The following is a 110,262-nucleotide window of genomic DNA, read 5'->3' on the forward strand; positions in this document are numbered from 1 at the left end:
TGATGGACAGCTTCTATGGTGGGGCTCCGAAATGATGGCGATCCCCATCCACGACAAGTTTTACGCAATCGGCACTGGGGCTGCATTCGCTCTCGGTGCGATGGCAATGGGCGCTAGCCCGAAATCAGCAATCCAGATCGCAGCACGGTATGACTCTGCCACTGGGGCGGATGTTCAGACTATGACACTGGGCGGGAAACCATGACGACGATTGATCCGAATTTGCGGCAATGGGCTACAACGCGTGATCTGCAGTACATCGATGCGATCCATGAGAAAAAAGGCATAGCCGGCGCCGCCCGCGCAATGAAGGTGACGAGAGGCACGATCCAGGAGGCTATCAAGCGGCTGAAGGCGAGGGCGGCCAAGCAGGGCTACTCGCCCGAGCACGATATGAACAAGATCGTGCCCGATGGCTTCCAGTTGCGCGGCACGTCGACGCTCTACGACGAAGCCGGCAAGCCGAAGCTCCAATGGGTCAAGACTACGATCGATGCGGAGCGCCAGGAGGAGCTGGTTCGTCAGATGATCCAGACCATGAGCGAGGACGTGCGTGGCCTGGCTCCCATCACGCCGGCACCGAAGTCCTTCGTCAAGGATTTGTTGGCCGTGTTCCCGATCGGCGATCCGCACATCGGCCTGCAGGTTTGGCAGCAAGAATGCGGTGATGCCTTCGATCTAAAGATTGCGCGAGAAATGACGCTCGCTGCGGTCGACCGACTGATGCAGTCGGCGCCGGCGGCGGAGACGGGCGTGATCCTGCTGCTCGGTGACGTTTTCCACATGAACGACCAGACCAACAGCACGCCACGGTCAAAACACCAGCTGGACGTAGATAGCCGCTATGTGAAGGTCCTGAAGGTCGGCATCGAAACCTACCGGCACGCCATCCTGAGGGCGCTCCAGAAGCATAAGAAAGTCGTAGTGCGATGCGTTCAGGGCAATCATGACCCGGAGGCTATCTGGGCTCTGGCCTATACGCTGGACGCATTCTTCGATAACGACAAGCGCGTCGAAGTCGACCTGCATCCGTCGCCATTCTGGTATTACCGCTTCGGCAAGGTCCTGATCGGCTCCACGCACGGCGACAAGGTCACGCATTCCAAGCTGGGCGGCATCATGGCTGCCGACCGGTCGAAGGACTGGGGCGAAACCACGCACCGCTACTGGTACACCGGTCACGTCCACAGCCAGAACGTGACGGAACTCCCCGGCGTGCTGTGCGAGTCGTTCCGGACCCTGGCCGCGAAGGACAGCTATGCCAACGGCCACGGCTACCGCGCCGGCCGCGACATGATCTGCATCGTGCATCATCGTGAGCACGGGGAGATTGAGCGTCATCGAGTCGACGTGGGGATGCTGAAATGACCTATCTGCTCGCCTTCTGCACATCATTCGCCTTTATTTTTTTGAAGGCGTTCCAGCAACTCAACGTGGTAAATAAGCAATATCGGTGGGTGCTGCCAACCTCAATGACCATGGCGGCGTGCGAGGTCTATGTGATTGCCACGACCGCCAAGAACGGCTACGGCTGGATCGTCCTGGCGATTGGCGCGGGCTCCGGCCTGGGTGCTATGGCCTCGATGTGGGTACACGGAAAGGTAACGAAGAAATGAGCGATCCCCGGAACCCCAAGGACGCGATAGCGCGCTCGAAAGTCCCGCTGCACCTCTGGCCTATCTCGGCAACCATGTACGGCTGTTGGGCGCTGTTCTGCGGCAAAACGAAATATGGCGGCTTGAACTGGCGCGCTACGCCCGTCCTCGCCTCAGTCTATTACGGTGCGCTGCTGCGCCACGCCGGCCGCTGGTGGGAGGGGGAGAGCATCGACCCGGATGACGGCACGCCGCACCTTGGCAACGCCCTGGCCTGCCTGGCTATCCTGATCGACGCCTATATCTGCGGCACACTGATTGATGATCGGGCCTTCAATGGTGTGAAGGTGGTCGATAGTCTGAATAGCTTCAATCACCTCGCCCCGGAGATTGAGGCCAAATACGCCGACAAGAATCCCCGTCACTACACCATCGCCGACAGCCATCCGCCCTCCGAATAAGCCGCCACGGCTTTCCGTATCCCCTCGCTGATATTCCCATTCCCCAATCGCTTAGCAGCCTCAATCGTAGCGTCGTCCAAATAGACGTTCATTCGGTGGCCGCCATCCATCTTTGGCGGCGCACCGACCGGACGTTTCTCGCTGGTTTCGTTCTTCTTGTTCATGGTCGTTTTCGTGGTGGCCTACATCCGTTGCCGATGATATCTGCTGCGATGTGCTGCGCCGACCAAAACCAAACTGCTTTTTGTGATTCGGTGGCATCGACATACTCAAGGCTAAGGAGTAAGCACAACAGGTGCTTGGTGCAAATGCCGGTATCCATCTGCTCGATTGTCAGCTCGCGAGCTTTTACATGGTCGGGTAGGGGCATGATGATAATACGCCCCGAAGGGCGCTAGGATTAGTTGGTGTTGCGGGCCTTGCGCTCGACTTCGGCGCGCTTTTCCTTCTTCGCCTTATTGTCCTCATGCTCTAGGCGGTCGAAGTTCTCCAAAATGCGCCGCTTTTGTTTCAGCGCCGCCAGGTCTATCACTTTTGCTTTCGGTTTCATCATTTCGCCGTTAGGTAGGTGGTTACACCTTCGCGCTTCACGCGCTTCCCGATGGACAGGATGGCGTCAGCGGAAGCTTTATAAGTCTTGCCCATGTAGTTCTGACGCAGCAGCTTGGAGGCGCAGATAACGCCGACATTCAGGATTTCGCCGCCCTCACTCTCTAGTCCGACAGCGCGGGTCAGATTGGTCTTGCCGCAGCAGTCGCACACCGGATAGTCGGTGTTGCCCAGGACTTTGTATTTCTCGCCGCTGTTGATCGCTTTCATGATCTTCTCCGGTTTCGCCGCGCCCAGTGCGCTGCTGCTGAATTAATTATATACACACATAATTAAAGTGCAAGGCGAGTTTTGAGAAATCTAACCGGATGGTTATACTGTATGCATATACAGTAATAGACAACCCATGTACGCCGCCGCAACCAGACTCTTCGAAGACCAAGGCCGCCCAGTGCCAAGGCATCGCGCAATCACCCTCCAGCCGACACACGCCGGCAACCTCACACTGACCGAGGAATACATCAAGGAATGGCGCCGCACCGTGCGCATCGCCAAACTCCACCCAGTCAACACCCAAGAGCAGGGATTGCCGTCGCTTTATGACGCTGTGGTGCTATGGATCGGCAGCGGAGAAATGACGATTGCGGGCGTGGAGATTGACGAGTTAACGCACAAGCGGACGGCTCAGTCGTGGCGGGTGGTGATCCAGGCGAAATGAGGCGCGGTCCAGCGCGGCGGCTATGACACCAGCGGCAATAAATAATGAAGCTAAATCAATGCGATTTAAAAATAAAAAAGCCAGCAATAAGCTGGCTCGTTTATCACCCCGTCGGAAAATTTCTGATTTCGTCGGAAATTTCACTTCGTGAAATAAATCAGTTTCCGTAAGTCGCTGATTTATTTAAGAATTTTGGGGTGGCTGATGGGGCTCGAACCCACGACAACAGGAATCACAATCCTGGACTCTACCAACTGAGCTACAGCCACCACTGAAAACTGCTTTCCGTCTCGCCATCAGCGCGACAGAGCCGGAATTATACTGGCTCGCCTGCCAGTTGGCAAATGTAAATGCAGGAATTCCTCAAAATTGCCCGATTTGCACCGGCTCGACCAGAGGCTTGAGGCCCAGCAGGTCGGAAAAGGCTTTGGCGATGGCGTCCGGATTGCCGCTGGTGAAGCAGTGCAGGTGGGCGGGGGTACCGCCGGGACGCTGCAACGCCGCGCTTTCGAGCAGGCGTGCGAGCTGGCGCGCTACCGCGTCGCCGGTATCGATCAGCGTTACATCGGCAGCCCCGCGCGCGGCCACCACCTGTGCGATCGCATCGCGGACAAAGGGGTAATGGGTGCAGCCGAGGACCACGGTGTCCGCGCCCTGATCGAGCAGGGGCGCGAGGAAGCCGTCCAGCAGCGCCACGGTCTCGGCGGAAGAAGAGCTCGCCCATTTCGATGCGCTCAACGAGGCCGCCGCATGGCTGCAGCAGGAATTCCGCGTGCGAGGCAGCGCAGATCTGGTCGCGCAGGGCCAGGAACTTCTCGCCGCGCAGCGTGCTCTCGGTTGCGAGCACGGCGACCTTGCCATTGCGTGTGGCCGCGGCGCCCGGCTTCAGGCCAGGCTCCACGCCGACGATAGGCAGGCTGGGATGCGCATGGCGCAAGGCCTTGATGGCCGCCACCGTGGCCGTATTGCAGGCCACGACCAGCGCCTTCGCGCCGCGCGAAATGAGGAAGGATGCAATCGCCAGCGAGCGCTGTACCAGCCATTCGTCCGACTTTTCGCCATAAGGCGCAAAGCCGGAATCGGCGAAGTACAGCAGATGCTCCTGCGGCAGCTGCGCATGGATATGGCGCAGCACCGACAGCCCTCCGACGCCGGAGTCGAAAATGCCGACAGGGCCGTCAGCGGAGGGCAGGGCGTTGTGGTGGGACATTAAGCCGGAACAGCCGCTTTCAGCGACTCGATCTTCACCGCCCACTCTTTCGGGCCGGTGTTGTGCACGGAGGTGCCCGAGGAATCGACAGCCACGGTCACCGGCATGTCGACCACGTCGAACTCATAGATCGCTTCCATGCCCAGGTCTTCGAAGCCGACGACCTTGGCGTGCTTGATCGCCTTGGACACCAGGTAAGCCGCGCCGCCCACCGCCATCAGGTAAGCCGACTTGTGCTTCTGGATCGATTCGATCGCAACAGGACCGCGTTCGGCCTTGCCGATCATCGAGATCAGGCCGGTCTTCTCCAGCATCATGTCGGTGAACTTGTCCATGCGGGTAGCGGTGGTCGGGCCGGCCGGGCCAACGACTTCGTCGCGCACCGGATCGACCGGGCCAACGTAGTAGATCACGCGGTTGGTGAAGTCCACCGGCAGCTGCTCGCCCTTGGCCAGCATGTCCTGGATGCGCTTGTGGGCTGCATCGCGGCCGGTCAGCATCTTGCCGTTCAGGAGCAGGGTCTGGCCCGGCTTCCACGAAGCCACTTCTTCCTTGGTCAGCGTGTTCAGGTCAACGCGCTTGGACTTCTCGGTGTCCGGAGCCCAGGAGACATCAGGCCAGTCGGTCAGCTTCGGCGGCTCGATGTAAGCAGGGCCGGAACCATCCAGCACGAAGTGGGCGTGACGGGTAGCCGCGCAGTTCGGGATCATCGCCACAGGCTTGGACGCAGCGTGGGTCGGGTACATGTTGATCTTCACGTCCAGCACCGTGGTCAGGCCGCCCAGGCCCTGCGCGCCGATGCCCAGCGCATTGATCTTGTCGCACAGTTCGATACGCAGCTCTTCCAGCTTGTTCTGCGGGCCGCGCTTTTTCAGCTCGTACATATCGATGTCTTCCATCAGCGACTCTTTTGCCATCAGCATCGCCTTCTCGGCCGAGCCACCGATACCGATGCCCAGCATGCCCGGGGGGCACCAGCCGGCGCCCATCAGCGGCACGGTCTTCAGCACCCAGTCCACCAGCGAGTCGGACGGATTCAGCATCACGAACTTGGTCTTGTTCTCGGAGCCGCCGCCCTTGGCAGCAACGCTCACGTCCACGGTATTGCCTTCGACCAGTTCCATGTGGACCACGGCCGGGGTGTTGTCCTTGGTGTTCTTGCGCTCGAAGTGCGGGTCGGCCACGATGGACGCGCGCAGCTTGTTGTCGGCGAAGTTGTAGGCGCGGCGCACGCCTTCGTTCACGGCGTCGGTCACGGTGCCGCTGAAGCCTTCAAAGCGGACGCCCATGCCGATCTTCAGGAAGACGTTGACGATACCGGTGTCCTGGCAGATCGGGCGCTTGCCTTCCGCGCACATGCGCGAGTTGGTCAGGATCTGCGCGATGGCGTCCTTGGCGGCCGGGCTTTGCTCCGCTTCATAGGCGCGCGCCAGGTGCTGGATGTAGTCGGCCGGGTGGTAGTAGCTGATGTACTGCAGCGCGGCTGCGACGGATTCAATCAGGTCGTCTTGCTTGATGATGGTCATGATGGTTGGCTCGGTTGGCTAATTAATGCTTTGATTCGTTCTGCGTGACGGTGGTGATGCGGTCCGTGTAGGCAATCGCCATTGCCGACAACAGGAATACGACGTGGATGCTGGTCTGCGCGATCAGGGTCTTTTCATCGAAAGCCGACGCGTTGATGAAGGTCTTCAGCAGGTGGATCGACGAAATGCCGATGATGGCCATCGCCAGCTTGGTCTTCAGCACGGAAGCATTCACGTGCGACAGCCACTCCGGCTGGTCCGGGTGTCCTTCCAGGTGCATGCGCGAGACGAAGGTTTCGTAGCCGCCCACGATCACCATGATCAGCAGGTTGGAAATCATGACCACGTCGATCAGGCCGAGCACCACCAGCATGATGATGGTCTCGGTCAGCTTGGTGGGGACGCTGGTGGAGCCGGGAACGGCAACGGCGTGGAAGATGTGTTCCAGCGAGGCCTCGTTGCCCATTGCGGCGCCGATCAGGTCCTTCAGCTCGACCCAGAAATGGAACACGTAGACGCACTGAGCCAGGATCAGCCCCAGGTACAGCGGCAACTGCAGCCAGCGGGACATGAAGATGAAAGCGGGGATGGGGCTGAGGCGTTTGGGTTCGTTCTGGTGTTCGTTCATCGTTTGAATTCTTCGGGGGATGGTCGGAAACACCCGACATTCTACACGGGGAGGGCCTCGGCAGCAGCGCTCAGCAGCACCGATTCATTTGCTTAATGGAAATTGCTTCATTTATAGAGTAATGCTAAAGTCCGGCTTTGCATTTTTCGTAATGTTTTTATGAAGCTCGACTGGATTCAAGGCTTGCGCGGCGTGGCCGTGCTGCTGGTAGTACTCACCCACGGACGCATTTTCCTTGAAGGCACCGCCGACGCCGCGCTGGCCAACGCCGTCTTCCTGCCGGGCGCCATGGGCGTCGACCTGTTTTTCCTGATCAGCGGCTTCATCATGCTGTACACCACGCGCCATGCCGCCGGAGCGCGCGAGGCGCTGCAGTTCGCGATCAAGCGCTTCGCCCGCATCTGGCCGGCGTTCGCGGTGGTCACCGTGCTGTTCATTTTCGTTCGCGACGAAAACGCCAGCTTCTTCCGCGATGGCCAGAACCTGCGCGCTTTGGCGCGCACGCTCGCCTTCGTGCCGGTGCAGGGCGGGGTGGCCCCATTCTTCAACCAGACCTTTCCCCTGGGCTGGACGCTGGTCTTCGAAATGTACTTCTACATCGTGTTCGGCCTGAGCATGCTGGCGGGCCGGCTGCGCTGGCTCGCGCTGGCTGCCTGGACGGCGTTCAGCCTGGTCGCGCTGCCGGCAATGCTGCCGGGCGCGGTTCCGCTCTATCTGCAGGTGGTCACGCATCCGATCGTCTACGAATTCCTGGCCGGTGTGCTGATCGGCATGCTTTACCTGTCGCCGCGCATCCGTTTCCCGAGCACCGCCGTCGCCTGGCAGGCCGTGGTGTGCACCAGCGGTTTCGCGCTCTGGTATGCCTGGTCCGGTAACAGCAGCGGCCACGGCCCGCAAGGCTACGGCTGGCCGCTGGCCATGATGCTGTGCTCGCTGGCGCTGGCCAGCAAGACCGTCACGTTGACGGTGCCGCGCGGGCTGTTGTGGATTGGCACAGTCTCCTACTCGATGTACCTCACGCACTTCCTGGTGCAGTCCTGGCTGACCCATTGGCTGGAGCAGCATGGGATGCCGTTCCGCAACTGGAATCTGGTATTTCTGATGCTTTTGCTGGCGATTCCGGTCGCTTCGTTGTCCCACGTGCTCCTGGAGCGTCACTTGGGCGAGTGGGTGCGCAAGCTGCTCATGCGGGCGGCCGGAGAGAAGCTTGCACAGCCGGACGCGCATGTGATTAAAATGCCAAAAGTGGCTCCCTGAACAGTGTAAGGGGACAGTAAGCGATGAGCACTATTGTTAAGCAAAAGCAAATTATCACTAACCGGAGACAAGCATGACGACTCAAGGCGCCGACCAGCAAGGTCCAATGGAATCCCGAATCTTTGCGCCGCCCCAGGCATTTGTGGACAAGGCCAACGTGTCCGGCATGGCAGCCTACAAGGCACTGTGCGACGAAGCCGAACGCGACTACGAAGGCTTCTGGGCGCGCCTGGCGCGCGAGCACGTGGAATGGAAAGAGCCATTCACCCGCACCCTGAACGAAGACAACGCGCCGTTCTACAAGTGGTTCGAAGGCGGCAAGCTGAACGTGTCCTATAACTGCCTGGACCGCAACCTGAAGAACGGCAACGCGGACAAGACCGCCATCATTTTTGAAGCCGATGACGGCGCCGTAACCAAGGTCAGCTACCAGCAACTGCACGACAAAGTCTGCCAGTTCGCCAACGGCCTGAAATCGCTGGGCATCAAGAAGGGCGACCGCGTCATCATCTACATGTCGATGTCCGTGGAAGGCGTGGCAGCAATGCAGGCTTGCGCCCGTATCGGCGCGACCCACTCCGTGGTGTTCGGCGGCTTCTCCGCCAAGTCCCTGCAGGAGCGCATCATCGACGCCGGCGCCGTGGCCGTGATCACCGGCGACGAGCAGCTGCGCGGCGGCAAACAGCTGCCACTGAAAGCCATCGTGGACGAAGCGCTGGCCATGGGCGGCTGCGAAACCATCAAGAACGTCGTGGTTTACAAGCGCACCGGCGGCAACATCAACTTCGAAGCCGGCCGCGACGTGTGGCTGCACGACCTGCTCGAAGGACCAGGCATCGACCTGCGAACCTGAGTGGGTGGATGCCGAGCATCCACTGTTCATCCTCTACACCTCCGGCTCCACCGGCACTCCGAAAGGCGTGCAGCACTCCAGCGGCGGCTACCTGCTGTGGGCCGCGCTGACGATGAAGTGGTCCTTCGACATCAAGCCGGAAGACGTGTACTGGTGCACGGCCGACATCGGCTGGGTGACCGGCCACAGCTACATCGCTTATGGCCCGACCGCCGTCGGCGCGACCCAGGTCGTCTTCGAAGGCATCCCGACCTTCCCCCACGCGGGCCGCTTCTGGGAAACCATCGCCAAGCACAAGGTCAACATCTTCTACACCGCGCCGACCGCGATCCGCTCGCTGATCAAGGCGTCCGATGTCGATCCGAAGGTGCATCCGAAGAACTTCGACATTTCCTCGCTGCGCCTGCTGGGCACCGTGGGTGAGCCGATCAATCCGGAAGCCTGGATGTGGTATTACAAGAGCGTCGGCCAGGAACGCTGCCCGATCGTCGACACCTTCTGGCAGACCGAAACCGGCGGTCATATGATCACGCCGCTGCCGGGCGCAACGCCGATGGTGCCGGGCTCCTGCACGCTGCCGCTGCCGGGCATCATGGCCGCGATCGTGGACGAATCGGGCGCAGACGTGCCGAACGGCCACGGCGGCATCCTGGTCGTCAAGCGTCCGTGGCCATCGATGATCCGCACCATCTGGGCAATCCGGACCGCTTCAAGGCCGGCTACTTCCCGGACGAGCTGGGCGGCAAATACTACCTGGCCGGCGACGGCGCCATCCGCAACGCCGAAACGGGCTACTTCACCATCACCGGCCGTATCGACGATGTGCTGAACGTGTCCGGCCACCGCATGGGCACGATGGAGATCGAATCGGCGCTGGTCGCCAATCCGCTCGTGGCCGAGGCCGCCGTGGTCGGCAAGCCGGACGAAACCACCGGCGAGTCCATCTGCGCCTTCGTCGTGCTGAAGCAGGCCCGTCCGACCGGCGATGAAGCCAAGCGCCTGGCAACCGAGCTGCGCAACTGGGTAGGCAAGGAGATCGGCCCGATCGCCAAGCCAAAAGAAATCCGCTTCGGCGACAACCTGCCGAAGACCCGTTCCGGCAAAATCATGCGCCGCCTCCTGCGCGTGATCGCCAAAGGCGAAGCCATCACCCAGGACGTCTCCACCTTGGAGAATCCAGCCATCCTCGAGCAACTCAAAGAAACCTCCTAAGCCCGCCAGGTGTCAGCCACATCGTGGCTGACACCAGCTTCTGCCTTGGGTTTTAAGAAAGCAAAAGCCGCCCACTGTGCGGCTTTTTTTAGCGTGAAAGAATCAGGTATCAGGGCGAGCTAGTACCTGACTCACCAAAGGCCAGTGTGGTATTAACTCGGACGGCAATCAGGCTTGAACTGGCTTGATGTATCCAAATTTGTTGAGCGCCTTGAACCAGCGCGGGGCATTGCGCTGCACCGACATGGCCTCATAATCGGCACTGCTATCGCGATAAGGTTGTTCGCGCCTGAGGATGTAATAGATGGTGCGCAGCATCTTGTGAGCGACGGCGACGATAGCGCGCTTATACCCTCGTCGCAATTTCATGGCTTGGAACTTCAATTTGAAGACGCATTTGGTGCGGCTGGCAGCATGTGCAAACTCGCACAGCAGGCGACGGATGTAGTTGTTGCCTTTGCCGGCCTTGCCAGTTTTCCGCTTACCAGCAGATTCGTTATTGCCCGGACAGATACCCACCCAGGAGGCGAGGCGGTCAGCGCTGTTGAACAGCGACATGTCAGTACCGATTTCTACCAGCAGCATGGCTGCGCCTATTAGATCGATACCGGGCATGGTCTGCAGCAATTTTAGCTTGGGCTGCTCATTGGCCAGTTCGCTGAGCAGGCGTGCGTCGAAGCGAGCGATGCGTGCCTCAATTTCGTCGATATGTCGCATTAGCTCATCCAGTACAAAGCGGTGACTCCGGCTCAAGTCTCCTTGCACAGCGTCGAACAGTTCTTCTCTGCTGGCTTTAAAGCGGCGCCCAGCCAGATCGAGTATTTCATGGGGCGCCTTACCTACAATAATGGCTTTGACCATGGCACGGGCCGATTGTCCAAACACATCGCTGACGACGACACTCAGGCGGATGCCGCCATCGCTCAGTATTTTATGCAGGCGATTCTTTTCCGAAGCTAGTTGGCCAACCAGTTTTTGTCGTTGTCGCGCGATAAGACGCAATTCGCGCAATGCAGTGGGTGGCACGAAAGAGGCGCGTAGCAGGCCTGCCCGCGCCAGCATGGCCAGCCAATGCGCGTCTGCCACATCGGTTTTTCGCCCAGGGACATTCTTGACGTGACGCGCATTGACCACTTTGGCCTGAATGCCCACCATTTCCAGCGCTGCATAAGGGCTCTTCCAGTAAATGCCGGTACTTTCCATCACGACTTCGTCAGGCTTCAGAGCGGCTGCCCAAGCTGCGAGCTCCTGGCGATGTCGCTTGAAGGCACCAAATTGCCGCTGCTCAATCCGTTGCGTACCGTCGGCTTCCTCAATTAAGGCGCAGGCAGTGATTTGGCTCTGGTGCACATCCAGGCCAATCACGCGTTTGTAGAGTGTTTGCAGTTCCACATGACCTCCCGCTGTTTTACACTGATGGAGGAAAGCGGCGGATGTGGCCTGAAGTCTGCCTGAGGGCACCGAAGCGCCCACGGCCTTTTTAGCGTGCGCTCTCTAGGAAGCAATCCGGGGTACGGATCAGGTCAAGGGATCATGTTACTAACGGGGTCTGACCGCCAAAAAACACAACGATCTCGATCCGCCGCTTTCTCTCCCCAGTCTAGTTTCTTTCATCCTCCGGGGCGGCGGTGTGCTCCGCCATGCCTGTTACTACCGCAGAAACACCCCCGCAGGCACATTAAACCTCTTTGCGAGCGCCCTTATCTGGCGCACATTCAACTCGCGCTTCCCACTAAGAATTTCCGACATCACCCCCTGGCTTGCCACTTCGGCCAAGTCCGACTGAGTGAGCTCATGCTGCTCCATCAAGAAGCGCAAAGTTGCGACGGGGGAGATAGCCGCATTTGGAAAATGCCGCTCATCATAATCCCCGATGATCAAGCCCAGAGTCTCCACCAGCCCAGCCAGCGGATGATTTCGCTCAGCCGCTCCTGAATCAAGCAGTGCATTCAGCACCGCCACCGCCCGGTCATACTCGTCCTCAGTCCAAATCGTACCTAATGGAACCAATGACGATAGAGCTGAGTAGCGCTCAGCGATTTCGGCGACCCTCAATTCAATCAAGGCTTCCATGAGTCGTATTCCTTGTGCGTGAAGACGTGTCTCACAAAAAGACGCTGATGATCGCCCCGTTGGCCAGGTTAAATTCCTCCACCTTTGGCCAGGTCAAATTCCCCCAGGCAGGACAGTCCGGATTGTAGTTCATGTTCCTGCCGCCGGCCTTGTCAGTCCTGCTTGACGTCGGCAGACGTCAAGCGCGTAAGCCGCGACGCTGCCTCCTTCAGTCGGTAGCTTTTTCCCTCGAACTCCAGGATCTGCGCCCTGTGCATGAGCCGATCCAAGATGGTGGTCGCCATCGTGTTGTCGCCAAGGTACTTGCCCCAGTCCTGCACGACCCGGTTGGAGGTCACCACGATGCTGCGCTTGAGTTTGTAACGCTGGTGCACTAGCGTCTGCAGCAGCTCACCGGCCTTGTCGCCGATACGGCGCGCCAGGAACAGATCGTCGAGGACCAGAAGATCGGCGTCGATCAAGGTACGTAGCTGCTGCCGTTGTTCGGCATCGCCACCCAGCGCATAGGCCGCGAACGCGCCGTCGGCCTCCAGGTAGCGCACGTTGTGCCCCTGCAGCGTGGCCTGGTAGGCCACCGCCTTGGCGATGTGGCTCTTGCCGGTCCCTGGCCTGCCGATGATCAGGGCGTTCTGCCCCTCGGCGACGAACTTGAGGGTGTGCAGCTCGAAGCAGGCGGCCCGTGGCAGCTTGGGGTTGAAACGCCAGTCGAAGTCGGCCAGCGACATCCGTTCATCCAGTCCGCTTTGCTGGAAGCGCCGTTCCATCAGGCGCGAACGGCGCCGGTCCAGTTCATCCTGCAGGATCAGCGAGAAGGTGTCGAGGAAGGGCTCCTGGTTGGCTTGGGCCTGCAAGATGCGGGTGTCGAGAGTGGCGCGGATGCCCGACAGACGCAGCTCGCGCAGGGCGCGCTCGATTTCGTTCATGCTCATGCTCATGGTGCCTCCGTGGTCGGTGTAATGGCGGCGCTGGCGTTCGCCGCGCGCGTGAACAGGTCGGCGTAGTCCTCGCCTTCGCGGATCAGTGGATGGTGCTGCTGCAGGTCCAGTTCGGCCTGGAGCGGCGCGTCGATCTTGGCCAGCGCCTGCGCCAGCAAGCGTTCGGTCAGGACCTTGATCGACTTGTAGTTGCGCACGTTCTCCTGCAAAGCCTGGGCGCAAGCCTGGTCGATCAGACGGCGCGGAAAGCGCTTGGCCAGACCCACCACGCCGCGCAGCTTGCGCTGGCCCACTCGCCCTTCATGCTCGAACCATTGCTGGCACAGGGCCAGCGCGGCGTCGCCGATGTCGCCGGCCTGGGCCAGGATGCGGCGCGTTTCGCGTGAGGGGTTGAAGGGCCGCTCATCGTCGGGCAGCAGCACGCTGCCGGGGCGCTGGGCGCGCGGATGCGTGCGCAATAGGGCCAGCGTGAAGCGGTCGCGGATCTCGACGTGGCGCTCGAACAGGCGCACTAGCACCCGGCTGCCGATCTTCGCCGGGCGCGCCGCGTAGCTGCTATGGTCGATGCGGATGCAGGTGTCGTCGGCGACGGTGCGCTCGCACTCGGTGTAATAGCCGAAGCCCTGCTGCGGCAACGCGCCGAGGTGGGCGCGTTCCTCCTGAAACATGGCCTCGACCTGGCGCTTTGCGCTGCCGTGGATGCGCGGCGCCGCCCACTTGATTTCCCATTGTTCGAGGAAGGCGTTCTGCTCCTCGATGGTCTCGAAGCGGCGTCCCTTGAGCGCGGTGCTCTGGGTGTGCTGGATCGCGTTTTCGACCGTACCCTTGCGGTTTGGGTCACGCACCCTGGCCGGGTCGGCGACGACGCCGTAGTGGGCCAGCACGTCCCTGTAGACGGGGTTCAGCTCCGGTTCGTACAGGTCGGGCTTGATGACGCCTTCCTTGAGGTTGTCGAGCACGACGTAGGCCGTGGTGCCGCCGAAGTACCGGAAGGCCTGCTCGTGCAGTTGGGCCCACGTTTCCTTCGATGATTTCCAGACCACACGCCGGAAGCAGCGCCGCGAGTAACGCAGGGTCATGACGAACAGGCGTGGCCGCCGGTATCGGTCGCTGCCGGCGATGCGCGTCAGCGCGCCCTCGCCGTAGTCGACCTGGGCTTCCTCGCCGGGCGCGAACTCAAGGCGGTCGAACTGCTCCGGATCGCGCTGCACCAGACGGCCGGCGAAGCGCTTGACGCTGTTGTAGCGGCCCGTGAAGCCGAATTGGTCGACCAGGTCCTGATAGATCGCCGTGTAGTTGCGGCGAAGGCGCAGCTGGGCCTCGATGAAGGCACGGTGTGGTTCGCACAGGGACTGCGGGCCGGTATCTGGAGCCGGTGGCCGGGGTGGGGGAATTTCAAGCGGGGCGCCGGTGGCCGGGGTGGAGGAATTTGCTGTCGCTGATCCGGCGGCCAGGGTGGGGGAATTTGGTTCCGGCCCGGTCGTGCCCAGCGCCAGGCGGCGGATGGTTTTTCGGTCCACCCCGGTCAGCCGCGCTATCTCGCGCTGGCTGGTGCCGGTTGCCAGCAGCGTGGCGACTGTGGTGCGTTTGTTTGGTTTCAAGACGTTCACCCTCCATGCTCCCCTTCGATGGTCGAAGGGGTAAGGTTACGTCCTGCCAGCGGGATTGCTCTCCGGGGACCGCCAGCCTACAGCAGCGCTACTCGGTCAGGAGGTGGGGGATTTTGACCCGGCCAGGGGTGGGGGATTTTGCCCGGCCAACGGGGATGATCGAAATGAACCACGGCTATTAATCGGTACTTATTGCCGCCCATGTTGAAGACCTAGTAGTCGCCGACGCGGTCAGTTGCGCCACGCTTGCAATGGTTCTGCCGCAGGCGGATGTCGCTTGGCGAACTCAACAAGGGCCGTGTTCGAAATGACGCGCCTGCGTGACGGGAGCAGTTTTGACGATATCTCAATTTGAGATGCGCTACAAGGGCGATGGAAATTCGATCTTAGCCACTCTCGGCCTGAGGTCTGGGCACGTCTACCTATGTTCTGACTTCGCTCAAGAGTTCCGGTGCAGGGCGATCTGCAGGCGCCGTGCCTCTTTCCGGCGAGCCCATCGCGAAAAGCTGCCTTGACTGCCATGGCCAATTTAGCGTATCGTGTTATCGATAACAATAATAATCGGAAATTCGCTCGGTAGCGAGCTCACCATCCAACAACCCTTAAGAGACAACCAGATGCTACGATCGCTTTTCATCGCAGGCCTGACGCTTTTCAGTTTGGTCAGTTCGCCGGTCCCTGCAGCAGCACAAACTCCGAATACCCTGCAAGTCTACGAAGTCCCACGGGAGTTGATCTATTCGGCTCATAACGACGACTACACGGTCCGAGTGCGTACTCCCGGCGGAAAGTGGAAGAACCTATACGAATATCGCATTCGAGTGGATGCCGACACGCTCCAGAATGCATCGTTGGTCTACTTCGATTTCTCAGGAACGGCCGAACTTGAGATCCAGAAGAACAACGGGACCTTCAGTACTGCCGAACTGCTTCCGCAAAGTCCTGGAATACGGTTGGTTCGCAATGGCTCAATCATCCGCCTTACCCTGGACAAACCCGAGCGCTTCTCGATTCAATTCGACGACGATCGCTTGCACAATCTTCATATCCTGGCCGGTGCGATCCCTGTTGACAAACCCGAGCCGAGCGCGATCTACTATGGGCCAGGCTTCCACAAGCCGGCCGATGGTGGCAGCCAGTTCCCAGTCAAATCCGGCGATCGCATCTACCTGGCCCCAGGCGCGGTACTACGCGGCAGCTTTGCATTGGACCATGTGAAAGACGTCAAGATTCTCGGCCGCGGTCTGCTCTACAACCCGGGCCATGCCATCGATCTGGATGGCGCCAGCAACATCGAGGTTCGCGACCTGATCGTCGTTAACGATGAGCGCGCGGACGCCGCACGCATCATGAACATCCGCAACTCGGAGAATGTATCGGTAAAGGACCTCAGCGGATTCACGGCCGGTAAATGGTCCGATGGCTACAACATCTCGACCTCGCGCCACGTGAGCATTGATGGCGGCTACCTGCGCACCTCTGACGACGCGGTTGCGATCTACTCGGTCACGGACTGCCCGATCTGCAAGGACCGCCCGATCCGCCCCGTAGGTCCTCCGGGCGCCGCGCAGCCGGCGGACACCTTCGACATCAAGGTCCGCAACCTGACGATCTGGAACGATGTGGCGCATTCAATGTTCATCGGGCATTTCGGCGACGCGGATGCACCACGTACAGTCAGCGATGTCACTTTCGAGAATATCGACGTCGTCAATTTCGATGAGGACGATCCTCAGTGGGACGGTGTCATGGCGATCTACTCGGGGAACGCGACCCTGATGAAAAACATCACCTTCAACGATATCAGAGTCCATCGGATTGAAGAGGGCAGGCTGTTCAACATCGTCGCGGGCCAGACCAAGCTGACAATCGTCAGCGCCCAGGCAAACACCAAGCCCGGACGCGGTATCGAGGGCGTAACGCTGCGCAACATCAGCTTTGATGGAAAGGGCATGCCTGGCGAATCGATCATCAGCGGCCTTGCGCCCGGCACGGAGATCAAAGACATCAAGATCGAAAACCTCCGCATTGGCGGCAAACCAGTCACCTCGAAAGAAGCGGCCGACATCGAAGTCGGGCCATATGTGACCGGTTTCTCAATTCGCTAAACCTCGGTCAAGATTCGGGGTCAGGTCTGTCATTCGGACATGCGCGCTGGATGTTTGATTTGGATCTAGATGAGCGTTGGGGAATGTGCTTTGGGCTACTTGCACGGCTGAGGCGGTTGGAAGTCCTGAAGTGTATGAAGGAGCGCGCGCCCTCGGCGCGCGGGGCTGCCCGCCTTGCGGGCAGCAAAATGGCGATTCGGAGCGGGTCGCCCCGGTAGGGGCGAGCCCTTCGAACCCCCCGCGCGAGCCCCGCAGGGGGCTCGCTCTCTCTCGCCGGAATGCAAAAAGCCGCCCGAAGGCGGCTTTTTTTCATTCTGGCGGAGAGAGGGTCCTCAGCACTAAGAGGGTAAAAAATCCGCTTTAGCGCCCCATCCACCTTTCTACCTACCTACGGAATTGCCCAGATACAAACAGAGGTGCTATGTGCCCCAAAACAGAATACAGTAATTTGTCCGCGGACGGAGTACGCCACGAAACCGCTTAGGAGGTGCTTATCTGGTAACGCCCCAATTCGGACAGTCGAAGGTAAGAACGAGCGGCCGCAGAAAATTCTTCGTTCAGTGAAGGTAAAAAATAATGTTTGCGGTTCACCCATTTGAAGCCTTCATGCTTAGTAATTGTCGCAATTTCCACTGGACCTCCAACTGTCTTCACCGGCCGATTGATAGAATACTTTACGAATCCGATCGTAGTATCCACCAGGGATTTCGCGAGACTTATCGCATCCTGTATCGGCATCGCAGGAACGGAACACCATTAGCTACGTGTCGTTACTCCACGACGAATCGAATTACAGCAATCCCACCACTGCGTCTGCAACTGCTTTGGCCGATTGTGGATTTTGGCCAGTCACAAGTCGCCCATCGATTACGACTTTGGACGTGAACGGAATGAAGGCTTTTTCGTATAAGGCGCCTCGCTTCCGCATTTCTTCTTCAACGTTGTATGGCACCTCTTTTGCCACCCCCGCGAGAACCTCTTCAATCCACGAGTACCCTGTCAGGCGGCGACCTTCTACCAACAGACTCCCGTTGGACAGCTTCGTGTTCAGAAGGCCGCAGTAGCCATGGCAAACCGCGGCGACTATGCCTCCGCGTTCAAAAATATCTCGTGTGATCGTTTGAAGACCCGCGCTATTCGGAAAGTCCCACATAACGCCGTGGCCGCCGGCAAAGTAGATGATGTCAAAGTCCTGAGCGTTGACATCTTGAGGACGCAGAGAATTGGCTAGAAGTGATTGGATAACAGGATTCTCTTTCCCCTCACGCGCCGACTTATCGAAATACGGCCATTTGAGCGAGCGCGGTTCGATAGGAACCACGCCTCCTAAAGGACTGACAACCGATTGAGAGTATCCCTGTGCTGCGAAAGCATCATATGCGTGAGTGAGCTCAGATAACCACAATCCTGTTGGATGCGAAACGTCGTCATAGTGACTGACATTCGTGACAACATGCAGGACGCGTCTTGTCCGGGGTCCTTGATAATTGGGTACAGCCGTGGACGAGTTAGCCATAGCGATAGTGTCCTGTTTTGAAGTGATGGGAGTTTGACATCCGGTCAAAACCAATGCGCTCGCTGCCGCAGCGGCCGAAATGAAATCACGACGATTAATGCCCATTGAACTGTCCTTATTTTTCTGCGCTGCCCAAATGCTTACTGCAGACCCGGAATGGATGTTGAGGCGCGTCGTGGTGCCGCACCGCCTCAACTTACCAAATCATTTTTCGCCCAAGAGCGAAGTCAACTGTTTCGGCGCGTAAAGCGCACTTTGGAATTCTGGGACGTACTCATATCGGATCATTTTTCCAAGCTTCAACGACTTGATGTAATTCGATAGGCTACCGTCGCCCAACTTCAGATTTACCGAATCGGAACTCGTGCTGGAACCATGGCTCAGCTTGCGGGTAACCGCATATCCATAGGTCAAGTGCCCTTGATGATCGATATTCGTGAAGCTGTTTGTGACCATGCTCGGTTTTGTGGAAAGATCGTCCAGCTTTGCACTCTCGAGCGTGACATCAGGTTTCCCAGTTTCTGCGTCGACGATCTCGTAAGTTACAGTCTTCTCGTTTTCGCGGAACCGAATATCAGTCAACCATTTCGGAAGGTTATAGCCAACAACACCGCGAACTCGGGCAAGTTCAGTGTTCACGGGTAACTTCAGGACGTAACCCCAGAACTCTCTCGAGATCGTTTGGCCAATCATAGTGACTGGTCCCAGGTTCGTGCTACCCGGCTTGTTCGTGATGACTGACAGCGATACTTCGTTGTAGCTGTCATTGTCACAGTATTGGTAGGCATAAGCGGTAAGCGCCACCAGGCCTCGGCCCGGCCATACCTGAAGCGGCTGTACTTTGGCTCGAACTTCTGCAGGGATCAGTTCCCGCAGCTTGTCGATGTCGGCAGTAAAAACTGCGGTTACGCTGCTGTTCTTGTAGTAGAAGTTCGGGGAATAGCTCTCAAAGCCAATGTCCACCTTCTCTTTTTTTAGTTCCTTAAACCAGCTCAAATCAGTCGTTGGCGACTCAGTTGCGATGAGGGACAGTGGCGGATTGGAACGATAGCGGTCATAAAGTCCACCCTTGATAACTGGCACAGAATGGCCTGCGATATTGACCGAATTGGTTTCGGCACTCTGACTTCCGTTGATGCTCTCTGGCTGCGAAGCGGCAGCAGCTCCTCCCAACAGAATTCCTGTCAGTACTGCAATATTTCTGATGTTCATCTATCGACGCCTTTGTTAGATTGTTTAGAGGATCGAGCGATCCGGTAAACATCCTAAGATTCAAGCTAACTTGAATGTCAAGCGTCGGTGTCCCTTGCTCGCCACTTCCTTCGGGCAGGGATTTTCAGTTCGTCGATAATCCTGACGGCATTGTCCTTGCACGTCATTTCAGCAGGTCTCGAATCGATCAGCTCCATCAGGGAAAGAAGATTGGCTTTGTTTTGCGCTAGTCGAGCTTGCATTGCCTCGATCTCGCCAAGCTTCTTTTGAAGCGAAACAACCAAGTCATCATGTTTCCAGTCAATGGAATCTGATGGGAGCACATGCTTAATTTCATCGAGCGTGAAGCCGGTTTGCTGTGCATTGATGATGATTGACAGCACAGAGACGGCCTCCGGAGGATATTCGCGATAGCCGTTGGCTTTCCGGCCGACGGACTTCAGCAGTCCCTTCGCCTCATAGAACCGAATGGTGGCCGTAGTTAAGCCTGTGATTTTTGCCAAGTCACCAATTTTCATTTTCTACTCTTCCGCGTCATCGCAACAATCCCCGCCCCGCCCCGCAGCGTGAACAGCATTTCTGACTGCGTCCGGCCGGGGATGGCCCCACTCTACACCTGATGTGAACTTCAATGTCAAGCCTACTTGGCTGAAAACAACGCCTCGTATTTTCTTGCGTGGCGAATTGAGACCTATCTCATGGCACGCCGCTTGACATTAAAGCCAGCTTGAATCCTAGGATGGCATGCGCTCCCTGCAGGGAGACGTTAACGACCTCCCTTTATGTCCCACTATTCATGCCACACCAGGATATTTGCAATGACCGACCTCTTCGAGCGCTCTCAGGGAATGATCATGGAAAGGACGCTGCAACAGCAACGGCGCGCCTTTCAGAAAGAACCGCCGCCAACAATCGAGCAACGCAAGGAACGCTTGAGGCGACTTCGCATGATGGTAATTGCCACGCGCGAGGGAATCGAGGAGGCGATCAATTCCGACTTTGGGAACCGATCAAGGCACGAGACGGCCATCATGGAACTAATGAGTGTAGTGCAATCCATCGACTATCTCGTGCGCAAACTGCCTCGCTTCATGCGAGCTGAACGAAAGCATGTTCATATCAGCCACCGTCCAGGTCGTGCTTATGTGATCCACCAGCCTCTGGGCGTGGTCGGAATCATGGCCCCGTGGAATTATCCATTTTCCCTTTCGATGATCCCCTTGGCGACGGCCATTGCGGCGGGTAACCGGGCAATGATCAAACCCTCAGAGCTCACCCCGCGTACTAGCGAGCTGATTCAACGCATGCTTGCCGTAATTTTCCCCCAGGACGAAGTCTCGGTCGTCCTCGGTGGACCTGACGTGGGCGCTGCCTTCAGCAGCCTGGCGTTCGACCATTTGCTATTTACCGGAAGCACACAGGTAGGACGAAAGGTCATGAGGGCCGCCAGCGACAATCTGGTTCCGGTGACGCTGGAACTCGGGGGCAAGAGCCCTGCGGTCATCGCAAAAGGGGCCGTGGGCATGCAAACCATACAGAGCCTAGTCTACGGCAAGCTGTCAAATGCAGGTCAAACCTGCGTTGCCCCTGACTATGTGCTTGTTCACGAAGATGACGTCGCGATTTTCGTTGAACGTTTCAAAGAAGTGGTTGCCAATTTCTATCCCAATGGCCCAACACACCCGGACTATACATCCATCATCAGCCCGCGACATTACGATCGGCTAGTTGAACTGCTTGAAGATGCGCGCGACAAAGGGGCGAAGGTAATGACCATTGGGGTGCGGCCCGAGACAGCATCGCAGCGCAGTAGAACACTTGCACCAACGCTGGTGCTCGATGTCAGCGACATCATGTCAATCATGGACGAAGAAATCTTCGGCCCGATACTGCCAATTCGCACATACCGCGCCATGACTGACGTCATAGATTATGTCAACGCGAGGCCACGGCCTCTCGCCCTGTACTACTTTGGCCCGGATGATGCTGACTTCAGGACGCTGTTGTCGCGCACGACGTCAGGGAACGTCGGAGTCAACAACACATTGATGCATGTGGCCCAAGACGATCTTCCCTTTGGCGGCATAGGCCCCAGCGGCATGGGCGCATACCACGGCATCGAAGGTTTCAGGGCAATGAGCCACGCCAAGGGCGTTTATGTGCAGGGACGGTGGAGTCTCGCCCGCCTTTTGCACGCTCCGTTTGGACGATTCGCGGAATTCGTTTTAAGCGTCACATTGCGGCGCCTGCGCGGCTACTGATAGCGCCTGCAAAGCAAATTTTTACACAAAAAAATCTATAACGATGGAGACATAAATGAAGATCGCAAAAGTACTTCCGATGACGATGGCACTTCTTGCTACATGTGGAGCATGGACGCCGGCAAAGGCTTCGGAGGACTTCCAATTACGCTACAACCTGGCAGGTAGTCTTGGAGGAGAGCTGTTCGCGCCGAGGGACCAGACAGGCTGGGCGGGCGGCCTGGCTGCCACATATATGGACATCAACAAGGTAACCGGCAACGATGGAAACGCTCTGACGCGATCAGTTCCTGGCGGGACGGTGCCTCTCCCTAACCTTCCACTGGCCTTATACCCGACTTATGGGGATAGTACCGCGCAAATTGCCGGCACCGGCAACATGAAGCAGATCAATCTTGGACTGGCCTATGTGTCAAAGCAGCGCTTTGCAGACGGTCGCTTTGCTTTCCTGTTGAACCTGCCGTTCTCGAAGAAAAAACAAAACTTCGATGCCAGTGGTAGCGCACCGCCACTGACTTGGAATCCTGCCGTTCCGGCGCCAGTACGCGCGATAGTCGCAACGGGATTCTCGAATCAATACGCAGCTGGTCTGCAAAAGCAAGCAGATGACGCAAGTGGACAAGTGTCCGGCATTGGGGATGCCGAACTGCAGGCAGGATGGCTCTATGTCCGCGATCAATTGCGGGTCCTGGCCGGGGCGTCCATTGTTCTCCCCACGGGGAAATACAGTTCTTCGTCGGGCCCTGACATTGGCTACGGAAATTACTATACGTTCCGTCCTGCCATTCAGGCTACTTATCTGCTGACGTCGGAAGTTGCGATTTCCGGTAAGGTCACCTGGGCCGCCAACACCCGCAATCGGGACAACCAGCTGCGCAGCGGGAACTGGGCGGGAGTCGAACTCGCCGCGGGATATAAAACAACGTACGGCGTTCTTGGAATTCACGGTCTGCGCGTCCAGCAATACCAAGATGACAGCAATAACCCGTGGGGCAGTAGCCGCCTTCGCTCCACCAATTCCGGCATATTCTTCACCACAAAAATTGAGGCCATTAACGCAGCGATTACCGCCCAATACATGGCAACAACTCAGTCCAGGAATTCGAAACACGGCGGCTTCTCGCAACTGAGGATGATCAAATTCTTTTAAGGAATGACATATGGACTTTACGCCCAGCCTTAAAGCCCAGGACTACCTGGAACGTTTGCGAAGCTTCCTGGGCACACACATTGCTCCGGCGGCCGAGCAAGTCAGACAGCAAAACTGCTCGCTCAATCATGGACGTGACTGGACGTCATGGCAGCCCGTGCCACTTGTCGAAACGCTTAAAGCAAAGGCTCGCGAACGTGGCCTTTGGAACCTGTTCCTCCCCGATCCGAACATGGGTGCGGGCCTAAGCACCCTGGAATACGCTCCGCTTGCGGAGCTCATGGGAGGTTATGAATTCGCTGCGGAAGTCTTCAACTGCAATGCCCCGGACACCGGAAATATGGAAGTGCTTTACCACTTCGGTACAGAATGGCAGAAGGAGACATGGCTTCGTCCGTTGCTCGATGGCGCCATTCGGTCCGTCTTTTGCATGACGGAGCCTGGAGTGGCTTCTTCAGACGCCACGAATATGCGCGCGACCATCGATGAAGATGGCGACTCACTTGTACTTAACGGACGCAAGTGGTGGACAACGGGGATTGGCCATCCCAATGCCAGGTTTGCTATTTTCATGGGACTGTCCGATCCCGATGCACCTCCGCACAGCAGACATTCCATGGTGATCGTTCCTCTCGATACCCCAGGCGTGCGTATCTTGCGCATGCTCCCCGTTCATGGGGAATATGACGCCCCCTACGGCCATGGCGAGGTGACTTTTGAAAACGTGCGCGTGCCAAAATCGCACCTGATCCTAGGACGCGGCATGGGATTCCAGATTGCCCAAGGTCGCTTGGGTCCAGGCCGGATACATCATTGCATGCGCGCCATTGGCGCAGCGGAATCAGCACTGAAGTTATCAATCGAGCGCGGCCTTTCGCGCCAGGCATTTGGCAAGCGATTGCTCGATCTGGGAGGGAACCAGGAGCGTTTGGCTCGGGCCAGAATGGCAATTGACCAGGCCAGGTTACTGACGCTGTATGCGGCATGGAAAATCGATACAGCAGGTGTGCGCCATGCTATGAGCGAAATCTCCTCAATCAAGGTCGTCGCGCCAAACGTCCTGCAGCAGGTAGTGGATATGGCTATCCAACTCCACGGCGGTGCAGGAGTTTCCGACGATACTCCGCTCGCAGGACTTCACGCAATGGCACGCTCGCTGCGCTTAGCGGACGGCCCAGATGAAGTTCATTGTGCCATGGTGGCACGTACGGAGCTGCGGAAATATAGTGCATTACGCCAGAATCAGGAGAGTTCCCATGGAACTTCTTGATCATGCAGGTTCTGTCCGCACCGGCGAAGAGCTGGACATGAGCCGGCTCGATGCCTGGCTTCGACAGCAGCTGCCGCATCTGCGCGGCCAGCCTCAAGTTACCCAGTATTCTGGTGGAGCGTCAAATTGGACGTATTGCATCGCTTATGACAATGACGATCTGATATTGCGCCGACCACCAGCTGGAACCAAGGCGAAGTCCGCACACAACATGGGGCGCGAGTTCCTCCTTCAGCGATCGCTACGCCCGCTCTTTCCGCTCGTGCCCGAAATGCACGCTCACTCGCGGGACGAGTCCATCATTGGGGCCGAGTTCTACGTGATGCAGAGAATCAAAGGCATCATTCCGAGGCGAAACCTGCCAATAGGGCTGGGCTTGTCCTCGCATCAAGTTCGCACACTGTGTCTTAACGTCCTCGACACCTTGGTCCAACTGCATAAGGTAGATGTCCAGGGCGCGGGCTTGAACGGCTTGGGAGGCGGCCAAGATTATGCTCGTCGCCAGGTTGAAGGCTGGAGCCGGCGCTACCGTGATGCCCGTACCTGGAACGTGCCGGCGGGGACGTACGTTATGGAATGGCTGGCGGCCAACGTTCCCGAAGAGAGCCACCTTTGTATCACCCATAACGACTTCCGCTTCGATAATGTGGTCCTCGATGTCGCGGATCCCACTCGTGTCATTGGTGTGCTGGATTGGGAGCTGGCGGCCTTGGGTGACCCCCTTATGGATGTTGGCAACCTGCTGGCCTACTGGGTTCAGGCAGACGACGATTTCCTCGCGCGCGCCAGTCGGCGTCAGCCTACACATTTACCCGGCATGCTGACGCGCGCCGAGGTATTGGAGTATTACCAGGAGCGTACCGGTTACAGACCTAAAGACTGGCGGTTCTACGAAGTCTACGGCCTGTTCCGCCTGTCGGTAATCGTGCAGCAAATTTACTATCGCTATCACCACCGGCAGACCCGGAACCCCGAATTCAAGCGATTCTGGATCTTTGTGCATTACCTGCATTGGCGGTGCCGAAAAATTATCGCAAGGAGAAAATGACATGTCAGCCATCTATCTGGTGCGCCATGGCCAGGCATCATTCGGAGCGCAGGACTACGATAAACTTAGCCCTTTAGGTATCGAGCAGTCTCGCCACCTGGGCGCCACGCTGGCATCCCGCGGGCTGAAAGACCCGATCTTTGTGAGTGGTAGCATGCGTCGCCACGATGAGACGCTTGAAGAGTGCCTTCTTGCCTGGTGCCTCGGCGCCAAATCGGAAGTGGATGAGGGGTGGAATGAATTCGATCACCTTGATCTCATTCGGGCGGCGGCTCCTGAATATGCCGATCCTGCGGCGCTGCATTCGGCTATTGCCGCTCAATCCAATCCAAAAGCAGCCTTCCAGCATCTCTTCGAGAAAGCCATGGCTCGCTGGGCAAGTGGTCAGCACGATGTCGACTACGCCGAATCGTGGGATCAATTTCACCAGCGTGTGGATCGTTCATTGTCACTGCTTATCCAGAAATTGCCGCACGATCGAGATGCCGTAGTGGTGACTTCCGGAGGCCCGATCGCATCGATCATACAGAACTTGCTGCAGGTGCCAGTCTCAAAAAGCATCGCATTGAACTGGACTCTGGTAAATGCTGGCTATACCCGTGTACTTACGGGTACGCATGGCCCGCGTCTCTGCTCCCTAAATGTTCATGCACATCTCTATGGAAACCCGAACCTGATCAGCTACCGTTGACGGGGCAAAAGGCGTTTATGAAACGAAAAATCATCCTCATAACCGGTGCTAGTTCCGGCCTGGGGGCAGGCCTCGCGCGCGAATTCGCCGCCCAGGGTTGCCACCTGGTTCTGTGTGCACGTCGATTGGACCGGCTGGCATCACTTCGTCAGGAGCTTGTTGAGCGCTTCGGTGCCCGTGTTGAATTGGCGGAGCTGGACGTGACCGACCATACGTCCGTATTCGCCGTCTTTCGCGAGATAGCCGGCGCGCTCGGTGCCATTGATCGAATTATCGTCAATGCCGGAATAGGCGAGGGTCGAAGTATTGGAACTGGTCACTTTGAGCTCAACCGGCGTACACTGGAAACCAACTTGATTGCGGGGCTGGCGCAATGCGAAGCGGCTGTCGAAACCTTTCGTGCACAAGGATATGGTCACCTGGTTCTAATGTCTTCCATGAGTGCTGCCCGCGGCATGCCCCGACACTTGACTGCCTATGCGGCGAGCAAGGCAGGTTTGGCACATTTGGCCGAGGGCATCCGGGCAGAACTGCTACGGACGTCAATACGCGTTACGACGCTTTTCCCAGGCTATATCCGTACAGAGTTAAACGAAGGCGCGAAGCGACTGCCATTTGAATTGGATGTTGTCAGTGGTTGCCGCGCTCTGGCTCGTGCTATTAACAAGGAACCGGCGACAGCCTGCGTCCCGGCTTGGCCATGGCGCCCGATCTGGCCGCTATTGCGCCATCTGCCTTTGAGATGGGTGAGCGCGTTACAGTAAATGAGATTTATCAGAAATTTTCACCAATAACAAAGCGCAGATATGCAGACAATTCTCGGAGCAAATGGCCAAATTGCAGTGGAACTCGCGCGTGAGCTTGGCAGCAAATACGCCAGCGAATTGCGTCTCGTGAGCCGAACACCCCGCAAAGTAAATGATACGGACACTCTTGTATCGGCCAATTTGTTGGATGCCAGGCAGACGATCGAAGCCGTCAAAGGCAGTCGGGTAGTCTATTTCACTGCGGGGCTGCCACCGGACACGAAGTTGTGGGAGAAACAGTTTCCGCTGATGTTGAAAAACGCGCTGGATGCCTGCCGAACGGAAGGCGCAATGTTTGCCTACTTCGACAACACCTATATGTACCCGCAAGATAGCCGATTGCTGTCGGAGGACGCGCCTTTTGCGCCGGTCGGCCGCAAAGGCAAAGTGCGCGCATTGATGGCCACCATGGTGCTACAGGAGATGGATCGAGGCGAAATCCCAGTCCTGATTGGACGCGCGCCTGAATTCTATGGCCCAGGGAAAACGCAAAGCATTACGAATGCGCTCATTATCGATCCCCTCAGACAAGGAAAGAAGCCTCGTGTCCCAGTGCGCGATGACACCAAACGGACGCTCATTTGGACGCCTGATGCAAGCCGAGCGTTGGCGCTCCTGGGAAACTCTTCAGACGCATTTGGACAGACATGGCATTTGCCGTGCTGCGATGACCGACTCACCTACAAGGAGTTCGTAGAAAAAGCGTGCGAGGTGTTTGGGATGCCCGACTCGTACAGCGTATTAGGTAAGTGGAGCATGATCGCCGCTGGACTGTTCTCTAAGCAGGTGGGGGAGCTTAGAGAGCTGCTACCACGGTATGAACAGGATAATCTGTTTGATTCGAGCAAGTTCAAGCGCCGTTTTCCTGAGTTCGAACTGACCACATATCAGGACGGACTTAAGCAGATACGGGCCGAATCTATCTAAGGGACAGAACAGGCGACAGCTGGGCTCGCACCTAGGGACAATCCGGGAGGCTTAACAAAGCCTCCCGGCATACAGAATCAGCCGCGAATGAATGCGAGCAAGTCTGCGTTGATGACGTCGGCATTTACGGTGCACATGCCGTGTGAGAAGCCAGGATACACCTTGAGCGTACTGCCCTTGATCAGTTTTGCTTGGAGCAGTGCGCCTGTCTTGTAGGGGACGACCTGGTCGTCATCGCCGGTCATCACGAGTGTCGGCACTTTGATCGCCTTCAGATCTTCGGTTTGATCGGTTTCCGAAAATGCCTTAATGCCCTCGTAGTGCGCTTTGGTGCTCCCCATCATCCCTTGGCGCCACCAGTTCTGGATCACGCCCTGCGATACTTTCGCTCCTGGCCGGTTGAACCCATAGAACGGTCCCGCCGGGACATCGAGGAAGAATTGCGAACGGTTTTCAGCCAGCGCCTTGCGGAACCCATCGAATACCTCAATTGGCGTTCCTTCAGGATTGCTCGCGGTCTTGACCATGAGCGGAGGAACCGCACTAATCAAGACCGCCTTCGCCACGCGGCCTTGTGGTTGGCCATATTTGGCGACATAACGCGCCACTTGGCCGCCGCCAGTCGAGTGCCCGATGTGGATCGAATTTTTCAAATCCAAGTGCTCGACGACAGCCGAGGCATCGGCAGCGTAGTGGTCCATGTCGTGCCCCTCACTGACCTGCGAGGACCTGCCGTGGCCGCGACGGTCAAAAGCAACGACGCGGTAACCATGCGAGACAAAGAACAACATCTGCGCATCCCAGTCATCGGCGCTAAGTGGCCAGCCGTGATGGAACACAAGTGGTTGGGCGTTCTTTGGTCCCCAGTCTTTGAAGAAGATCTGGACGCCATCCTTGGTGGTCACATACGACATGGTGTCTCCTCCTTGCTTTGTGGTTTCAGTTTTGGACTTTGATTTAGGCTGAGCCGCAGCACTGAGCAAAGGTGCAGAAATCATCGCTGCGCCTGCTGCAAGCGCGGTCCGACGGGAGATGTGATTCCCGCTTTCGTTTTCGTCTTCTGGCTTCACGGTATTCCCCTTTTTTCAACAATTGGGCGCAACGGACATTGCGCAGCTATGAGTGGGCGCTCTACTGGAAGCTAGACCTAAGTACGGCAAGTTCCGTGTGACCGCACACGTCATTGGATTTGATCAAAGCGATCAGATTCATTTCTGCCCAAGAGCACAAATCGTTCAGACTCAGTATTTCTGGTCGGCAATGACGATGGCCGTTGAGAGGGCTGTGATCGTCGGAAAAGAGCGAGTCCAGTCAGCAGAATTTGCTTTTCCATTCAACGCTCCGTCAAGTCACGTCTGTGGGAAAATTCTAAGATTGAAGTTAGCTTAAATGTCAACCCCGTGTGTCGCACATGATAGTAATCGTGATGCAATGGGGCGCGTGGCTATCGCACTTTGGCATAGCACGGCCGAAGGATTGTAATGCCACGAGCGCTGAAAGTCCCAATTTTCAAAACGCATCGAAGCAGAGCCGAATCGCCGTGGCTGAAAAAAGCACACCGCAAAATTTGCGGTGTGCCAAAACTCCCAGCTATGAAAGCATCTTTAAACTTGACGCGTGCGTTGCGTCATCCGGTTTCGATATCGGCGGACGCTGCATACATTGAATAGCTGCTGTAGGACTAAAGCTTTCAGCGGTGACACTTGAGGATTGGGATCCTTGCCAAGACTGTGTTTCCTAAGTTGGAATTTGACAGTCGCCATGTTGGCAAGCGAAGCCAAGGTCTTGTTCTTCCAAGTGATGGGGCGCAGTTCTGGAGCACTCTCTCGACCAAGACGCCAATCCCTCGGCAGATTGGGATCTATGGCAAGTGCTGTGCCAATTCCGACCATGTCCAGTCCGTTCCTCAGGACCTGTTCTGCGATGATTCGGCGACGAATGCCACCTGTCACCATGACAGGCATGCTTGCCGCGGTCTGAATATCGCTTGCGAACTCCAGGAAATAGGCCTCGCGAGCGAGCGTGCGGCCATCGCGCGCATCTCCTTGCATAGCTGGCGCCTCATAGCTGCCCCCTGAAAGCTCGACGAGATCTACGGGCAAATCGTTGAGCAGCTGCACGACCTGTTTGGCGTCATCTTGAGTGAAGCCACCACGTTGAAAATCGGCTGAATTCAGCTTCACGGCCACTGCAAATTTCGGCGAAACCACGGATCGGACGGCTTTGACAATCTCGATTAACAAGCGTGCTCGATTTCGCAGAGACCCGCCCCAGCTATCCTTGCGTCGATTAGTCAGTGGTGAGAGAAACTGGCTAAGCAGATACCCATGTGCGGCGTGGATCTCAACCCCTGTGAAACCAGCCATTTCGGCAAGACGGGCAGTATTGGCGAAGCGCTGGATCACTTCTTCAATAACTTCTTCCGTCATTGCTTGGGGCGGCGCGAAGTGCTTGGACATCTTACCCAGGTCAATAGCCACTTCTGAGGGAGCCCATGTCTTTTGTCCAAGGTTGGCTGGCATTTGTCGGCCGGGGTGATTGATTTGCATCCAGAATTGAGCACCGCGAGAGCGACCAATCGTTGCCCATTGACGGAAGGTATGTAAATGCCTTTCGTCTTCGAGCACTACGCCACTCGCATCGGTCATCGCGCGTCGGTCTACCATTACGTTCCCTGTGATAAGGAGACCGATTCCTCCTTCAGCCCAAGCTTTATAAAGGCGCATTAGCTGCTTTGACGGAGCGTGATCCGCGTCTGCCATGTTCTCTTCCATTGCGGCCTTTGCAATCCGGTTTGGAATAGTGATACCGTTAGGAAGAGATAGTGATTCAAATATTTTCATGTTGCTCTCTCGGTGTTATCCTCCGAATACTCTAAGATTGATGTGAACTTGAATGTCAATACCTTTGAGCTAGCCTAGCTTTCAATCTTTCATGGCTACTCGCGGGGCCTCAGACAGCCTGACCAAGCAAAGCCTCAGTTTTCGCGAGACGACTTCGTGAACGGTGTTCAGATACTGATTTCGTCCCTAAGGATCGATATGTCGAACTTCTAGTTGAAGAGGTACCGGTCCGGGCCCGGCTTGATGTCTTCCTTGGCATTCACCCGAGAGATTGAACATTGGAAACTGAAAACTTATGTGACAGGCGGCTTTGGGGCGGATACCGACCGTCAGGACATCTCGAGGATTAATGACCTACCCTACACGCAGTCGGTCGAATGCGTCGATAGTTGTAACTTCGCGCGGCGTCGCCGGTCGGAGTGCGTTGCATTGGTATGATCAAGCGAGGCAAAGCGATGCCGCTGCGCCGAACGCACAAGGATTTTGCCATGGCAAAGCAAGCTCAAGTGATGAGCCAGAGGGGCGATCGCCCGAGGATTTCGTCATGACGAAGCGAACCGAGGCCATCCGACAGGCCCAATGCACAATGATTTTGTCATGACAAAGCGAGCCCGAGCAGAACCCGCCATCTCACACGAGAAGACGTTCAGCCCGAAGAAAATCCGCCGCAACGTGTTCGCATACGTGATTGTGTAAATCATCGTGGCGGCTTGACCATGCCGTGAAGACGCCTCCAGCTCGAACTGGATTGCTCCGAGCATCGAGCAAATTGGAACGCCGGACGGTTGCCTTGGGGAGATCATGGAAGGACTCGGGTTCGCGGTCATGGCTGTCATTGCCAGGTGTTTGTTCGGTGTCTTGCGCTTCATTTTGCTTTTGCTGCTTGAAGTAATACTGCGCCCGATACCTGCTTGGCGATGAGCGGGGGGCTTCTTCTCTTCCTGTTCTGCCTGAGCGTCCGGTCGGACCCGATCACCCCAATGTGGACGGGAGCCGGTCTCGCTTTCGCGGCGACCGCATTGCACGTGCTGTACGACATGGCGCTGGTCCTGGCGTCGAAATCTACACAGAGATTTGAATCGCCCGCAGCCCCGAAGGGGCGAGGACCACTTCCTTGATCTCGCAGAGATTAAGGATTTAAGACGGCAGTCTATCCTGCCTTCTCGATCACTCAATTCATTTCAGTCTCGCGCGAGGACCACACGTATGTCTTGTCTGTGATGTGGCATGCGCCATCTACGCAAGTGAAAACGCTGATGGCCACACGTGCCACCTTGCGCGGTGGCGCAAGCAGCTGCGCCAAATGCCCACGCCAGCGCGCCGGATTCTCGCCCTGCCGGTAGCCTTTCACCATGGCCCAGTCCAGCACCACTTCGATGCGGCCGCGCAGGCGCGTGGCGGTCTCAGTGCGTGTATGCCAAATCGGTTCAAGCACGTCCAGCACCAACTGCGTGTCGACCGCCGCCACCGGCAGGTCACCGATCACGGGCGAGGCATAGGTAGCGAGGGTGGTTTCCCACTGCTTGGCGTGTTTGGCGTTGCGCCAGCCGGCGCGGTGCGCAGCGATGTACCTGGCGGCGCATTGGTCGAAGGTGATGGCATGCGCGGCTTCGACGCGTCGCGCTGCCGCCCGCAGGCGCCGCACGCTCAACGGATCGTCGCCGGCCTGCAGCAGCAGACGCTGCGCCCGCGCCGCTTCACGGGCGGCGGCCAGCGATACCACGCTAACCGATCCGAGCCCGAGCTCATGGCGCTTACCGTCGTGGTCGTAACGGAACACCCAGCTTTTGGTGCAGGACGTCGATACCTGCAGCCACAAGCCATTGCCATCGCTATAACGGCCCGGCCGGCTGAGGTGTGCCACTAGGCCTTGTGCGCAAGCGGAATGTCCGCCAGTTCTTTCAGATAGCGCTGGCGCGCGTCGTAGAACAGATCACGCCACTGCACTCCCAACCTGGCGCCGGCCGCGCGTTCGGGATTGTGCGCCTCTACGCGCTGGCGGCTCAAGGTCAGGCCGAATTTTTCCTTGACGGACGTGACCACCGTTTCAGGGGTCTCGAAGCAAGCAAGCCCAATCAGGATATGTATTCTTACGGGTGCGGGGAGGCTAAGCATGTCAAGGACCGGTCAAGTTGGGTAATGGATACGATGCGGTCCACATGGAAGCGGACCGCCTTGGGTTGAGATTTCGTCGCCAATCGTGCATCAAGTGAATGCCGCCGTTGACTTCCAGGCGCCGCCGGTGACACGCATAGCTTGAGGTTCGTCGTGTCGAAGTCCATCGGCACCGTGCCGGTGGCGATGTTCGTCGGCGTTCCAGTTGAAGAAGCGAGCGGCAAATTTCATGTTTTACCAGCTGTACACTCGCACTTCGCCGCGCCCACCGTTGCCACCGGCGCCACCGGTGCTTGTTCCGCCGCCACCACCGCCACCTCCGCCGCCCAGGGCGCCGCCAGCCCCGCCAGCGCCACCGGTTCCGGCCGTATTCGCGGCACCACCACCGCCGCCAGTACCGCACTTGGTGCTATCGCCAGCCGTGCCGGCGCCGCCGGCTGCACCACCCGTTCCACCTTCTGGTGCGCCACCTCCGCCCGTAGTCCAGGAGCCGACACCGCCACCGGCCGATGCGGGACCGGCACTGAAGTTGCCGGAATCGAGCGCCATGCCCGCGCCACCTCCGCCAGCACCGTACACGCTCCCACCGGCAACCCCGGTCGTACCGGACACGTAGCCGCCACCAGAGCCACCGCCATATTCGGCCGGTTTTCCTGCGCCACCTTGCAGGCAACCCGCACCCTGTCCAGCGATACCGGATGTTGTACTCCCTGGCAGCCCACCGGAGGCATCGCCCGCCGTGCCATTTCCACCCGCACCGGCAGAACCACCGCCACCGCCGCCCGAGACGAAGCTGGATGCACCAGTGCCGCGTCCGCCACCATAAGCGACCAGGTATGATCCAAACGAGCTATTTCCCGCCAGCGTTGCCCGCAGAGCCGCCAGCAGACACGCCACCCGCGCCGCCAGTTCCGCCCGCCCCAACCGTCACGCTGACCGACGAACTCAGATCAGACGCCTTATAAATCCACTCGGTAATGGCACCACCTCCACCACCTGACGCGCCGTGCCGCACACTTCCCGACGAACCACCGCTCGCACCGCCACCACCGCCGCCGGCGCCAACACAAACCACCTTCACCACCGTGCAGCCGGCAGGTTTATTCCAGGTGCCGCTCGAGGTAAAGACCTGGGCGTCCACGGAACCACCACCACCTCCAGCAGCCCACTTGACGCCCAATGATTGGGTACTATCCGCGGTCAGCACATCACCATCCGTGCCAACTGGAAGACGTGCTGCGGAGGACCCATAGACCAGCACATCACCCTTCGTGGTGAGGACCGAGACGGCGAGATAGAGGGTGTCGAAGTAGGTCTTGAGCGTTGCCTTGAGATTCGCCCATGTCAGCTTTTTGAGGACGTTGGAGGCGGCGCTGTCCACGATCCCTAATTCATCGGCATCGACCGGCGTGGTCTTACTGGTGGCAGCATGGGTAACTGGTGCCGTGCTAAGCAGGCTGAACTGCGCGCCGGACAGGTGGAGCGTAGTCTCGTCGGCCGTGTAGGTCGTGGAGGTGCTTGTCAGGACAAACATCAGTGCCGTCGTGCCCACCGTGATTGGCGCATTGGTTGAGCAGGTGAATTGCAGATCGGCGTTAGTCGTACCCTCACTGACCTCGACGGTCGCATTGACCAGCTCGGTGCCGGTGTCGGCGTCGCTCGATCGTGTTGGAGCACCGGAGGCGGCCACGACATAGATGCCGTTTTCGCTGCCGGTCGTCTGGTTTTTGATCAGGATGCGGTCACCGGTCGCCAGCGTCACGCCATCGACCGTCTGGCCGTTTGCGAAGGCTGTCGCCAGGGTGCCGTTCGCCGTCGTGGCGACACGTACGCGCTGCTTCCAGCTTCGACCGTCCAGTTGTGTGGCGATGTACGAGACAAGTGCGGATTGCGCCGGGACGCGGGAGGCGCTATTTGCCGCCATCGTCGGATCAGTGTCGACATCGAGTGTGGCGGATGTGCCAAGCCCCAGCGTCGCGCGCTGCGCGGCCGCATCGGCATCATCGATCAGCGCGCGGCCAGCGGCGGTACAGGTGATCTCCTCCACATCGCCCGAGCCCGCGGTGGAGCGGCCCAGGATCTTGTCCGTCGCCGACACGTCCTGCATCTTCGCGTAGGTGACGACGTTGTTCGCAATGTTCAAGGTGATGTTGCCCGAGGTCGTGACTGGGCTGCCCGACACGCTCAGGTCAGTACTGGTGACGCCCACCGACGTCACCGTGCCAGCGCCCGATCCTCCCGTAATCGCAACCACGTTGGTTCCATCGCAACGCACAATGGCCGTCGCGCCGTTGGTGACGGTGATGCCAGTACCCGCCGAGGTCTTGAAGATGATCGAGTGACCACCGCTCGTGCCGTTGACGACCTGGTAGGTCTTCTTGTTGTTCGGGACGATGACGTTTCGATCGGCGCTCAGGGCGCCGGATAGCTTGATCGTTCCATATTGCCACTCCTTCGGAGTCGTCGCGCTGCTCAACGTGTAGTTCGCATCCGACATCGTGATAGCGATTTCGGAGAAGGCCGCATCGAAGACGTCAAACGCCTCGTTCGCTATTACTTCCTTCTGCGCGACATTAACGTCAATTTTGAATACGCCCAGATTTGCTGTATCTGCCATTTTGTGTAGTCCTCAATTTGGAAAGTGTTTGCTATGTGCGCGGTTGACTCGGGCCAGGCTGTCAGCCCGCTCCCGCGCAAGGGGTTTAGTCCGTGATGGTTCCGCCGGATCGGGCATAGTTCATTCGCGCTTGCGGCGTCAGAGCCTCGAATTGGGCGCGCGGGATCGTTTTTCCGTTGGTCGCTGGCTGCGGCGCCGGCGCACCGGTTGCTGACGTGCCGCCTTCACTGATCCGGCCGCCTTCGTTCAGGAACTTCGATCGGCTGGCCTGTGGCAGGGAATCGAACTGGGCGCGAGTACCCGGAAGCCGCCGGGTCGGTGTGTGGTCAGTCGAGGTGATTGCTGGCGCTGTAAGGCGGGCCAGTGGTCTGCACAAACTCGCCGCGCTGGTCGTCCCACGCAGTAGCAGGGAGGTCGGTGTCGCGCTGCCGCTGAAAGTCGCCGGCGGCGACTTCCGATGCGTGAGGCGTTGGCGTTTTGCCGGAGTGATGTTGCGCCGCGGTCGGTTGGCGTTTGGCGGGCGGGATGTTGCCGGCGCCGGCGGTCTGGCTGTCGGACGGCTGGCGTTGAGAATCGGTGCTTTCCGGACTGGTGGAATCACCGAACCCTACACAGGATAGGGTTTGCTCATTCGGCGGGTCGGAAGGTCCGGCAAACCCTATAGGCTTTGAATGCGCGAACCCTATAGGGTTCCTTTTTCTCGGGCGCTGGGCGAGTCATGATCCCGACGAAGGTATCTTTTGCCTTTTTCTTCGCCTTAGGCAGGGTGATGCCCAGGGCCAGCAGTAGCGGCTCGGGATTGCCGCGGTGCGGCTCAAGCAAGACCCGCAGCAACGACGTTTGCAGGCCGCTGTTGGCCTCGAGCGCGGCGAAGGCCAAATCTATCGCCTCTCGCCGTTGCGAAGCGCTGAGGCGTGCTGGCGCTGGTTGGCGGGCCAATCCGTAGCGCCGCGCTACCTTCAGTTGGAAATCAGCCTGCAATGCCTGGAGCTTGGAGCGGTTCCCCATGAGGTCGCTGCCCACCATCCGGCCTTCGATCAGCGGCAAGATCAGGATATGGGCGTGCGGCGCCGGCTCGTCGCGGTGAACGATGGCGCTCAAGATCGGTGCGCCTATGGTGGCGCCGGCCCACCGTACCGCGTCGGAGAAGAATGCGTCTTGGTCTATCGCTGACTCGTTCGGCAGGCTGATGACGATTTCCAGCGCTCGCACCGCATCTTTCCGTAAGGTCCGGATACCGGCCGCGCCCATGAGTGCTTGCGCCTCGCCAACGACGCCCGCGGCGTTTGCCGCGCCCGCCAACACCTTGTTCATTGGTGTTCGTGAAGGATCGATCGCGCAGCCGGGCGTGCCACCGAGCTCCGCCAGGATCTCGCGGTGGTTGTGGCGTGCGGCGACGCCGACGATGCCCTTGCCGGTCAGCTTTTGCATACGTAGGAACTGCGCGCCGGCCATTAGTCCAGATCCAGGTTGCCTTGTGGGTCTGGCATATCCAACCTACGCCCGCGAAAGACGTACCGGGCGATGCCCTTGTGCTTGAGGCCATCGGCCGTAATCACATCCTCTCGGAGCGTGTCAATCCGCCAGCCTTTCAATTCCAGGTCAAACACGCGTGTTGCCAGGCGGGCGAAGCCGATACCCGTGCCTTCCGGGGTCGAGAGGCCTGATTCGCCGAGGTATTGGAGGATTTTCAGCAGGCACTCGATCTGCGTGTCGGTTCGTGAACTGGAGAGTGCCAGTCCGGCATGCTTTAATTTGCGGCGCAACCTGCTAATATGTGCATTGCTACAGTTGAAGATTTTTCGTTGTCCACCTACGCCGCCCGCCAGCTTCGTAGGTCGAGCGCCCCCAGTCGGGGGCGTTTTTCGTTTTCTGGATGTCATTCGGCACCGCCTTCCGCCTGGCGATAGCCGACAGGATCTGCCAACCAACGATGCACCTCGGCGTTCGCGTACATGGTGCAGCGTTCGGAGAGTCGAACCGGTGCCGGGGCCTTTCCCGCAATAACAAGTTGGCGCCACTTTTCGCGACTTACCGGGATGACGTGGCGCAGTTGCTGCCAGCGGCTCATTCCCACAGTTGGCAGGGACGGCGCTGCTGGTGCTGCGGCGCTCATTGCTGACCACCGTTCAGAAGTGCGGTGATAGCCTCTGTGGGCCATGCAAGGCGGCGATTGATGCGTACGGGTTGCAGCGGGCCAGTGCCAGTCCAGGCCCAGCGGTTTAGAGTTAGCGGTTTTCGATTGAGGGCGGCGGCGGCCTGAGCCGTCGTCATCGTCTCCCGTAAAGCAGTGTTTTGGTTGTTTGCCATCTCATGTCACTCCTTGTGATATTCAATGGCTCCACTTCACAGGTGGGAAATTTTCCCGGCAAGCAGAAACTAAAAAAGCCAGTAACCCTTATGGATACTGGCTTTCTTTTACTTTTCGGGGCCGGGAAATTCCCCGATTATTCTTCCCTAGCTTCTCCCGATTCCCCGGAATTGCCATTTTTCGGCTTCTTAATCACTTTTCTCCTCCACGCCCCGCCGCTTAACGCCTCACGCAAGATGTTGCCATCGGTCAGCTTTTTGCTGCCTGCCCCCTTAATTCCACGTTTATCAGCGATCTCTGCAACGCGCCTGGACATGTCTGCCTTGCTTGACCATGCTCCCGCCTGATTATCAATTGCATCGAGCTCATCTGCGATAATTCGCACCGCATCCTGCCAAGTTTGAGGCGGGGCCGGCTCAGCTCCAGGCGCTGACGTCGCACCTTGGACGAGCGGTGCGGCCGTGCTAAACAGCCCCCCAATAAAGATATCCAACTCGGCTCCCATCACGGCAATTGAGGCAGATCCGAAGTAAAGGCCATCCGCCTGGTATCCACCGCCGTATCCCCCGTGCACGTTCCTTACAAACTGACCCTCCACACCATCGTGCCAGCATTTCGAAATGTAGATGCGCTTTCCCTTACCTAACAAGGCAGCCTCGTTGGCAGATAATCGAATCTCAACGGTCTGGTCACGTAACATGTTGACGTGTGCGCCCTGTCGAATCTGGGCGCTTGTCATAGGAAGGTACAGCTTGAACAGCCCCTGAGCGCCCAGTCCAAAATCTGGTCTGTACGAACTTCTTGGTTTACCGCGTTCGAAACGTACAATGCGGCCTCGTGAACCGAGTACCGGCTCTTCGTTGGCAATTTCATCAGCGCCCCTTCAAGGCGTCATCTTCAGAATCGGGGCACCAGCCAGGCCGGTGAAGAGCCGGCTTTTCGGGAGCTAACCTATGCTGGTGCTTTGAACTTCTTGTCGGCGCTGGTTGGCGCCGCTGCGGCCTATGCGGCCCTTCCGAACTTTCCCGCTACTACCTTGCCGGTCGCGGCCTTTTCCAAATAATCGGCGTACTGCTGCATCATCACGCGGCGCTCGTCTAGAAACATGGCGCGGTCGTAGGCCTCGCCGTAGGCGTCGCCTGAAGCATGCGAAAGCTGGCGATCGACCACCTCGTGCCGATATCCCAGGCGCTCCTTAATGACGCCCATTGCCAGCGAGCGGAAACCGTGCCCCGTCATCTTCCCTGAGTAGTTCATGCGCTTGAGCGCGGCCAGGATGGCGCCATTACTCATCGGCTTTTCGTGGTCGCGCTGATTCGGGAAGAGGTACCTGTTGCCGCCGGTGATGCCGTGCAGTTCGCGAAGCAGCACCCAACCTTGCGCCGGCAGGAATACATGGTGGTTGACCTTGCGCGGCTTGATTTTCTTCTTGCCCATTTTCATGCGGTGCCAATCGATGATCCAGGACTCGTTTTCCAAGTCGATCTCGGACCAGGGCGTTTCGATTAGCTCACTGGTACGCACGAAGATGAGCATCATCAGTCGCATCAGAATGCGCGTGGGGGCGAACATCCGGCCTTCGGTCTTCGCTAGAACACGAAGGAACTCCGGTAATTCATCTGGCGTGATGGCTGCGTGGTGGCCGCCTTCGCTGGACTTGAGCGCGCCGCGCAAACCCGGAACCGGATCGACCTCGGCTTTACCTGATGCTATCGCGTAGCGGAATATTTGACTGCACACCTGTCCCTGGCGCTTGGCTATTTCGAGCGCCCCGCGCTTCTCAATCTGGCGGAGCACGTCGAGCACAAGGGGAGCCTTGATTTCGGAGATGGGGTGTTTGCCGAGGCGCGGGAAAATGTCGACTTCCAGCCGGTGCAAAATGTTCTCCGCTGTGCGCGGCTGCCAGGTATCGAGCTTGTGTGTGTGCCATTCGCGCGCCACGGCCTCAAAGGTGTTGGCCGCAACAATTCCCCGCTGAAGCTTTTCCATGCGCTTAGCCTGCGCCGGGTCGATCCCACTGACCAGCTGCTTTTTTGCCGCGTCTCGCTTGGCGCGCGCTGCCGACAGCGACACCTCAGGATAGGCGCCGAACGAGAGTCTGCTTTCCTTGCCTGTGGCCTGTCTGATTTTCATGCGCCACAGCTTGCGACCGGTCGGCATTACCTCCAGGTACAGGCCGCCGCCATCGGCCAGCTTGTACGAAGCTGCCTTCGGTTTGGCATTCTTGGCCTGAATATCGGTCAGCGGAGCGACAACCTTAGGCATTTTGGGGGCATGCGCCTTAGCGCTTTGGGGGCATGCCCTGAGACTGCCCCCAAAAACCGTGGGTGTCAATGGGCGAACTTGGGCGCTACGGGCACAAAAAAGCCCCTAAGTCGTTGATTACTTAGGGGCTTTTGGGCAAACTTTGGAGTGGTTTGCGGCATTCTTGGCGGAGAGAGGGGGATTCGAACCCCCGATAGGCTATGAACCTATACACGCTTTCCAGGCGTGCGACTTAAACCACTCATCCATCTCTCCTGCATCTCTCACGATTCGCGAGAGGCCCGAATTATAGCAGGGCTTTGGATGGATGCAAAGTTTTTCTGGAGAAAAAACACAACACCCATCCTGTTGCCAGTCAGGCAATGTTCGATCAAGCCTGGAACCGGTCTCGGTTGACCTGGTCGGCGGGCAGGTCGCCTTGCGCTGCGTGCAGGTCAAAGTCGAAGTTGATCGAGTAGTAGGGCGCTTCGACTTCCTGGGCGCGCAGGGAGGCGGGATCCTCAATGCGCTCCATAGACGGCACCAGGCCCTCGCGGGTGGCGAAGGCGAAATCGTCCCACAGGTAGGGATCGCCGGCGATGTTGATCTGGGTGGTCAGCTTGCGGTGGCCGGGGGCGGTGACGAAGAAGTGGATGTGGGCGGGACGGGTGCCGTGGCGGCCCAGCGCCTTGAGCAGCTTGTCGGTGGAGCCGCCGGGCGGGACGCTGTACCCGACGGGCATCTTGCTGCGGAAGCGGTAGCGGCCGTCGGCGTCGGTGCGGATGGAACGGCGCAGGTTGTAGGGACTCTGGCTGGGATCGAAGAAGGAATAGCAGCCGAGGTGGTTGGCGTGCCAGACTTCGACCAGCGCGCCGGCGACGGGTTTGCCGTCCGCGCCGCGCACCTGGCCTTGCATGAAGAGCACGTCGCCGGGCTGCTCATCCTGGTCGAGGCGCGCGCTGCCGAGCGATTCGGGGGCGCCGGCCACGTACAGCGGACCTTCGATGGTGCGCGGCGTGCCGCCGGAGATGCCCTGGCGCGCCTCGGCTTCGTCCAGACGCAGGTCGAGCAGGTGCTCGAAGCCCAGGCCGGCGGCGATCAGGCCCCATTCGCCGTTGCGGCCCGCCTCGGTCAGGTAGCTGGCGGCCTTCCAGAATTCGTCCGGCTGGACATCCATTTCCTCGATCGTCATGAACAGGTCACGCACGATGCGGTTGACGATGGCTTGTACGCGCGGGTTGCCGCTGGCGGTCTCGGTGCTTTCGATCTTGCCCAGCAGTGCTTCGATGGCTTGCTTGTCCATATCAGTCTCCTTATTAAGTACTATAGGTCGGTTCACAGCGCCCGGAACAGCGGGCTGCGTGCGGCTTGCCCGGCGTCGGCAGCCGACAGGAACTTCTCGGTGAAAATGTCTTTCTCGAACAGGCGACCCTGCATCAGCGCCGAGATGCTGGCTTCGATCATCGGCGGCGGACCGCACAGGTAGGCGCGCCAACCCCGGAAGTCCTGGTTGAAGCGGCGCACCACGTGTTCATGCACGTAGCCGCGTGCGCCGCTCCACGCCGAACTTTCCGGCTCGCTGGACAGCACTGGCAGGTACTCGAAATTGGGGTGCTGCGCGGCCAGCTGCTCGAACTCACCCCGGTAATACAGCTCGTCCAGCGTGCGCGCGCCCTGTACCAGCCGGATCTCGCGCGAGTCTCCGCTCTTCAGCAGGTCGAGGATCATGGAGCGGGGGCTGGACAGGCCGGAGCCGCCGGCGATGAACAGCAGGGGGCGCGGATCGCTCTTGCGCACGAAGAAGCGCCCCAGTGGTCCGGATAATTGCACCTGTTCGCCGACCGCCAGCCGCTCGTGCACATAGGACGTCACTTTCCCCGCCCGGCACCAGCCGGATATTCAGCTCGATCTCGCGCGACGAAGGCGCGGAAGCAATCGAGAAAGCGCGCGGTGCCGCTTCACCGGCCAGCCAGACATTCACGTACTGGCCCGGCTGATATCGCAGCACCTCGCCGTCTTCGATTTCCAGGAACACACCCTTGATGGTGGGCGTGAGCGATTCGATGCGCGTCACGCGCGCCTGGAAGTCCAGCAGCGGCAGGCACTGCGCATCGGGGTCGGGATCGATATCGGCCTCGATGGTGAGGTCCGATTGCATCGTGGCGCAGCAGGCGAGACATTGCCCTCGTCGCGCTCGAAGTCCATCAGCGCGAATGGCGACGCCTCGCCGTGTTCCAGTTCGCCGCCGTTGGTCTGCACCTTGCAGGTGCCGCACAGGCCATGACCGCAGGCATGCTGCAGCCATACGCCGGCGCGCAGGCAGGCGTCCAGGATGGTCTGGCCTTCGGCCACGTCTACGGTCTGGCCGAGCGGTTCGATTGTCAGTTGGTAGCACATACGAGCCTCCGATTAGTTGCCGCTGCCGCCGATGCCACGGAGTGCAGGTGTCTGCAGGCGCAGCAGGGATTTGTGACCCAGACCGTTGTCCGCCAGGCTGGCCTCCATATCCGGTGTGAACGGTTCGCCGGAGCGCAGCCAGATGGCTTCCTTCCAGTCGATGGACGCGCCTTCGGGATGCGCGGAGAGTAAAGACGGCAGGACTTCGCTCACCAGCGCCTTGAACGGCATGGTGGGCGGCAGCGGAAGCGTGAAGGGGCTGCAAAACAGCATGTGGCGATCCCACCCGAAGTAGACGAGCTGGTTGCCGTGGAAGTTCTCCACGCGGTCACGGACTTCGCCCTCGTAGTCCGGCGCTAATGCGATTACTGGCATGATGGTCTCCTTGCGAGCTTACGCCGCGTTCTGGTTGTTGGCGGTCCAGCGCTCCCAATTGGCGCGGTCGGCGGATTCGGCGTAATCGCCGCGGTCTTCCGGCTTCAGGTTGTACCAGTCCAGTACTTCGGGCAGCGAAAGCGCCACCGCAATTGCCCTGAAAGATCTGATGCACCGGCAGCCAGGCCTGCACATATTTTTCCGGTTCGCCTTTGAAGATGTCGCAGCAGCCGTCGGAGCAGAAGTGGTAGCTGTCGCCCTTGTGCTTCACTTCGCGGTAGCAGATTTGCGACGGGTCGCCCGGCTCCGGGAAGGCCATCGGAATCTGGCACACCTGGCACAGCATCGGCAGGCCGGGATTGCTCCAGCGCTTGCCAGCCTTGTGCTGTTCCTGCCAGTAGCGCAGGCGCGGCAGGTGGTGCTTCTCGAAGCTGTTTGGATACTGCTCCTTCAGCCATTGCAGCTCGCTTTCTTCCGGCACCCAGGTGTGGAAGGCGGCGGCGTGGTTGAAGTTGTAGAAGATGGACCAGGCGATATGCGACAGGTGATCCTTTTCCTGGGCAGCCTGCTCGTGGTACTTGGGCATGCGCACGCCATAGCGGGCCAGGTCGGCGAACAGGGCGCCGCCGTTCTGCTCGAAGTAGATCTCCCACGCTTCCTTCCAGCTCATTACGCGCTTGGGCAGCATGTAGTCCATCATCATTGCCACCAGCGTGAGCAGGCGATAGCCACGCCAGAACCATTTGTCCACCCACTTCTGGATGATCGGCAGGTTGGCGGGGTCCTGCTCCAGCATGAACTTCACCACTTCCAGGCCGAGCGTCATGTGACGCGATTCGTCGGACTGGGCGGAGAAGCCGAAAGTCACGGTGGCCATGTCGCCGTTGTAGGCGGCGCCGGACATGAAGGGCATGAACAGCAGATTGGTCAGCACGTACTCGAAGGAGAAGGAGATGGCGGTGATGAACTCGAACGGGCCCGCCGTCATCGCATCTTCGAAATAGGACTTCGGTACGGACAGGTACCACAGCCGGTCGTGCATATGGCGCCAGTCGGAGAAGCCGTTGAAGAATTTGTTGTACTGGCTGATGGTGTGGATCTGCGTCTGGCAGTGGCGCAATTCATCGACTGACTGCATCTGGCAGGCGACGCGGGCGCCCACGCCGCGCAGGTTGCGGCCGGCCATGGCGAAGCCGCGATGCGCCGCATATTCCAGCGGAGAGACGCCGGTGAGGAAGAGCTTTAACGCGTTCACGTAGCGCGCATCGGTCACGTTCAGCTGGCCGTTATTTTGCTGGAAGGCGTCGATAATGGCGTAAAGCTTGCGCTCTTTCTCGGACTGGAATTTCCAGTAAGCGTCCATCGTCATGCGGAAGGGGTCTTCCCAGCCATCCCAGTCATGGATGATGATGCCTTCGAACTTATCGTGCGGGAAGACGGCGTCCATCGACTGGTAGGTGGTTTCCCAGCCCAGGTCGCGCGTCAGCAGGGCGTATTTGTCCCTGATCGACATCTTCGGTGTGGGCTTGGCGCCTGCCTTATCCTGTGCCGGCATGGTTGCGGTGTTCATTTGCTTGTCTCCTTATGGATGTTTAACGCCAGGCCAGCACGAACTGGTCTTCGGTTTCTTCGATATTGCCGGCCAGTGAGATGAGGCCAAGCTGCAGTTCCTGCACGTCCCAGTTGCGGCCGATGCGGTCTTCGATCGAGGCGCGGTTGATTTCCAGGCGCCCCGGCGCATCGATCTTCACCATGGCGGGATAGCGGTGCACGGTGGCGTGCGGGTTGTCGGTTTCGATGGCGTCGATGACGGGACGCATATCGTCGTTCGCCTGCAGGGCGATGAATACGAGTTGGCCGCTCATCATGCTTCTCCTTCGCGCGACAGGCCGAGCGTGGCCAGGCGCTTTTCCAGCGGGGCGGTAACGGCTGCCAGCACATCGGCGCCGTCTGCGCCGAACAGGCGGTTTGCGACGGGGCCAAGTGCTGCAGCAAAGCGGTCCAGCCATCCGAAAGCAAAGCCGGAGATGCGAGCGGTGTTGGCGCTGCTTTCCTGGGCCGCCGTCTTCACGACCGCATCGACCCAACGTGTGGTCTCGGCATGCCAGGTCTGCATGAAGTCCGTGGCCAGCGCATAGGCGGCGCCGTGCGCGAGGGACAGTTGTGCGTCCAGCTTCTGGAAGAACAGCGGATAGACCAGTGCGTCGAACACCAGGTTCTGCGCGACGAACAGTTCGAACCAGTCCTGGCGCACGATCAGGTCTTCCACAGCGTGGCGGGTAGGCTGCCAGGCGGCGTCTTCAAGCCATGCAGTCTTCGCTGCATCGACGGCGGGCTTGCCGCCGATCAGCAGGCCGATGCGCGTGAGGTACTGCGCCAGCGCCAGGCGGTCCATGGTGTGGAACATGCCCGCTTCGGTGATCGCGGAGCCGTAGCCGTAGGCGGTGATGGACGCGTTGTTCATATTGGCGGCCCATTCGGTGTGGCGCAGAACGACGACGGTGGTGGTCAGCAGGTCCTTCACGTCCGCAGGCAGGTTCGCCAGCAGCGCGCGCTGTTCGAGGAACTCCAGGTTTTTCTCCATCGATTCCTGCTGGCGCGCGCGGGTGTTCACGTAAGTGCCGTAGTAAAACTGGCGCGGGTCCTTCAGCGCGTACCAGTCGACCATGACGACCGCCGTGCGCCGCTTGTCATACAGTTCGTATTGCGGCTGCCACAGCGGGCGGTAGTGGAAGCTGGTGTCCGGCTGAAGGTCATACATCGCTTCCTGGTAGCGTGTGGCCGGCTTGTCACCGCCCAGCCGGCGGGCGATGTTGGCGAAGGTCTGGCGTATCGGCTTGACGCTGTCTGTGCGGATATCGATTTGCATTGCTATGTCTCCTGGTTGTTTTCCTTGTGAGCCCGTTCGCCGGGAACGCTGTCGTGCCAGTGGCGGCGTTCGTGCTCTAGTTGTCCGGCCGGCGCATCGGGCAGCACGGTGGCCTGCTGCTGGCGACGGAAGGCTTCGTACTGGGATGGACGCATGGTCAGTTCTACGCACAGGTCCGGGTCGCCGATGGAAAATTCGAACTGCACCCATACGGGATCGCGCGAAACAACCCGCACGAAGCGGCCCGGGTATGCAGGGCGCTTGATTCATGTCTCCTCCTGTTTTTCGTTGGTGCCGCAAGAGCTATTTAGCAATCGGCGTGCCACAAGACTAAGTGCTTGAATCCAAAGGGGAGAGGCGTTTGCAGGCCGCGCGGCATGGCGCGCGGCTTCATGATTTCATGAGGGGCTGAAACGGTGCTTCAGCAAATGCGGAGGGGCGTTACTTGAGGCCTTTCAGCTTATCCAGCCGGTAGGCGAGTTGCGGTCGGGTGATGCTGAGCAGGCGCGCAGCATGGGTGATGTTGCCCTCGGCCTTTGCGAGGGCCGTGCGGATCAGGCGGGCTTCTAGCTGGTCCAGGCTGAAGCCTTCAGCAAGCAGTTGTTCGCACAGTTCGTCGTGGCCGGGATCTGCGGTTTGCGTAGCCGATGCATGCAAGTGGCCGGTGGGGTCGATGGCTTTCATTCCGCCGGGCTCCGTCAGCGAGGGGAAAAGGGCATGCTCGTCGATCATCTGGTTGCTGTCCGTGAGGATCACGCCGCGCTCGATCATGTTTTCCAGTTCGCGGATATTCCCCGGCCACTGGTAGTGCATCAGCGCGCGCATGGCCTTGTCCGAAACGCCGGATGTGCGCTTGTTGTACAGCGTGTTGTACTTGCTGACGAAGTGCTCCGTCAGTAGTGGGATATCTTCGGTGCGCTCGCGCAGCGGCGGGATATGCACGGGATAAACGTTTAGGCGGTAATACAGGTCGGCTCGGAACTTGCCATTGGCCACGGCCTGTTTCAGGTCTTCGTTGCTGGCGGCGACGATGCGCACATTGATCTTGTGGACTTGCGTGCCGCCCACCCGTTCCAGTTCGCCTTCCTGCAGCACGCGCAGCAACGAGGCTTGGGCGCGTGGCGAGAGTTCGACCACTTCGTCCAGGAAGATCGTGCCCTGGTTGGCGCGCTCGAATTTGCCAGGCCTGCTGACCGTCGCGCCGGTATAGGCGCCTTTCTCGACGCCGAACAGTTCAGCCTCGATCAGGTCCGGTGGAATGCTGGCGCAGTTGACCGCGACGAAGGGTTGGTCGGCGCGCGGCGACGCGGCGTGCAGGCCGCGCGCAAACACTTCCTTGCCTGCACCCGTTTCTCCGGAAAGCAGCACATTGGCCTTGCTGGCGGCCGCGCGGTGAATCAGCTGGCAGGCTTCCCTGAAGGCGCGCGAGCGCCCGACGGAATTGCTGATCGCGTCGCGCTTGCCGGCCTTGATGGTTTCCTGCAGTTCGCTGACCTGGCTTTGCAGGGCGAACAACTCTTCGGCGAGGGAGTCGCGCGGCAGCATGCGTTCCATTTCAGCGTGGTCTTCCCACTCCTCGGCGGGCTTGCCGACGATTTCGCAGTGGGCATGGCCGCAGCCTACGCAGGCCACTTCCTTGTAGATGATGGGGCGTCCCACGAAATAGGTGGTGTAGCCGCTGGCGTAGCCAAGCTGGCTCCAGCACACAGGGTCCTTGCTGATGTCGTGATGCTGGAGGTAGACCTGGGCCTCGAAGGAGTTGCGCCATTCGAAGCGGCCGAAGAAGCTGCCCTTCTCAAGATCGAGATCCAGTTCGAGTGGCGTCACATGGACCAGGCCACGGATGCTGTGCAGTTGCGGCCCCACCATGAAGGCCTGCTCGATCGGCAGGTCTGGACGCAGCTTGCGCGCGACTTCCGCGTCGCGCAGGCCGGACTGGTAGCCGAAGCGCATCAGCAGTGCGCGGGCGCGCTGCATGCCGATGGTCTCGACCAACTCATCGCGCAGCGTGCCCAAGCGGCTGCCGGATTGAGCATCACGCGCTGCTCGTGCAGCCAGATGGTGCCCTGGTCTGGATCGAAACGGATCTGAGCCAACAGATCCTCATTGGACGGTAACTGCGGGGTCTCCACTGCCAAACTCCTGCTCGTTTGTCGGTTTTATCGGCCAATAGTGCCACAGAAATCCGCGTCTTGCGCCTCATCATTTGATGAGGTGCACCTCACCAAATGCTGAAGCGGAGCGCCGGGTTTTTGCGTGTCTTCCCTCTGTTATTGCAATGGCATGGTCGTTGCGTACAGCCCCGCTACGACAACACAACAAAGGAGACGCAATGAAAAGGGCAGCCATTTTTACCACCATGCTGATGCTCGCCAACGACGCGGCTTATGCGACCGAAGGCGCGGGGCTGGGCGTGTATCCGGATGGCCTGGAGAACTTCATGTCGGGCGCTTTGCCGCCGCCTGGCTTGTACGGCATCGCTTACGCCGGCGGCTTGCGTTACGACTCGATCCGCGATGGCGCCGGCAATCGCGTAGATGTGCCGAATTTCAGGGTGAAGGTCGGCGTGGCAGCGCCTCGGCTGGTGTGGGTGACGGGGCAATCGATCCTGGGCGGGCAACTGGCGCTGCATGTGGTGGCGCCGCTGCTGGATGTGGATGTGCGCGCGGGGGCCGGGCGCTGGAAGAACCAGGGGCTGGGCGATATGACTTTCGGCGCGGCCCTCGGATATCACGCCTCGCCCAGCCTGCATTATCTTGTCTCGCTGGATGTGGTGGCGCCAACCGGCAGTTACGACCGTGACGACCCTGCGAGCCTGGGCAGGAACATCTGGACCGTACAGCCGGTGCTGGCGGTCAGCCTTGTGCAGCCGAGCGGATGGAACCTGGACGTGAAGGCCATGTACGATATCAATCGCCGCAACCGCGATACCGGCACGCGTTCGGGACAGGCGCTGCATGCCGACTACTCGGTTGGGTGGGGATTCGGCAATGGCTGGGTGGCGGGACTGGGCGGTCACGTGTATCGCCAGACCACCGGCGATAAGGGCCCCGGCGCCGCGGACAAGGCGCGCGCCTATGCGCTCGGACCTGTGCTGAAGTACGATAGCGGCAGGGGCTGGTTCCTGACCGCCAAGCTGCAGGAGGAGCTCGGGGTACGCAATCGTCCGCAGGGACGCCAGTTTTATTTGAAAGCGGTGCTGCCGCTATAAGGAAAGGGAGGCAAACGATGACACGGGTTCGCGTTGATGGCTACACCATTTCGCTCGACGGATACGGAGCAGGTCCGGATCAGGACATCAACAATCCGCTCGGCGTGGGCGGGAGGATCTGCACCAGTGGCTGGTGCCGAGCAAGGACGTTCCAGCAATCCGTGTTTCGCAAGGGCGGCGGTACGACCGGCGTTGACGACGATTTCGCTGCCCGTGGCTTCGAGAATGTGGGAGCCTGGATTCTCGGAAGGAATATGTTCTCTCCCGATCGCGGCGACTGGCCGAACCCGGACTGGAAGGGCTGGTGGGGCGACAATCCACCGTATCACGTTCCCGCCTTCGTGCTGACGCATTACGCTCATCCCCCGATCGAGATGGAAGGCGGTACGACCTTCCACTTTGTCACCGGCGGCATTCGCGAAGCGCTGGAGCGCGCACGCGAAGCCGCTGCCGGCAAGGACGTGCGCATCGGCGGCGGGGCGAGCACCATCCGGCAGTACCTGCGCGAAGGCCTTATCGACGAACTGCACATCGCGATCTCGCCGATCCTTCTTGGCAGGGGCGAGCCGCTGTTCGAAGGGCTGGACCTGCGGGCGCTGGGATACGAATGCGCGGAATTCGTGGCTTCGGAGAAGGCCACGCATATCGTCCTGCGGCGAGGCGGCTGAAGCCCGCTTCGCAGCAGCGTCAGAACGCGTGCATGGACCTACGCTGGCGCAATGACTCGAACAGGCTTTTCATGTCGTCAGCGTCGGAGCCATGCCATGCCGGCGCGCACTGGTAACGCAATTCCAAGGGAGGCCTTATGCGTGCGCCGCCCGAAAGCAGCCGCTGGATAATCTGGGAAGGGACTTTTTCACTGATCAAATAGGCGATGGCATAGCGCCATCCACATTTCTCGGCCAAGTCAAGGGCGTCATCAATGACGCCATGCCAGCCGAGCGCTCATGCGGCGTTCCTCGAAAACTCAATAGCACATCTGTCTCCAGTTTTTCGCTTGGCTACGTGGCCGCGCGATATTTTCTGGTGTCCGCCACCTTAACATGGCTGAGGTAGCAAATGCGATGGCCGGATGCCGTTCAATGCTTAATTTGTTGGCAGCAGGGCGACAGTCTTGCTCGAGAGTTTTACTAGTGCATCAATCGCGTATTTCCTCCAGTAATTCCGGGTACTTGTCCAGCAGCTTCAATAGTTTGATTGTGGAAATGCTTGGACGCGCTTTGCCGGTTTCGTAGCGCGAAAATGCGTTCACGCCGCCGCCGAAAATCTCGCCGGCCTGGCGCTGGTCGAGTTGCAATTTCTTGCGCACCGCGACGATGTATGCGGGATCTACCAGCCCGCTGTTCACTAGTCGCTGGTACTCGCCGATTTTTGCCATGCACGGATCGGCGGCTTCGCGATCCAGCACGATCTCGCCGCAAGCGTCGCAATAGTCGCCCGATACTCCGGCTATCACCGTCTCCCGGCCTTTGTAAGAGTAGGGCACGTCGCGGGTGTCATGAACAGGGGACGCGGCCCCGCAAGCAGGACAATTTTTCATTTCGCAGCTCCTTGAACGAAAGGATAAGAACGTTGTCAACGACGGTCAGCTTGATATACGGCGCAATGCCTTCAGTAGTGTGGCCGTGGTAGACGTCCTGCCTTTGCGCAGTTTGCCGCTGTGATAGTGGCGCGGACTTGGCCGGAATAGACGGATGGCGGATTCGCACTGCCGCGCTTTGTGAAAAATCGAAGAGAGGTTGGGAAACCGAAAGTTTGCGCAACCATTTCGGCGGGCGAGTGTGCTATTGTTCGAATCCCGACAGAAATGATTGCGCAAACATGGCTCGCTTCAAGATCAAAGGACTTCGCTGGTGGATGATTGGCCTGGTCATGCTGGGGGCCATCATCAACTACCTGACGCGCAGCACGCTGGCGGTGGCGGCGCCGACGCTGCTGAAGGACCTGAACATTACCGCTCAGGAATACTCGTACATCACCGCCACCTTCCAGGGCGCGATCATGTTGCAGCCGCTGGCCGGTTATGTGCTGGACGTGATCGGACTGAAATTCGGTTTTGCGATGTTTGCGACCGCGTGGTCGATGATCTGCATGGCGCACGGCTTCGCCACCAACTGGCAGGCGCTGGCCGGACTGCGCGGCCTGCTGGGACTGGCCGAAGGATGCGCGAATCCGGCCGGGATGAAGGCGGTGTCCGAATGGTTCCCCGCGAAAGAGCGCGGACTGGCGGGTGGCATCTTCAATATCGGTGCGTCGTTCGGCTCGATGCTGGCGCCGCCGCTGGTGGTCTGGGCCATCCTGCACTACAACTGGCAATCCGCCTTCGTGATCACCGGCGCGCTGGGCCTGGTATGGGTGGCGGGCTGGCTGCTGCTGTATGACGCGCCCGCAAAGCACCGCCGCCTGTCGGAAGAAGAAGCCAAGCACATCGTCGAGGGACAGGAACTGCACCTGCAAGGCGACGGCACGCGCCCATCGATCATCAGCATCATGAAGATGCGTAATTTCTGGGGCATTGCCCTGCCGCGCTTCCTGGCGGACCCCGCCTGGGGCACGCTGGCGTTCTGGGTTCCGCTCTACCTGACCACGGTGCGCCATTTCGACCTGACGCAGATCGCCATGTTCGCCTGGCTGCCATTCCTCGCCGCCGACCTGGGCTGCCTGTTCGGCCCGACCGTTGCGCTGGCGCTGCAAAAGCGCGGAGTAAAACTGATCAATGCGCGCAAGGGCGCGTTCACTGTCGGCGCCTGCATGATGATGGGCGTGGCCTTCGTCGGCTTCGTGGACAGTCCTTATGCCGCCATCGCCTTGCTCTGCCTGGCCGGCTTCGCGCACCAGACCTTGTCCGTCACCGTGATCACGATGGCGTCCGACCTGTTCCGCCGCAATGAAGTCGCCACGGTGGCCGGCATGTGCGGCACCTTCGGCAATTTCGGACTGCTGCTGTTCTCCCTGCTGATCGGCGGCCTGATGGCCACCGTCGGCTACACGCCTTTCTTTGTCAGTCTCGCCGTGCTGGACCTGGTAGCCGCAGCGCTGCTGTGGATCCTGGTGCGCGAGCCCAAATCATCATGATCCAGAACCCCATCCTCCGCGGCTTCAATCCCGACCCCTCCATCGTGCGCGTGGGCGACGACTACTACATTGCCACCTCCACCTTCGAATGGTATCCGGGCGTACAGATCCACCACTCGCGCGACCTGGTCAACTGGCGCCTGCTGACGCGTCCACTCACGCGCGCCAGCCAGCTCAATATGCTCGGCGCACCCGACTCCTGCGGCGTTTGGGCGCCGTGCCTGACTTACGCGGATGGCCTGTTCTGGCTGATCTACACGGACGTGAAGCGTTACGGACGCACGTCCACCGGCGGCGCCACCGGCAGCGCCTCGCTGCGCGACTTCCACAATTACCTGGTCACCAGTCCGAACATCGAGGGCCCCTGGTCCGACCCCATCTTCCTGAACAGCAGCGGCTTCGACCCATCGCTGTTTCATGACGACGATGGCCGCAAATACCTGCTGAACCAGCTGTGGGACCATCGTCCCGGCAGCAACCGCTTCGCCGGCATCGTGATGCAGGAATACTCGGTGGAAGAGGGATGCCTGATCGGCAAGCGCGAGAACATCTTCAAGGGCACGCCGCATGGCCTGACCGAAGCGCCGCACCTCTACAAGCGCAACGGCTACTACTACCTGCTCACGGCCGAAGGCGGCACCGGCTGGAACCACGGTGTGACGATGGCGCGCTCGCGCGAGCTGCACGGCCCTTACGAGCTGCATCCCGATACGACCATCCTCAGTTCGCGCAACCGTCCGGATGCGGAACTGCAGCGCGCCGGCCACGCCGACCTGGTGGAAACGCAGGATGGGCAAACGTATATGGTCTACCTGTGCGGCCGTCCGCTGCGCAACCGCGGCACCTGCACGCTGGGCCGCGAGACCGCCATCCAGCCCATGGTCTGGGTGAGGACGGCTGGCTGCGCACGCTCGACGGGCAGGGCTCGCCCGAGTTGCAGCCCGCAGCACCAGGGTTGCCGGAGCACCGTTTTGCCGAAGCGCCGGTGCGCGAAGATTTCGACGGCGAGCAGTTGCCGCCAGCCTTCCAGTGGCTGCGCACGCCGTGGCCGGAGGGGCTGTTCAGCCTGACCGAACGGCCGGGCCATTTGCGCCTGTTTGGCCGCGAAAGCGTGGGCAGCCAGTTCCGCCAGGCGCTGATGGCGCGCCGCCAGCAGTCGCACTGCTACAGCGCGTCAACGGTGGTCGAATTCGAGCCGGAACATTACCAGCAGCAAGCGGGCCTGATCTGCTATTACGGCGCCGCCAAATTCCACTACCTGTACATCACGCATGACGATGAAACAGGCAAGCACCTGCGCGTGATGAGCAGCCTGCCCAACCATGTGCAGACGGACACCTTTACCGCGCCGATCCCGCTGCCCTCCGGCGTGCCCGTCCAGCTGCGCGTGGAAGTGGACGAGGAGCGCCTGTACTTCGGCTATCGCCTGGGTGATGGCGAATGGCATTGGCTGCCGCAGATGTTCGATGCCAGCATCCTGTCCGACGAAGCCAACGCGCCGGGCCAGCCCAATTTCACGGGCGCCTTCGTGGGCATGGCCTGCCAGGACATGGCCGGCACGGCGCTGCATGCCGACTTCGACTATTTCGAGTACCGCGAGCGCGAATATTGCATGGACGCACGGCGCAGTTAGCGCAAGGGCGCATCAGTGGCGACCCTCGGGCAAGGATTCCAGTACGATAAGTCCAGCTCGAGAGGCAACTCATGGTGCAATCACATGTTGCGAATTTCGCGCCCGACAGAACCGTTTCGGCGGAGTCATTGCGCCTGGTAGAACTCATACCTTGCGCTGCTTTGCTGTATTCAGACGCAGAAGCGATTCTCGCCGCGAACAGGATGTTTTGCGAACTGCTCGGCTATACCCAGGCCGAGCTGGCGCGCCTGGGCCTTGCCGACTTCACGGACGGCGAAGACCGTCAGCGCGGTGACGACGCGCGCGCCCAGTTCCTGCAAAACGCAGCTGGCGAAGTGTCGTTCCGGCAACGGTACAGGCGAAAAGACGGGGAGGGCATTGCCTGCGAAGTGGCGCTCGAGTGCATCGCCGACGCACAGCCGGTCCAGTACCTCGCGGTGGTGCGCCAGCTCAGCATCCAGCATCCGAGGGAAGCCGGCCAGCTGGCGAGCGATGATGAGCTCATTCTGAAATCCGTTGCCGAAGGTTTCGTGGTCCTAGACCGCGAATTTCGCGTGCTGCGCATCAACGATGAAGCGCTGCGCATCGATGGCCGTCCACGTTCGGCTTTCCTCGGCCGGACGTATTGGGAAATCTGGCCCGGGTCGGAAGACTTGCTCCTGGCCGACGCCTACCGCAGGGCGATGCGCGACCGCGTTGAACTCACGGTGGAACAGCTCTACCGCCACAACGGGCGGGAGTTGTGGATCAAGGCCCGCGCCACTCCGCTGCGCGATGGCCTGCTGGTGTTTTACCGCAATATCACCGGCCGCAAGCGCGCCGAAGAGGAACTGCGGGAAAGCGAAGCAAGATTCCGCACGATTGCCGATTCGATGCCGCAAATCGTCTGGTCCACCCAGCCCGACGGCTACGACGACTATTTCAACCGGCAATGGCATGAATACACGGGCGTGCCCGAAGGCGCGGCGCATGGCGATGCCTGGGTGAACCTGTTCCATCCCGACGACGTTGCGCAGATGGAGCAGCGCTGGGGGCACAGCCTCGCCACGGGCGAGCCATACGAGGCCGAATTCCGGTTGCGCCACCGTTCCGGCAACTACCGCTGGTGGCTGGCGCGCGCGCTGCCGGTGCGCAATGAGCATGGCGAGATTGTGCGCTGGATGGGCACGTCCACCGATATCCACGAACGCATCCTGATGCAGGCCGAACTGCAGGACATCCAGGTGCGCCTGCAGGCGGCGCTGAATGCCGCCGAAATCGGCACGTGGACCTGGGATATCGCGGCCGACCAGGTGCATGCGGATAGCAATCTGGCAGCCATGTTCGGCATTTCGCCAGCGGTAGCCGATGGCGGACCGATCGACGCCTATTACGCTGTGATCCATCCGGACGACGTAGCTGCCGTGCGCGGCGGCATCGACAAGGCGCTGGGCCTCCGGCGAGCCATACTACGAGCAATTCCGGGTGTGCGATGGGGCGGGGCGCGCCCGTTTCATGCAAGGCCGCGGCACCGTGTTCAGCGGCGCAGAAGGGAAGCCGCGGCAAATGTCCGGCGCCGTGCTCGATGTCACCCGCCAGCTGCAGGCCGAAAGCGCGCTGAAGTCCAGCGAGCTGACCTTTCGCACGCTGGCGGACAATATCCCGCAACTAGCCTGGATGGCCGACGCGGACGGCTACATTTTCTGGTACAACAGCCGCTGGTTTGAATACACCGGCACCACGCTGCAGGAAATGCAGGGCTGGGGCTGGACAAAGGTGCATCACCCGGACCATGTGGACCGCGTGCTGGCGCTGTACCGCAAGCGCATCGTGGAAGACCAGGAAACCTGGGAAGACACGTTTCCCCTGCGCGGTGCAGACGGCCACTATCGCTGGTTCCTGTCGCGCGCCGTGCCGATCCGCGATTAGCAAGGGCATGTGGTGCGCTGGATGGGCACGAACACTGACATCACGCTGCAGCGCGAAGCGGAGGAAGCGCTGCAACAGTCTAACCAGCGCAAGGACGACTTCCTGGCGATGCTGGCGCACGAACTGCGCGGGCCGCTGGCGCCCATCAGTACCGCCGCGCAGCTGCTCAGGCTGGGCGCGCGCAATCCGGAAAACATCCAGCGCTCCAGCGACATCATCGACCGTCAGGTCAAGCACATGACCGAGCTGGTGGACGATCTGATGGATGCGTCGCGCGTGACCCGCGGCCTGGTGTCGATCGAGCAGGAAGTGGTCAGCGTGTCGCTGGTCGTGCACACGGCCGTCGAGCAATCGCGCCCGCTGATCGAAGCGCGCAAGCAGCAGCTGGTGCTGGACATGAGCGAGGACGGCGGTACCGTGCTGGGAGACCGCACGCGCCTGATCCAGGTACTGGCCAACCTGCTGAACAATGCCGCCAAATACACGCCGCAGGGAGGCCGGATCGTGCTGAAGGTGACAGCCCGCGAACACGAGGTCGATATCTGTATTTCCGACAACGGCATCGGCATGGATACGTCCCTGTTGCCGCATGTCTTCGAGCTGTTCACCCAGGCCGAGCGCACGCCGGACCGCAGCCAGGGCGGGCTCGGTCTCGGGCTGGCGCTCGTGAAGAGCATCGTCGCACTGCACAATGGCCATATCACCGCCGACAGTGCAGGGCGCGGCATGGGCAGTACCTTCACCGTCTCGCTGCCCCTGCATGCGGCGCCGCCGGGCGCGCGGCCGCTGCGGATTCTGCTGGTCGACCTGGCCGATGACGATGAAGCCATTTTTTCCACGGCACTGCAGGCGGACGGGCACACCGTCATCCTGTGCCACGACGGCGCCTGCGCCCGGGCGCAGGCCAGCGAGCAGCATCCGGACGCGGTGTTGATCCGAGCCGATCAACCCGGCGTTGAAGTCTACGCTCTTGCACGCCAGCTGCGGGCGCTGCATCCTGACCGGCACGCGGTTTACATTGCGCTCACCGAGTCCGGCCAGTCGCACGACAAGATCATCGCCCGTGGCGCCGGTTTCGATTACCACCTGGAACGGCCGGTCTCGATGTCCAGCCTGCGGGCCATCCTGCCGAGTGCACATGGAGGCGAATCAGGCGCCGCGTGACAATCTGTGAATCTCGCGCGCCCCCGTCATTGCTACGCTCGATCCTCCAACAATCATCGGGGAGAGAGCAATGAACAAACGGAAAGTCCTCTGTGCGTGCCTGCTTGCAATGGCTGCCGCGCCCGGCCTGTCCAGTGCGGACATCCTTGGCTCGACCACAATCTTGCGGGGCATGCACTACACGCTGTATGACCTTGACCCGAACGATGGCGTGACGCCGTCGCTCACGTTCGATCCCACGCCATATGAGCGGGCAATGTGGAGCTCCGTCAGTGCGGAGTGGGTGCAGAACGGCAGATGGGGTGGTTCGACTCATCAGGAAGGATGGCCGGATCACGCAGGCAATCCGCTGTCGCTGGTCACCGAAGGGAATGCGTATCGATCTTCCGTAGACCTGAACGGACGTGCCGATGTCGCGACCCTTTCCCTTGCCAGCTCCAACGAAATCCACATGGACAAGAACGTGCTGCGGCGTGCCTATTCCAGCGTGCAGGGAGATCCTTATTCGTTCACGCTGTCCGCGAATACCAGGGTGGTATTCGGAGGAGAGATGATAACGTCGGCCAGCATCCAGGGACAGAAGGGCCTGGGCCAATGGTACAACGTGAATGGCCAGATTTACCTCTGGCTGTATGAGGCATTCCCCAACAATCCGCCAACCTTCCACGACTACTACGGCGGTACCTACGGATATCACCATCTCTTCACCACCGAGGATCAGCTGGTTCAGCTGAATGAAACGTCGCCGGTCGAACTGGAGTTCTCGAACACCACCAACACCAGCCTCAACGGCGGGGTGCGCTTTAACATGGACACAAACGCTGGCGGCCAGCTCACCGCCATTCCCGTGGTGCCCGAGCCGGAGAGTTACCTGATGTTCGCGGCCGGGCTGGGCTTATTCAGCCTGGTCACAAGGCGGCGGACTTAGGCCGGCCCGGGCCCGTCACGACTGCCCGGCAACAGCCGCGCACTCCCGCGCGGCACGCACGCAATCGGCCATCTGAGGATGTGACGCGAGCAGAGCAGCCGTCTGCTCGCAATTCGTTGCGCAGGCAACGCAAATGATTTCAGCCAGCGAACGGCGACCATCCAGTGCCTTGCCGGCAGTCTCGCACATGGCGGCGCACTTGATGAGGGCCTCGATTTCCACGTCGCCAAGCGAAGAGGGCTGCGTCGACTCGATCAGCCGGGCAACTTCACGGTTGCACAAGTCGTGGCAAACCTTACAGGCGTCGGTGCATTTTTGATAGTCATCTTCCATGGCGCGACCGAAGATATCACGGGCTGTGTGAAGTCTTCGTTAACAAACTCGCTTTCCCTTATTTCAGATTTTCCGGTTGACTTTGCATTTTTGCGCGAATACTATAATCAGAATTCGGATTATGATTTAGCCTGATCCGGTTGCTTCGACAACAACTTCTGGAGACATCAATGCGCTTCTCAGTCTTTCTCAACGCCCGCACCATGCAGGCAGACGCGGACAAACAGCTGATCATCGACCTGGAGCAGCATGCGCTGCTGGCCGACAAACTGGGCTTCGACGCCATCTTTTTGCCGGACCACCATTTCAACGGCTACATGCCGGTCGCCAGCGACAGCTATATGTTTGCCGCCTACCTGGCGGCCAAGATGCCGAACATGCACTTCGGCTTCTCGGTCACATCCGTGCCGCTGCATCACCCGGTCCGTTTCGTTGAGCGCATCAACATCCTCGATCACCTGACCAAGGGCAAGCTGCTGGTCGGTATCGGCTCCGGCACCACGCCGGAGGAGATGATCGGCTTTGGCGTCAACTACAAGGACGCAGGCCGCATTGCCGAGGAAAACCTGCAAGCCGCGGAAGCCTTGTGGAGCAAGAAGATTGAAGACGAAGCGATCGAACTGCACGGCTTCCACAAAGGCCGCGTGCTGCAGCGTATCGCGCCGATGCCGTATGGCCAGAAGCATGCGCGCCTGATGCCGGTTGCGATGAAGGAAAGCAGCACCACCCGCGCAGCCGTCAATGGCTGGCCGGCGTTTATCCCTGCTTTCACGCCGCCGCAAATCGGCGGCCTGGAACCGTTGAAGCATGTGAAGAAGTACTTCTCCAGCTATCACGAGCAACTGCTGGCCGCCGGCCACTCGGACGAAACGATCGCCGATGCCCTGTCCTGGACCACGCACAGCTACCAGTGCGTGCACCTGGCGGAAACCGACGAGCAGGCGCACAAGGAAGTACTGGAAATCCTGAGCGGTTACCAGGAAGCGATCGACCGCGAAGCCGAGTTCAATGCCAAGGCAGAATCGGACGACGCGAACAAGAAAACCGACCGCACCGGCGGCGCACTGACCGAGGAATGGATGGCTACCTGGGCACTGTACGGCAGCCCGAAGACGGTCATCGAGAAGCTGCGCGCTTACGAGGAAGTCGGCATCGGCAACATCCTGTGCGGCACCACCACCGGCCCGCTGACCGAAAAGCGCCTCGCTTACGCAAACCAGACCCTGCGTCTGCTGGCGCAGCGCGTGATCCCCGCCTTCAATTAAAAGGCCGCCATGAGCACTGAACTGAGCCTGGACGAAATGGCGATGCTGACCGCCGGCGCGTCGATGTGGACGACAGCCGCGGTCCCGCATGCCGGCATCCCGTCGCTGATGATGGCGGACGGCCCGATGGGCGTTGCCGGTCCGCGCGTGGACGAACGCGATATCTCGCTGCTGACCCCATCGCCGCTGGCGCTGGGCGCCAGCTGGGATGCGGAGCTGGTGCAGAAAGTAGGACGACTGGTGGGCGGCGAGGCAATTCGCCGCGGCGTGGACCTGATGCTGGCGCCGAATCTGAATATGGCGCGCAGCCCGCTGGCCGGCCGTGCCTTCGAATACTTCTCGGAAGATCCGCTGCTGTGCGGCGCGCTGGGCGTGGCCTGGATTCATGGCTGCCAGTCGGTTCGGCACGGGTGCGGTGGCCAAGCACCTCGTGTGCAACGACAGTGAAACGCTGCGCGACCGCATGAACGCCGTGGTCGATGAGCAGACCCTGCGCGAAATCTATCTGCTGCCATTCGAAATGGCGGCCGATGCCGGTTGCGCAGGCATGCTCACGGCGTACAACAAAGTGAATGGCGACTGGTGCGCCGAGGCCGGTCCGGTCATCAGCGCGGCAAAGAATGAATGGCGCTTCCCCGGCGTGTTCATGAGCGACTGGTTCGGCACGCATTCCACCAACGGCTCGCTGCAGGGCGGGCTGGATCTGGAAATGCCGGGACCGGCGCGCTACCTGGGCGCACGCAGCGCGGCGGCTGTCGCCGAGGGCGTGGTGCCGCACGCGCGCCTGCATGATGCCGCCGAGCGCGTGGCCCGCGTGGCGCGCCGTTTCGGCAGCGGCAAAGGGCAGCCCATGGCCGATGCCGAGGCCAGCGAACTGCTGATCGAAGCCGCCGCCGCCGGCTTCACGCTGGTGCGCAACGAGCAGGCGATCCTGCCGCTCGATATCAAGCGCTGGCCGCGTATCGCGGTCATCGGACCGAATGCCAGCGCGCCCTGTTTCCAGGGCGGCACCTTCGCCAAGATTGCCGTGAAGCCGGACGCCGTGTTGCCGCTCGATGCGCTGCGCGCCCGTTTCGGCGATGCCGTCGTGTGCTACGAGCCGGGCGTCGATCCGCAGCCGAAGCTGCCGCGCATGCCTGTACGGCCGGCACGTTCGCTTGGCGATGGCTGCGTGAAGGGCATGACGCTGGACTATTTCGACAACGCCGCCTTTGAAGGCGAGCCGCTGCTCAGCGAAACGCGCGACACCAATTCCCTCACCTGGTTCCATGGCGTGCACGATGCCGGCGCACTGCAGCGCCACGCGGGTACGCGCGCCAGCGGCGTCTACCTGCCTGCCGAATCGGGTGAGCATCTGTTCTACGTTGGCGGCACGGGCGCGCTGCGCCTGCTGGTCGATGGCGTGGAAGTGTTCCGCCGCGACGAGGAGCTGGCGCCGGGCGATGTGATGGGCCGTCTGAAGAGCGGCGATGCGGACAGCGTGCCCGTCGCGCTGGAGCAGCGCAGGGCGGTGGAAGTGGTGGTTGAATTGTGCTACACCGCTGCGCGCTGCCAGGGCCTGTGGTACGGCGTGCGCGGCCCCGGCGGCGCGGACGCCATGATGGCGCGGGCAGTGGCTGCCGCGGAGAAGGCTGACGCGGTTGTCCTGGTCGTTGGCGAGACTTCCGATGCCAGCGTCGAATCCAAGGATCGGCCGGATACTCACCTGCCTCCCGAGCAGATCGCGCTGATCGAGCGGATCTGCGCGGCCAATCCCAACACCATCATCGTCACCAATGTCGGCCATGCCTTCGACACTCGCTGGGAGCAGCAAGCACGCGCAGTGCTGCACTGCTGGTATCCCGGCCAGGAATTTGGCGCCGCACTGGCGCAGGTGCTGGCGGGCGACCGCGAACCGGGCGGGCGCATGCCCGTCACGATCGCGCTGGAGGATAGCGACTACCCCGCGCTGTCGCTGCAGCCTGATGCCAACGGCGACCTGCATTACAGCGATGGCGTGCGGGTCGGCTACCGCGGCCTGGCCGCACGGGGCATTGCACCGCGCCAGGCTTTTGGCGGTGGCCGCGGATACGCCTCGTTCGAGATGCGCGACGCCAGCGTGCAGGCGAGCACCGAGGGTGCCTATACCGTTTCGCTGACGCTGCGTAACACCAGCACCCGCGCCGGCGCGGAAGTGGTCCAGGTCTATCGTGCCCAGCCCGAGCTGGCGCTGGTCGCCTTCGGCAAGTTCCAGCTGCAGGCGGGGGAAGAGCGCCGCGTTGAGCTGACTGTGGCGAAGCGCCGCCTGCAGCAATGGCGCGGGGAATGGGTCGCGATTCCGGGACCGATCGACCTGCTGATCGGCGCATCCAGTGCGGACCTGCCGCTTTCGGTACAAGTTCAAAACTAGCACCACCAGGAGACAAGCCATGAACCAGGCATTTTACGCAGCGGCCGCCAATGGCCGCACCCCATTCATCGTCGGCATTGGCGGCACCACGCGCCCCGGCTCCAGCACCGAAAGCGCGCTGCGCGAGGCACTGAAGCATGCCGAAAAACTGGGCGCGCGCACGCAGCTGTTCGGCGGCGAGGCGCTGGCCGCGCTGGATGGATATTCGCCGGAAGTGCGCGAGCGCAGCGAAGGCCAGCAGGCCATCGTGGAAGCGGTGCGCCAGGCGGACGCGGTGATCTTCGCTTCGCCCGGCTATCACGGCGGCGTGTCCGGCCTGGTCAAGAATGCCATCGACCTGCTGGAAGACTTGCGGGCGGACGAACGCGTCTACCTCGATGGCATGCCGGTGGGCTGCATCGTCACCGCCGCCGGCTGGCAGGGCTGCAATACCACGCTCGCTGCGATGCGTTCCATCGTGCACGCGCTGCGCGGCTGGCCAACGCCGCTGGGCGTTACGCTGAACACCGCCGGGACCAAGCTTTTCGGCAGCGATGGGCAGTGCCTGGACGACCAGGTTTCGTCCAGCCTGAAGTTGCTGGCGGAGCAGGTGGTAGGCGTGCGTGTGCCGCAGGCTGCAGCTCAATAAAAATTGGAATTTTAATTCTAAAAACTGTGCTATTCTTGACTGGACCATGCCACTGCACGCGATGCGGGGCATGCGAAAAACAATATAAAAAAGTCCAGAACATTCGGAGACAAGTGTGCATCAACCACCCGTTGCAAGGCGCGGTTTGCATCGCCATGCGCTGATTTTGACTGGCCTGTGTGCCGGCAGCGCAATGGCGCAGGAAGCGCCCCTGATTGAAGTGATTGTCACGGCCCAGAAAACGGCGCAGCCGGCATCGAAGACGCCGCTGTCGCTGTCCGTGATCGGCAGCGAAGAATTGCGCCAGGCCGGCGCCACGAATGCCGTGGCGCTGACCGAGCTGGCGCCCAACGTGCAGATTTCCACGGACCTGGGCAAGCTGCAGATTGCGATCCGCGGCGTCGTCAGCCTCGATACCAGCGAGAAGGGCGATTCGTCCACCGCCTTCAATGTGGACGGCGCTTACGTCGGCCGCAGCGAAGCGCAACTGGGCAGCTTCCTCGACCTCGAGCGCATCGAAGTGTTGCGTGGCCCGCAAGGCACGCTGTACGGCCGCAACGCCACGGCCGGCGCCATCAACCTGATCACCAACAAGCCGGGCAACAAGCTGGAAGGCCGCATCGATACCGACATCGGCGACTACGGCATGCGTCGCATCGAAGGCATGATCAATGTGCCGGTGAACCAGACGCTGGCGCTCCGTGCGGCGGCGACCACCGTCAAGCGCGATACCTATCTGCGCCCCGGACCGAACACCGTTGGCCTGGAAGACCAGGACGATAACGCGGCCCGCGTGCACGCGCTGTTCACGTTCACGCCCGCCACCAGCTGGCTGCTGACGGCGGAGCGCAGCAAGTCCGGCGGGAATGGCGGCAGCACGGTGCCGCTGACGAACTTCTTCACCGGCACGCCCATCGCAGGCGGCAACAACCTGCTGAACCCCGTCTACGTGGACCGTGGCGCCGACACGCAGCTGACCGCAGCGAGCAAGTTCATCGCAAGCGATACGCACAAGAACGACGTTGCCACTTCCCTGCGCTCGGAATTCAAGACCAGCCTTGGCCTGGCCGACCTGACTTACCAGTTCGCGCGCCTGCATGCGGAAGTGGACCAGGTCAATAACGGCAGCTATTTCGGCTTCCCGCTGTATAACGTCGTGGACGGCGAATCCACCCAGCGCACGCATGAACTGCGCTTCAATTCGGCCGGCAAGTCCGACCTGACCTGGGTGGCCGGCCTGTACTGGTTCAACGAGGAGATCTTCCGCGCCTCCACCTACAATACGCAGACGCCCGGCCCGCTGATCGTGGTGCCGTTCGCACCGCACGTGAGCAGCCATTCCAAGGCCGCGTTCGGGCAGGCAACGTACAAGGTCAATGGCCAGCTGCGCTTGACGGCTGGCGTGCGTACCACGCGCGATGAGAAATCCGGCCACGACCCGCTCAGCGGCAGCCCGTCCGGTCCCGGCTACACGGCGCATGTGGAAAGCTCGAAATCGAACTTCCGCCTGGCAGCCGATTACGACCTGAAGCCGGCAGTCATGCTGTATGGCAGCGTATCAACCGGCTACAAGGCCGGCGGTTTCAACGACACCAGCGGCTCTGGCTACAGGCCCGAAAACATCACCTCCGTCGAGGCGGGCGTCAAAGGCCGATTCCTGGACAACAAGCTGCGCCTGAGCGCCGCCGTTTTCCACTACGATTACAAGGATATGCAGCTGACTTCCGTCGTCTGCACCGGCGCGGGAACGGCGGCCAACTGCGGTGCGCTGACCACCAATGCTTCCAGCGCCAAGGTAAAGGGTGTGGAACTGGAGGGGCAGTATGCGCTGACGCCGGACGACCGCCTGAACTTTTCCGTCGCCACGACGGACGGCAAGTTCGACGACTACAAGCCGAATGGCGTGGATGACTGGTCCGGTCAGCAGATCGACCGCGCACCTGCCTACAACGCCAGCCTGGATACGCGCACACCTTCGCGCTGGAGAACGGCGCAAGCGTGGTGGCGCGGGCCGGCACGCGCCTGAGCGGCGCCTACTTCCTCAGCGATCCGGCGGCGGCCATCCGCTACCGCCAGCCGTCCTTCCATAAATCGGACCTGAGCCTTAACTACACAGCGCCTTCGCAGAGCTGGTATGTGCAGGCCTATGTCCGCAATATTGAAAACAAGGTGACGTTCGAGAGCCTGCTGCCCGGCGGCTTCGGTCTGGGCGCACCCCGTACCTACGGCCTGCGCGCAGGCGTACAGCTTTAAGAAAGGCAAGCGATGAAGATCAGTAAATTGGAATTCAGCCGGCAGCCGGAAGCTTCTGCGCCGCGCGGCGGCGTGTCGCGGCGCGACGTGTTGGCGGCACTGCTGGCCGGCACGGCCATGGCGGGTGTCTGGAGCAGCGCTTCGGCAGCTGCTGCTCTGCAGGCTGCCGGCAATGCGGTCGCCGCCGCACGCGCCGGCCTGGCCAGGGAAGAGCTGGCGGTGCTGGCCGCCGCCGCCCAGGTCATCATTCCCGCCACCGATACGCCGGGCGCGGTGGAGGCCGGGGTGCCGCAGTTTATCGATGCGCTGGTGTCGCATTGGATGACGGCCGACGAAGCGGCGTTCTTCCGCAATGGCCTGTCCGCACTGGACGCCAGCGCGCGCCAGCGCTTCCAGCGCGGCTTCGCCGAGTGCTCGGCGGAGCAGGGCGCGGAGCTTATCCAGGCGCTGCGCGCATCCAGCCCTTACGGCGGCCGTACTTTTTCGCTGACCGACCGCATCCTCGACCCCAAGGCGCCGTTCTACCTGCGCCTGCGCGACCTCACGGTGCTGGGCTACTTCACCTCCGAGGCCGGCAGCACCACCGAATTGCGCTACCTGCCGGTGCCCGGCAAGTTCGAGGCCAACCTGGACATGAAGACCTGGCCCTACCAGACCGTCATCTAAGGACAAGACATGAGCAAGACCACCCAATTCGACGCCATCGTCATCGGTTCCGGCATTACCGGCGGCTGGGCCGCCAAGGAGCTGACGGAGAAAGGCCTGAAAACGCTGGTGCTGGAGCGCGGCCGCCTGATCGAGCACCAAAAGGACTACATCAATGAATTCACCGCGCCGTGGCAGGCCGCGAACCGTGGCCTGCCGGACCGCGAACTCGATGAGCGCGACTACGCTGTCCAGAGCAAGATCGAGCGCGGCGCCTTCAGCTGGGCCAACCGCCAATTCTGGATCAACGATCGCGAGAATCCCTACGAGCAGGTGAAGCCCTTCCGCTGGCACCGTACCAATGTGCTGGGCGGCCGCTCGCTGACCTGGGGCCGCCAGTCCTATCGCTGGGGTGACGACGACTTCAAAGCCAACCTGCGCGATGGTCACGGCAACGACTGGCCGATCCGTTATGCCGACCTGGCGCCGTGGTACACCCATGTGGAGAAATTCATCGGTGTCAGCGGCCAGCCGGAAGGCTTGCCGAATTTCCCGGACGGCCATTACCTGCCGCCGATGGAAATGACGGCGGTGGAAAAGGCGCTGAAGCAAAGCATCGAAGCGAAGTGGAAGGACCGCCGCGTGACCATCGGCCGCGTCGCCAACCTGACCGTTGAACACAATGGCCGTGGACCCTGCCAGTACCGCAGCATCTGCAACCGTGGCTGCTCGTTCGGCGCCTATTTCAGTTCGCTCAGCTCCACGCTGCCTGCAGCGCAGAAGACCGGCAACCTCACCGTGCGCGCCGACAGCGTGGTGGAAGCCATCGAAGTCGATCCGAAGACGAAGCAGGCCACCGGCGTGCGCATCATCGACGCCAAAACGGGCCAGCGCATGACCTACCGCGCCAAGGTGATTTTCCTGTGCGCGTCCACCTTCGGCAGCGTGCAGATCCTGCTGCAGTCGCGCAGCGCGACCAACCCCAACGGCATCGGCAATCACAGCGATGTATTGGGCCGCTACCTGATCGACCATCACGGCGTGGGCGCCTTCGCCGAGATTCCAGGCTTCGAGGACAGCAATTACCGCGGCCGCCGCGCCACCGGCATCCTGATCCCGCGCTACCGCAACCTGGGCGGCCAGGATGCGGACGCCGACTTCACGCGCGGCTACGGCTTCCAGGGTGGCGCCATGCGCGACGACTGGACCAATACCGCGGCGCTGACCGATGATTTCGGCGCCGGCATGAAGCACAATATCGCCCGTCCTGGCAAGTGGATCGCCTTCCTCGGCGCCTTCGGCGAGCAGCTGCCGCAAGCGCATAACCGCGTAACGCTGAACGACAAGAAGCCCGGCGGCTTCGGCCTGCCGCAACTGAGCTTCGATGTGGCTTATGGCGAAAACGAACGGCGCATGGCGGTCGATGCCGGCAAACAGGCGGAGCAGATGCTGATCGCCGCAGGCGCAAAGCGCGTCCAGCTGATTCCCGGCGCGTGCGCTGCCCGGCACTTCGATTCACGAGATGGGCGGCGCCCGCATGGGCAATGACCCGGCGGACTCGGTGCTCAACGCCCACAACCAAGTGCACGGCGTGCGCAACCTGTTCGTGACCGACGGCTCGGCAATGGCGTCCAGCGGTACCGTCAATCCTTCGCTGACCTATATGGCGCTGACGGTGCGCGCGGTGGATTACGCCGTGGCCCAACTGAAGGCAGGAAAGATATAATCGGCCGCTTGCGATCACAATGAGTTACCAAACTATGCCAACTACCAGCGCCCACGCCCGTGCGCCCAAGCAGGGCCGCAGCCGGCAGTCCTTCGAACGCATCATCGAAGCGACCATCGACCTGCTGCGCGAGCGTGCCTACGACCAGATCACGCTGGCCGAAATCTGCCAGCGTTCGGGTGTCTCCACCGGATCGCTGTATGGCCGCGTCGATGGCAAGGACGAACTGCTGCGTGTGGTGCAGGTGCGCTTCCTGGAGCGGCTGGGAGAGCGATTCACCGAAGAAGCCGAACGCATTGCGGCACAGGCCAAGGGCCTGGAGCAGGTGGTGCCTGCCGTGGTGGCCGGCCTTGGCAATCTGCTGAAGGAGAACGCCAGCGTGCTGCGCTCCTTCATGCTACGCGGGCCGAGCGATGAAGCGATCCGCAACGCGGGCCGCAAGTCGGCGGAAGACAACCACGCCAAATTCATCAACCTGGTGCGCGCCTGCAAGGGCGAGATCCGGCATCCGCAGCCGGACCGCGCCATCGATTCAAGCATGTTGCTGATCTACGCCACGCAGGCCCGTTTCCTGGGGCTGGACAGCGTAGGGGCATGGGGGAGCCGAGCAACTGGAATGAGCTGCTCGATGACCTCAGCGACATGATGCTGTCCTTCCTGTTGTTCGTACCGAAGCGCTGAAAGGCGTGAGCCGCCTTGCGGCTTGCGTGAAAATATAACCAGAATTTTGATTTTAATTGGATGAATCATGGCAACTACGACTCCTAAACTGCGCTGGGCCTATATGGACCACTGGCGCATCGACACGCCGCAAGGGCAGCTGTCGCAATACACTTCGGTCAAGCGTTTCGACGCTTTCCTGAAGCAGATTTCGGCCCTCGGCTTTGAGGCCATCGAGACTTTCGACTTCCACCTTGGCCCGCTGCGCGAGCTGTTCGGCTCTCTCGAAAACGCGCGCGCCTTCATGCAGGAGCGCGGCATCGACAAGGTCCTGAGCCTGTTCCACGCCGTCATGTACGACGAGCGCCAGAGCGCGCCGCATGTGCGTTCCACCCATGACCACATCTTCAACTATGCCCAGCACATCATGCGCAGCAGCCAGGGCCTGGGCGTGGAGAACTTCATCGTCATGCCGGCCGGCCTGTATTACGACGTGGAGCCGGTCACGGACGACAAGCTGAAGGCCTGCGCCGAGCTGTGGAACCGCGTCGGCAAGATGACGCTGGAATACGGCGTGAAGACTTGCTGCCACCACGAATTCTTCTGCGGCATCCGCAGCGCCGAGGAACTGCGCAAGTTCTACGAGTGGACCGATCCGCGCTACGTGTTCTTCTACTGCGATACGGCGCAGCACGTGATTGCAGGCGTCGATCCGGTGGATCTCTACCTGAAGCTGCAAGACCGCTGCGGCGGCTTCCACATGAAGGATACGAAGGACGTGGACCTGACCGGCGACTACCGCCGCAAGCCGGACGCCGAAGTGATGGCGCCGACCACGCCGCGCTGGTTCCACGAGATGGGCACGCCGGGCGGGCTGGTGGACTTCCCGGCGCTGATGAAGGCGATGAAGGAGTGCGGCTACGAGGGCTGGGTCGGCGTGGAGCACGACAAGGCCGATGTCGGCGGCGGCAACTACCCGGAAAGCACGGCGCTGTCGGCCTGGTACATCCAGCACGTACTCAAGAAAATCTACGCATAAGGTGAAGGCATGAATCAGATCAAATGGGGCTACGGCGTCAATCAATGGAAGGCCGGCTTTACCAGCTTCGCGCGGCTTGAAGAAATCGAGCGCGCGCTCAAGGTCACTGCGGCTTGCGGCTTCGACGCGGTCGAACTGAACGCCGGCAGCGGGCGCTGGGACCCGATCGGGCGTCCGGAGAACATCGCCATCAACTACGGCTCGGCAACGCACTTCCGCCTGAAGCTGAAGGACCTGGGCATCAATCGCGTGTCCAGCACCTTCTTCGATCCGACGGTGATGAGTTTCGAGGAGCTGCACTTCGGCCTGATGAGCACCCAGCCCGCCGATCACGCACGCATCGTGGCGCAAGCGAAAGTGCACGCTGAAATGCTGGCGGAGCTGGGCGGCGAGCTGCTGGTGGTGCGTCCCTTCCCGTCCTTCTGGAAGGAGGGCGCTTTGAATGCCGAGCGCCTGGCCGCTGCCGCCGATTGCTGGAACCAGGTTGGTGCAATGGCCGCGGCCCTGGGCCTGAAGACCGCGCTGCATGTGGATGCCTTGTCGGCGCTGCGCACGGCGGATGAACTGGAACAGCTGATGCAGCTGTGCGACCCTGTCAATGTGGGCCTGGCCTTTGACACCGCTGAACTGACGATCGCAGGCCATGACGTGGTGGCACTGTACCGCCGCTTCCACCAGCGCGTGCTGCACTTCCACTTCAAGGATGCGCTGGCAGTCGACACGCTGGGCGAATACAAGCTGCAGAACGCCGAGCGCGCGATGATCGCGGCGGGCGGCGAGCGCGAGATCCCGCGCTGGTTCGGCGAAATGGGAACGGGTCTAGTCGATTTCCCGGCCTTGCTCGCCGCCATGCAGGAACACGGTTATGCTGGCTGGGTGATCGTGGAAAGCGACAAGGGGCCGGAACCGATTGCCACCGGCATGATGCTCAACAGCTGGTACAAGCAGAACGTGCTGGACCGCATCGCACGCTGAACCCGCGGCGCAGGCCGACATGAAAGGACTACCGTGAATCCTCTCCAGACTACGCAGCCCCAGTCACCCGTGCTGGCGGCGTCTCCCTCCGCCGCGCGCAAGGGCGGTGCCGCCCAGGGCATCGCCTTGATGGCCATCATGAGCATGCCCACGCTGGCGCTGGCCGCGCTGGTGCCCGGCCTGCCGCAACTGTTCCAGCAGTTCTCGTCGGTACCGCAATTCCAGTTGCTGGTGCCGATGATTATCACGGTGCCTTCGCTGTGCGTGGCGCTGTTCTCCGGCGTGATGGGGGTGATCGCGGACCGCTGGGGGCGGCGCAAGCTGCTGCTCGTGGCGCTGTTTGCGTTCTCGCTGCTCGGCCTCGCGCCGATGATGTTCGACAGCCTGGTCCTGATCGTTGCCAGCCGCGTGGTCGTGGGCCTGGCCGAAGCGGCCATTCTCACCGTCGGTAATGCGCTGATGGGCGACTACTTCGAGGGGGAGGAGCGGCAGAAGTGGCTGGGCTACCAGAACATGTTCGCGCCGCTGATCGGTTCGGCCATCCTGCTGTCCGGCGGCTTCCTGGCCGGCATGCACTGGCGCTATCCCTTCCTGATGTACCTGAGCGGCTTTGCCGTGCTGGTGCTGGCGCTGTTCGTCTGCTGGGAGCCGCGCAGGTCGGCGCCTGCCGGCGCGCGTGAAGCTGCGGCCACGCCTTTCCCCTGGCGCGCCTCGCTGCTGGTGTGCGGCGTGACCGTGCTGTTCTCGCTGGTGTTCTTCGTGCAGGCCGTGCAGCATGGCCGCATCTTTGGCGACATGGGCGTTGCCTCGCCCGAACGCATCAGCATCCTGGCTACGGTCGCGAGCCTTGGCACAGTCCTTGGCGGCTATCTGTTCAAACGCTTTGGCCAGGTGACCGTGACGATGTGGATGGCCATTGTGCTGGCCTTCTATGGCGTCAGCTATATCGGCGTGGCGTGGGCTCCCAACCTCGTGACCGGCCTGCCGCTCGACGCGCTGGGCCAGGTCGGCGGCGGACTGATGCTGCCGGTGCTGGTCACCTGGGCGTTGCAGCACTACGGTTTCGAACACCGCGGGCGCGGCATGGGCCTGTGGGGCGGCGCCTTCTTCCTGGCCAGTTCCTCAGCCCGCCGCTGCTTACCCTGATCGGCGCATCCGGAACGAGCTTCCTTGGCAGCGTTGCCGTGATCGGGGCCGCCTGCCTCGTCATGGCCGCGCTCATCGCCGGCCGTCATTACTCACTTAAAGAAAGATAATCATGCAATTTGCAGCTTGTATTGAATGGATGTTCTTGGACGGGAACGAGGATCTTGCGTCCCGCATTCGCGCCGCACACGCGGCCGGCGTTCAGGGTGTCGAATTCCACCTGTGGCGCGAGAAGCCGCTGGATGCTATCGAGGATGCGCTGAACGAAACCGGCGTGAAGCTGCGCAGCTTCTGCATCGAGCCGCGCCGCAGCATTGTCGATCCTGCCGATCACGAGGCGGTACTGTCCGCAGTGATCGACGCGATTCCTGTGGCGCAGCGCTTCAAGGGTGCAGGCATGGTGCTGGCTTCCGGCTTCACCCGTGAGGGCGTGCCGGAGCAGGAGCAATTCGATGCGGCGGTCAGCGTGTTGAAGCGCGCCGCCGCAATGGCCGAGCAGGCAGGCACGGTGCTGTGGCTCGAGCCGGTGTACATGGTCGTCAACGGCCAGCGCATGTTCGTGGACACGATTGGCCGCGGCCTGGATATCGTCGCGGCAGTGAACAGCCCGGCCTTGCGCCTGCTGGCGGACGTCTATCACTCGGCCCAGGCGCAGGAAGACTTCGCGCAGGCTGTGGGCGATCGCATGCCGCTGATCGCCCACGTGCAGGTGGCCGATACCGACGGCCGCCATGAACCGGGGACCGGCAGCCTGGCGTGGCCTCAGATCATGTCCGTGCTGCGCGAGAAGGGTTACCAGGGCGATATCGGCCTCGAATACTTCCCCACCGTTGGCGACCACGATTCGCTGGCAAAGACCCGCCATGCGCTCGGCCTTTAACCGCCGCCGCTTCCTCTCTGCGCTCGCTGTTGCGGGCGCTTTTCCTTTCTGCTCCATTGCGGGGGCGCAGTCCCTACGAGGCCGGCTGCGCCAGGGCCTGACGCCGCATCTGTTCAACGCGGAACTCGAAGATACCTGCCGGATGGCGGCGGCGCTCGGGATTCAGGGCCTGGATTTCGTCAGCAACCCGGCAGACTGGCCTACCGTGAAAAAGCATGGCCTGGTCGTGTCGGTGCTGCGCGTCGACTACGGCGGCGGCATTTCCACGCCGGGCCGGGCGCCGGCCGGGCCGGCGGGATGGAACGCGATCGGCACCCCGGACAAGGACGGGCAATTCGAAGCGGCCCTGCGCGACCGGATCGACGCCGCAGCGGCGAATGGCATACCGAACATCATTGTTTTGTGCGGTGAGCGCGGCGCGATCGGCTATGACGAGGGAAAGCGCAATGCAATCGGCTTCCTGCGGCGCGTGTGCGGCCACGCCGAGGCGCGCGGCGTCACGCTCGTCGTCGAGAACATCAATTCAGGACACGCTGGCGGGCCGCCTGAGCCACCGGGCAGCATGTTCGATCACCTAGCGTGGGGGCTGGACGTGGTCACGCAAGTCAACTCGCCGCGCGTCAAGCTGCTGGTCGACCTGTATCACGCCCAGCTGATGGATGGGAACATCACCAACTTCCTGCGCAAGAATATCCAGTGGATCGGGCACTTCCATACGGGCGGCGTACCGGAGCGCCATGAAATCGACGAAACCCAGGAACTCAATTATCGCCACGTCGCAAAGACCATTGCGGACCTGGGCTACCGCGGCTTCATCAGCCACGAATGGACGCCCTCCGCCGGCCAGGACAAGCTGGCCGTTCTGCGCAAGTGCATCGACATCATCGACGTTTAAGCGCTTACCGGCGTAACGGCTTCATCACGCGCGCCAGCCGGCTGGCGCCAAACATGGCGGCGGCAATCAGGCCGTAGAACAGCGGCAGCACGTGCAGGAAAGCGTTGGCGTACTGGCTGGCCTCGGCCGTTTCGGGATGGAGGCCGTGGAAGAAGGCCAGGCCGGCCAGGGCGACGCCGAATGCGGCGGCAATCTGCTGCACGGCGGTGAACATGCCCGATGCAACGCCGGCGTCGGACATCGGCACATCCTGCAGCGTGGAGTTCGACAGCTGCGGGCCGCACAATCCCATGCCCAGCCCCATGCCGAACTGCGCCAGTCCGAGAGGCCAGTACAGCAGCTGCCCGCCATGCACCGCCCAGGCCGCGAGGCACAAGCTGCTGCCCGTCACAGTCAGGCCTACCATCATCACGCGCACGCCGAGAAGACGGAACAGCCGCGGCCCGATCAGTGTGATGCCACCCATGGCGCCGAAGGCAATCGGTGCGCAGATGAAGGCCATTTGCGACGCCGTCAGCCCGATGCCGGTTTGCAGCACAAAAGTCATCACCAGCAGGTAGCCCGGCAGGATGGGATTGATGCACAGGGTGCACAGCAGCCCAAGCGCCACTTTCTTCAGCTTGAACAGGGATAGCGGTACCAAAGCATCGCCGCGCGTGGCCTGCCGCCAGCGCAGGTAGCGCACCATGCCCCAGCCCAGCGGCAGACTGGCGGCCATCAACGCAATCAGCGCAGGAGGCCACTCGCGTGCGGGGCCTTCGATCAGCGGCGCCAGCACGGAGAACAGCAGCAGAACGGACAGCGCAGCGCCCAGCAGATCGACTGGCACGGCATTCACGCCGCGGCCGCGCGGAAGCAGCATGATGCCCGCCGCAAGGCTGAACAGGCCGATCGGCAGGTTGATGAGGAAAGTGAGGCGCCATCCAGGCCGAACCAGTTCGCGTCGATCAGCAAACCGCCGACGATGGGGCCGAGTGCTGCGGAAAAACCGCCAAGGAAGCCGAATACCGTGTACACCTTGTAGCGCTGCTCCGGCGGATACATGACCTGTACCAGCGCCATCACCTGCGGCACCATCAGCGCCGCGCTGGCTCCCTGCAGCACGCGGGCGATCTGCAGCGCAAACGCAGTGGGCGCCAGGCCGCAAGCCATGGAGGTCAGCGTGAACAGCGAAATCCCGATCAGGAACATGCGCCGGTAGCCATGGCTGTCGCCCAGGCGTCCGCCGGCAATCAGCAGCACGGCGAAGGCGGTCGCATAGCCGGCAATGATCCACTCCAGCGCCGCCTTGCCGGCGCCGATGGTCTGGCCGATGGATGGGATGGCGACGTTGACGATGGTCGTGTCGAGCAAGTCCATGACAAAGGCGAGTGCGACCGCCACCAGGGCCAGTGTGCGGCGGCGGGACGTGAAAGAGGAAGCGGCATGGAAAGCGCTGCCCTCCGTGCTCTGAACGGCTTCGTGCATTATGAATTTCCTGGTTGTTGTGGGGTGCCGCAAACGGCGGCCGGAACTGCCTAGACGTTTGCGGCGACGGTGATAATCTTGTCGCGCATCCAGCTGATGGCCGGATCATTGCTGCGATGCTTATGCCATTGCAGCATCTGCACGAGATGCGGGATGCGTGGTGGCGGCTCCCACACCTTGATGGGAAGTGTTTCCTGTGCGCGCAGTGCGATGCGGCGGTGGACGGTGGCGATCCTGTCGGTGCCGACCACCATCGAGGGCAGGGCGGTCATCGTGGGCGCCGTGACTTCGACGCGGCGCTTGACGTCGAAGCTTTCCATGAACCAGCCGTCGAACGTTGAAAGCGGGTTTGCGTTGGCAAAATTGGCGATCACGTGGCCGCAGGAGAAATAGTCGTCCAGCGTCAGCCTGTCCTTGATGCGCGAGTTCTCGTTCCAGGTCACGCACAGATAGTCTTCCTCGAACAGCGCGGCGGCCGGATGGTCCTTTGCGATGTATTGCGACGGGATCACGAGGAAGTCCGCATCGCCCTGTTCCAGGACTTCGCCCGGGCGGTCGGACTGGTTGCGCAAATTGATGCGCAGGCCGGGCGCTTCGCGGTAAAGGGCTTCCAGCAGCGCAGGCACCAGTACCGCTGTCGTGTAATCGGATACGAGCAGCGTGAAGGTGCGCGTTTCCGTCGCGGGATCGAACAGCGGCTGGGCGGCGATCGTGGTGTCGATGCGCATCAGCACTTCGCGTACCGGCTCGATCAGCTCCTTCGCGCGCGGCGTAAGGAGCAGCTGGCGGCCGGAGCTGACCAGCAGCTCGTCCTTGAAGTATTCGCGCAGGCGCGCCAGCGCGTTGCTGGTGGCGGGCTGGCTGAGATAGATCTTTTTCGGCGGCGCGGCTGATGCTGCGCTCCGTCAGCAAGGCATTCAGGACCACCAGCAGGTTCAGGTCAAGTTATTGAATCGCATGATCCCTCCGTGGTGTCAGGCCGACGCGCGCACGACCAGGGCGTGCTGCAGCGTGCAGGATTCGGCAGACCCGCCGTCCAGGCGTTTCAGCAGCATCTCGGCTGCCGTGGCGCCCAGCTCGCGCACCGGCTGGGCGATGGTGGTCAGGCCCGGCTCGAAGACATGCGCTACCGGGATGTCGTCGAAACCAAGTACGGCAATGTCTTCCGGCACGCGGCGGCCGACGCGGCGGAAGGCCTTGATGGCGCCGATGGCCAGCGTGTCGGACACCGCGAAGACGGCGGTCGGCGGCTGCTCCATCGCCAGCAGCGTGCCGGCAGCCTCCATGCCGTGCACATAGTCGGTCCCGCGCGCCGTGCGCACAAGCTGCGGCTCGACCGGAATGCCGGCGCGGCGCAAGGCATATTCATAACCTTCGTGACGCTGGCGCGCCCACAGATAATCTTCGTTCGCGCTGATCAGGGCAATGCGGCGGTGGCCACGGTTGATCAGGTATTGCACCGCATCGATCGCGGCCTGGCGGTGATCGATGCTAACGCTAGGCACGCTGTTGTCGTCCACGCATTCGGAGCAGGCCACCCAGGGCAGGTCGGGATCTCTTGCAGCAGCGGTTTCAGGTCGGAGAACCGGGCAAGGCTGATCACACCATCGGCGAGGCGCTTGTACAGCGCATCCAGCGAAGGGCTTTCACGGGACAGCGTTTCCGACGCATCCGCCACCACCAGGCTATAGCCACGCTTGCGCGTCACCGACTCCACGCCTTTGACGATTTCGGCGAAAAATGGATTGGCGAAATCCGGCACCAGTACCAGCAGCAGGCGGGTTTCACCCCGTATCAGGCTGCGGGCCACCGCGTTGGCGCGATAGCCCAGGGCTGCCATGGCAGCTTCGACGCGCGCCCGGTGTCGTCATTGACCGCCTTGGTCTTGTTCAGGACCCGCGAAACCGTGGCAATGGACACGCCGGCATGCTCGGCGACGGCCGAAATGGAGGCCAGCTTGCCTTGTGCTGCATGCGGAATGGTGTCGGGATATTTGGCTGGCATTGCGAGTCCGGGTGGAAAAACTTTTCCCAATATAGCGGAAAAAGCATCCCGTTCGTGCCTTTCGACGTATTCAAGATTTGGATACCACATATCCATAAAAAGCCGCTCTGAAAGGCATTTGCTGGTTGAGGAAAGCGCCGGGAAAGCGATATCATAATCTCGGTTCTAATTTTTGGCCAGGACATCAATAAAAAGGAGGACATGCCCATGGGCAGCCAAAGTAATACGCGCCAGGCAGACTGGCGGCAGGGATGGATTCTGGTCTTTTCCGGGTTCCTGCCCGTGATGGCGATCATTGCACTTGCGCCAACGTTGCCCACCCTGCTGGCGCATTTTCATGACGTCCCGAATGCCCGCCTGATGGTTCCGCTGCTGATCACGGCTCCCAGCGCCTGTATCGCACTGTTCGCGCCGGGCGCCGGCGTAATTGCCGACCGCTTCGGCCGCCGCCGCTTGCTCCTGTGTGCGATGGCGCTGTATGGCGCGGGCGGATGATCCCCTTTGTCATCGATAACTTCTGGGCCGTGGTGGCCGGGCGTGTCGTCATCGGCATTGGCGAAGCAGGCGTGCTGACCGTGGTGAATACGCTGCTGGCCGACTATTACGAAGAGCAGGCGCGCCACCGCTGGCTGACGATACAGGGCGTAGTCGGTTTGGTGCTGGGCACCGTCACGATTGCCTGCTCGGGCTTCCTGGCAGCGCAGGGCTGGCAATATCCTTTCCTGGTCTATGCCGTGGCGATCCCGATTTTCCTGGCAAGCCTGGCCTGGCTGTTCGAGCGGAGCCGCGCAGGAAGGCGTTCGACAAGCAGGGCGCGCCAGCCCGCAGCACGCCGTTCCCCATATGGTGGCGCTGATGGTGTGCAGCGTGACGGTGATCCTCTCCACGATCTATTACGTCCAGGTCATCAACTTCTCCGTGCTGCTGAAGGACCTGGGCGTGGCCGATCCGAAGTCGATTGGCCTGAGCATGGCGCTGCCGAGCATTGGCGTGCCGATCGGCGCCATCGTCTTCAAGCTGACGACTCGCTTCGGCGCCGCCGCGCAAATCGTCCTGGTGTTCATCTGCTTCGCTGTTGGCCTGGGCGGCATCGGCATTGCGCCGGACTACAAGGTTGCACTGGCCTTCGCCTTCGTGCAGCAACTGGCCAACGGCATCATCGTTCCGGCGCTGATCGCCTGGACGCAGAGCAAATTTTCCTTTGAACACCGCGGCCGCGGCATGGGCTGGTGGGCCAGTTCCTTCTTCGTCGCGCAATTCCTGTCGCCTGCCGTCGTCAACCTGATGCGCGGTTGGGTGGGCAATCTTCAGGGGCGGATTTCTGGCCTTCGGACTGATTGCCGCCGTGTGCGCCGTGATGGCCGGCCTGCTGCGCCTGCGCGTACCACCGGCGCATTCCCAAGCTTCCCTTTGAACCGTCAACCCCGAGGTCCTGCATGAACACTAAGCACAGCATCAAGCGTGGCGTCTCCCTTTACAGCTACCAGTACGAGACTTTCCTGCGCAAGATGACTCTTGACGACTGCATTGCCCACGCCGCCGGTCTTGGCGCGCGCGGCATCGAAGTCGTCAGCGAGCAGTCTTTTACCGGTTTCCCCAACGTGCCACAGGAGCAGATCGATGGCTGGTTTGCCTCGCTCGAGCGCCACGGCGCTTACGCCCAGTGTCACGATATGTTCCTGGACGTGAAGCTGTACAAGGACCGCAAGCTGAACTTCGACGAAATGGTCGCTTCGCTGCAGCGCGACCTGCGCTTCGCCAAGCGCATCGGCTGCAAGAATTTACGCCTGATCGTCAACACGCCGCCGGAAGTGGTGGTGGCCTGCGTGCCGCTGGCCGAGGAACTGGACGTCCGCATGGGCATCGAAGTGCACTCGCCATTCCACTTCGACCATCCGTGGATCCTGCGCTATACCGAACTGACACGTGCCACCGGCTCCGACCACGTGGGCTACGTGCCCGACATGGGCATGTACACCAAGAACTATCCGCCCGTGTTCCGCGACCGCTTCCTGCGCAACGGCGCAACGCCGAAGATCGTCGAATTCATCCTCGAAGCGCACGCGGCGCGCGTCCTGCCGGACTATGTGCTGATGGACGTGCGCAAGCTGGGCGGCAATGCCGTCGACCTGCAGATGGCCGAGACGCTGCGCCACAATATCTGGAGCAACCCGCGCCGCATGCTGGAGTTCATGCCATGGATCTTCAATATCCACGCCAAGTTCTACGAAATTGACGACAGCGGCAAGGAGCCTGCCATCCCATATGAGGAAATCATTCCGGTGCTGATCGAGGGCGGCTACAGCGGCCACCTGTCCAGCGAATACGAAGGCCAGCGCCATATCGAGGACGCCTTCGAGGTCGATGGCCGCGAACAGGTACGCCGCCAGCAAGAAATGTTCAAGCGCCTGTTGGGCGAAGTCTAAGGAGAACACCAGCATGTACGACAAGCACATTATTTTCCCCGGCAGCGTGCGCAATACGCAGGAAGGTTCCGCTGTCACTGGCTGGCAGCTTGGTGCACGCCTGCCTTACTACCGCGGCCAGATCCTGAGCGCCGTGGAAGACGTGGCGCTGACCATCGACGGCGAAAAAGTCCCGCGCGAGAACGTGCGCTTCACGGTGCGCGGCAAGACCTGGACGCTGGACGAACTGGAAACGACTTACGACGAGCGCTGGGAGTTCGGCGAAGTCGCCGAGATCTCCGTGCTGCAGCCGGGCGGGCTCACGCCAGGCGAGCATACGGTATCGGCAGCCGTGCAATTGCGCATTTCCTACCTGCCGTGGAGTCCGTGACCAGCTGCACCATCAACGCAACCGTCGCCAACTGAGGCCAGCCATGACCACAACGATCAAGGGACCGGCCATCTTCCTGGCGCAGTTCGCAGGCGACCAGGCGCCGTTCAACAACTGGGCGGACATCACGCGCTGGGCAGGCGACCTGGGATACCGTGGCGTGCAGGTGCCATCCAACGATGCGCGACTCTTCAACCTGGCGCTGGCGGCCGAAAGCAAGACCTACTGCGACGAAATTGCCGGGCGTCGCGCGCCAGAACGGCGTCGAAATCACGGAGCTGAGCACGCACCTGCAGGGCCAGCTGGTGGCCGTGCACCCCGCCTATGACGAAGCATTCGACGGCTTCGCGCCGCCGGAAGTGCGCGGCAAGCCGCAGGCGAGGCAGGCGTGGGCCGTGCAGCAGATGCTGCTGGCGGCCAAGGCTTCCGCCAATCTGGGGCTGAACGCTTCCATCAGCTTCCCCGGCGCGCTGGCCTGGCCCTTCGTCTATCCATGGCCGCAGCGCCCTGCAGGGCTGATCGAAACCGCATTCGATGAACTGGCGCGCCGTTGGCTGCCGATCCTGGACGCCTACGACGAGGCGGGCGTGGATCTCGCTTTCGAGCTGCATCCAGGCGAAGACCTGTTCGACGGCGCCACCTTCGAGATGCTGCTGGAGCGCGTGAATCATCATCCGCGCCTGAGCATCGCCTATGATCCGTCGCACTTCCTGCTGCAGCAGCTGGATTACCTGGGCTTCATCGACCGCTATCACGAGCGCATCAAGGTCATGCACGTGAAGGATGCGGAATTCCGGCCCGACGCGAGGCAGGGTGTGTACTCCGGTTACCAGCCGTGGGTGCATCGCGCCGGCCGCTTCCGTTCGCTGGGCGACGGCCAGGTGGACTTCAAGGCGATCTTCTCGAAGTTCGCCCAGTACGATTTCAAGGGCTGGGCCGTGCTGGAATGGGAATGCTGCCTGAAGCACCCGGAGCAGGGCGCGGCGGAAGGCGTGGCATTCATCCGCGATCACATCATCCACGTCACGGACAAGGCCTTCGACGATTTCGCCGGCAGCGGCAGCGACCCGCAGCGCAACAAGCGCATGCTGGGCATTGCATAAGGGGCGCCCATGGAAAAGCCAGTTTTTCCCGGCCGTGTGAGGCTGGGCATGGTGGGCGGAGGCGAGGGCGCCTTCATCGGCGCGGTGCATCGCCACGCGGCGCGGCTGGATGACCGCTACGAGCTGGTCGCCGGTGCATTGTCTTCGAGTGCGGAGGCATCGCAGCGCTCGGGCCGTGCGCTGGGCCTGGATCCTGAGCGCATCTACGACTTGTACGAACAGATGGCGCGCGCCGAAAGTGCGCGTCCGGATGGCATCGAAGCTGTCAGCATCGTCACGCCAAACCATATGCATGCGCCGGTGGCGAAAGCCTTCCTGGAGGCGGGCATCCACGTCATCTGCGACAAACCGGTGACGACCAATAGCGCCGATGCGCGCATGCTGCAGGCGCTGGCCGGGGAGCGCGGGCTGATTTTCGCCGTCACGCACAATTACTCGGCTTATCCGATGGTGCGCCACGCGCAGCAGATGGTGAGGGAGGGCGCGCTGGGCGAGATTCGTGTGGTGCAGGTCGAATACGCGCAGGACTGGCTGGCGGAGCCGCTGGAGCAAAGTGGCCAGAAGCAGGCTGCATGGCGTACCGATCCCGCCAAGGCCGGTGGCGGCGCAATTGGCGACATCGGTTCGCACGCATGGCAGCTGGCGGACATGATTGTCGGCGCGCCGCTCGAAGCGCTGGCGGCCGAGCTGAGTTCCTTCGTGCCGGGCCGCGTCATTGACGACAACGTGCATGTGCTGCTGCGCTATCAGGGCGGCGTGCGCGGCATGCTGTGGGCCAGCCAGGTGGCGCCCGGGCATGCAAACGATTTACGGATACGCGTCTATGGCAGCAGAGGCGGCATCGAATGGGCGCAGCAGCAGCCGAATGAGTTGCGCTGGACGCCCCTGGGCGAGCCCACGCGCATCGTGGCGCGCGGCAGCACTGCGATGAATGCGGCAGGCGCGCGCGTGAGCCGCATACCGGCGGGGCACACGGAAGGGTATATCGATGCCTTTGCGTCCCTGTACAGCGATATAGCCAGCCATTTGCTGGCACGGCGCAATGGTGGCGATCCCGGCGCGGCGCAATTCCCACCATTGCCGACGGTTTGCGCGGCGTGTTGTTTATTGAGACCGTGCAGGCGTCGTCTCGCGCCGGCGGTACATGGATGCCGATGCCACGCTGAGTCGCGCATCCATCTGACAGCACTCCTGTTCTGGCCCCGCCGATGCTGGCGGGGCTTTTTATCTCGACGTATTCACCGGATGAATTCGTGGCATTGAAATTATGGGTTATGGGAAAACGCAGGAAAAACATATCATTTTCTTGCCAACACCAACCAGAGCGGCACTTCAAGAAACGCCGCGCAAAACCTAGGAGATATTCGATCAACACCCCCAAGCTGACCTTGATCGCCAGGGCACTTCTCGCCGCCGGCTACCTCACGGGCGCAAGCGCCGCAATGGCGCAGGAGGCGGAGACCAAAGCTGAAGCGAAGAAGGAAAGCGGCATCGCTGAAGTGATCATTACCGCGCAAAAGATCGCGCAGCCTGCCAGCAAGACCCCGTTGGCATTGTCGGTCCTGTCCGGCGAAGACCTGAAGAACGCGGGTACCAACGATCCCCGTGCGCTGGCTGATTCGCTGCCAAACGTTGAAATTTCGCAGGAAAGCGGCATGCTGCAGGTAGCCATCCGCGGCGTGACCAGCCTGGATATGACCGAGAAGGGGGACCCGTCGGCTGCCTTCCACATCGACGGCGCCTACGTGCCGCGCTATGAAGCGCAAGCGGTCGCCTTCTATGACCTGGACCGCATCGAAGTGCTGCGCGGTCCACAAGGTACGCTGTACGGCCGTAATGCGACCGCCGGCGCGATTAACCTGATCAGCAATAAGCCGACCAAAAAACTTGAAGGGCGCGTCGGTTTCGAACTAGGCAATTACAACACCCGCCGCTTTGACGGCGTGCTGAATGTGCCGCTGGGCGATATGTGGGCGATGCGTGCGGCCGTCAACGCCAACAAGCACGACACCTACCTGAACGCTGGCCCGAACAAGATTCCGCTGGAAAGCCAGGATGACAAGTCGCTGCGCGTGCACGTGCTGGGCACCTTCAGCAAGGACACCAGCCTGCTGCTGACGGCGGAGCGCAACGATATCGGCGGCGGCGGTCCATCGCCCGTTCCGCTGACGAACTTCTTCACCGGTACGCCGACGGGCGCCTTGCCATTCACGCCGCCTGGCCGCGGCAACGACTTGCTGAACCCTGTCTATGTGGACCGTGGCAGCGCCGCCCAGCGCACCACCGGCTGGGAGTTCAAGCAGGACGCGAATCAGCACCGCGACAACTTCGCCAACTCGCTGCGCGGTGAGTTCAAGACCCGCCTGGGCGAAGCGGAGCTGACGTACCAGGTGGCGCAGATGCGCATGCATATCGACCAGCTGAACAACGGCGTGTATTTCGGCTTCCCGTTCACCAACACCAATAACGGCAACAGCAAGTCGCTGTCGCATGAACTGCGTCTGAATTCGACCGGCAATGGTCCGCTGCGCTGGGTAGCAGGCCTGTACCACTTCAATGAAGACGTGTTCCGCGATGCCAATTACACGACTTACATCACAGCGCCGTTCGGTTCCTTCAATGTGGTGCTGCCGTTCCTGGCATCGATCAACAATAAATCGAAGGCGGCCTTCGCCCAAGCCACCTATTCGCTGCGAGACGATACCCGCCTGACGATGGGCGTGCGCTACACCAAGGACCGCAAGTCCGGCTACGATCCGCTGAGCGGCGAGGCGGCAATCCCGCCAGCGACCACCAGCTCCAAGGCCTATGCCGCGGATGTCCGCTTCAACAACACCAGCTGGAAAGTGGGCATCGACCATGACCTGATGCGCAATGTGATGGTGTACGGCAGCGTGTCCACGGGCTACAAGGCGGGCGGCTTCAATGCGGAAGCGGTGACCCGGTCCTTACAAGCCGGAGACCCTGAAGGCGTACGAGGCGGGCATCAAGGGCCGCTTCCTGCAAAACTACCTGCAGCTCTCCGCCAACGTATTCCACTACGATTACAAGGACCAGCAGCTGACGATCACGACCTGCTTCACCAACGATCCATCGACCTGCCATTCCTTCACCAGCAATGCGGCGAATTCCACGGTCAACGGTGCGGAATTCGAAGGCAAGCTGAAAGTCGGCGAGGACGGCGAACTGCGCGCAACCCTCGCAGTGACGGACGCGAAGTACAAGGATTACCACCCGTCTCCGACCATCGACTATTCGGGCCGCAAGCTTGACCGTGCGCCTACGTCCACCATTGGCCTGGGCTATACGCATCACTTCGCGCTGTCGAACGGCGGCGAGATTACCGCCATGGTCGGCACGCGCCACTCGACTTCTTATTACCTGAGCGACCCGACCCAGGACATCCGCTATCGCCAGCCGTCCTTCCACAAGTCCGATGCGTCGATCGGCTATGACAGCCCGGGCGGCGTGTGGAATGTGCAGCTGTTCGTGAAGAACATCGAAGACACGGTCAAGATCGAAAGCCGTGTGCCGGGTTCCTTCTTCATCAGCGATCCGAGGACTTACGGCATCCGTGCCCGCTACAACTTCTGACCAGCGTTCCGGGGCGGCACGGCGCCGCCCCATCGCCAACATCCCAACCCGAAGATTTATATGTTCAAGTACTTTCCCACCAATTATGTCTGGAACCTCTCCGTCGACCTGGCGATCGAAATGGGCGCACGTATCGGCGAAATCGAGGAAATGTGCGCGCCGCTGCAGGAAGCCTCGCGCCAGCCGGATGCCGAGGGCACCCGCGCCTTCCGCGAGACCTGGGCAAGGATGGCCGATAAGCTTTGCAGCCTCGCCGACGAGGATGAAACGCGCGGCCGCCTGATCTCTGCCGGTGACAAGTACTCCCGCGCCGCCATCTATTACCTGACCGCAGAACGCCTGCAGGCGCATGGTGCGCCGGGCCGCGCAGCACTATACCAGCGCTACCTTGAGGTGTTTGCGCGCGGTGTTCGCCTGTCCGGCGAGAATTGCGAGCGCGTCGAGATCCCTTACGAAGGTGCTCATATCTCCGGTCTTTTCGTGCGCGCCGAAGGCGTGAACGGGCCGGCGCCCATCCTGGTCCAGGTCAACGGCCTGGATTCGACCAAGGAAATGAAGTACCGCGTCGGCCTGCCGCGCTGGCTGGCGCAGCGCGGCGTGTCCTCACTGGTGATCGACCAGCCGGGCACCGGCGAGGCGTTGCGCCTGCACGGCATGCACGCCGTGTTCGACAGCGAACGCTGGGCCAGCAAGGTTGTGGACTGGCTGGAAACCCGCGCCGACGTCGATGCCAAGCGCATCGGCCTGGAAGGCGTTTCGTTGGGCGGCTACTACTGCCCGCGCGCCGTGGCCTTCGAGCCGCGCTTCGCCTGCGGCGTGGTCTGGGGCGCCAATCATGACTGGCGGGACGTGCAGAAGAAACGCCTGGCGCGCGAAGGCAATTTCCCCGTGCCGCACTACTGGGAACACGTGCGCTGGGTGTGGGGCGCGAAGGACATGGAAGACTTCATGCGCATCGCCGAAAACGTCCATCTCGACGGCGTGCTGGATCGCATCAAGGTTCCTTTCCTGGTCACGCACGGCCAGAAGGATTCGCAGATTCCGCTGGCCTGGGCCGAGCGCACCTATGAGCAACTGGTCAACAGCCCGAAGCGGGAACTCAAGGTTTTCACGGAACGCGAGGGCGGCGTGCAGCACTCCAGTTTCGACAATTCCGCCAACGCTGGCGCCTATATCGCCGACTGGGTTGCCGAGACCCTGGGCGGCCGCACTGCACTCTGAAATAAGGAAGATTCATGAATATCATCGGACCTGATGCACTGGTGTTCGGCGTCGACGACGTCGCCGCCTGCACCCAATACCTGACCGACTATGGCCTGGCGCCGGCTGGAAACGGCCGCTTCGAAGCGCTGGATGGTACAGCCATCGTGATCGCGCACAAGGACGACTCCTCGCTGCCGCCATCGCTGGGTACGGCCAGCATGCTGCGCAAGACCATCTACGGCGTGGCCGATGAAAAGGCGCTGGGCGATATCGCCGAGGAGCTGGGCAAGGACCGCGAAGTGAAGCGCCTGGCCGACGGCAGCATTGAATCCGTCGACGACATGGGTTTTGTGCTGGGCTTCCAGGTGACTGCGCGCCGTCCGATCGACTTGCGCGCCGAAGCGGTAAATGCGCCGGGATCGAGCGTGCGGCGTCCCGTCAATACCCCTGCGGTGGACGAGAATGCCGAAGCACGTCCGCGCACCTTGTCGCACGTCGTGTACTTCGTACCCGATGCCGCGAAGGCGGAGGCTTTCTACGCGCAGCGACTGGGTTTCCGCTGCACCGACCGCCTGCTGGGCGCCGGTCCGTTCCTGAAGCCGGCCGGCACCGATGACCATCACACGCTGTTCCTGATCCAGACGCCGCCGTTCATGAAAGGCTGCGAGCATTTCACCTTCCACATGGGCGGACCGACTGAAGTGCTGCTGGCCGGCACGCGTTTCGTCAACAAGGGCTACCAGTCGTTCTGGGGCCCGGGCCGCCACAAGATGGGCTCCAACTGGTTCTGGTACTTCAACAGCCCACTGGGCTGCCACGTGGAGTATGACGCGGACATGGATACCCACGACGATGCGTGGATTGCCCGCCAGGCGCCGATGAGCGCCGACGCGTCGCAACTCTTCCTGTTCCAGTCGCGCGAGAAATGGGCGCCGGGCGGTCCGCCTCCGGCAGGAGCGGGGAAACCCTGATGGAAGCCGTCATGCAGTTCATTCGCCTGTGCCACGCGGACGATATCGCCGAGGGCCACTCGCGCGGCTTCGATCCGCACGCGGAAGGGCAGGACTCGGTGATGGTCGTGCGCCACGGCGGCCGCCTGCACGCCTGGCGCGATGCTTGCCCGCATCATGGCGGCACGCCGATGGCCTGGTGGAAGGACCATTACCTGAATGCGGCGTCCACACGCATCGTCTGCGCGTCGCATGGCGCGCAGTTCGATATCGAAACCGGCGAGTGCACACTGGGACCCTGCATGGGGCAACGGTTGCAAAAAGTTGAGCTGGTCATCACTGGCGAGCGTGAAGTGTGCATTCGAGCGGACCAGGAGGAGATGGCATGACGGCTAAAGTATTGATTATCGGCGGCGGCTTCTCCGGCATGGCCGCCGCCATCCAGCTGCGCAAGCAGGGCAGGGAAGTCGACCTGGTCGAGATCGACCCTGAATGGCGCTCCTACGGCGCCGGCATCAGCCTGGGCGGCGCAACACTGCGAGCTTTCCGCACGCTGGGCATCCTCGACGCCTTCATGGAACATGGCGCCGCCTCCGACGGTGTGGACATTTGCATCCCCACGGGCGAGAAGATTGCGTCCCTGCCCACGCCGCGCCTGGCCGGCGCTGACGTGCCGGGCAACGGCGCCATCATGCGCCCTGTGTTGGCGCGCATCCTGGCGGAAGCGACACGCGCGGCCGGCGCGAAGGTTCGCCTGGGCTGCACGTTTTCCAGCATTGCCCCTGACGCGAATGGCGTGAACGTCGCGTTTTCCGACGGTAGCCAGGATCGCTACGAACTTGTGATCGGGGCGGATGGCCTGTATTCGAGCGTGCGCGCGGCTTTGTTTCCCGATGCGCCGGCGCCGACATACAGCGGGCAAGGCGTATGGCGCGCCGTGCTGCCGCTCATGGAGGGTGTGGAGCGCACCACGATGTGGCTGGGTCCCAAGGTCAAGACCGGACTGAATCCCGTGTCGCGCGATCAGATGTACCTGTTTGTGACCGAGGACCGCGCAGAGAACACGCACATCGCGCCTGCGGATTTCGTGCCCATGCTGAAGGCGCTTGTGGGCCGTTTCCCCGCGCCGCTGATGCGCCAGGTCGGCGAGCAACTGGGCGAGCATTCGCAGATCGTCTACCGTCCGCTGGAAAATCTGTTACTTCCCAGGCCATGGTACAGCGGCCGGGTGGTGCTGATCGGCGACGCCGTTCATGCGACGACGCCGCACATGGCATCCGGCGCCTGCATCGGCATCGAGGATGCCATCGTGCTGGCCGAGGAACTGGGCGGAGGCCAACCTGTCGAAGCGGCGCTGACGCGCTTCCAGGCGCGGCGCTGGGAGCGCTGCCGCATGGTGGTCGAGAATTCCGCCCGCCTCGGCGAGATCGAAATCACGGGCGGCGACAAGGAAGAACATGGCCGCATCATGCGCGAAACCCTGATGGCGCTGGCCCAGCCAATCTGATTGGAGAATGTAAAGTGAGCAGAAGTTTTATCGATTTGTCGATCTACCTCGAAAACGAGGTGCTGTCCGACCCGCCGCCGCTGGCGCCGAAAATCACCTACCAGAAGCACACGGACACGCTGCCCGAGTTCATGGCCATGATCCCCGGCACCACCGCTGCCGATTATCCCGATGGCGAGGCGGCAGCCGCTGAATGGGTCACCATGACCACGCACAGCGGCACCCACCTGGATGCGCCTTACCACTTCCATTCGACCATGGATGCCAAGACCGGCGAGAAGAAGTCGATCACGATCGATGAAGTGCCGCTCGAATGGTGCTTCCAGCCCGGCGTGAAGCTGGACTTCCGCCACTTCCCGGACGGTTATGTGGCCACCGCCGCGGATGTGGAAGCGGAACTGGCCCGTATCGGCCACGATTTGCAGCCGCTGGACATCGTGGTCGTCAACACGCGCGCCGGCAGCCGCTATGGCCATAACGATTACGTCTCCGCCGGTTGCGGCATGGGCTACGAAGCCACCATGTATTTGCTGGAGCGTGGTGTGCGCCTGACCGGCACCGATGCCTGGAGCTGGGATGCGCCGTTCTCCTACACCGCGAAAAAGATCGCGGAAACTGGTGACAAATCCCTTATCTGGGAAGGCCACAAGGCCGGACGCGATATCGGCTACTGCCACCTGGAGAAGCTGCATAACCTCGAAGCGTTGCCCGGCCACGGCTTCTACATCAGCTGCTTCCCGCACAAGGTACGTGCCGGATCGGCCGGATGGACGCGTGCTGTCGCCATCGTCGACGACGCACTGCTTGCCCTGCCGCGGCGCTGAGGGAGGTGCGATGAAACTGGCAACTTTACGCAACGGCGAACCCGATGGCAGCCTGCTGGTCGTTTCGCGTGACCTGCGCCGTGCCCTGGACGCCACGTCTATAGCGCCCAACCTTCTGCATGCGATCCAGCATTGGGACGACTGCGCGCCGCGTCTGCAACAGCTTTCCGATGCGCTCAATTCGGGCAAAGCCGAAGGCGCCGTGGACTTCGTGCCCGCGGCCTGCATGGCGCCGCTGCCGCGCACCTTCCAGTGGTGCGATGGTTCGGCTTTCCTGAACCACGGCCGGTTGATGGAAAAGGCCTTCAATACGCCGCCCATCCCGGACTTCAACACGATTCCCGTGATGTACCAGGGCGCGTCGGACGATTTCCTTGGCCCGGCCGAGGACGTGCCAATGCCGGATGAAGCGCTCGGCATCGACTTCGAAGGCGAGTTCGGTGTGATCGCCGGCCCGGTGCCGATGGGCATCAAGGGCGACGCGGCGCTGGATTCGGTACGCCTGCTGGTGCAGATCAATGACTGGAGCCTGCGCGGCCTCGGCCCGCGTGAAATGAAGTCCGGCTTCGGATTCCTGCAGGCCAAACCGTCCACCAGTTTCGCACCGGTGGCGATCACGCCGGACGAACTGGGCGCGCACTGGCGCCATGGCCGGGTGCAGCTTGAACTGGAAGTCGAGTGGAATGGCGAAACGTTTGGTCACCCGCACGGCGGCGAAATGAATTTCAGCTTCGGCGAACTGATTGCGCATGCTGCCCGCACACGCAAGCTTAGCGCCGGCACGATTATCGGCTCGGGCACCGTTTCCAATGCCGATCGCAGCGCCGGATCGGCCTGCATTGCCGAGCGGCGCGTGATCGAGATCATCGAACAGGGCAAACCGCAGACGTCCTTCATGCAGTTCGGCGACCGCGTGCGCATGGCGGCACGCCTGCCGGACGGCAGCCATCCCTTCGGTGTAATCGACCAGAGGGTGGTGCAGGCGGCATAAGACGCGGCGCTTATAATGCGGGGGATGAACAACCCCCTCCGCGAAATCTACCGCGACCAGTGGCTGCTGGTGGTCCACAAGCCGGCCGGCCTGCTGGTGCACCGCAGCCCCATTGACCCGCACGAAACCGAGTTTGCGCTGCAATATGCGCGCGAGATGAATGGCGGCGAGTACGTCTACGCCGTGCACCGGCTGGACCGGCCGACGTCCGGCCTGCTGGTTTTCGCGCGTGACCAGGAGACGGCCGGCATCCTGGGGAAAGCCTTCATGTCCGGCGACGTGCGCAAGCGCTATCTGGCGATGGTGCGCGGCTGGATTCCGGAGCGGGGCCTGATCGATTATCCACTGCGGGATGAAGATCCTTTCGGCGGCGATGCGGAGGGCGTGGCACGCGAAGCCGTCACCCGCTACAAGCGCGTGGCGACCACGGAGATTCCTGTGGCGATCGAGGGCTATGCAAGCAGCCGATACAGTCTGGTCGAGCTCTATCCGGAGACGGGACGACGCCACCAGTTGCGGCGCCACATGAAGCATATCAGCCACCCCATCATTGGCGACGCCAACCACGGGCGCGGGCGCCACAACCGCTATTTCGCCGAGCGCTTTGGCCAGGGCCGGCTGATGCTGGCCGCCACCGGCATCGCGTTCACGCATCCGCGCACCGGCGAGCCGCTGGAACTGGAATGCGAACCGGAGGCAAGCTTCCTGCAGGTGCAATCTATTTTTTGATACCGCGCCAAAGGTGCACCAGCCATTCGATCGTCGCTGCCATGGGCTTGCGCAGGAAGGGGATGTCGTAGGACAGCAGCAACAGGCCGAAAGGCACGTCTTCGACGCCTACGATCGGCAAGTAAGGCACTAAAATCCCCACCGCGATCAGTGACAGCGCGAGTGGGATGCGGACCCATTTGGCGCGCTCGGAGCGCGCCCATTCGATGAAGCGCCGCGCTTTGCCCGGCACTTCGCGCTCCAGATCGTCGACGGCATGGTCCAGTTTCTGTTTACCTTTGTTGCTCATATGCTGATCCTAGCGCGGTTTCGGCAACGGCCGCGTTCAGTTGCCCATTGAAATCACCGCCCATTGACAGTATTGTGGGACCTTCAATATTCCACCGGAGCAGCAATGCAGAAAAAGCTTCATTCCTTCATCGTCTCCGCGCTAGCGGCAGCGGGAGCGGGACACGCCCAGGAAGTCGTGAAGATCGGTATTGCGGGGCCTTCGTCGGCGAGATCGCGCACCTTGGCAAGGCGATGGAAAACGGCGTGGCGATGGCGATCGATGACCTGAATGCGCGCGGCACAACGATCGGCGGCAGGAGGGTTGTCTTCAAAATGCAGAGCGAGGATGACGCGGCCGACCCTAAGCAGGGTACGGCCGTGGCGCAGAAGCTGGTGGACGCGGGCGTGGTTGCCGTGGTCGGGCATTCGAACTCCGGCACCACGGTGCCCGCCTCGCGCATCTACAACCAGGCTGGCATCCCGCAGATCACGCCGTCCGCGACCACGCCGGGCTACACGAAGCAGGGCTTTCCGGGCGCTTTCCGCGTTGTCGCCAACGACAATATGATGGGCGCGGCGCTGGGCCGTTATGCGGTGGAGAAGCTGGGCGCGCGCCACATCGCGGTCATCGACGACCGCACGGCTTACGGACAGGGCGTGGCCGATGAATTCGTGAAGAGCCTGCAGAAGCAGAAGCTGAAAGTGGTGGAGCGGCAGTTCACCAATCCCAAGGCCACCGATTTCACGTCCATTCTCACGTCGATCAAGGCGAAGAAGCCGGACCTGATTTTCCTGGGCGGGATGGACGCCACGGCCGGTGGCATACTGCGGCAGATGAAGGCGCTGGGCATTCAGGCCCGGTTCATGGCGGGGGATGGCGTATGCAGCGATTCCTTGCCGCAGCTGGCCGGCGTGGGCATGCGCGATGGTGAAGTGTTTTGCGCCGATGCAGGTGGAATCGAGAAGTCGCAGGAGAAGGCGATCGATGATTTCGTTGCGCGGTTCAGGGCGAAGTATCACAGCGATATTCAGACCTATGCGCCTTATGCCTACGACGCGGTCATGGTGTTCGTCGCCGCGATGCAGCAGGCTGGGTCCCCTGATCCCGCGAAGTTCTTGCCCGTGCTGAAGCAGACGAAGTACCACGGCCTCACCGGTCTGATCCGGTTTGACGCTGCCGGCGACCTGGCCAACGGCGCCATTACCGTGTCCACCTACAGGGCGGGGCGGAAAAGCAAGCTCGATGTGATTCGATGAGCCGCTTGTGGCGCACGCACGGCGGATCAATGATCCGCCCTACACGTCCGTGACATATCCGACCTTAAACGACCCGGGTGCGTAGGGCGGATCATTGATCCGCCGTATTTGCGGACAATTAACGCCTGAAATCCCTCAACACCTCGCGCGCCGCATTATGCCCCGGCGCGCCGGTAACGCCGCCGCCCGGATGCGCGCCGGCGCCGCAGGTGTACAGGCCGGGAATCGGCCCGCGGTAATCCGCGTGGCCGAGCATCGGCCGGGCCGAGAACAACTGATCCAGCCCAAGCGCGCCATGGAAGATATCGCCGCCAACCAGACCAAAGGTGCGCTCCAGGTCCAGTGGACTCATGATCTGCCGCCCGATCACGCTGCGCTTGAAATTGGGCGCATAGCGGGTAACGGTATCGATCATCAGGTCCGCCACCGTGTCGCGGTGGTCATCCCAGCTCGCGCCATCCGGCAGCTGCGGCGCAACGTGCTGGCAGAACAGGCTGGCGACGTGCTGGCCGGGCGGGGCGAGCGTGGAGTCCAGCGTGGACGGAATCAGCACCTCGACGATGGGATTGCGCGACCAGCCAAATTCGCGCGCGTCGTGATAGGCACGTTCCATGTACTGCAGGCTGGGTGCGATGATGATGCCGCTGCCGTGATGCTCGGCGGCCTGCTTGCCGGGCAGGCAGCTGAAGTCCGGCAGCTCGGACAGCGCCACATTCATGCGGAAGGTGCCCGAACCGCAGCGCCAGGCCTGCATGCGGCGCAGGAAGTCGTCGGGCAGCGCGGCGGAATCGACCAGTTTCGTGTACAGCAGGCGTGGGTTGAGGTTGGAGATGACCGCGCGCGCCTCCAGCTTCTCGCCGGCCGACGTGACCACGCCGGATGCGCGTCCGTTCTTCAGCAGCACTTCCTGCACGGCGCAATCGGTGCGCACTTCCACGCCGCGCGCCTGCGCCGAGCGGCTCATGGCCTGCGTGATCGCGCCCATGCCGCCGATGGCGTGTCCCCATGCGCCTTTCTTGCCATTGACCTCGCCGAACACATGGTGCAGCAGCACGTAGGCTGAGCCGGGCGTGTACGGACTGGCGTAGTTGCCGACCACGCTGTCGAAACCATAGGCTGCCTTGATCGGCGCGCTTTCGAACCAGCCATCCAGGTAATCGCCAGCGGACTTGGTGAACAGGTCCAGCAGTTCGCGCTGCGTGGACAGCGGAAGCTTGCGCATGCGGTTGCCGATGCCGCCGGCCTTGATCAGTTCCGGCAGGGCGGTCAGCCAGTTACCCTGCACCATATTCGGCGGCGTTTGCAGCACCAGGTCGCGCAGCACGTCCGCGGCGGCATCCAGCTGTTCCCCATAGGCTTGCAGGCGCTCGGCGTCGCGCTTGGAGAACTTCGCGACCTCGCTAATGGTCTTGCCGGCGCCGATCTTCAGGTACTGGCCGTTTTCGAAGGGCAGGAAGTTGGATAGCGGGCGCTCGACGATGCGCAGGCCGTGCTTCGCCAGTTCGAGGTCGTGGATGACCTTCGGGTTCAGCAGCGATACCGTATAAGCGGCGACGGAGTTGCGGAAGCCGGGATGGAATTCCTCGGTGACCGCCGCGCCGCCGACAACGCCGCGCCGTTCCAGCACCGTGACCTTCAGCCCGGACTTCGCCAGGTAATGGGCACACACCAGGCCATTGTGGCCGCCGCCGATGATGATCGCATCCCGCATTTATCTCTCCGCATTGATAGGAGACTCCATTGTGTGGGCGGCTTCGGCAAGTTGCACTGAACATAGCGACAAACTGTCGAGTATTATTGAGCAAATTGACGAATATTTCGGCGAAAGTGAAGAATGGATGCAATCGACCAGCAACTGCTAGCCCTGCTGCGTGAAAACGCGCGCGCCCCAACGGCTGAACTGGCGCGCAAGCTCGGACTCTCGCGAACCACGGTGCAAAGCCGCATCGAGCGGCTGGAGAAGACGGGCGTGATCATCGGCTACACTGTGCGCTCCAGTGCGGACTATCGCGCAGGCCTGGTGCGGGCGCTGGTGATGATTACAGCGGCGCCGAAGCACACGCCCGGCATCGAGAGCGCGCTGCGGCGGGTAACGCAGCTGCGTACGCTGCATTCGGTGAACGGGATTTACGACTTTATCGCCGGCGTGGAAGCGGAGTCGGTGGAGGAACTGGATGCGGTGATCGACAGGATCGGTGCGCTGGACGGCGTCGAGCGCACCACTACGTCGATCCTGATGACCACCCGCATCGACCGCTAGGCCACCCGGTCAGGCAGCAGCGGGGGAGGCCAGCGGCGCACGTCCGCCGTCGTCGCCGGTGACACTGGCGAAGGCCGGGACCAGTGTCGGCTCCTCGGTCACCATCGGAGCCGCCGAACCGTCCATGACTTCACGGGCGCGCTGTATATCGACGGCGCCAACCCATTTGGCGATGGCCATCGTCCCCACTGCGTTGCCGATCGTATTGGTGATCGCCCGCGCTTCGGACATGAACCGGTCCACGCCCAGCAGCAGCACCATGCCTTCGACAGGGATCTTGCCCAGGGAAGCCAGGGTGGCGGCCAGCGTGATGAAGCCGGACCCGGTCACGCCCGCCGAACCCTTGGAAGTCAGCATCAGCACGCCCAGCACCACAACCTGGTCCATCAGGGTTAGCGGAGTATTCGTCGCCTGTGCAATGAAGATCGCGGCCATCGTGTAGTAGATGCACTGGCCGTCAGGATTGAAGGTCAGGCCGGAAGGCACGACCAGGCCAACCACGGACCTGGAGCAGCCGACGCGTTCCAGCTTGTTCATCACCTGCGGCACCACCGACTCAGACGAGCTGGTGCCCAGCACGGTGAAGATTTCTTCCTTCAGATACTTGAGGAACTTCCACAGGCTGAAGCCGGACAAGCGCGCAATCCCGCCCAGCACGATGAACACGAACAGGAAGCAGGTAAGGTACATGGTGGCCATCAGCTTGGCCAGCGAAATGATGGAGCCGAAGCCGTATTTGCCGACGGTGAAAGCCATCGCGCCAAACGCCGCCAGCGGCGCGACGCGCATGATCATGCGGACGATGGAGAACATCGCATGCGAGAACGAATCGAACACATTGATCACGATCTCCGCCTTCTTGCCCATGCGCGCCAGTGCCACGCCCAGCATCACGGCAAACACCAGGATCTGCAGGATGTCGTTCTTCGCCAGCGCATCGACGATGCTGGAGGGGATCAGCTGCAGGATGAAGCCGGAGAAGGTGTCATGCTTCACCTGCGAGGTGTAGTTGGCAATGCTCCTGCTATCCAGGGTATGCGGGTCGACATTCATGCCCACGCCCGGGCCGACCAGGTTCACTACCAGCAGGCCGATGCCCAGCGCGAAGGTGGACAGCACTTCGAAATAGATCAGGGCGCGCAAGCCCACGCGCCCCAGTTCCTTCATATTCTCCAGCCGCGCAATGCCGACAACGATGGTCGCGAAGATCACCGGGGCAAAGACCATCTTGATCAGTTTGACGAAACCGTCACCGAAGGGCTTCAGGTCCACGGCCAGGGTGGGGTAAAGCGCGCCCAGCGCAATGCCCGCCGCAACGGCGAGCAGTACCTGTACATATAGCATGCCCAGCAATTTCTTAAGCTTGCGCATGATCTGTCTCCTTGTATGAATGGGGCGAAGGCTGGTCTTGGCGCCGGCTTTTCAGTGCATTGGAATCAAGCGGCGACGGGAACGGCGCGGGCCAGGTAGTCGCAGACCGCGGCGGTGACATCGGCCGTGGTGGCAGATCCGCCCAGGTCCGGCGTGTGGACGCCGTTGGCGGTCACGTACTCGATGGCTTCCATCAGGCGCGCGGCGGCGGCGGATTCGCCCAGGTGTTCCAGCATCATGGCCGCGGTCCAGAAGGTTGCGATGGGATTGGCAATGCCCTTACCCGTGATGTCGAAGGCGGAGCCGTGGATAGGTTCGAACATGGAGGGGAAAGTGCGCTCCGGATTCAGGTTGGCCGTAGGGGCGATGCCCAGGCTGCCGGACAGCGCTGCCGCGAGGTCGGAGAGGATGTCCGCGTGCAGATTGGTCGCCACAATCACGTCCAGCGCCTTCGGCTTCAGCACCATGGTGGTGGTCACGGCGTCCACCAGTTCGCGGTTGGTCTTCACATCCGGATATTCCTTCGCGACTTCATAGAAGATCTCATCCCACATCACCATGCCGAAGCGCTGTGCGTTGGACTTGGTCACCAGCGTCAGATGTCTGGCGGGACGCTTGCGCGCCAGTTCGAATGCGAAGCGGTGGATGCGTTCGACGCCGGCGCGGGTAAACACGGCGGTTTCGGTAGCCGCTTCGATCGGCAGGCCGCGGTGGGTGCGGCCGCCGTTGCCGGCGTACTCGCCTTCGGAGTTCTCACGGATGATCACCCAATCGATATCCTCGCCGTTCTTCAGTGGGCTTTTCACGCCGGGCAGCACGCGGGCAGGGCGCACGTTGGCGTACTGGTCGAAGCCTTGTGCGATGGGCAGGCGCAGGCCCCACAGGGACACGTGGTCCGGCACTTCCTGGCTGCCGACGGCGCCGAAGAAGATCGCGTCGAAGGTCTTCAGCTTTTCCAGGCCGCCTTCCGGGATGTAGTGGCCGTGCTTAAGGTAGTAGTCCGAGCTCCAGGGGAAGTGCTCCACACTCAGGCGGAAACCGCCGTCGTGCTGCGCCAGGGCGTTCAGCACTTCCAGGCCGGCTGCGATGACTTCGGTGCCAATGCCGTCGGCGGGAATGGCGGCGATCTTATGGGTGCGCATCGGGTATCTCCTTGGTGTTCGGTGAGTTAGTGATGCGCAGTGTAGGCGTCGCACGATTGAATGAATCGCTTAAAATTCAATCTGCTTTTAACCTGGAGTTAAAGATGGTCCATTCGCCTGATCTGAGTTTCTTTAGGGAAATCGTGAAGCAGGGCAGCCTCTCTGCGGCGGCGCGCGAAATGGGCGTTACGCCGGCCTCCATCAGCAAGCGCCTGAGCAGGCTGGAGGCGGAACTGGGCGTGCCGCTGGTGCTGCGCACCACGCGCCGCCTGACGCTGACGGACGAAGGGGAACTGTTCCACGCCAATGCAGTGCGCCTGCTCAGTGAACTGGAAGATATGGAGCGGCTCATTTCCGCGAATCGCGCGGCGCCCAAAGGACTGTTGCGGGTGAATGCGCCGCTGGGCTTCGGCCGTACGTACATCACGCCCCTGGTGTCACGCTTTGTGCGCAAGTATCCGGAAGTGGAAGTACAGCTCCAGCTGAGCGATCATCCAATCAGCCTGGTGGACGAAAATTTCGACATCGGCATCCGCTTCGGCGAGATTCCGGACGCCCGCCTCGTGGCGCGCAGGATCGCCGCCAATCGCCGCCTGGTCTGCGCGGCGCCCGCCTATCTGAAGAAGCACGGCGTGCCCAACGTGCCGCACGACCTGGTACACCACAACTGCATCGTGCTGCGCCAGAATGACGCGGCCTACGGCACCTGGCGCTTCTCGCGCGGCAAACAGTCCGAAACGGTGAAGGTGCGCGGCACCTTGAGCAGCAACGATGGCGAGGTATGCCTGAACTGGGTGCTCGATGGACATGGCCTGATGCTGCGCGCCGAGTGGGATATTGCCAAATACGTCAAGACTGGCCGATTGCGCATCCTGCTGGACGACTACGCCACGCCGGATGCGGACATCTATGCCGTTTCGGCCGAGCGCCAGGCCCGCTCGCCCCGGGTGCGCGCCTTCACCGAATTCCTGGCCGACAGCTTCGCGCAATTCGCAGGTCCCAGCTGGTAGCGGAAAACCGCAAGATTCTTCAAGAAGTGGCGATTCCTCGTGCCCATACTGGCGGCACTTGCAACAAGGAGGACGCCATGATCGATCTGCGAAGCGATACCTGCAGCCAGCCCACGGAGCCGATGCGGCAGGCAATGGCCTACGCGCCCGTCGGCGACGATGTGTACGGCGACGACCCCACGGTGAAGGCGCTGGAGCGAGAAGTCGCGGAGCTGCTGGGCAAGGAGGACGCGGTGTATATGGTGTCCGGCACCATGACCAACCAGGTCGCGATCCGCGCCCATACGGAGCCGGGCGACTCAGTCCTGTTCGATCAGAATGCCCACGTCTACATTCTCGAAGGCGGCGCACCGTCGGCCTATGCGGGTGTGCTGCCCCGATTGCTGCCGGGCGTGCGCGGCATCTTCAGCGCGACAGACGTGGAGGAGGCGCTGGGCGTGCCGCACCGCTTCTTTCCGGCCACGGTGCCGTCGCCCGTCAAGCTGCTCTGCCTTGAGAACACGCACAATATCGGCGGTGGGAAGATCTGGCCGCTGGAGCGGTTGAAAGAAGTCTGCGCCTGTGCGCGCCGGCGCGGCCTGCAGCTGCATCTGGATGGCGCACGCCTGTGGCATGCCACCGCCGCCACCGGCATCCCCGAGCGCGAATATGCGCGGCATTTCGACACCGTCAGCGTCTGCTTTTCAAAGGGGCTGGGCGCACCGGTTGGTTCCGCCCTGGCCGGGCCGCGCGATTTCATTGCCCGCGCGCGCCGCTTCAAGCAGCAGATCGGCGGCGGCTTCCGCCAGGCGGGGATTATCGCAGCCGGTGCGTTGTATGCGCTGCGGCATAACCGCGAGCGGCTGGTGGAGGATCACGAACATGCCAGGCTGCTGGCGCATGGCATCGCGGATCTGCCGGGCATTCATGTGGATGTCGCCGGTGTGGAATCGAACATCGTGCGCTTCGGCGTTTCGTCCATGCCCGCCGGCCTGTTCGTCGACGCGCTGCATCGGCGCGGCCTGCATGTGCTGCCTTACGGGAAGGATGGCGTGCGCGCCATCCCCTATCTGAACATTTCTCGCCAACAGATCAGGGAAGCGGTGGAGATCATCGCCTCGGTCGCAACTCAAGGAGCTTAGTTTCATGGATCGCCGCAGTTTTGTTAAAGCCGCTGCATTTGGACTGGCCGCAGGCCTGATGCCCGGCCTGTCCTTCGCCGCAGGTGACGCCATCCGTCCCTTCCGCGTCAACGTTCCCGAAGCCGATCTGCGCGATCTGCGAAGGCGCATTGCAGCGACCCGCTGGCCCGAGGCGGAGGCGGTCGCCGACGCTTCACAGGGCGTGCAACGCGCCACGATGCAGGCGCTGGCGCGCTATTGGGAAAAGGAATATGACTGGCGCAAGGTCGAGGCAAGGCTGAACGCGCTGCCGCAGTTCCTGACCGGGATCGACGGCCTGGATATTCACTTCATCCATGTTCGCTCGAAGCACGAGAATGCGCTGCCGCTGATCGTGACGCACGGCTGGCCGGGATCCATCATCGAGCAGCTGAAGATCATCGAGCCGCTGGTCAATCCCACTGCCCATGGCGGCAGCGCGGCGGACGCGTTCCATGTGGTGATCCCGTCGATGCCTGGCTATGGCTTCTCCGGCAAGCCGGCAAAGACAGGCTGGGACGGCAACCGCATCGCGCGCGCGTGGGCGGTGCTGATGGAGCGTCTCGGCTACAAGCGCTATGTGGCGCAGGGCGGCGACTGGGGCGCCATCATCACGGACCTGATGGCGGTGCAGGCGCCTGCGGGCCTGATCGGCATTCACTCGAATATGCCGGGCGCGGTGCCTCCGGATATCGACAAGGCGCTCCGCACGGGCAATCCGGCGCCGGCCGGGCTCTCCGAAGAGGAGCAGCACGCATGCCAGCAGCTCGATTATGTGTACAAGCATATCGGCTACGCACGCATCATGGGCACACGTCCGCAAACGCTGACCGGGCTGGCGGATTCGCCGGTCGGCCTGGCGGCCTTTCTGCTCGATCACGATGCGCGCAGCCTGGAACTGATCTCGCGGGCCTTCGCCGGACAGCCGGGCGGCCTGTCGCGCGATGATGTCCTCGACAATATTTCCCTGTTCTGGCTGACCAATACGGCGGTATCGGCGTCCCGTCTTTATTGGGAGAACAAGACGACGGTGTTTGCGGCCAAGGGGGTCACGTTGCCCGTTGCCGTCAGCGTGTTCCCGGATGAGATCTATCTGCCGCCGCGCAGCTGGGCCGAGCGCTCATATCCAAAACTCATGTATTACAACAGGGTGGAGAAGGGCGGTCATTTCGCGGCCTGGGAGCAGCCTGCCCTGTTCGCCCAGGAGCTGCGTGCAGGTTTCAAAGCCCTGCGTACATAAGGCGTAGAATGAAGTTTTGCAGGACGGCTTTATGGACGCATCCTCCGTTCGCCCGCGCAACCGGGTCAAGGCGTGGCGGGACAAGGTTTTGCCCGACACGCAATTCCTGCGCGCCGAGTACCTGGCACACCGCTTCCCGCCGCATGTGCATGAGGAGTTCGCGATAGGCTTTATCGAGCGCGGTGCCCAGGCCGCGGTGATGCGGGAGCACAGCCAGCAGGTGCTCATGCCGGCCGGGACGATCTGCGTGATCAATCCCGGTGAATTCCACGAGGGACGGGAGTTTTCCGACATCGGCTGGGATTACCGCATGATCTATATTTCGCCCGAGGACCTGGATTCGCTTTTGTCTGCCGACGGCCGCTCGCCGCTGCATTTCCCCGAGCATGTGATCGATGATCCGGATACGATGATGGCCATCAGGATGGCGCACCAGAGCGCGGAATCGGGTGACGCGTCCCTGCTGGAACAGAGTTCGCGGCTTACTTTCGCGCTCAATCAGCTGGTGTCGCGGCACGCGCAGAAAGGGCGCGGCCGGCGAACGCTGCTCGCCATGCCAGGCGGCGTGAAGCGGGCGCGCGAGTATATCGATGCGCATATCGGCTCGAATCCCACGCTGCAGGAAATTGCCGATGTGGCGGGCCTGAGTCCTTTCCATCTGCTGCGCGAATTCAAACGCGTGATCGGCCTCGCCCCGCACGCCTACCTGATGCAGCGCCGCGTGGAGCACGCAAAGCGCCTGCTTCTCGGCGGGCGCCCGCTGCGCACCATCGCCATCGACCTGGGTTACGCCGACCAGTCCCACCTGAGCCGCGAAATCCGCCGCTTCTACGGCGCCCCGCCCAGCGCCCTGCATCCCTAGCCGCCGCCACGCGATTTGCACAAAGTTTGCTCCAGCTCAAACAGCGCATCGCAAGCTGAGGATAAGCTGCGCACTCCAACGGCATGTGGAGGAGCGCGCGGTGCAGCTGAAATATGTCCCCTTACTCTTGATTATCGTCGCTGTGATCTCCTTCTTCATCGGCGAGGGCGGCAGGCTGGATCGCGACGTGCAGTTTGTCGGACTGATCACCGTTATCGGCATGCCGATCGCGGGCATGGCCATGCACAAATGGCTGGCGAAGTGCGCCGCTGCGACGGCCGTTCTGTTGGTCGCAACCGTCTTCTCGCTCCTGGGCGACCAATCCTTCAAGTCAGTCTACAGCGACTGCCTCGCCAACAGCGAGCGCCTGCACTGGTCCCTCGCCAAATATCACGTCGAAAACGGCCGCTACCCCGAAAGCCTCGACCGCCTGGACGTCGTCCTGCCCTGCGGCCGCGCCACCAGGGCCAGTCTGCTCCGCTATAAACGATCCGGGGACAGTTACGAACTCCTTCTTAACGCCTCCGTCCCGCAGCGTGCCCTCCCAGATCTGGCGACAGCGGAAGAATCTGGGAATTGATCAATCTGGAAAACTCTATCTGCGCAGACCGAAGATCATGGGTCATTTGCAGATTCAACCAGAATTCGGCACTAGTGTTGAAGTAACGAGCAAGACGCAGCGCCGTTTCCGGTGAAACGCCGCGCTCGCCTCGAACGATTTCGTTAATTCGTGCGGGCGTAACGTTGAGTGCCTGCGCCAGTGCGGTGGCAGACATATCCAATGGCTCCAGAAACTCTTCCTTAAGCACTTCGCCTGGATGCACGGGCCGCATTCGGTTTGTGGACATCGTGACCTCCTAATGATAATCAATTATCTCGACATCAGCTGGCCCATTCGCAGTCCAGCGAAAACATACCCGCCATTGCGCGTTGATGCGAATGCTGGCTTGCCCGGCGCGGTCACCCGTGAGCATTTCCAGCCGATTCCCTGGAGGTGAGCGCAAATCCCATAAATCGAGCGCGGCATTCAGCATCGCCAGCTTACGCTGTGCAACGAATTCGAAATTTGCGAATCGAGCAACGCGCTTTCCGTTAAAGAGGTCGCGTGTATGGGAGCACGAAAACGATTGGATCATGCTTCCCTCTTCGGGAATTTGTGGATATCTTATCGTATATCGAGTTTCGATACGTAGTCATGACGTGCGTCAAAACAAATAGCTTAGGCGGCGCGTTGTGCGGCCGGGACGTGGAGAGGGGCGGGCCGGGCCGGGCGGTGGGCGGAAGCCTGGAGCAGGATGCGGGCGCCGGTGCGTTCGGCGGCGTGCAGCAGGCTGGCGGCCGTGGAGTCGACGGCGGCCTGCTTGACGACGATGTTCACATTCAGCGCGGCAGCCTGCGCGAAAGCTTGCGTAAGGTCGGCGGTGGACGCATCGTGCAGGGTGCTGATGCGGATGGCGTCAACGCTTGCGTGTCCGAGCACGGACGATAGCTGCGCGACGGAGCCGACCTTCACCGCGATACGGAAGCCGTTGCGGCGGTAATTGTCGGCCACGTAGTTGAGCATCCAGTTCTGGCGTGCGTTCACCGCCGGCAGTTGCAGCACCACCTGGTCGACGGGCAGGTCCAGGCCATCGAGGATGCGGCGGAAAGCCATGCCGTGATTGCTGCTGACGGCGCTGAGCAGGCGGTCGTGGACGTTCAGGTAGAGCGTGTGCTGGCCCGCGTCCGCACGGCGGAAGAAGTTGATGGCATGGAGCATGCGGCACAGGCGGTCCAGTTCCACGGATTCGTTGTCGCTGGCGGCGCCGTCGAGGAATTTCCACAGCGGCAGGCCCTGGTCCTCTTCGGCGATGGCGCGCACGCGGCCCGCGTAGCCCGCGACTTCCCCCGTGCCCAGTTCGCGCAGCGGATAGAACTCGCTGCCGAGACGCGTATTGAAGATGCGTCCTTCCACTTCGCCGTCGGCGCCGATGCTGAGGCTACTGGAAGGCGATGCACCGGACGCCAGCCGGTCCAGATATTCTTGCAGCGCGGGATGGCTCATTCGTTGAACTCCTGAAGATACTGAGGGGCCCAGTCTACGTTGCCTGCGGGGCGAAAGGGAACGAAGCATTGTTCATATCCATTTGCGAAATATGTACATGGACTTGACCTCGGAGGTAATGGATTATGTGCGCCGCGCTTCCTACAATCGGAAGCATGAAAACCTTACGCATACTCATTCTGGTGGCGATGGCGTGGGCGCTTTATGCGCTGGCAGCGTCCGTCGCTCACGCTCAGGCAACGGCGGCCGGCAGGCATGCTGCCGCGCAGTTGGAAGTCCGGCGCATCAAGGCCAACGAGCTGCTACCTGCAGCGCGGCTCGTGCTCGATGGCGGACTGCGCGAATTCAACTGGACGCGCGAGGAGTCCCTTGACTATCTTGTGCAGTACATCGGCCTCACGGAAGCGGAGGCACGGCGCGAGCTGACCGCCGCGGAGCAACGAGCGCGCGCCGGCGCGGGCAGAGGCGCGCGATGAAGCGTCTGACCGCACTGGCCTTGCTGGCGCTGTGCACATGCGCCTTGGCTTCGGATCACCTGGATACGCCGCAGGTCATCGCCGATCCGCGCATCGATATCGGCGATATCTATGCGTGGCCATCGGCCGATGGGCTTAGGCTCAATCTCGTGATGACCATCGTTGGACACAGCTTTGCGCGGGACGTGGATTACATCTTCCACGTGGACAGCGGCGCGCGCTATGGCGCGACGACGGCGAGCGTCGATATCGTTTGCCGGCTGGCGGGCGAGATGGCGTGCAATACGGGACGCGTGTTTGCGGGACTGCGCGATGATCCTTTCTTCAATAACGTAAAGGGCTCGCGTGATGCGTTCAACTATGCGGCTGCTGCGCTCAGGGCGGGCGTGCGGCGGGACCAGGCCGGGTGTCCGCTTTTCAGCGTTGAGCAATCGCGCGAGATCCTGGAGCGCTGGCGGCGCACTGATGGCGGTCCAGCCGCCAATTTCCTGAAGGGGTGGACGCCTGCAACTATCGTGGTGTCGGTCGACCTGGCTCAGGTGAATCGCGGCGGCCCGCTGCTGGCCGTGTGGGCGGAGACTTCGATCAGGGACAAGCGTATTGACCGCATGGGGCGTCCGCTGACCGGCAATGCCTTGCTGGCGCCGCTGGAACCGGACGAGATCAGCGATGCGCTGAAGATGCGCTATAACGAAGCCACGCCATATGCTGCTGCGGAATTCGTGCCGGAGATCGAGAAATCGCTGGCCTTGTATGACGGGTACGACGGCCAGTGCGGCAATCAGCTGATGGCCGACTTGCAGCCACCCGAGCGCCGGTATCGCCGACTGGCGGAGCTGTTGGCGGACGACCGCCTTTGGATCAACAGCGCTGCGCATGGGTGCACGCAGCTGTTTGCCGTAGAGATGGCGGCGGCCGGCGATGCACGTTACCGCGACGATTGCGGCGGGCGGGCGCTGGATTATGACGCGTCCAATGTTTATCGATCATTGCTGGCGGCAGGGGCGAATGCTGGCGTGGACGATGGCGTGCACGCGGATGATGTCGTGCATTCGAACGAAGTGTTCCCATACGTGGCGCCGCCGCGGGGCGAGTATCGTGGCCAATAGCTTGGCGGCGGTTGCGCTGGCCGCGTGCGCGGCTCTGGTGGCCGGGCCGGCGACGGCGCACGATTTCTGGATTCAACCAGACCGGTTCTTTGTGTCTGTAGGGGACGTCGTGCGGCCGGCTCTCCTGGTCGGGCATGGCGAAGAACGTCAGCACTCGCCGCTGCCGGCGCGGCGCATCCTGCGCTACGAGGTTGTGGCCCCCGATGGCAGCAGCGTCGATCTGCGCAGCGGCGCGGCCCGCCTGGCAGGTGACGGCGTGCACCTGCTCGTGCTGGAATCCGACGACCAGGCGCAAAGCCATCACCCTGCCGCACGCTTCAACGCTTACCTCTTTGCCGAGGGGCTGACGGCCGTGATCGCGCACCGCGAACGCTACCGGTTGGCGGGTGAGCCTGGGGCGGAGCGCTATCGCCGCGTGGCGAAGGCGCTCATCGTGGCCGGGATGCCAACAGCGGGCGGGCAGGGCGCCGCAATGCGCGCACTCGGGCTGCCATTAGAGATTGTGCTGGAGCGCCGGCCGGACGCGCGGAGCGCGAATTCCGGTTGGCGGACGGGGCACGCGGAGCTGATGGACGCGGCGGAGCCGGCGGAGGAGGTGGCGGCGCGCGTGCTGTACAAGGGCCGGGCGCTGGGCGGCGCGCTGGTCAGGCTGACCGACCTGGCGCATGATGAGGAGCCGCTGGCGGCCGCGAGGACTGACGACGAGGGCCGTGCGCGGTTTGCGATGCCCGAAGGCTGCGGCAGCTGGCTGCTAAGCGCGGTGTGGTCGGAGCCGTCGCAGAGAGGCGACGGCATCGACTACGAAACCATCTTCTCCAGTCTGAGCTTCGCGCGCGGCGCGAACTGCCAGGCCAGCGCGAAAACGGTGACGAAGCCGATGGAGGACAGCACGAGCCACGGCAGCGCGGGCATATTGAGCGCGCGGGCGCGGTCGATCAGGTAGCCGCTGGCGGTATAGCCGAACAGGCCGCCCAATGCCAGCCCGAAGCGGCTCAATCCGATATAGCTCGCACGTGCCACCCTGGCCTGGGCAAAGCGCGCCACCAGCGCCTCGCGCGCCGGATCGGCGAACAGACTGCCGATATAAAACACGGCGACGACCGCAAACACGCCAAACGTGCCGCGCGCCAGCGACAGCAGGGCGATACTGCAAGCCATCACGGCCACGCCTGCCGTCAGGCGCGACTCCAGGCTGAAGTGGCGCTCGGCCAGCCGCGCCATTGGATACAGCAGCGATACCGCCAGCACTGCTTCCATTGCATACATCCACGCCACCGACTGCGCCGAGCCGGAAAGCTGCATCAGCAGCACCGGCACGCCCAGCATCAGCTGCGTTTGCAGCACGTAATAGCCGCTCAGCGTCAGTACCAGCGAGACGAAGGGCTTGTCGCGCAAGGGCGTGCGCATCGCCGTGAAGGCGCTGGTGCCCGGCGTGGACGTGCGATAGGACGGGAGCAGCACGGCATTGGCCAGCGCCGCCAGCACAAACAGCGCACAGCCGCCCAGCGCGGTCCAGCGAAAATCGAAACCCAGAAGGAAGGTGCCGAGCAGGGCGCCCAGCACACCGGCCACGCATTCCTGCATGATCAGCCGCGAGTAGAAGCGGGGGCGCTCGGAAGGTCGCACCAGCTTGACCACCAGCGCACCGCGTGCCGGATCAAACAGGCTGCCACCGAGGCCCGACAAGACGAGGGACACCATCAGTTGCATCGGCGTGGCCGCAAATCCCATCAGCGCAAAGCCGGAAGCGCGCAGCAGCATGCCCAGCACGATCAGTGGCTTGCCGCCGAAGCGGTCCGTCAGCGAACCGCCGAACAGGGCGAGACCCTGCTGCGACACCTGCCGCACGCCGAGCGCAAGGCCCACCGCGGCGGCGGCCCATCCCAGCTGATCGACAAAGTGCAGGCCGATGAGCGGAAAGACAACATTGAAGCCAGCCACCACGAGCGCGCTATCCAGCATGATGAAGCGCTTGCCCAGCGTCCTTGCCCTGTTAGATCCGACCACGATGCCACTCCCGATATCCGCCTGAACTTGATATTAGTTTCTTTCAAGCCATAATAGAAGCTGGCAACGCCACATATTTCATATTGGATTTCCTTATGTCTCTGAGCCTCGATGATTTGCAGCTGCTGCTCGATATCGTGGAATCCGGCAGCTTCAGCCAGGCCGCCGCCCAGCGCCGCTGGTCGCAGCCGCAGGTCAGCCAGCGGGTGGGGGGCACTGGAGGAACAGCTGGGGGTGCAGCTATTCCAGCGGCACCGGCGCGGCGCTTCGCCCACGCCCGCCTGTCTTACCTTCCTGCCCGCCGCGCAGCAGGCGCTGGCCGCCATCGAGTCCGGACGCCAGGCCATCCAGGGCGCGCCTGCCCTGCCGCAGATCTGGCTGGCCTGCGTGCCCTCGCTGGCGCCGCTCTTCTTCGGTCCCATCCTGCTGGAACTGGCCAACGCGCCGATGGAAATCCGCTGCACCTCCGACCACTCGCCCGTGATCATGGAAATGCTGTTGACCGGCCGCGCGCAACTGGGCTTCGTGCTGAAATGTCCCGCGATTGCAGGAATCCAGATGGAGCGCGTGATCCTGTCTCCCATCGTGGCCGTGGTACGGCGTGGCCATCCGCTGGCGAAACGGCACAAGCTCACGCTGGCAGACGTGGCGAACGAGCAGCTGGCGCCGCAGTTCTGGAGCGATGAAATCCGCGAGCTGATCGCCCTGCTGCGCACCTGGCGCACGGTGCCCAGTCCCATCCACGCCATCCAGCCTTCAAGCGCCGCGATCGAACTGGCGCTGGAACACGGCTTCCTGACGTTCATGCCGGAGATTGCGGCGGCCAAGCAGCTGAAGGATGGCAGCCTGATAAAGCTCGATATCATCGACCTGCCGCGCTGGGAGTGGGAAGCCATGGTGGCCTGGCGCAGCGGCAAGCGGCCGGATGAGAGCAAGCAGACCGTCCTGCGCGTGGTACGCGAGATGGCGGCGCGCTGGGCCTCGGCGCGCTAGAATGTCGCGATCATGAAAAAACTTCTACTCGGTTTGCTAATGCTTTGCGGACTGGCGCAGGCGCAGCCCGCCGGCGACTACCATCAGCATTTGTTCAGCCCAGCGGTGGCGGAAACGATCAAGGTGCCGCCAATTTCGGCGGCGGACCTGGTCGCCCTGCTGGACGACGCGGGCATCAAGCGCGCCACGCTGCTCTCCGTGGCCTACACCTTCGGCAGTCCGAAGCGCAGCTTCCCCGACGAACTTGAGCGCGTGCGCGCCGAGAACGACTGGACCGCCGCGCAGGCGGCGAAGTATCCCGGCCGCCTGATTGCCTTCTGCAGCTTCAATCCCCTGAAGGATTATGCGCTGGACGAACTGGCGCGCTGCGCCGCCCATCCCGGCCTGAAACACGGCATCAAGCTCCACTTCGGGAATTCGGACGTGCAGCTGGAGCTCCCCGCCCACGTCGAAAGGCTGAAACAGGTCTTCCAGGCCGCCAATGAGCACCATATGGCCATCGTCGTGCACATGCGCGCCTCGATCTCGCAGAAGCGTCCTTACGGAGCGCAGCAGGCGCGCATCTTCCTTGAGCAGCTGTTGCCGCAGGCGCCGGATGTAACGGTGCAGGTGGCGCACTTTGCCGGCGCCGGTCCCGGTTATGACGATCCGGCAGGCGAGGAAGTGATGGGGGTGCTGGCCGAAGCAGTGCAGCAAGGCGATCCGCGCACGCGCCACTTGATGTTCGACATTGCCAGCATCCCGGATGGCAAGCTGACGAAGGAGCAGGAGCAGCGCCTGGTGGCACGCATCCGCCAGGTTGGGGTTTCGCGTGTGCTGTATGGTTCGGATGCGGCGACGGGCGGCAACTTGCGTCCGCGCGAAGGCTGGGCGGCGTTCCTGTCGCTGCCGCTGACGAAGGAAGAGGTGGCGACAGTGAGCGCCAACGTGCCGCCTTACTGGCGGTGAAAAGGAATCAGTGAGGGAAGGGGCGCGCGGTTCGGCGCTGTTCCGGGTAGGCGAGCACGCGCAGGATCACGTTGCGCGGCACCTGCATGGTCTGCATATAGATCCACGCGTTGGCGGCGCCGTGCATGGCGTGCAACTCAATGCCCTTGTCGACCTGGACGGCCAGTGCCTGGTTGTATCGCGTATCGCTCATGTGCCGCCTCGTAACCGGAAGTATGGGATGGGTTGATTATCCGGCAAACTGGTCTGCGGTACAAGCGCTGAGGAAGCCGATAATGGCTTCGTTGACGGCTTCCGCATCCGTGATCGGCCCCATGTGGCCGCCGGCCGTCTCCATGAAGGAGCCGTTGGGCAGGGCAGCAGCCAGCTGCTCCGCCACGCGGCGCGTGGAGGATGGGCCTTTGCGGCCCGCCATCACCAGCGCGGGCAGTCCAAGCTGCGCCGCATCATCCAGCGTGGCCGGTTCGCCCAGCAGGGCGATGAAGTCCAGCTTCACTTTCGCGATCTGCGACATGAAGCGCTGGCGCTGAATATCCGGCAACGCATCAAACACGCCCGGGCGGTTCCAGTAATCGATGAAGATGCGCGTGGCGTCTTCTTCCCTTTCCGCTGCGGCGATGGAGCCGGCGAAGGCTTCGATTTCCATGCGGGCCGCGTCGTTGCGCTGCAGCAGATGGAAGGCGACCGGTTCGAATACCGTCAGCGACAGCACGCGTTCGCGCAGTTGGCGCGCCAGGCGCAGTGCCGTCGCGCCTCCGTAGGAATGGCCGACCAGATGGAAAGGCTCGCCTGCGTCCAAGTGGGAAGCAAGCGTCGCCGCGACGGCATCCGCCTCATGCGCCAGCGTATAGCCGGCTGCCGCAGATTCCGTAGGGAAAGCAGATTTTCCATATCCCAATAAATCCAGGGCGATGAAGCGGTACTGTTCACTGTGGGCGGCCATCAGGGCGGACCACTGGTTGCGGGAGCTGAGGGAGCTGTGCAGCAGGACGACGGCAGGTTTCATTTCAGGGTGGAATCAACAGCAAAGCCCGCGATTATACCCGGGACGCCGGACCCGGCATTGTCGGAAATCCTTACAGTCGAGAAAGTGCATATTTGATTTAGCCTATTACTAAAAGGCGTATCCTTCAGTGGCACGGAACCTGCTTTAACCGTCGGTATCTGGACGGGAGGTCACACGTGATAATGGAACGGTCCGCTTTGCCTGCGTTGTTGCTGACGCTGCTGCTGGGCTTGCTCATGCAAGCCATGCTGGCCGGCGCCCGCTTTGCAACGGAGCAGGGCGAGTGGCTCTACCGTGCGCTGTACCTGATCGCGCTGGCTTTTAATCTGGGTGCTGTGCGGCGCGTGAATCCGCCAAGCTTCTTCAGCGCCTGCGTGTTGCTGGCGCCGATGGTGCTCACGCTTGTGGGCACCTCGCTCGTTGTCGAGGATAAAGGCCACGCGACCGTCATGCTGCTGGTGCTGCCGCTCGCGCACGCGCTGGTGGCAGGCTACTTGTGCGTGGCCGCGCCGCAAGCGTTACGGCATTAATCTTCGCTAGCGGGCGCTGGCGATCCTGTCGCGCAGGTCAAGCGCAAGGCGCGCGGCTCGCAATGTAACGACATCCACTTTGGGCGGAATGCTGACAGGCGGCTTGCTGCTCCATCGCTCGCGTCCCGCCTCGGCAGGCGGCAGCGTGAAGTGTTCCTTCACCACCAGTTTCTCGGTGGGCGCCGGCAGTGGCGTGGCCTGAACGGTTGTCAGCGCCTCGCAAGGCTTGTCGGTCAGCATGGTCGTGCCGTTCTGGTCTTGGCAGCGGTAGATATCGTTCTGCGCCGGCGCGCTGCTCGCGGCCAGCAATAATGCAGCCGCGCAAAGCGCACCGCGGATGGCTGTGCGTTGCATGGTTCACCTCCTTTTACGTCGGTGAGACCATTCTGCGCGGGGTGGCTAAGGGGCTCTGTTCGTCACTTCACTTGCGCTTGTAGGCGCACATCCCATGCTGGAATTGCCTGGCGCCAGAAGTCCTCGATACTGTCCGCCTTTATTTGCAGGCCGAGAAAATGCGCTGCGGGAATCAGTGCTGTGGCAAGTAGGGTTTCGGCGGAGGCGCCCGTGTCGAAAGCCTGCGCGCCCGTTTGCTTCGAGAGTTTCTCGCCACCTTCATTCACCACGACAGGCACGTGCAGATAGCGCGGCTGTGGAAGGCCGAGCAATTCCTGCAGGTAGATCTGGCGCGGCGTGGAATCGAGCAGGTCGGCGCCGCGCACGATATCGGTGATGCCTTGTGCGCCATCGTCGACCACGACGGCCAGTTGATATGCCCAGAAGCCGTCGGCGCGGCGGATCACGAAATCGCCGACTTCCTGCGTGATGTCCTGCGTGATATGGCCGAACCAGCGGTCATCGAAACCGATCACGCAGTGCGGCTCCTGCGGTGTGCGCAAGCGCAATGCGCGCGGCACGCGGCCCGGTGCAAGGCCGAGGCGGCAGGTGCCGGGTAGACCAGGGCGGCGTTGCCGGTATGGCCGAGGCGCAGTTGCGAGTCCGCGATTTCCTTGCGCGAGCAGCCGCAGGGATAGATATTGTCGGCCAACTGCTTCAGGGCTTCCTCGTAGAGGTGCTGGCGCCTGGTCTGCCAGGTTACTTCGCCATCCCACTGCATGCCGCAACGCAGCAGCGACTGCAGGATGTGCTGGTCCGCGCCCTCCACGTTGCGGTCGCGGTCCAGGTCTTCCACGCGCACCAGCCACGCGCCGCGATGCACCTTCGCATCCAGATAGCTGGCCATCGCGGCGACAAGGGAGCCCTGATGCAGCGGGCCGGTAGGAGAGGGCGCAA

The 110,262-nt window shown here is 61.5% G+C and carries 112 protein-coding genes, 2 tRNA genes and 12 pseudogenes (2 of these 126 only partly in view); 70 read left to right on the plus strand and 56 right to left on the minus strand.

Features of this window, described 5'->3' with window-relative positions; genetic code table 11:
- The 4 genes in view from ACHMW6_RS06540 to ACHMW6_RS06555 are tightly spaced (each overlapping or abutting the next) and all read left to right on the plus strand, a layout consistent with a single transcriptional unit that may run on beyond the window.
- Positions 1-205, plus strand: partial view of a hypothetical protein gene (locus ACHMW6_RS06540; protein WP_395406324.1) — the end only. The gene continues 221 nt to the left of window position 1, outside the view; 205 of the gene's 426 nt are visible here — the last part of the coding sequence; its start codon lies off the left edge, out of view; the stop codon is at positions 203-205.
- Positions 202-1,368: a LysR family transcriptional regulator gene (locus tag ACHMW6_RS06545; RefSeq protein WP_395406325.1), complete on the plus strand. Its 1,167-nt coding sequence runs from the start codon at positions 202-204 to the stop codon at positions 1,366-1,368. The genes ACHMW6_RS06540 and ACHMW6_RS06545 overlap by 4 nt, the downstream gene beginning before the upstream one ends.
- A complete protein-coding gene (locus ACHMW6_RS06550; RefSeq protein ID WP_395406326.1) occupies positions 1,365-1,616 on the plus strand; it encodes a hypothetical protein in 252 nt (83 codons plus the stop codon). The genes ACHMW6_RS06545 and ACHMW6_RS06550 overlap by 4 nt, the downstream gene beginning before the upstream one ends.
- Positions 1,613-2,056 (plus strand): dATP/dGTP diphosphohydrolase domain-containing protein, encoded by a 444-nt coding sequence (locus tag ACHMW6_RS06555; RefSeq protein WP_395406327.1) that lies wholly within the window; start codon positions 1,613-1,615, stop codon positions 2,054-2,056. Before ACHMW6_RS06550 ends, ACHMW6_RS06555 begins: the two co-directional genes overlap by 4 nt.
- Here the strand turns inward: ACHMW6_RS06555 and ACHMW6_RS06560 are convergent.
- From ACHMW6_RS06560 to ACHMW6_RS06570, 3 genes are all read right to left on the minus strand, one after another.
- Entirely contained in the window at positions 2,020-2,220 is a 201-nt protein-coding gene (locus ACHMW6_RS06560; RefSeq protein WP_395406328.1) for a CopG family transcriptional regulator, read from the minus strand. The two genes, ACHMW6_RS06555 and ACHMW6_RS06560, sit on opposite strands and share 37 nt — an antisense overlap.
- 236 nt (positions 2,221-2,456) lie before the next feature.
- Positions 2,457-2,606: a hypothetical protein gene (locus ACHMW6_RS06565; RefSeq protein ID WP_395406329.1), complete on the minus strand. Its 150-nt coding sequence runs from the start codon at positions 2,604-2,606 to the stop codon at positions 2,457-2,459.
- Positions 2,606-2,875 (minus strand): hypothetical protein, encoded by a 270-nt coding sequence (locus tag ACHMW6_RS06570; protein WP_395406330.1) that lies wholly within the window; start codon positions 2,873-2,875, stop codon positions 2,606-2,608. Before ACHMW6_RS06570 ends, ACHMW6_RS06565 begins: the two co-directional genes overlap by 1 nt.
- Before the next feature lie 136 nt (positions 2,876-3,011).
- On the opposite strand from ACHMW6_RS06570, the gene ACHMW6_RS06575 reads away from it, so the two are divergent.
- Positions 3,012-3,323 carry a hypothetical protein gene (locus tag ACHMW6_RS06575; protein ID WP_395406331.1) on the plus strand — a complete coding sequence of 104 codons (312 nt, stop codon included), beginning with the start codon at positions 3,012-3,014 and terminating at the stop codon, positions 3,321-3,323.
- A gap of 193 nt (positions 3,324-3,516) precedes the next feature.
- Here ACHMW6_RS06575 and ACHMW6_RS06580 read toward each other — a convergent pair.
- The 4 genes and pseudogenes from ACHMW6_RS06580 to ACHMW6_RS06595 all read right to left on the minus strand — a co-directional run bounded on the left by ACHMW6_RS06580 (position 3,517) and on the right by ACHMW6_RS06595 (position 6,687).
- Positions 3,517-3,592 (minus strand) — tRNA-His (locus ACHMW6_RS06580).
- Between the two features lie 94 nt (positions 3,593-3,686).
- A pseudogene (gene murI, locus ACHMW6_RS06585) lies at positions 3,687-4,533 on the minus strand (glutamate racemase).
- Positions 4,533-6,059: a fumarate hydratase gene (locus ACHMW6_RS06590; protein WP_395406332.1), complete on the minus strand. Its 1,527-nt coding sequence runs from the start codon at positions 6,057-6,059 to the stop codon at positions 4,533-4,535. Before ACHMW6_RS06590 ends, murI begins: the two are co-directional and overlap by 1 nt.
- A 22-nt stretch (positions 6,060-6,081) precedes the next feature.
- Positions 6,082-6,687, minus strand: coding sequence for a YqhA family protein (locus ACHMW6_RS06595; protein ID WP_395406333.1), 606 nt, complete (start codon positions 6,685-6,687; stop codon positions 6,082-6,084).
- Between the two features lie 159 nt (positions 6,688-6,846).
- On the opposite strand from ACHMW6_RS06595, the gene ACHMW6_RS06600 reads away from it, so the two are divergent.
- A complete protein-coding gene (locus tag ACHMW6_RS06600; protein WP_395406334.1) occupies positions 6,847-7,944 on the plus strand; it encodes an acyltransferase family protein in 1,098 nt (365 codons plus the stop codon).
- Between the two features lie 73 nt (positions 7,945-8,017).
- A pseudogene (gene acs, locus ACHMW6_RS06605) lies at positions 8,018-10,009 on the plus strand (acetate--CoA ligase).
- Positions 10,010-10,177: 168 nt separating this feature from the next.
- On the opposite strand, the gene ACHMW6_RS06610 reads toward acs, so the two are convergent.
- From ACHMW6_RS06610 to istA, 4 genes are all read right to left on the minus strand, one after another.
- A complete protein-coding gene (locus tag ACHMW6_RS06610) occupies positions 10,178-11,401 on the minus strand; it encodes an IS110 family transposase (RefSeq protein WP_395402598.1) in 1,224 nt (407 codons plus the stop codon).
- A 258-nt stretch (positions 11,402-11,659) separates the two neighbouring features.
- Positions 11,660-12,082, minus strand: coding sequence for a type II toxin-antitoxin system HigA family antitoxin (locus ACHMW6_RS06615; protein WP_395406335.1), 423 nt, complete (start codon positions 12,080-12,082; stop codon positions 11,660-11,662).
- 152 nt (positions 12,083-12,234) lie between these two features.
- Positions 12,235-13,011: an IS21-like element helper ATPase IstB gene (istB, locus tag ACHMW6_RS06620; protein WP_395408548.1), complete on the minus strand. Its 777-nt coding sequence runs from the start codon at positions 13,009-13,011 to the stop codon at positions 12,235-12,237.
- Between the two features lie 2 nt (positions 13,012-13,013).
- Positions 13,014-14,627, minus strand: coding sequence for an IS21 family transposase (gene istA, locus ACHMW6_RS06625; RefSeq protein ID WP_395400544.1), 1,614 nt, complete (start codon positions 14,625-14,627; stop codon positions 13,014-13,016).
- A 617-nt stretch (positions 14,628-15,244) separates the two neighbouring features.
- Here istA and ACHMW6_RS06630 point away from each other — a divergent pair.
- On the plus strand, positions 15,245-16,735 hold the full coding sequence (locus ACHMW6_RS06630; RefSeq protein WP_395406336.1) for a glycosyl hydrolase family 28 protein: 1,491 nt from the start codon (positions 15,245-15,247) through the stop codon (positions 16,733-16,735).
- 790 nt (positions 16,736-17,525) lie between these two features.
- Here the strand turns inward: ACHMW6_RS06630 and ACHMW6_RS06635 are convergent.
- The 3 genes from ACHMW6_RS06635 to ACHMW6_RS06645 form a co-directional block, all read right to left on the minus strand.
- Positions 17,526-18,356: a type 1 glutamine amidotransferase domain-containing protein gene (locus ACHMW6_RS06635; protein WP_395406337.1), complete on the minus strand. Its 831-nt coding sequence runs from the start codon at positions 18,354-18,356 to the stop codon at positions 17,526-17,528.
- Positions 18,357-18,455: 99 nt separating this feature from the next.
- Positions 18,456-19,463: an acetoacetate decarboxylase (ADC) gene (locus tag ACHMW6_RS06640; RefSeq protein ID WP_395406338.1), complete on the minus strand. Its 1,008-nt coding sequence runs from the start codon at positions 19,461-19,463 to the stop codon at positions 18,456-18,458.
- Positions 19,464-19,540: 77 nt separating this feature from the next.
- A complete protein-coding gene (locus ACHMW6_RS06645; RefSeq protein ID WP_395406339.1) occupies positions 19,541-19,981 on the minus strand; it encodes a MerR family transcriptional regulator in 441 nt (146 codons plus the stop codon).
- Positions 19,982-20,281: 300 nt separating this feature from the next.
- Between ACHMW6_RS06645 and ACHMW6_RS06650 the strand changes: the two genes are divergently transcribed.
- The 7 genes from ACHMW6_RS06650 to ACHMW6_RS06680 are packed head-to-tail and all read left to right on the plus strand — an operon-like array spanning position 20,282 to position 27,616.
- Positions 20,282-21,724, plus strand: coding sequence for a coniferyl aldehyde dehydrogenase (locus ACHMW6_RS06650; protein WP_395406340.1), 1,443 nt, complete (start codon positions 20,282-20,284; stop codon positions 21,722-21,724).
- 55 nt (positions 21,725-21,779) lie between these two features.
- Entirely contained in the window at positions 21,780-22,874 is a 1,095-nt protein-coding gene (locus tag ACHMW6_RS06655) for a transporter (RefSeq protein WP_395406341.1), read from the plus strand.
- A 10-nt stretch (positions 22,875-22,884) separates the two neighbouring features.
- Positions 22,885-24,144, plus strand: a complete 1,260-nt coding sequence (locus ACHMW6_RS06660) for an acyl-CoA dehydrogenase family protein (RefSeq protein ID WP_395406342.1) — start codon at positions 22,885-22,887, stop codon at positions 24,142-24,144.
- A complete protein-coding gene (locus ACHMW6_RS06665; protein ID WP_395406343.1) occupies positions 24,131-25,192 on the plus strand; it encodes a phosphotransferase family protein in 1,062 nt (353 codons plus the stop codon). Before ACHMW6_RS06660 ends, ACHMW6_RS06665 begins: the two co-directional genes overlap by 14 nt.
- A gap of 1 nt (position 25,193) precedes the next feature.
- Positions 25,194-25,883, plus strand: coding sequence for a histidine phosphatase family protein (locus ACHMW6_RS06670; protein WP_395406344.1), 690 nt, complete (start codon positions 25,194-25,196; stop codon positions 25,881-25,883).
- 17 nt (positions 25,884-25,900) lie between these two features.
- Positions 25,901-26,647, plus strand: a complete 747-nt coding sequence (locus tag ACHMW6_RS06675; protein WP_395406345.1) for an SDR family oxidoreductase — start codon at positions 25,901-25,903, stop codon at positions 26,645-26,647.
- Positions 26,648-26,689: 42 nt separating this feature from the next.
- A complete protein-coding gene (locus ACHMW6_RS06680; RefSeq protein WP_395406346.1) occupies positions 26,690-27,616 on the plus strand; it encodes an SDR family oxidoreductase in 927 nt (308 codons plus the stop codon).
- A gap of 77 nt (positions 27,617-27,693) precedes the next feature.
- Here ACHMW6_RS06680 and ACHMW6_RS06685 read toward each other — a convergent pair whose 3' ends face one another.
- The 4 genes from ACHMW6_RS06685 to ACHMW6_RS06700 form a co-directional block, all read right to left on the minus strand.
- Positions 27,694-28,530, minus strand: a complete 837-nt coding sequence (locus ACHMW6_RS06685; RefSeq protein WP_395408549.1) for an alpha/beta fold hydrolase — start codon at positions 28,528-28,530, stop codon at positions 27,694-27,696.
- A gap of 690 nt (positions 28,531-29,220) precedes the next feature.
- Positions 29,221-30,459, minus strand: a complete 1,239-nt coding sequence (locus ACHMW6_RS06690; RefSeq protein WP_395406347.1) for an NADH:flavin oxidoreductase/NADH oxidase family protein — start codon at positions 30,457-30,459, stop codon at positions 29,221-29,223.
- Positions 30,460-31,630: 1,171 nt separating this feature from the next.
- Positions 31,631-32,323: a tyrosine-type recombinase/integrase gene (locus tag ACHMW6_RS06695; RefSeq protein WP_395406348.1), complete on the minus strand. Its 693-nt coding sequence runs from the start codon at positions 32,321-32,323 to the stop codon at positions 31,631-31,633.
- Complete coding sequence (locus tag ACHMW6_RS06700) at positions 32,323-32,574, minus strand: DUF2280 domain-containing protein (protein WP_395406349.1); 252 nt, start codon at positions 32,572-32,574, stop codon at positions 32,323-32,325. The genes ACHMW6_RS06695 and ACHMW6_RS06700 overlap by 1 nt, the downstream gene beginning before the upstream one ends.
- A gap of 153 nt (positions 32,575-32,727) precedes the next feature.
- Between ACHMW6_RS06700 and ACHMW6_RS06705 the strand changes: the two genes are divergently transcribed.
- Positions 32,728-33,414, plus strand: coding sequence for a hypothetical protein (locus ACHMW6_RS06705; RefSeq protein ID WP_395406350.1), 687 nt, complete (start codon positions 32,728-32,730; stop codon positions 33,412-33,414).
- Positions 33,415-33,424: 10 nt separating this feature from the next.
- Here ACHMW6_RS06705 and ACHMW6_RS06710 read toward each other — a convergent pair whose 3' ends face one another.
- The 16 genes and pseudogenes from ACHMW6_RS06710 to ACHMW6_RS06785 form a co-directional block, all read right to left on the minus strand.
- Positions 33,425-35,191 carry a hypothetical protein gene (locus ACHMW6_RS06710; protein WP_395406351.1) on the minus strand — a complete coding sequence of 589 codons (1,767 nt, stop codon included), beginning with the start codon at positions 35,189-35,191 and terminating at the stop codon, positions 33,425-33,427.
- Positions 35,192-35,818: 627 nt separating this feature from the next.
- A complete protein-coding gene (locus ACHMW6_RS06715) occupies positions 35,819-36,646 on the minus strand; it encodes a plasmid recombination protein (protein ID WP_395406352.1) in 828 nt (275 codons plus the stop codon).
- Complete coding sequence (locus ACHMW6_RS06720; RefSeq protein WP_395406353.1) at positions 36,646-37,074, minus strand: helix-turn-helix domain-containing protein; 429 nt, start codon at positions 37,072-37,074, stop codon at positions 36,646-36,648. The genes ACHMW6_RS06715 and ACHMW6_RS06720 overlap by 1 nt, the downstream gene beginning before the upstream one ends.
- Positions 37,071-37,307: a helix-turn-helix transcriptional regulator gene (locus tag ACHMW6_RS06725; protein WP_395406354.1), complete on the minus strand. Its 237-nt coding sequence runs from the start codon at positions 37,305-37,307 to the stop codon at positions 37,071-37,073. Before ACHMW6_RS06725 ends, ACHMW6_RS06720 begins: the two co-directional genes overlap by 4 nt.
- A 331-nt stretch (positions 37,308-37,638) precedes the next feature.
- Entirely contained in the window at positions 37,639-38,202 is a 564-nt protein-coding gene (locus ACHMW6_RS06730) for a hypothetical protein (protein ID WP_395406355.1), read from the minus strand.
- 302 nt (positions 38,203-38,504) lie between these two features.
- On the minus strand, positions 38,505-39,767 hold the full coding sequence (locus ACHMW6_RS06735; RefSeq protein WP_395406356.1) for a tyrosine-type recombinase/integrase: 1,263 nt from the start codon (positions 39,765-39,767) through the stop codon (positions 38,505-38,507).
- 164 nt (positions 39,768-39,931) lie between these two features.
- Positions 39,932-40,022: transfer RNA gene (locus ACHMW6_RS06740), tRNA-Ser, on the minus strand.
- Between the two features lie 115 nt (positions 40,023-40,137).
- Entirely contained in the window at positions 40,138-41,049 is a 912-nt protein-coding gene (catA, locus tag ACHMW6_RS06745; protein WP_395406357.1) for a catechol 1,2-dioxygenase, read from the minus strand.
- Positions 41,050-41,081: 32 nt separating this feature from the next.
- Positions 41,082-42,143, minus strand: a pseudogene (locus ACHMW6_RS06750) (NADH:ubiquinone reductase (Na(+)-transporting) subunit F).
- A gap of 12 nt (positions 42,144-42,155) precedes the next feature.
- A complete protein-coding gene (locus ACHMW6_RS06755; protein ID WP_395406358.1) occupies positions 42,156-42,518 on the minus strand; it encodes a phenol hydroxylase subunit P4 in 363 nt (120 codons plus the stop codon).
- Positions 42,519-42,536: 18 nt separating this feature from the next.
- Positions 42,537-44,088, minus strand: a pseudogene (locus ACHMW6_RS06760) (aromatic/alkene/methane monooxygenase hydroxylase/oxygenase subunit alpha).
- Positions 44,089-44,110: 22 nt separating this feature from the next.
- On the minus strand, positions 44,111-44,383 hold the full coding sequence (locus tag ACHMW6_RS06765) for an MmoB/DmpM family protein (RefSeq protein ID WP_395406359.1): 273 nt from the start codon (positions 44,381-44,383) through the stop codon (positions 44,111-44,113).
- Positions 44,383-45,387 (minus strand): aromatic/alkene monooxygenase hydroxylase subunit beta, encoded by a 1,005-nt coding sequence (locus tag ACHMW6_RS06770; RefSeq protein WP_395406360.1) that lies wholly within the window; start codon positions 45,385-45,387, stop codon positions 44,383-44,385. The genes ACHMW6_RS06765 and ACHMW6_RS06770 overlap by 1 nt, the downstream gene beginning before the upstream one ends.
- A gap of 2 nt (positions 45,388-45,389) precedes the next feature.
- Positions 45,390-45,623: a phenol hydroxylase subunit gene (locus ACHMW6_RS06775; protein ID WP_395406361.1), complete on the minus strand. Its 234-nt coding sequence runs from the start codon at positions 45,621-45,623 to the stop codon at positions 45,390-45,392.
- A 205-nt stretch (positions 45,624-45,828) separates the two neighbouring features.
- The gene (locus tag ACHMW6_RS06780; RefSeq protein ID WP_395408550.1) at positions 45,829-47,256 is read right to left on the minus strand and encodes a sigma 54-interacting transcriptional regulator; all 1,428 of its coding nucleotides are present in this window, start codon (positions 47,254-47,256) and stop codon (positions 45,829-45,831) included.
- Positions 47,248-47,519, minus strand: a pseudogene (locus tag ACHMW6_RS06785) (XylR N-terminal domain-containing protein); the annotation flags it as partial. The pseudogene ACHMW6_RS06785 and the gene ACHMW6_RS06780, both read right to left, overlap by 9 nt.
- Before the next feature lie 200 nt (positions 47,520-47,719).
- On the opposite strand from ACHMW6_RS06785, the gene ACHMW6_RS06790 reads away from it, so the two are divergent.
- Both ACHMW6_RS06790 and ACHMW6_RS06795 read left to right on the plus strand, forming a co-directional pair.
- Positions 47,720-48,598 (plus strand): transporter, encoded by an 879-nt coding sequence (locus ACHMW6_RS06790; RefSeq protein ID WP_395406362.1) that lies wholly within the window; start codon positions 47,720-47,722, stop codon positions 48,596-48,598.
- A gap of 17 nt (positions 48,599-48,615) precedes the next feature.
- Positions 48,616-49,266: a dihydrofolate reductase family protein gene (locus ACHMW6_RS06795; RefSeq protein ID WP_395406363.1), complete on the plus strand. Its 651-nt coding sequence runs from the start codon at positions 48,616-48,618 to the stop codon at positions 49,264-49,266.
- 470 nt (positions 49,267-49,736) lie between these two features.
- Here the strand turns inward: ACHMW6_RS06795 and ACHMW6_RS06800 are convergent, their stop codons facing one another.
- Positions 49,737-50,138: a type II toxin-antitoxin system MqsA family antitoxin gene (locus ACHMW6_RS06800; RefSeq protein WP_395406364.1), complete on the minus strand. Its 402-nt coding sequence runs from the start codon at positions 50,136-50,138 to the stop codon at positions 49,737-49,739.
- Positions 50,095-50,307 carry a type II toxin-antitoxin system MqsR family toxin gene (locus ACHMW6_RS06805; RefSeq protein WP_395408552.1) on the minus strand — a complete coding sequence of 71 codons (213 nt, stop codon included), beginning with the start codon at positions 50,305-50,307 and terminating at the stop codon, positions 50,095-50,097. The genes ACHMW6_RS06800 and ACHMW6_RS06805 overlap by 44 nt, the downstream gene beginning before the upstream one ends.
- A gap of 112 nt (positions 50,308-50,419) precedes the next feature.
- Between ACHMW6_RS06805 and ACHMW6_RS06810 the strand changes: the two genes are divergently transcribed.
- From ACHMW6_RS06810 to ACHMW6_RS06840, 7 genes are all read left to right on the plus strand, one after another.
- Positions 50,420-51,673, plus strand: coding sequence for an MFS transporter (locus ACHMW6_RS06810; RefSeq protein ID WP_395406365.1), 1,254 nt, complete (start codon positions 50,420-50,422; stop codon positions 51,671-51,673).
- Complete coding sequence (locus ACHMW6_RS06815) at positions 51,670-52,743, plus strand: glycoside hydrolase family 43 protein (RefSeq protein ID WP_395406366.1); 1,074 nt, start codon at positions 51,670-51,672, stop codon at positions 52,741-52,743. Before ACHMW6_RS06810 ends, ACHMW6_RS06815 begins: the two co-directional genes overlap by 4 nt.
- On the plus strand, positions 52,659-53,306 hold the full coding sequence (locus ACHMW6_RS06820) for a hypothetical protein (RefSeq protein WP_395406367.1): 648 nt from the start codon (positions 52,659-52,661) through the stop codon (positions 53,304-53,306). Before ACHMW6_RS06815 ends, ACHMW6_RS06820 begins: the two co-directional genes overlap by 85 nt.
- 71 nt (positions 53,307-53,377) lie before the next feature.
- A complete protein-coding gene (locus tag ACHMW6_RS06825; protein WP_395406368.1) occupies positions 53,378-55,012 on the plus strand; it encodes a PAS domain S-box protein in 1,635 nt (544 codons plus the stop codon).
- Positions 54,963-55,214 carry a PAS domain-containing protein gene (locus ACHMW6_RS06830; protein ID WP_395406369.1) on the plus strand — a complete coding sequence of 84 codons (252 nt, stop codon included), beginning with the start codon at positions 54,963-54,965 and terminating at the stop codon, positions 55,212-55,214. The genes ACHMW6_RS06825 and ACHMW6_RS06830 overlap by 50 nt, the downstream gene beginning before the upstream one ends.
- A gap of 21 nt (positions 55,215-55,235) precedes the next feature.
- Positions 55,236-56,378 (plus strand): ATP-binding protein, encoded by a 1,143-nt coding sequence (locus tag ACHMW6_RS06835; protein ID WP_395406370.1) that lies wholly within the window; start codon positions 55,236-55,238, stop codon positions 56,376-56,378.
- A 70-nt stretch (positions 56,379-56,448) separates the two neighbouring features.
- Positions 56,449-57,306: a PEP-CTERM sorting domain-containing protein gene (locus tag ACHMW6_RS06840; protein WP_395406371.1), complete on the plus strand. Its 858-nt coding sequence runs from the start codon at positions 56,449-56,451 to the stop codon at positions 57,304-57,306.
- A 15-nt stretch (positions 57,307-57,321) separates the two neighbouring features.
- Here ACHMW6_RS06840 and ACHMW6_RS06845 read toward each other — a convergent pair whose 3' ends face one another.
- The gene (locus tag ACHMW6_RS06845) at positions 57,322-57,639 is read right to left on the minus strand and encodes a hypothetical protein (protein ID WP_395406372.1); all 318 of its coding nucleotides are present in this window, start codon (positions 57,637-57,639) and stop codon (positions 57,322-57,324) included.
- A gap of 170 nt (positions 57,640-57,809) precedes the next feature.
- Between ACHMW6_RS06845 and ACHMW6_RS06850 the strand changes: the two genes are divergently transcribed.
- The 15 genes from ACHMW6_RS06850 (at position 57,810) to ACHMW6_RS06920 (ending at position 72,140) form a co-directional block, all read left to right on the plus strand.
- On the plus strand, positions 57,810-58,904 hold the full coding sequence (locus ACHMW6_RS06850) for an LLM class flavin-dependent oxidoreductase (RefSeq protein ID WP_395406373.1): 1,095 nt from the start codon (positions 57,810-57,812) through the stop codon (positions 58,902-58,904).
- A gap of 9 nt (positions 58,905-58,913) precedes the next feature.
- A complete protein-coding gene (locus tag ACHMW6_RS06855; RefSeq protein WP_395406374.1) occupies positions 58,914-59,351 on the plus strand; it encodes a glycoside hydrolase family 3 N-terminal domain-containing protein in 438 nt (145 codons plus the stop codon).
- Complete coding sequence (locus tag ACHMW6_RS06860; RefSeq protein ID WP_395406375.1) at positions 59,290-61,293, plus strand: glycoside hydrolase family 3 C-terminal domain-containing protein; 2,004 nt, start codon at positions 59,290-59,292, stop codon at positions 61,291-61,293. Before ACHMW6_RS06855 ends, ACHMW6_RS06860 begins: the two co-directional genes overlap by 62 nt.
- Positions 61,294-61,312: 19 nt before the next feature.
- A complete protein-coding gene (locus ACHMW6_RS06865; RefSeq protein WP_395406376.1) occupies positions 61,313-61,921 on the plus strand; it encodes an NADPH-dependent FMN reductase in 609 nt (202 codons plus the stop codon).
- Positions 61,922-62,036: 115 nt separating this feature from the next.
- Positions 62,037-63,947 (plus strand): TonB-dependent receptor, encoded by a 1,911-nt coding sequence (locus ACHMW6_RS06870; RefSeq protein ID WP_395406377.1) that lies wholly within the window; start codon positions 62,037-62,039, stop codon positions 63,945-63,947.
- Positions 63,920-64,174, plus strand: coding sequence for a hypothetical protein (locus ACHMW6_RS06875; protein ID WP_395406378.1), 255 nt, complete (start codon positions 63,920-63,922; stop codon positions 64,172-64,174). The genes ACHMW6_RS06870 and ACHMW6_RS06875 overlap by 28 nt, the downstream gene beginning before the upstream one ends.
- Positions 64,175-64,186: 12 nt before the next feature.
- A complete protein-coding gene (locus ACHMW6_RS06880) occupies positions 64,187-64,840 on the plus strand; it encodes a gluconate 2-dehydrogenase subunit 3 family protein (protein ID WP_395406379.1) in 654 nt (217 codons plus the stop codon).
- A 9-nt stretch (positions 64,841-64,849) separates the two neighbouring features.
- On the plus strand, positions 64,850-66,367 hold the full coding sequence (locus ACHMW6_RS06885; protein WP_395406380.1) for a GMC family oxidoreductase N-terminal domain-containing protein: 1,518 nt from the start codon (positions 64,850-64,852) through the stop codon (positions 66,365-66,367).
- Positions 66,357-66,545: a GMC oxidoreductase gene (locus ACHMW6_RS06890; protein WP_395406381.1), complete on the plus strand. Its 189-nt coding sequence runs from the start codon at positions 66,357-66,359 to the stop codon at positions 66,543-66,545. Before ACHMW6_RS06885 ends, ACHMW6_RS06890 begins: the two co-directional genes overlap by 11 nt.
- A 34-nt stretch (positions 66,546-66,579) precedes the next feature.
- Positions 66,580-67,191, plus strand: a complete 612-nt coding sequence (locus ACHMW6_RS06895; protein WP_395406382.1) for a TetR/AcrR family transcriptional regulator — start codon at positions 66,580-66,582, stop codon at positions 67,189-67,191.
- Positions 67,192-67,293: 102 nt separating this feature from the next.
- Positions 67,294-68,244: a sugar phosphate isomerase/epimerase family protein gene (locus ACHMW6_RS06900; RefSeq protein ID WP_395406383.1), complete on the plus strand. Its 951-nt coding sequence runs from the start codon at positions 67,294-67,296 to the stop codon at positions 68,242-68,244.
- 9 nt (positions 68,245-68,253) lie between these two features.
- Positions 68,254-69,219 carry a sugar phosphate isomerase/epimerase family protein gene (locus ACHMW6_RS06905; RefSeq protein WP_395406384.1) on the plus strand — a complete coding sequence of 322 codons (966 nt, stop codon included), beginning with the start codon at positions 68,254-68,256 and terminating at the stop codon, positions 69,217-69,219.
- Positions 69,220-69,252: 33 nt separating this feature from the next.
- A complete protein-coding gene (locus ACHMW6_RS06910) occupies positions 69,253-70,365 on the plus strand; it encodes an MFS transporter (protein ID WP_395406385.1) in 1,113 nt (370 codons plus the stop codon).
- A gap of 145 nt (positions 70,366-70,510) precedes the next feature.
- Positions 70,511-71,245, plus strand: a complete 735-nt coding sequence (locus ACHMW6_RS06915; protein WP_395406386.1) for a TIM barrel protein — start codon at positions 70,511-70,513, stop codon at positions 71,243-71,245.
- A complete protein-coding gene (locus ACHMW6_RS06920; RefSeq protein WP_395406387.1) occupies positions 71,229-72,140 on the plus strand; it encodes a TIM barrel protein in 912 nt (303 codons plus the stop codon). Before ACHMW6_RS06915 ends, ACHMW6_RS06920 begins: the two co-directional genes overlap by 17 nt.
- Positions 72,141-72,144: 4 nt before the next feature.
- Here ACHMW6_RS06920 and ACHMW6_RS06925 read toward each other — a convergent pair whose 3' ends face one another.
- The 7 genes and pseudogenes from ACHMW6_RS06925 to ACHMW6_RS06955 form a co-directional block, all read right to left on the minus strand.
- Complete coding sequence (locus tag ACHMW6_RS06925; RefSeq protein ID WP_395408553.1) at positions 72,145-73,077, minus strand: MFS transporter; 933 nt, start codon at positions 73,075-73,077, stop codon at positions 72,145-72,147.
- A complete protein-coding gene (locus ACHMW6_RS06930) occupies positions 72,975-73,607 on the minus strand; it encodes an MFS transporter (RefSeq protein ID WP_395406388.1) in 633 nt (210 codons plus the stop codon). Before ACHMW6_RS06930 ends, ACHMW6_RS06925 begins: the two co-directional genes overlap by 103 nt.
- Before the next feature lie 50 nt (positions 73,608-73,657).
- The gene (locus ACHMW6_RS06935) at positions 73,658-74,335 is read right to left on the minus strand and encodes a LysR substrate-binding domain-containing protein (protein ID WP_395406389.1); all 678 of its coding nucleotides are present in this window, start codon (positions 74,333-74,335) and stop codon (positions 73,658-73,660) included.
- 45 nt (positions 74,336-74,380) lie between these two features.
- Positions 74,381-74,479: pseudogene (locus tag ACHMW6_RS06940) on the minus strand (LysR family transcriptional regulator); the annotation flags it as partial.
- A 102-nt stretch (positions 74,480-74,581) separates the two neighbouring features.
- On the minus strand, positions 74,582-75,112 hold the full coding sequence (locus ACHMW6_RS06945) for a substrate-binding domain-containing protein (RefSeq protein ID WP_395406390.1): 531 nt from the start codon (positions 75,110-75,112) through the stop codon (positions 74,582-74,584).
- The gene (locus ACHMW6_RS06950; RefSeq protein ID WP_395406391.1) at positions 75,055-75,447 is read right to left on the minus strand and encodes a hypothetical protein; all 393 of its coding nucleotides are present in this window, start codon (positions 75,445-75,447) and stop codon (positions 75,055-75,057) included. Before ACHMW6_RS06950 ends, ACHMW6_RS06945 begins: the two co-directional genes overlap by 58 nt.
- Positions 75,402-75,611: a LacI family DNA-binding transcriptional regulator gene (locus ACHMW6_RS06955; RefSeq protein WP_395406392.1), complete on the minus strand. Its 210-nt coding sequence runs from the start codon at positions 75,609-75,611 to the stop codon at positions 75,402-75,404. Before ACHMW6_RS06955 ends, ACHMW6_RS06950 begins: the two co-directional genes overlap by 46 nt.
- A gap of 207 nt (positions 75,612-75,818) precedes the next feature.
- Here ACHMW6_RS06955 and ACHMW6_RS06960 point away from each other — a divergent pair, with 207 nt between their 5' ends.
- The 16 genes and pseudogenes from ACHMW6_RS06960 to ACHMW6_RS07035 all read left to right on the plus strand — a co-directional run bounded on the left by ACHMW6_RS06960 (position 75,819) and on the right by ACHMW6_RS07035 (position 89,308).
- Complete coding sequence (locus ACHMW6_RS06960) at positions 75,819-76,106, plus strand: MFS transporter (protein ID WP_395406393.1); 288 nt, start codon at positions 75,819-75,821, stop codon at positions 76,104-76,106.
- Positions 76,103-76,375: pseudogene (locus ACHMW6_RS06965) on the plus strand (MFS transporter); the annotation flags it as partial. The gene ACHMW6_RS06960 and the pseudogene ACHMW6_RS06965, both read left to right, overlap by 4 nt.
- Positions 76,376-76,466: 91 nt before the next feature.
- Positions 76,467-77,051: an MFS transporter gene (locus ACHMW6_RS06970; RefSeq protein ID WP_395408554.1), complete on the plus strand. Its 585-nt coding sequence runs from the start codon at positions 76,467-76,469 to the stop codon at positions 77,049-77,051.
- Complete coding sequence (locus ACHMW6_RS06975) at positions 77,048-78,037, plus strand: sugar phosphate isomerase/epimerase family protein (RefSeq protein WP_395406394.1); 990 nt, start codon at positions 77,048-77,050, stop codon at positions 78,035-78,037. The genes ACHMW6_RS06970 and ACHMW6_RS06975 overlap by 4 nt, the downstream gene beginning before the upstream one ends.
- 13 nt (positions 78,038-78,050) lie before the next feature.
- Positions 78,051-78,407 carry a DUF6379 domain-containing protein gene (locus ACHMW6_RS06980; RefSeq protein ID WP_395406395.1) on the plus strand — a complete coding sequence of 119 codons (357 nt, stop codon included), beginning with the start codon at positions 78,051-78,053 and terminating at the stop codon, positions 78,405-78,407.
- Between the two features lie 43 nt (positions 78,408-78,450).
- Positions 78,451-79,510, plus strand: a pseudogene (locus ACHMW6_RS06985) (sugar phosphate isomerase/epimerase family protein).
- A gap of 9 nt (positions 79,511-79,519) precedes the next feature.
- Positions 79,520-80,773, plus strand: coding sequence for a Gfo/Idh/MocA family protein (locus ACHMW6_RS06990; protein WP_395406396.1), 1,254 nt, complete (start codon positions 79,520-79,522; stop codon positions 80,771-80,773).
- A gap of 179 nt (positions 80,774-80,952) precedes the next feature.
- Positions 80,953-82,399, plus strand: a pseudogene (locus ACHMW6_RS06995) (TonB-dependent receptor); the annotation flags it as partial.
- 111 nt (positions 82,400-82,510) lie between these two features.
- The gene (locus tag ACHMW6_RS07000) at positions 82,511-83,104 is read left to right on the plus strand and encodes a TonB-dependent receptor domain-containing protein (RefSeq protein ID WP_395408555.1); all 594 of its coding nucleotides are present in this window, start codon (positions 82,511-82,513) and stop codon (positions 83,102-83,104) included.
- A gap of 60 nt (positions 83,105-83,164) precedes the next feature.
- Positions 83,165-84,325: an alpha/beta hydrolase family protein gene (locus ACHMW6_RS07005; RefSeq protein ID WP_395406397.1), complete on the plus strand. Its 1,161-nt coding sequence runs from the start codon at positions 83,165-83,167 to the stop codon at positions 84,323-84,325.
- Between the two features lie 14 nt (positions 84,326-84,339).
- Positions 84,340-85,278, plus strand: a complete 939-nt coding sequence (locus ACHMW6_RS07010; RefSeq protein ID WP_395406398.1) for a VOC family protein — start codon at positions 84,340-84,342, stop codon at positions 85,276-85,278.
- On the plus strand, positions 85,278-85,646 hold the full coding sequence (locus tag ACHMW6_RS07015) for a Rieske (2Fe-2S) protein (RefSeq protein ID WP_395406399.1): 369 nt from the start codon (positions 85,278-85,280) through the stop codon (positions 85,644-85,646). The genes ACHMW6_RS07010 and ACHMW6_RS07015 overlap by 1 nt, the downstream gene beginning before the upstream one ends.
- On the plus strand, positions 85,643-86,764 hold the full coding sequence (locus tag ACHMW6_RS07020) for an FAD-dependent oxidoreductase (protein ID WP_395406400.1): 1,122 nt from the start codon (positions 85,643-85,645) through the stop codon (positions 86,762-86,764). The genes ACHMW6_RS07015 and ACHMW6_RS07020 overlap by 4 nt, the downstream gene beginning before the upstream one ends.
- 14 nt (positions 86,765-86,778) lie before the next feature.
- The gene (locus ACHMW6_RS07025; protein ID WP_395406401.1) at positions 86,779-87,588 is read left to right on the plus strand and encodes a cyclase family protein; all 810 of its coding nucleotides are present in this window, start codon (positions 86,779-86,781) and stop codon (positions 87,586-87,588) included.
- A 10-nt stretch (positions 87,589-87,598) separates the two neighbouring features.
- Positions 87,599-88,579, plus strand: a complete 981-nt coding sequence (locus tag ACHMW6_RS07030; protein WP_395406402.1) for a fumarylacetoacetate hydrolase family protein — start codon at positions 87,599-87,601, stop codon at positions 88,577-88,579.
- Positions 88,580-88,603: 24 nt separating this feature from the next.
- Positions 88,604-89,308, plus strand: a complete 705-nt coding sequence (locus ACHMW6_RS07035; RefSeq protein WP_395406403.1) for a pseudouridine synthase — start codon at positions 88,604-88,606, stop codon at positions 89,306-89,308.
- Here the strand turns inward: ACHMW6_RS07035 and ACHMW6_RS07040 are convergent.
- Positions 89,298-89,597 carry a hypothetical protein gene (locus ACHMW6_RS07040; protein WP_395406404.1) on the minus strand — a complete coding sequence of 100 codons (300 nt, stop codon included), beginning with the start codon at positions 89,595-89,597 and terminating at the stop codon, positions 89,298-89,300. The genes ACHMW6_RS07035 and ACHMW6_RS07040 overlap by 11 nt on opposite strands.
- 233 nt (positions 89,598-89,830) lie before the next feature.
- Between ACHMW6_RS07040 and ACHMW6_RS07045 the strand changes: the two genes are divergently transcribed.
- The gene (locus ACHMW6_RS07045; protein ID WP_395406405.1) at positions 89,831-90,835 is read left to right on the plus strand and encodes a branched-chain amino acid ABC transporter substrate-binding protein; all 1,005 of its coding nucleotides are present in this window, start codon (positions 89,831-89,833) and stop codon (positions 90,833-90,835) included.
- A 118-nt stretch (positions 90,836-90,953) separates the two neighbouring features.
- On the opposite strand, the gene ACHMW6_RS07050 is transcribed toward ACHMW6_RS07045, so the two are convergent.
- A complete protein-coding gene (locus ACHMW6_RS07050; RefSeq protein ID WP_395406406.1) occupies positions 90,954-92,546 on the minus strand; it encodes a phytoene desaturase family protein in 1,593 nt (530 codons plus the stop codon).
- 123 nt (positions 92,547-92,669) lie between these two features.
- Between ACHMW6_RS07050 and ACHMW6_RS07055 the strand changes: the two genes are divergently transcribed.
- Positions 92,670-93,095: an Lrp/AsnC family transcriptional regulator gene (locus tag ACHMW6_RS07055; protein WP_395406407.1), complete on the plus strand. Its 426-nt coding sequence runs from the start codon at positions 92,670-92,672 to the stop codon at positions 93,093-93,095.
- Between the two features lie 9 nt (positions 93,096-93,104).
- Here ACHMW6_RS07055 and ACHMW6_RS07060 read toward each other — a convergent pair whose 3' ends face one another.
- Together ACHMW6_RS07060 and ACHMW6_RS07065 are read right to left on the minus strand one after the other, a co-directional pair.
- A complete protein-coding gene (locus ACHMW6_RS07060; RefSeq protein WP_395406408.1) occupies positions 93,105-94,466 on the minus strand; it encodes a dicarboxylate/amino acid:cation symporter in 1,362 nt (453 codons plus the stop codon).
- 65 nt (positions 94,467-94,531) lie between these two features.
- Positions 94,532-95,608 (minus strand): tartrate dehydrogenase, encoded by a 1,077-nt coding sequence (locus ACHMW6_RS07065; RefSeq protein ID WP_395406409.1) that lies wholly within the window; start codon positions 95,606-95,608, stop codon positions 94,532-94,534.
- 104 nt (positions 95,609-95,712) lie between these two features.
- Between ACHMW6_RS07065 and ACHMW6_RS07070 the strand changes: the two genes are divergently transcribed.
- The 5 genes from ACHMW6_RS07070 (at position 95,713) to ACHMW6_RS07090 (ending at position 100,439) form a co-directional block, all read left to right on the plus strand.
- Positions 95,713-96,618, plus strand: a complete 906-nt coding sequence (locus ACHMW6_RS07070; RefSeq protein ID WP_395406410.1) for a LysR substrate-binding domain-containing protein — start codon at positions 95,713-95,715, stop codon at positions 96,616-96,618.
- 77 nt (positions 96,619-96,695) lie between these two features.
- Positions 96,696-97,739 carry a threonine aldolase family protein gene (locus ACHMW6_RS07075; RefSeq protein WP_395406411.1) on the plus strand — a complete coding sequence of 348 codons (1,044 nt, stop codon included), beginning with the start codon at positions 96,696-96,698 and terminating at the stop codon, positions 97,737-97,739.
- A 4-nt stretch (positions 97,740-97,743) separates the two neighbouring features.
- Entirely contained in the window at positions 97,744-98,997 is a 1,254-nt protein-coding gene (locus ACHMW6_RS07080) for an epoxide hydrolase family protein (protein WP_395406412.1), read from the plus strand.
- 31 nt (positions 98,998-99,028) lie between these two features.
- Positions 99,029-99,859 (plus strand): AraC family transcriptional regulator, encoded by an 831-nt coding sequence (locus tag ACHMW6_RS07085; protein ID WP_395406413.1) that lies wholly within the window; start codon positions 99,029-99,031, stop codon positions 99,857-99,859.
- A gap of 100 nt (positions 99,860-99,959) precedes the next feature.
- On the plus strand, positions 99,960-100,439 hold the full coding sequence (locus ACHMW6_RS07090) for a hypothetical protein (protein ID WP_395406414.1): 480 nt from the start codon (positions 99,960-99,962) through the stop codon (positions 100,437-100,439).
- On the opposite strand, the gene ACHMW6_RS07095 is transcribed toward ACHMW6_RS07090, so the two are convergent.
- The 3 genes from ACHMW6_RS07095 to ACHMW6_RS07105 all read right to left on the minus strand — a co-directional run bounded on the left by ACHMW6_RS07095 (position 100,375) and on the right by ACHMW6_RS07105 (position 101,903).
- Positions 100,375-100,707 (minus strand): HigA family addiction module antitoxin, encoded by a 333-nt coding sequence (locus ACHMW6_RS07095; RefSeq protein WP_395406415.1) that lies wholly within the window; start codon positions 100,705-100,707, stop codon positions 100,375-100,377. The genes ACHMW6_RS07090 and ACHMW6_RS07095 overlap by 65 nt on opposite strands.
- 9 nt (positions 100,708-100,716) lie before the next feature.
- Positions 100,717-100,995, minus strand: coding sequence for a type II toxin-antitoxin system RelE/ParE family toxin (locus ACHMW6_RS07100; RefSeq protein WP_395406416.1), 279 nt, complete (start codon positions 100,993-100,995; stop codon positions 100,717-100,719).
- 83 nt (positions 100,996-101,078) lie between these two features.
- Complete coding sequence (locus ACHMW6_RS07105; protein WP_395406417.1) at positions 101,079-101,903, minus strand: diguanylate phosphodiesterase; 825 nt, start codon at positions 101,901-101,903, stop codon at positions 101,079-101,081.
- A 155-nt stretch (positions 101,904-102,058) separates the two neighbouring features.
- Here ACHMW6_RS07105 and ACHMW6_RS07110 point away from each other — a divergent pair, with 155 nt between their 5' ends.
- From ACHMW6_RS07110 to ACHMW6_RS07120, 3 genes and pseudogenes are all read left to right on the plus strand, one after another.
- Positions 102,059-102,379 (plus strand): hypothetical protein, encoded by a 321-nt coding sequence (locus ACHMW6_RS07110; protein ID WP_395406418.1) that lies wholly within the window; start codon positions 102,059-102,061, stop codon positions 102,377-102,379.
- Entirely contained in the window at positions 102,376-103,488 is a 1,113-nt protein-coding gene (locus ACHMW6_RS07115) for a DUF4331 family protein (RefSeq protein WP_395406419.1), read from the plus strand. The genes ACHMW6_RS07110 and ACHMW6_RS07115 overlap by 4 nt, the downstream gene beginning before the upstream one ends.
- Positions 103,421-104,245 (plus strand): annotated as a pseudogene (locus ACHMW6_RS07120) (DUF4198 domain-containing protein); the annotation flags it as partial. The gene ACHMW6_RS07115 and the pseudogene ACHMW6_RS07120, both read left to right, overlap by 68 nt.
- 41 nt (positions 104,246-104,286) lie before the next feature.
- Here ACHMW6_RS07120 and ACHMW6_RS07125 read toward each other — a convergent pair.
- The gene (locus ACHMW6_RS07125) at positions 104,287-105,495 is read right to left on the minus strand and encodes an MFS transporter (protein WP_395406420.1); all 1,209 of its coding nucleotides are present in this window, start codon (positions 105,493-105,495) and stop codon (positions 104,287-104,289) included.
- A gap of 95 nt (positions 105,496-105,590) precedes the next feature.
- Here ACHMW6_RS07125 and ACHMW6_RS07130 point away from each other — a divergent pair.
- The 3 genes and pseudogenes from ACHMW6_RS07130 to ACHMW6_RS07140 form a co-directional block, all read left to right on the plus strand.
- Positions 105,591-105,692: pseudogene (locus tag ACHMW6_RS07130) on the plus strand (LysR family transcriptional regulator); the annotation flags it as partial.
- 37 nt (positions 105,693-105,729) lie between these two features.
- The gene (locus ACHMW6_RS07135) at positions 105,730-106,488 is read left to right on the plus strand and encodes a LysR substrate-binding domain-containing protein (RefSeq protein WP_395406421.1); all 759 of its coding nucleotides are present in this window, start codon (positions 105,730-105,732) and stop codon (positions 106,486-106,488) included.
- 12 nt (positions 106,489-106,500) lie between these two features.
- Positions 106,501-107,436 carry an amidohydrolase family protein gene (locus tag ACHMW6_RS07140; RefSeq protein WP_395406422.1) on the plus strand — a complete coding sequence of 312 codons (936 nt, stop codon included), beginning with the start codon at positions 106,501-106,503 and terminating at the stop codon, positions 107,434-107,436.
- A gap of 7 nt (positions 107,437-107,443) precedes the next feature.
- Here the strand turns inward: ACHMW6_RS07140 and ACHMW6_RS07145 are convergent, their stop codons facing one another.
- On the minus strand, positions 107,444-107,629 hold the full coding sequence (locus ACHMW6_RS07145) for a hypothetical protein (protein WP_395406423.1): 186 nt from the start codon (positions 107,627-107,629) through the stop codon (positions 107,444-107,446).
- Positions 107,630-107,665: 36 nt separating this feature from the next.
- Positions 107,666-108,442 carry an alpha/beta fold hydrolase gene (locus tag ACHMW6_RS07150; protein WP_395406424.1) on the minus strand — a complete coding sequence of 259 codons (777 nt, stop codon included), beginning with the start codon at positions 108,440-108,442 and terminating at the stop codon, positions 107,666-107,668.
- Positions 108,443-108,624: 182 nt separating this feature from the next.
- Here ACHMW6_RS07150 and ACHMW6_RS07155 point away from each other — a divergent pair, with 182 nt between their 5' ends.
- Positions 108,625-108,972, plus strand: a complete 348-nt coding sequence (locus ACHMW6_RS07155; RefSeq protein ID WP_395406425.1) for a hypothetical protein — start codon at positions 108,625-108,627, stop codon at positions 108,970-108,972.
- 6 nt (positions 108,973-108,978) lie between these two features.
- Here ACHMW6_RS07155 and ACHMW6_RS07160 read toward each other — a convergent pair whose 3' ends face one another.
- Positions 108,979-109,326, minus strand: a complete 348-nt coding sequence (locus tag ACHMW6_RS07160) for a DUF4124 domain-containing protein (protein ID WP_395406426.1) — start codon at positions 109,324-109,326, stop codon at positions 108,979-108,981.
- Between the two features lie 62 nt (positions 109,327-109,388).
- A pseudogene (gluQRS, locus tag ACHMW6_RS07165) lies at positions 109,389-110,262 on the minus strand (tRNA glutamyl-Q(34) synthetase GluQRS) (it continues 31 nt past the right edge of the window).

Origin of the sequence: Pseudoduganella sp. UC29_106, from assembly GCF_044055365.1 — a bacterium.
GTDB lineage: Bacteria > Pseudomonadota > Gammaproteobacteria > Burkholderiales > Burkholderiaceae_D > Rugamonas.

What these genes read in the sequence shown, in the direction of transcription:
- ACHMW6_RS06545 (WP_395406325.1), top strand. Translation starts at nt 202, where the DNA reads ATGACGACGATTGATCCGAATTTGCGGCAATGGGCTACAACGCGTGAT.
- ACHMW6_RS06550 (WP_395406326.1), top strand. Translation starts at nt 1,365, where the DNA reads ATGACCTATCTGCTCGCCTTCTGCACATCATTCGCCTTTATTTTTTTG.
- ACHMW6_RS06555 (WP_395406327.1), top strand. Translation starts at nt 1,613, where the DNA reads ATGAGCGATCCCCGGAACCCCAAGGACGCGATAGCGCGCTCGAAAGTC.
- ACHMW6_RS06560 (WP_395406328.1), bottom strand. Translation starts at nt 2,220, where the DNA reads ATGAACAAGAAGAACGAAACCAGCGAGAAACGTCCGGTCGGTGCGCCG.
- ACHMW6_RS06565 (WP_395406329.1), bottom strand. Translation starts at nt 2,606, where the DNA reads ATGAAACCGAAAGCAAAAGTGATAGACCTGGCGGCGCTGAAACAAAAG.
- ACHMW6_RS06570 (WP_395406330.1), bottom strand. Translation starts at nt 2,875, where the DNA reads ATGAAAGCGATCAACAGCGGCGAGAAATACAAAGTCCTGGGCAACACC.
- ACHMW6_RS06575 (WP_395406331.1), top strand. Translation starts at nt 3,012, where the DNA reads ATGTACGCCGCCGCAACCAGACTCTTCGAAGACCAAGGCCGCCCAGTG.
- ACHMW6_RS06590 (WP_395406332.1), bottom strand. Translation starts at nt 6,059, where the DNA reads ATGACCATCATCAAGCAAGACGACCTGATTGAATCCGTCGCAGCCGCG.
- ACHMW6_RS06595 (WP_395406333.1), bottom strand. Translation starts at nt 6,687, where the DNA reads ATGAACGAACACCAGAACGAACCCAAACGCCTCAGCCCCATCCCCGCT.
- ACHMW6_RS06600 (WP_395406334.1), top strand. Translation starts at nt 6,847, where the DNA reads ATGAAGCTCGACTGGATTCAAGGCTTGCGCGGCGTGGCCGTGCTGCTG.
- ACHMW6_RS06615 (WP_395406335.1), bottom strand. Translation starts at nt 12,082, where the DNA reads ATGGAAGCCTTGATTGAATTGAGGGTCGCCGAAATCGCTGAGCGCTAC.
- istB (WP_395408548.1), bottom strand. Translation starts at nt 13,011, where the DNA reads ATGAGCATGAACGAAATCGAGCGCGCCCTGCGCGAGCTGCGTCTGTCG.
- ACHMW6_RS06630 (WP_395406336.1), top strand. Translation starts at nt 15,245, where the DNA reads ATGCTACGATCGCTTTTCATCGCAGGCCTGACGCTTTTCAGTTTGGTC.
- ACHMW6_RS06635 (WP_395406337.1), bottom strand. Translation starts at nt 18,356, where the DNA reads ATGGGCATTAATCGTCGTGATTTCATTTCGGCCGCTGCGGCAGCGAGC.
- ACHMW6_RS06640 (WP_395406338.1), bottom strand. Translation starts at nt 19,463, where the DNA reads ATGAACATCAGAAATATTGCAGTACTGACAGGAATTCTGTTGGGAGGA.
- ACHMW6_RS06645 (WP_395406339.1), bottom strand. Translation starts at nt 19,981, where the DNA reads ATGAAAATTGGTGACTTGGCAAAAATCACAGGCTTAACTACGGCCACC.
- ACHMW6_RS06650 (WP_395406340.1), top strand. Translation starts at nt 20,282, where the DNA reads ATGACCGACCTCTTCGAGCGCTCTCAGGGAATGATCATGGAAAGGACG.
- ACHMW6_RS06655 (WP_395406341.1), top strand. Translation starts at nt 21,780, where the DNA reads ATGAAGATCGCAAAAGTACTTCCGATGACGATGGCACTTCTTGCTACA.
- ACHMW6_RS06660 (WP_395406342.1), top strand. Translation starts at nt 22,885, where the DNA reads ATGGACTTTACGCCCAGCCTTAAAGCCCAGGACTACCTGGAACGTTTG.
- ACHMW6_RS06665 (WP_395406343.1), top strand. Translation starts at nt 24,131, where the DNA reads ATGGAACTTCTTGATCATGCAGGTTCTGTCCGCACCGGCGAAGAGCTG.
- ACHMW6_RS06670 (WP_395406344.1), top strand. Translation starts at nt 25,194, where the DNA reads ATGTCAGCCATCTATCTGGTGCGCCATGGCCAGGCATCATTCGGAGCG.
- ACHMW6_RS06675 (WP_395406345.1), top strand. Translation starts at nt 25,901, where the DNA reads ATGAAACGAAAAATCATCCTCATAACCGGTGCTAGTTCCGGCCTGGGG.
- ACHMW6_RS06680 (WP_395406346.1), top strand. Translation starts at nt 26,690, where the DNA reads ATGCAGACAATTCTCGGAGCAAATGGCCAAATTGCAGTGGAACTCGCG.
- ACHMW6_RS06685 (WP_395408549.1), bottom strand. Translation starts at nt 28,530, where the DNA reads ATGTCGTATGTGACCACCAAGGATGGCGTCCAGATCTTCTTCAAAGAC.
- ACHMW6_RS06690 (WP_395406347.1), bottom strand. Translation starts at nt 30,459, where the DNA reads ATGAAAATATTTGAATCACTATCTCTTCCTAACGGTATCACTATTCCA.
- ACHMW6_RS06700 (WP_395406349.1), bottom strand. Translation starts at nt 32,574, where the DNA reads ATGCTTAGCCTCCCCGCACCCGTAAGAATACATATCCTGATTGGGCTT.
- ACHMW6_RS06710 (WP_395406351.1), bottom strand. Translation starts at nt 35,191, where the DNA reads ATGGCAGATACAGCAAATCTGGGCGTATTCAAAATTGACGTTAATGTC.
- ACHMW6_RS06715 (WP_395406352.1), bottom strand. Translation starts at nt 36,646, where the DNA reads ATGGCCGGCGCGCAGTTCCTACGTATGCAAAAGCTGACCGGCAAGGGC.
- ACHMW6_RS06720 (WP_395406353.1), bottom strand. Translation starts at nt 37,074, where the DNA reads ATGACATCCAGAAAACGAAAAACGCCCCCGACTGGGGGCGCTCGACCT.
- ACHMW6_RS06725 (WP_395406354.1), bottom strand. Translation starts at nt 37,307, where the DNA reads ATGAGCGCCGCAGCACCAGCAGCGCCGTCCCTGCCAACTGTGGGAATG.
- ACHMW6_RS06730 (WP_395406355.1), bottom strand. Translation starts at nt 38,202, where the DNA reads ATGTTACGTGACCAGACCGTTGAGATTCGATTATCTGCCAACGAGGCT.
- ACHMW6_RS06735 (WP_395406356.1), bottom strand. Translation starts at nt 39,767, where the DNA reads ATGCCTAAGGTTGTCGCTCCGCTGACCGATATTCAGGCCAAGAATGCC.
- catA (WP_395406357.1), bottom strand. Translation starts at nt 41,049, where the DNA reads ATGGACAAGCAAGCCATCGAAGCACTGCTGGGCAAGATCGAAAGCACC.
- ACHMW6_RS06755 (WP_395406358.1), bottom strand. Translation starts at nt 42,518, where the DNA reads ATGCCAGTAATCGCATTAGCGCCGGACTACGAGGGCGAAGTCCGTGAC.
- ACHMW6_RS06765 (WP_395406359.1), bottom strand. Translation starts at nt 44,383, where the DNA reads ATGAGCGGCCAACTCGTATTCATCGCCCTGCAGGCGAACGACGATATG.
- ACHMW6_RS06770 (WP_395406360.1), bottom strand. Translation starts at nt 45,387, where the DNA reads ATGCAAATCGATATCCGCACAGACAGCGTCAAGCCGATACGCCAGACC.
- ACHMW6_RS06780 (WP_395408550.1), bottom strand. Translation starts at nt 47,256, where the DNA reads ATGGTGGGGCCGCAACTGCACAGCATCCGTGGCCTGGTCCATGTGACG.
- ACHMW6_RS06790 (WP_395406362.1), top strand. Translation starts at nt 47,720, where the DNA reads ATGAAAAGGGCAGCCATTTTTACCACCATGCTGATGCTCGCCAACGAC.
- ACHMW6_RS06795 (WP_395406363.1), top strand. Translation starts at nt 48,616, where the DNA reads ATGACACGGGTTCGCGTTGATGGCTACACCATTTCGCTCGACGGATAC.
- ACHMW6_RS06800 (WP_395406364.1), bottom strand. Translation starts at nt 50,138, where the DNA reads ATGAAAAATTGTCCTGCTTGCGGGGCCGCGTCCCCTGTTCATGACACC.
- ACHMW6_RS06810 (WP_395406365.1), top strand. Translation starts at nt 50,420, where the DNA reads ATGGCTCGCTTCAAGATCAAAGGACTTCGCTGGTGGATGATTGGCCTG.
- ACHMW6_RS06815 (WP_395406366.1), top strand. Translation starts at nt 51,670, where the DNA reads ATGATCCAGAACCCCATCCTCCGCGGCTTCAATCCCGACCCCTCCATC.
- ACHMW6_RS06825 (WP_395406368.1), top strand. Translation starts at nt 53,378, where the DNA reads ATGGTGCAATCACATGTTGCGAATTTCGCGCCCGACAGAACCGTTTCG.
- ACHMW6_RS06830 (WP_395406369.1), top strand. Translation starts at nt 54,963, where the DNA reads ATGGCCGACGCGGACGGCTACATTTTCTGGTACAACAGCCGCTGGTTT.
- ACHMW6_RS06835 (WP_395406370.1), top strand. Translation starts at nt 55,236, where the DNA reads ATGGGCACGAACACTGACATCACGCTGCAGCGCGAAGCGGAGGAAGCG.
- ACHMW6_RS06840 (WP_395406371.1), top strand. Translation starts at nt 56,449, where the DNA reads ATGAACAAACGGAAAGTCCTCTGTGCGTGCCTGCTTGCAATGGCTGCC.
- ACHMW6_RS06845 (WP_395406372.1), bottom strand. Translation starts at nt 57,639, where the DNA reads ATGGAAGATGACTATCAAAAATGCACCGACGCCTGTAAGGTTTGCCAC.
- ACHMW6_RS06850 (WP_395406373.1), top strand. Translation starts at nt 57,810, where the DNA reads ATGCGCTTCTCAGTCTTTCTCAACGCCCGCACCATGCAGGCAGACGCG.
- ACHMW6_RS06855 (WP_395406374.1), top strand. Translation starts at nt 58,914, where the DNA reads ATGAGCACTGAACTGAGCCTGGACGAAATGGCGATGCTGACCGCCGGC.
- ACHMW6_RS06860 (WP_395406375.1), top strand. Translation starts at nt 59,290, where the DNA reads ATGGCTGCCAGTCGGTTCGGCACGGGTGCGGTGGCCAAGCACCTCGTG.
- ACHMW6_RS06865 (WP_395406376.1), top strand. Translation starts at nt 61,313, where the DNA reads ATGAACCAGGCATTTTACGCAGCGGCCGCCAATGGCCGCACCCCATTC.
- ACHMW6_RS06880 (WP_395406379.1), top strand. Translation starts at nt 64,187, where the DNA reads ATGAAGATCAGTAAATTGGAATTCAGCCGGCAGCCGGAAGCTTCTGCG.
- ACHMW6_RS06885 (WP_395406380.1), top strand. Translation starts at nt 64,850, where the DNA reads ATGAGCAAGACCACCCAATTCGACGCCATCGTCATCGGTTCCGGCATT.
- ACHMW6_RS06890 (WP_395406381.1), top strand. Translation starts at nt 66,357, where the DNA reads ATGGGCAATGACCCGGCGGACTCGGTGCTCAACGCCCACAACCAAGTG.
- ACHMW6_RS06895 (WP_395406382.1), top strand. Translation starts at nt 66,580, where the DNA reads ATGCCAACTACCAGCGCCCACGCCCGTGCGCCCAAGCAGGGCCGCAGC.
- ACHMW6_RS06900 (WP_395406383.1), top strand. Translation starts at nt 67,294, where the DNA reads ATGGCAACTACGACTCCTAAACTGCGCTGGGCCTATATGGACCACTGG.
- ACHMW6_RS06905 (WP_395406384.1), top strand. Translation starts at nt 68,254, where the DNA reads ATGAATCAGATCAAATGGGGCTACGGCGTCAATCAATGGAAGGCCGGC.
- ACHMW6_RS06920 (WP_395406387.1), top strand. Translation starts at nt 71,229, where the DNA reads ATGCGCTCGGCCTTTAACCGCCGCCGCTTCCTCTCTGCGCTCGCTGTT.
- ACHMW6_RS06930 (WP_395406388.1), bottom strand. Translation starts at nt 73,607, where the DNA reads ATGCACGAAGCCGTTCAGAGCACGGAGGGCAGCGCTTTCCATGCCGCT.
- ACHMW6_RS06935 (WP_395406389.1), bottom strand. Translation starts at nt 74,335, where the DNA reads ATGCGCATCGACACCACGATCGCCGCCCAGCCGCTGTTCGATCCCGCG.
- ACHMW6_RS06950 (WP_395406391.1), bottom strand. Translation starts at nt 75,447, where the DNA reads ATGGCAGCCCTGGGCTATCGCGCCAACGCGGTGGCCCGCAGCCTGATA.
- ACHMW6_RS06955 (WP_395406392.1), bottom strand. Translation starts at nt 75,611, where the DNA reads ATGCCAGCCAAATATCCCGACACCATTCCGCATGCAGCACAAGGCAAG.
- ACHMW6_RS06960 (WP_395406393.1), top strand. Translation starts at nt 75,819, where the DNA reads ATGGGCAGCCAAAGTAATACGCGCCAGGCAGACTGGCGGCAGGGATGG.
- ACHMW6_RS06970 (WP_395408554.1), top strand. Translation starts at nt 76,467, where the DNA reads ATGGTGTGCAGCGTGACGGTGATCCTCTCCACGATCTATTACGTCCAG.
- ACHMW6_RS06975 (WP_395406394.1), top strand. Translation starts at nt 77,048, where the DNA reads ATGAACACTAAGCACAGCATCAAGCGTGGCGTCTCCCTTTACAGCTAC.
- ACHMW6_RS06980 (WP_395406395.1), top strand. Translation starts at nt 78,051, where the DNA reads ATGTACGACAAGCACATTATTTTCCCCGGCAGCGTGCGCAATACGCAG.
- ACHMW6_RS06990 (WP_395406396.1), top strand. Translation starts at nt 79,520, where the DNA reads ATGGAAAAGCCAGTTTTTCCCGGCCGTGTGAGGCTGGGCATGGTGGGC.
- ACHMW6_RS07005 (WP_395406397.1), top strand. Translation starts at nt 83,165, where the DNA reads ATGTTCAAGTACTTTCCCACCAATTATGTCTGGAACCTCTCCGTCGAC.
- ACHMW6_RS07010 (WP_395406398.1), top strand. Translation starts at nt 84,340, where the DNA reads ATGAATATCATCGGACCTGATGCACTGGTGTTCGGCGTCGACGACGTC.
- ACHMW6_RS07015 (WP_395406399.1), top strand. Translation starts at nt 85,278, where the DNA reads ATGGAAGCCGTCATGCAGTTCATTCGCCTGTGCCACGCGGACGATATC.
- ACHMW6_RS07020 (WP_395406400.1), top strand. Translation starts at nt 85,643, where the DNA reads ATGACGGCTAAAGTATTGATTATCGGCGGCGGCTTCTCCGGCATGGCC.
- ACHMW6_RS07030 (WP_395406402.1), top strand. Translation starts at nt 87,599, where the DNA reads ATGAAACTGGCAACTTTACGCAACGGCGAACCCGATGGCAGCCTGCTG.
- ACHMW6_RS07035 (WP_395406403.1), top strand. Translation starts at nt 88,604, where the DNA reads ATGAACAACCCCCTCCGCGAAATCTACCGCGACCAGTGGCTGCTGGTG.
- ACHMW6_RS07040 (WP_395406404.1), bottom strand. Translation starts at nt 89,597, where the DNA reads ATGAGCAACAAAGGTAAACAGAAACTGGACCATGCCGTCGACGATCTG.
- ACHMW6_RS07045 (WP_395406405.1), top strand. Translation starts at nt 89,831, where the DNA reads ATGGAAAACGGCGTGGCGATGGCGATCGATGACCTGAATGCGCGCGGC.
- ACHMW6_RS07050 (WP_395406406.1), bottom strand. Translation starts at nt 92,546, where the DNA reads ATGCGGGATGCGATCATCATCGGCGGCGGCCACAATGGCCTGGTGTGT.
- ACHMW6_RS07055 (WP_395406407.1), top strand. Translation starts at nt 92,670, where the DNA reads ATGGATGCAATCGACCAGCAACTGCTAGCCCTGCTGCGTGAAAACGCG.
- ACHMW6_RS07060 (WP_395406408.1), bottom strand. Translation starts at nt 94,466, where the DNA reads ATGCGCAAGCTTAAGAAATTGCTGGGCATGCTATATGTACAGGTACTG.
- ACHMW6_RS07065 (WP_395406409.1), bottom strand. Translation starts at nt 95,608, where the DNA reads ATGCGCACCCATAAGATCGCCGCCATTCCCGCCGACGGCATTGGCACC.
- ACHMW6_RS07070 (WP_395406410.1), top strand. Translation starts at nt 95,713, where the DNA reads ATGGTCCATTCGCCTGATCTGAGTTTCTTTAGGGAAATCGTGAAGCAG.
- ACHMW6_RS07075 (WP_395406411.1), top strand. Translation starts at nt 96,696, where the DNA reads ATGATCGATCTGCGAAGCGATACCTGCAGCCAGCCCACGGAGCCGATG.
- ACHMW6_RS07080 (WP_395406412.1), top strand. Translation starts at nt 97,744, where the DNA reads ATGGATCGCCGCAGTTTTGTTAAAGCCGCTGCATTTGGACTGGCCGCA.
- ACHMW6_RS07085 (WP_395406413.1), top strand. Translation starts at nt 99,029, where the DNA reads ATGGACGCATCCTCCGTTCGCCCGCGCAACCGGGTCAAGGCGTGGCGG.
- ACHMW6_RS07095 (WP_395406415.1), bottom strand. Translation starts at nt 100,707, where the DNA reads ATGTCCACAAACCGAATGCGGCCCGTGCATCCAGGCGAAGTGCTTAAG.
- ACHMW6_RS07100 (WP_395406416.1), bottom strand. Translation starts at nt 100,995, where the DNA reads ATGATCCAATCGTTTTCGTGCTCCCATACACGCGACCTCTTTAACGGA.
- ACHMW6_RS07105 (WP_395406417.1), bottom strand. Translation starts at nt 101,903, where the DNA reads ATGAGCCATCCCGCGCTGCAAGAATATCTGGACCGGCTGGCGTCCGGT.
- ACHMW6_RS07110 (WP_395406418.1), top strand. Translation starts at nt 102,059, where the DNA reads ATGAAAACCTTACGCATACTCATTCTGGTGGCGATGGCGTGGGCGCTT.
- ACHMW6_RS07115 (WP_395406419.1), top strand. Translation starts at nt 102,376, where the DNA reads ATGAAGCGTCTGACCGCACTGGCCTTGCTGGCGCTGTGCACATGCGCC.
- ACHMW6_RS07140 (WP_395406422.1), top strand. Translation starts at nt 106,501, where the DNA reads ATGAAAAAACTTCTACTCGGTTTGCTAATGCTTTGCGGACTGGCGCAG.
- ACHMW6_RS07145 (WP_395406423.1), bottom strand. Translation starts at nt 107,629, where the DNA reads ATGAGCGATACGCGATACAACCAGGCACTGGCCGTCCAGGTCGACAAG.
- ACHMW6_RS07150 (WP_395406424.1), bottom strand. Translation starts at nt 108,442, where the DNA reads ATGAAACCTGCCGTCGTCCTGCTGCACAGCTCCCTCAGCTCCCGCAAC.
- ACHMW6_RS07155 (WP_395406425.1), top strand. Translation starts at nt 108,625, where the DNA reads ATGGAACGGTCCGCTTTGCCTGCGTTGTTGCTGACGCTGCTGCTGGGC.
- ACHMW6_RS07160 (WP_395406426.1), bottom strand. Translation starts at nt 109,326, where the DNA reads ATGCAACGCACAGCCATCCGCGGTGCGCTTTGCGCGGCTGCATTATTG.